The organism is Iodidimonas muriae (genome assembly GCF_014647255.1).
Classification (GTDB): domain Bacteria; phylum Pseudomonadota; class Alphaproteobacteria; order Sphingomonadales; family Rhodothalassiaceae; genus Iodidimonas; species Iodidimonas muriae.
The window spans coordinates 1-115,343 of record NZ_BMOV01000007.1 but is presented as its reverse complement, the minus strand read 5'-3'; the positions used below and the strand labels follow the sequence as shown (position 1 = coordinate 115,343).

Annotated in this window: 100 protein-coding genes, 2 tRNA genes and 1 riboswitch (1 of these 103 running past the window's edge); of the genes, 63 read left to right on the top strand and 39 right to left on the bottom strand. The window is 55.3% G+C overall.

Going from position 1 to position 115,343, the window contains the following annotated elements:
- The 7 genes from IEX96_RS10540 to IEX96_RS10510 all read left to right on the top strand — a co-directional run.
- Window positions 1-1,935: the 3' portion of a chemotaxis protein CheW gene (locus IEX96_RS10540; protein WP_229773675.1), read on the top strand. The gene continues 1,146 nt to the left of window position 1, outside the view; 1,935 of the gene's 3,081 nt are visible here — the last part of the coding sequence; its start codon lies off the left edge, out of view; its stop codon occupies window positions 1,933-1,935.
- 29 nt (window positions 1,936-1,964) lie between these two features.
- Window positions 1,965-2,417 (top strand): chemotaxis protein CheW, encoded by a 453-nt coding sequence (locus IEX96_RS10535; RefSeq protein ID WP_150000304.1) that lies wholly within the window; start codon window positions 1,965-1,967, stop codon window positions 2,415-2,417.
- Window positions 2,418-2,451: 34 nt separating this feature from the next.
- On the top strand, window positions 2,452-2,817 hold the full coding sequence (locus tag IEX96_RS10530) for a response regulator (RefSeq protein WP_150000303.1): 366 nt from the start codon (window positions 2,452-2,454) through the stop codon (window positions 2,815-2,817).
- Between the two features lie 88 nt (window positions 2,818-2,905).
- Window positions 2,906-4,087: a protein-glutamate methylesterase/protein-glutamine glutaminase gene (locus tag IEX96_RS10525; RefSeq protein ID WP_150005546.1), complete on the top strand. Its 1,182-nt coding sequence runs from the start codon at window positions 2,906-2,908 to the stop codon at window positions 4,085-4,087.
- Window positions 4,084-4,926: a CheR family methyltransferase gene (locus IEX96_RS10520; RefSeq protein ID WP_150005462.1), complete on the top strand. Its 843-nt coding sequence runs from the start codon at window positions 4,084-4,086 to the stop codon at window positions 4,924-4,926. Before IEX96_RS10525 ends, IEX96_RS10520 begins: the two co-directional genes overlap by 4 nt.
- A gap of 150 nt (window positions 4,927-5,076) precedes the next feature.
- The gene (locus tag IEX96_RS10515; RefSeq protein ID WP_150005463.1) at window positions 5,077-5,904 is read left to right on the top strand and encodes a pirin family protein; all 828 of its coding nucleotides are present in this window, start codon (window positions 5,077-5,079) and stop codon (window positions 5,902-5,904) included.
- Window positions 5,905-6,027: 123 nt separating this feature from the next.
- The gene (locus IEX96_RS10510) at window positions 6,028-7,386 is read left to right on the top strand and encodes an MBL fold metallo-hydrolase RNA specificity domain-containing protein (RefSeq protein WP_188873894.1); all 1,359 of its coding nucleotides are present in this window, start codon (window positions 6,028-6,030) and stop codon (window positions 7,384-7,386) included.
- 33 nt (window positions 7,387-7,419) lie between these two features.
- Here the strand turns inward: IEX96_RS10510 and IEX96_RS10505 are convergent, their stop codons facing one another.
- The 4 genes from IEX96_RS10505 to IEX96_RS10490 all read right to left on the bottom strand — a co-directional run bounded on the left by IEX96_RS10505 (window position 7,420) and on the right by IEX96_RS10490 (window position 12,496).
- Entirely contained in the window at window positions 7,420-8,715 is a 1,296-nt protein-coding gene (locus IEX96_RS10505) for a DEAD/DEAH box helicase (RefSeq protein ID WP_150005464.1), read from the bottom strand.
- A gap of 243 nt (window positions 8,716-8,958) precedes the next feature.
- Complete coding sequence (locus tag IEX96_RS10500; protein WP_150005465.1) at window positions 8,959-10,719, bottom strand: methyl-accepting chemotaxis protein; 1,761 nt, start codon at window positions 10,717-10,719, stop codon at window positions 8,959-8,961.
- Between the two features lie 19 nt (window positions 10,720-10,738).
- Window positions 10,739-11,212 (bottom strand): hypothetical protein, encoded by a 474-nt coding sequence (locus IEX96_RS10495; RefSeq protein ID WP_150005466.1) that lies wholly within the window; start codon window positions 11,210-11,212, stop codon window positions 10,739-10,741.
- A 12-nt stretch (window positions 11,213-11,224) separates the two neighbouring features.
- Window positions 11,225-12,496, bottom strand: a complete 1,272-nt coding sequence (locus IEX96_RS10490) for a hypothetical protein (RefSeq protein WP_150000295.1) — start codon at window positions 12,494-12,496, stop codon at window positions 11,225-11,227.
- 476 nt (window positions 12,497-12,972) lie between these two features.
- On the opposite strand from IEX96_RS10490, the gene IEX96_RS10485 reads away from it, so the two are divergent.
- The 19 genes from IEX96_RS10485 (at window position 12,973) to IEX96_RS10395 (ending at window position 32,078) form a co-directional block, all read left to right on the top strand.
- Window positions 12,973-13,971 (top strand): lipid A deacylase LpxR family protein, encoded by a 999-nt coding sequence (locus IEX96_RS10485; protein WP_188873893.1) that lies wholly within the window; start codon window positions 12,973-12,975, stop codon window positions 13,969-13,971.
- A 107-nt stretch (window positions 13,972-14,078) separates the two neighbouring features.
- The gene (locus IEX96_RS10480; RefSeq protein WP_150005468.1) at window positions 14,079-16,709 is read left to right on the top strand and encodes an intermembrane phospholipid transport protein YdbH family protein; all 2,631 of its coding nucleotides are present in this window, start codon (window positions 14,079-14,081) and stop codon (window positions 16,707-16,709) included.
- Window positions 16,710-16,743: 34 nt separating this feature from the next.
- Window positions 16,744-17,010 (top strand): YnbE family lipoprotein, encoded by a 267-nt coding sequence (locus tag IEX96_RS10475; protein ID WP_150005469.1) that lies wholly within the window; start codon window positions 16,744-16,746, stop codon window positions 17,008-17,010.
- Complete coding sequence (locus IEX96_RS10470) at window positions 17,010-17,342, top strand: YdbL family probable chaperone protein (protein ID WP_150005470.1); 333 nt, start codon at window positions 17,010-17,012, stop codon at window positions 17,340-17,342. The genes IEX96_RS10475 and IEX96_RS10470 overlap by 1 nt, the downstream gene beginning before the upstream one ends.
- Before the next feature lie 128 nt (window positions 17,343-17,470).
- The gene (locus IEX96_RS10465) at window positions 17,471-17,827 is read left to right on the top strand and encodes a hypothetical protein (protein ID WP_150005471.1); all 357 of its coding nucleotides are present in this window, start codon (window positions 17,471-17,473) and stop codon (window positions 17,825-17,827) included.
- Window positions 17,828-17,956: 129 nt separating this feature from the next.
- Window positions 17,957-19,597 (top strand): cytochrome-c oxidase, cbb3-type subunit I, encoded by a 1,641-nt coding sequence (gene ccoN, locus IEX96_RS10460; protein WP_188873892.1) that lies wholly within the window; start codon window positions 17,957-17,959, stop codon window positions 19,595-19,597.
- Between the two features lie 14 nt (window positions 19,598-19,611).
- On the top strand, window positions 19,612-20,349 hold the full coding sequence (ccoO, locus tag IEX96_RS10455) for a cytochrome-c oxidase, cbb3-type subunit II (RefSeq protein ID WP_150005472.1): 738 nt from the start codon (window positions 19,612-19,614) through the stop codon (window positions 20,347-20,349).
- Window positions 20,350-20,354: 5 nt separating this feature from the next.
- Window positions 20,355-20,564, top strand: a complete 210-nt coding sequence (locus IEX96_RS10450) for a cbb3-type cytochrome c oxidase subunit 3 (RefSeq protein WP_150000287.1) — start codon at window positions 20,355-20,357, stop codon at window positions 20,562-20,564.
- Window positions 20,561-21,454, top strand: a complete 894-nt coding sequence (gene ccoP / locus IEX96_RS10445) for a cytochrome-c oxidase, cbb3-type subunit III (protein ID WP_150005473.1) — start codon at window positions 20,561-20,563, stop codon at window positions 21,452-21,454. Before IEX96_RS10450 ends, ccoP begins: the two co-directional genes overlap by 4 nt.
- A gap of 41 nt (window positions 21,455-21,495) precedes the next feature.
- Window positions 21,496-22,998: a cytochrome c oxidase accessory protein CcoG gene (ccoG, locus tag IEX96_RS10440; protein ID WP_150005474.1), complete on the top strand. Its 1,503-nt coding sequence runs from the start codon at window positions 21,496-21,498 to the stop codon at window positions 22,996-22,998.
- A gap of 19 nt (window positions 22,999-23,017) precedes the next feature.
- Window positions 23,018-23,506: a FixH family protein gene (locus IEX96_RS10435; RefSeq protein WP_150005475.1), complete on the top strand. Its 489-nt coding sequence runs from the start codon at window positions 23,018-23,020 to the stop codon at window positions 23,504-23,506.
- Window positions 23,507-23,511: 5 nt separating this feature from the next.
- Window positions 23,512-25,725 carry a heavy metal translocating P-type ATPase gene (locus IEX96_RS10430; RefSeq protein ID WP_188873891.1) on the top strand — a complete coding sequence of 738 codons (2,214 nt, stop codon included), beginning with the start codon at window positions 23,512-23,514 and terminating at the stop codon, window positions 25,723-25,725.
- Window positions 25,722-25,910, top strand: a complete 189-nt coding sequence (ccoS, locus tag IEX96_RS10425; RefSeq protein WP_150005477.1) for a cbb3-type cytochrome oxidase assembly protein CcoS — start codon at window positions 25,722-25,724, stop codon at window positions 25,908-25,910. The genes IEX96_RS10430 and ccoS overlap by 4 nt, the downstream gene beginning before the upstream one ends.
- 36 nt (window positions 25,911-25,946) lie before the next feature.
- Window positions 25,947-26,142: riboswitch (cobalamin riboswitch) on the top strand.
- 128 nt (window positions 26,143-26,270) lie between these two features.
- The gene (locus IEX96_RS10420) at window positions 26,271-28,184 is read left to right on the top strand and encodes a TonB-dependent receptor plug domain-containing protein (protein WP_188873890.1); all 1,914 of its coding nucleotides are present in this window, start codon (window positions 26,271-26,273) and stop codon (window positions 28,182-28,184) included.
- Window positions 28,184-29,089: an ABC transporter substrate-binding protein gene (locus IEX96_RS10415; protein ID WP_150005479.1), complete on the top strand. Its 906-nt coding sequence runs from the start codon at window positions 28,184-28,186 to the stop codon at window positions 29,087-29,089. The genes IEX96_RS10420 and IEX96_RS10415 overlap by 1 nt, the downstream gene beginning before the upstream one ends.
- The gene (locus IEX96_RS10410) at window positions 29,086-30,075 is read left to right on the top strand and encodes a FecCD family ABC transporter permease (protein ID WP_150005480.1); all 990 of its coding nucleotides are present in this window, start codon (window positions 29,086-29,088) and stop codon (window positions 30,073-30,075) included. The genes IEX96_RS10415 and IEX96_RS10410 overlap by 4 nt, the downstream gene beginning before the upstream one ends.
- On the top strand, window positions 30,072-30,824 hold the full coding sequence (locus IEX96_RS10405; protein WP_150005481.1) for an ABC transporter ATP-binding protein: 753 nt from the start codon (window positions 30,072-30,074) through the stop codon (window positions 30,822-30,824). Before IEX96_RS10410 ends, IEX96_RS10405 begins: the two co-directional genes overlap by 4 nt.
- A gap of 32 nt (window positions 30,825-30,856) precedes the next feature.
- On the top strand, window positions 30,857-31,300 hold the full coding sequence (locus IEX96_RS10400) for a VOC family protein (protein ID WP_150005482.1): 444 nt from the start codon (window positions 30,857-30,859) through the stop codon (window positions 31,298-31,300).
- On the top strand, window positions 31,287-32,078 hold the full coding sequence (locus IEX96_RS10395; RefSeq protein WP_150005483.1) for an SDR family NAD(P)-dependent oxidoreductase: 792 nt from the start codon (window positions 31,287-31,289) through the stop codon (window positions 32,076-32,078). The genes IEX96_RS10400 and IEX96_RS10395 overlap by 14 nt, the downstream gene beginning before the upstream one ends.
- On the opposite strand, the gene serB is transcribed toward IEX96_RS10395, so the two are convergent.
- The gene (serB, locus tag IEX96_RS10390) at window positions 32,072-33,022 is read right to left on the bottom strand and encodes a phosphoserine phosphatase SerB (protein ID WP_229773673.1); all 951 of its coding nucleotides are present in this window, start codon (window positions 33,020-33,022) and stop codon (window positions 32,072-32,074) included. The genes IEX96_RS10395 and serB overlap by 7 nt on opposite strands.
- 18 nt (window positions 33,023-33,040) lie before the next feature.
- On the opposite strand from serB, the gene miaA reads away from it, so the two are divergent.
- From miaA to IEX96_RS10350, 8 genes are all read left to right on the top strand, one after another.
- Window positions 33,041-34,012, top strand: a complete 972-nt coding sequence (gene miaA, locus IEX96_RS10385; protein ID WP_188873889.1) for a tRNA (adenosine(37)-N6)-dimethylallyltransferase MiaA — start codon at window positions 33,041-33,043, stop codon at window positions 34,010-34,012.
- Window positions 33,993-34,991, top strand: coding sequence for a ketol-acid reductoisomerase (gene ilvC, locus IEX96_RS10380; protein WP_188873914.1), 999 nt, complete (start codon window positions 33,993-33,995; stop codon window positions 34,989-34,991). Before miaA ends, ilvC begins: the two co-directional genes overlap by 20 nt.
- A gap of 216 nt (window positions 34,992-35,207) precedes the next feature.
- Complete coding sequence (locus tag IEX96_RS10375; protein WP_150000273.1) at window positions 35,208-36,242, top strand: rod shape-determining protein; 1,035 nt, start codon at window positions 35,208-35,210, stop codon at window positions 36,240-36,242.
- A gap of 43 nt (window positions 36,243-36,285) precedes the next feature.
- The gene (gene mreC / locus IEX96_RS10370) at window positions 36,286-37,242 is read left to right on the top strand and encodes a rod shape-determining protein MreC (RefSeq protein ID WP_188873888.1); all 957 of its coding nucleotides are present in this window, start codon (window positions 36,286-36,288) and stop codon (window positions 37,240-37,242) included.
- On the top strand, window positions 37,239-37,748 hold the full coding sequence (mreD, locus tag IEX96_RS10365; protein WP_150005487.1) for a rod shape-determining protein MreD: 510 nt from the start codon (window positions 37,239-37,241) through the stop codon (window positions 37,746-37,748). The genes mreC and mreD overlap by 4 nt, the downstream gene beginning before the upstream one ends.
- Window positions 37,749-37,772: 24 nt before the next feature.
- Complete coding sequence (mrdA, locus tag IEX96_RS10360; protein WP_229773671.1) at window positions 37,773-39,656, top strand: penicillin-binding protein 2; 1,884 nt, start codon at window positions 37,773-37,775, stop codon at window positions 39,654-39,656.
- A complete protein-coding gene (rodA, locus tag IEX96_RS10355; RefSeq protein WP_150005489.1) occupies window positions 39,653-40,795 on the top strand; it encodes a rod shape-determining protein RodA in 1,143 nt (380 codons plus the stop codon). Before mrdA ends, rodA begins: the two co-directional genes overlap by 4 nt.
- A 176-nt stretch (window positions 40,796-40,971) precedes the next feature.
- On the top strand, window positions 40,972-41,484 hold the full coding sequence (locus tag IEX96_RS10350; protein WP_188873887.1) for a DUF2147 domain-containing protein: 513 nt from the start codon (window positions 40,972-40,974) through the stop codon (window positions 41,482-41,484).
- 47 nt (window positions 41,485-41,531) lie between these two features.
- Here IEX96_RS10350 and putA read toward each other — a convergent pair whose 3' ends face one another.
- Window positions 41,532-44,693: a bifunctional proline dehydrogenase/L-glutamate gamma-semialdehyde dehydrogenase PutA gene (gene putA, locus IEX96_RS10345; RefSeq protein WP_188873886.1), complete on the bottom strand. Its 3,162-nt coding sequence runs from the start codon at window positions 44,691-44,693 to the stop codon at window positions 41,532-41,534.
- A 240-nt stretch (window positions 44,694-44,933) separates the two neighbouring features.
- Here putA and IEX96_RS10340 point away from each other — a divergent pair, with 240 nt between their 5' ends.
- A complete protein-coding gene (locus IEX96_RS10340) occupies window positions 44,934-47,471 on the top strand; it encodes a TonB-dependent receptor plug domain-containing protein (RefSeq protein ID WP_150005491.1) in 2,538 nt (845 codons plus the stop codon).
- Between the two features lie 105 nt (window positions 47,472-47,576).
- Here the strand turns inward: IEX96_RS10340 and IEX96_RS10335 are convergent, their stop codons facing one another.
- A complete protein-coding gene (locus IEX96_RS10335) occupies window positions 47,577-48,641 on the bottom strand; it encodes a GGDEF domain-containing protein (protein WP_188873885.1) in 1,065 nt (354 codons plus the stop codon).
- Between the two features lie 224 nt (window positions 48,642-48,865).
- Between IEX96_RS10335 and IEX96_RS10330 the strand changes: the two genes are divergently transcribed.
- Complete coding sequence (locus tag IEX96_RS10330) at window positions 48,866-49,825, top strand: homoserine kinase (RefSeq protein WP_188873884.1); 960 nt, start codon at window positions 48,866-48,868, stop codon at window positions 49,823-49,825.
- Entirely contained in the window at window positions 49,825-51,192 is a 1,368-nt protein-coding gene (thrC, locus tag IEX96_RS10325; RefSeq protein WP_188873883.1) for a threonine synthase, read from the top strand. The genes IEX96_RS10330 and thrC overlap by 1 nt, the downstream gene beginning before the upstream one ends.
- 78 nt (window positions 51,193-51,270) lie before the next feature.
- Here thrC and IEX96_RS10320 read toward each other — a convergent pair whose 3' ends face one another.
- On the bottom strand, window positions 51,271-53,352 hold the full coding sequence (locus tag IEX96_RS10320) for a M13 family metallopeptidase (RefSeq protein ID WP_150005497.1): 2,082 nt from the start codon (window positions 53,350-53,352) through the stop codon (window positions 51,271-51,273).
- A 236-nt stretch (window positions 53,353-53,588) separates the two neighbouring features.
- Here IEX96_RS10320 and IEX96_RS10315 point away from each other — a divergent pair, with 236 nt between their 5' ends.
- The 3 genes from IEX96_RS10315 (at window position 53,589) to queE (ending at window position 57,138) form a co-directional block, all read left to right on the top strand.
- Window positions 53,589-55,712 (top strand): TonB-dependent receptor, encoded by a 2,124-nt coding sequence (locus IEX96_RS10315; RefSeq protein ID WP_188873882.1) that lies wholly within the window; start codon window positions 53,589-53,591, stop codon window positions 55,710-55,712.
- A gap of 80 nt (window positions 55,713-55,792) precedes the next feature.
- Window positions 55,793-56,500: a 7-cyano-7-deazaguanine synthase QueC gene (gene queC, locus IEX96_RS10310; RefSeq protein WP_150005498.1), complete on the top strand. Its 708-nt coding sequence runs from the start codon at window positions 55,793-55,795 to the stop codon at window positions 56,498-56,500.
- A complete protein-coding gene (queE, locus tag IEX96_RS10305) occupies window positions 56,497-57,138 on the top strand; it encodes a 7-carboxy-7-deazaguanine synthase (RefSeq protein WP_150005499.1) in 642 nt (213 codons plus the stop codon). Before queC ends, queE begins: the two co-directional genes overlap by 4 nt.
- A gap of 48 nt (window positions 57,139-57,186) precedes the next feature.
- Here the strand turns inward: queE and ureG are convergent, their stop codons facing one another.
- The 11 genes from ureG to IEX96_RS10250 form a co-directional block, all read right to left on the bottom strand.
- Window positions 57,187-57,816 carry an urease accessory protein UreG gene (gene ureG / locus IEX96_RS10300; RefSeq protein ID WP_150005500.1) on the bottom strand — a complete coding sequence of 210 codons (630 nt, stop codon included), beginning with the start codon at window positions 57,814-57,816 and terminating at the stop codon, window positions 57,187-57,189.
- Window positions 57,813-58,499 carry an urease accessory protein UreF gene (locus tag IEX96_RS10295; RefSeq protein WP_229773670.1) on the bottom strand — a complete coding sequence of 229 codons (687 nt, stop codon included), beginning with the start codon at window positions 58,497-58,499 and terminating at the stop codon, window positions 57,813-57,815. The genes ureG and IEX96_RS10295 overlap by 4 nt, the downstream gene beginning before the upstream one ends.
- Window positions 58,444-58,917, bottom strand: a complete 474-nt coding sequence (locus IEX96_RS10290) for an urease accessory protein UreE (RefSeq protein ID WP_150005501.1) — start codon at window positions 58,915-58,917, stop codon at window positions 58,444-58,446. The genes IEX96_RS10295 and IEX96_RS10290 overlap by 56 nt, the downstream gene beginning before the upstream one ends.
- Window positions 58,918-58,924: 7 nt before the next feature.
- Window positions 58,925-60,634 (bottom strand): urease subunit alpha, encoded by a 1,710-nt coding sequence (gene ureC / locus IEX96_RS10285; protein ID WP_150005502.1) that lies wholly within the window; start codon window positions 60,632-60,634, stop codon window positions 58,925-58,927.
- The gene (locus IEX96_RS10280; protein WP_150005503.1) at window positions 60,634-60,939 is read right to left on the bottom strand and encodes an urease subunit beta; all 306 of its coding nucleotides are present in this window, start codon (window positions 60,937-60,939) and stop codon (window positions 60,634-60,636) included. The genes ureC and IEX96_RS10280 overlap by 1 nt, the downstream gene beginning before the upstream one ends.
- Window positions 60,936-61,115, bottom strand: a complete 180-nt coding sequence (locus IEX96_RS10275) for a hypothetical protein (RefSeq protein ID WP_229773669.1) — start codon at window positions 61,113-61,115, stop codon at window positions 60,936-60,938. Before IEX96_RS10275 ends, IEX96_RS10280 begins: the two co-directional genes overlap by 4 nt.
- Before the next feature lie 21 nt (window positions 61,116-61,136).
- Window positions 61,137-61,439: an urease subunit gamma gene (locus IEX96_RS10270; RefSeq protein WP_150000253.1), complete on the bottom strand. Its 303-nt coding sequence runs from the start codon at window positions 61,437-61,439 to the stop codon at window positions 61,137-61,139.
- 3 nt (window positions 61,440-61,442) lie between these two features.
- Window positions 61,443-62,294 carry an urease accessory protein UreD gene (locus IEX96_RS10265; protein ID WP_229773668.1) on the bottom strand — a complete coding sequence of 284 codons (852 nt, stop codon included), beginning with the start codon at window positions 62,292-62,294 and terminating at the stop codon, window positions 61,443-61,445.
- A gap of 71 nt (window positions 62,295-62,365) precedes the next feature.
- Entirely contained in the window at window positions 62,366-64,501 is a 2,136-nt protein-coding gene (locus tag IEX96_RS10260; RefSeq protein WP_188873881.1) for an ATP-binding protein, read from the bottom strand.
- A gap of 247 nt (window positions 64,502-64,748) precedes the next feature.
- Window positions 64,749-65,222, bottom strand: a complete 474-nt coding sequence (gene ruvX, locus IEX96_RS10255) for a Holliday junction resolvase RuvX (RefSeq protein ID WP_188873880.1) — start codon at window positions 65,220-65,222, stop codon at window positions 64,749-64,751.
- Window positions 65,219-66,376 (bottom strand): DUF3089 domain-containing protein, encoded by a 1,158-nt coding sequence (locus IEX96_RS10250; RefSeq protein WP_188873879.1) that lies wholly within the window; start codon window positions 66,374-66,376, stop codon window positions 65,219-65,221. Before IEX96_RS10250 ends, ruvX begins: the two co-directional genes overlap by 4 nt.
- Before the next feature lie 244 nt (window positions 66,377-66,620).
- Between IEX96_RS10250 and gatC the strand changes: the two genes are divergently transcribed.
- The 6 genes from gatC to IEX96_RS10220 all read left to right on the top strand — a co-directional run bounded on the left by gatC (window position 66,621) and on the right by IEX96_RS10220 (window position 71,854).
- The gene (gene gatC, locus IEX96_RS10245; RefSeq protein WP_150000249.1) at window positions 66,621-66,908 is read left to right on the top strand and encodes an Asp-tRNA(Asn)/Glu-tRNA(Gln) amidotransferase subunit GatC; all 288 of its coding nucleotides are present in this window, start codon (window positions 66,621-66,623) and stop codon (window positions 66,906-66,908) included.
- A 1-nt stretch (window position 66,909) separates the two neighbouring features.
- Window positions 66,910-68,385 (top strand): Asp-tRNA(Asn)/Glu-tRNA(Gln) amidotransferase subunit GatA, encoded by a 1,476-nt coding sequence (gatA, locus tag IEX96_RS10240; protein ID WP_150005507.1) that lies wholly within the window; start codon window positions 66,910-66,912, stop codon window positions 68,383-68,385.
- 5 nt (window positions 68,386-68,390) lie between these two features.
- Complete coding sequence (gatB, locus tag IEX96_RS10235) at window positions 68,391-69,890, top strand: Asp-tRNA(Asn)/Glu-tRNA(Gln) amidotransferase subunit GatB (protein WP_150005508.1); 1,500 nt, start codon at window positions 68,391-68,393, stop codon at window positions 69,888-69,890.
- Window positions 69,891-70,018: 128 nt separating this feature from the next.
- A complete protein-coding gene (locus IEX96_RS10230; RefSeq protein WP_188873878.1) occupies window positions 70,019-71,200 on the top strand; it encodes a sensor histidine kinase in 1,182 nt (393 codons plus the stop codon).
- 193 nt (window positions 71,201-71,393) lie between these two features.
- Entirely contained in the window at window positions 71,394-71,672 is a 279-nt protein-coding gene (locus IEX96_RS10225; protein ID WP_150005510.1) for an SEL1-like repeat protein, read from the top strand.
- A gap of 91 nt (window positions 71,673-71,763) precedes the next feature.
- Window positions 71,764-71,854 (top strand) — tRNA-Ser (locus IEX96_RS10220).
- Window positions 71,855-72,051: 197 nt separating this feature from the next.
- On the opposite strand, the gene IEX96_RS10215 is transcribed toward IEX96_RS10220, so the two are convergent.
- Complete coding sequence (locus tag IEX96_RS10215; RefSeq protein WP_188873877.1) at window positions 72,052-73,434, bottom strand: DcaP family trimeric outer membrane transporter; 1,383 nt, start codon at window positions 73,432-73,434, stop codon at window positions 72,052-72,054.
- 154 nt (window positions 73,435-73,588) lie between these two features.
- Here IEX96_RS10215 and acs point away from each other — a divergent pair, with 154 nt between their 5' ends.
- Both acs and IEX96_RS10205 read left to right on the top strand, forming a co-directional pair.
- A complete protein-coding gene (acs, locus tag IEX96_RS10210; RefSeq protein WP_188873876.1) occupies window positions 73,589-75,559 on the top strand; it encodes an acetate--CoA ligase in 1,971 nt (656 codons plus the stop codon).
- A gap of 2 nt (window positions 75,560-75,561) precedes the next feature.
- Window positions 75,562-76,200 (top strand): LuxR C-terminal-related transcriptional regulator, encoded by a 639-nt coding sequence (locus tag IEX96_RS10205; protein ID WP_150005512.1) that lies wholly within the window; start codon window positions 75,562-75,564, stop codon window positions 76,198-76,200.
- A gap of 2 nt (window positions 76,201-76,202) precedes the next feature.
- On the opposite strand, the gene IEX96_RS10200 is transcribed toward IEX96_RS10205, so the two are convergent.
- The 5 genes from IEX96_RS10200 to IEX96_RS10180 all read right to left on the bottom strand — a co-directional run bounded on the left by IEX96_RS10200 (window position 76,203) and on the right by IEX96_RS10180 (window position 84,419).
- On the bottom strand, window positions 76,203-79,562 hold the full coding sequence (locus IEX96_RS10200) for a PAS domain-containing hybrid sensor histidine kinase/response regulator (RefSeq protein ID WP_150005513.1): 3,360 nt from the start codon (window positions 79,560-79,562) through the stop codon (window positions 76,203-76,205).
- A 77-nt stretch (window positions 79,563-79,639) separates the two neighbouring features.
- The gene (locus tag IEX96_RS10195; protein ID WP_150005514.1) at window positions 79,640-81,415 is read right to left on the bottom strand and encodes a sodium:solute symporter family protein; all 1,776 of its coding nucleotides are present in this window, start codon (window positions 81,413-81,415) and stop codon (window positions 79,640-79,642) included.
- Window positions 81,416-81,426: 11 nt separating this feature from the next.
- Window positions 81,427-81,738 (bottom strand): DUF4212 domain-containing protein, encoded by a 312-nt coding sequence (locus IEX96_RS10190; RefSeq protein ID WP_229773667.1) that lies wholly within the window; start codon window positions 81,736-81,738, stop codon window positions 81,427-81,429.
- A 120-nt stretch (window positions 81,739-81,858) separates the two neighbouring features.
- On the bottom strand, window positions 81,859-82,551 hold the full coding sequence (locus tag IEX96_RS10185) for an exonuclease domain-containing protein (protein ID WP_150005515.1): 693 nt from the start codon (window positions 82,549-82,551) through the stop codon (window positions 81,859-81,861).
- A complete protein-coding gene (locus IEX96_RS10180) occupies window positions 82,548-84,419 on the bottom strand; it encodes a DUF294 nucleotidyltransferase-like domain-containing protein (protein ID WP_150005516.1) in 1,872 nt (623 codons plus the stop codon). Before IEX96_RS10180 ends, IEX96_RS10185 begins: the two co-directional genes overlap by 4 nt.
- Window positions 84,420-84,689: 270 nt before the next feature.
- On the opposite strand from IEX96_RS10180, the gene IEX96_RS10175 reads away from it, so the two are divergent.
- From IEX96_RS10175 to IEX96_RS10155, 5 genes are all read left to right on the top strand, one after another.
- A complete protein-coding gene (locus IEX96_RS10175; protein WP_229773666.1) occupies window positions 84,690-85,691 on the top strand; it encodes a YeiH family protein in 1,002 nt (333 codons plus the stop codon).
- Window positions 85,692-85,740: 49 nt separating this feature from the next.
- Complete coding sequence (glpD, locus tag IEX96_RS10170) at window positions 85,741-87,225, top strand: glycerol-3-phosphate dehydrogenase (protein WP_229773665.1); 1,485 nt, start codon at window positions 85,741-85,743, stop codon at window positions 87,223-87,225.
- 198 nt (window positions 87,226-87,423) lie between these two features.
- Window positions 87,424-88,902, top strand: coding sequence for a SulP family inorganic anion transporter (locus tag IEX96_RS10165; RefSeq protein WP_188873910.1), 1,479 nt, complete (start codon window positions 87,424-87,426; stop codon window positions 88,900-88,902).
- A gap of 27 nt (window positions 88,903-88,929) precedes the next feature.
- Window positions 88,930-89,796, top strand: coding sequence for a universal stress protein (locus IEX96_RS10160; protein ID WP_150005518.1), 867 nt, complete (start codon window positions 88,930-88,932; stop codon window positions 89,794-89,796).
- A 150-nt stretch (window positions 89,797-89,946) separates the two neighbouring features.
- Window positions 89,947-90,159, top strand: coding sequence for a CsbD family protein (locus IEX96_RS10155; RefSeq protein WP_150005519.1), 213 nt, complete (start codon window positions 89,947-89,949; stop codon window positions 90,157-90,159).
- A 203-nt stretch (window positions 90,160-90,362) separates the two neighbouring features.
- Here IEX96_RS10155 and IEX96_RS10150 read toward each other — a convergent pair.
- Together IEX96_RS10150 and IEX96_RS10145 are read right to left on the bottom strand one after the other, a co-directional pair.
- Window positions 90,363-90,439: transfer RNA gene (locus IEX96_RS10150), tRNA-Pro, on the bottom strand.
- 94 nt (window positions 90,440-90,533) lie between these two features.
- Window positions 90,534-91,568, bottom strand: a complete 1,035-nt coding sequence (locus IEX96_RS10145; protein WP_229773664.1) for a polyprenyl synthetase family protein — start codon at window positions 91,566-91,568, stop codon at window positions 90,534-90,536.
- A gap of 265 nt (window positions 91,569-91,833) precedes the next feature.
- Between IEX96_RS10145 and IEX96_RS10140 the strand changes: the two genes are divergently transcribed.
- The 5 genes from IEX96_RS10140 (at window position 91,834) to glyS (ending at window position 96,863) form a co-directional block, all read left to right on the top strand.
- A complete protein-coding gene (locus IEX96_RS10140) occupies window positions 91,834-92,064 on the top strand; it encodes a putative signal transducing protein (protein WP_150005521.1) in 231 nt (76 codons plus the stop codon).
- Window positions 92,065-92,132: 68 nt separating this feature from the next.
- Window positions 92,133-92,930: a tRNA1(Val) (adenine(37)-N6)-methyltransferase gene (locus tag IEX96_RS10135; protein ID WP_150005522.1), complete on the top strand. Its 798-nt coding sequence runs from the start codon at window positions 92,133-92,135 to the stop codon at window positions 92,928-92,930.
- A gap of 104 nt (window positions 92,931-93,034) precedes the next feature.
- The gene (locus IEX96_RS10130) at window positions 93,035-93,880 is read left to right on the top strand and encodes a S49 family peptidase (protein ID WP_229773663.1); all 846 of its coding nucleotides are present in this window, start codon (window positions 93,035-93,037) and stop codon (window positions 93,878-93,880) included.
- An 84-nt stretch (window positions 93,881-93,964) separates the two neighbouring features.
- Window positions 93,965-94,849 (top strand): glycine--tRNA ligase subunit alpha, encoded by an 885-nt coding sequence (locus IEX96_RS10125; protein ID WP_188873875.1) that lies wholly within the window; start codon window positions 93,965-93,967, stop codon window positions 94,847-94,849.
- On the top strand, window positions 94,842-96,863 hold the full coding sequence (gene glyS / locus IEX96_RS10120; RefSeq protein WP_150005524.1) for a glycine--tRNA ligase subunit beta: 2,022 nt from the start codon (window positions 94,842-94,844) through the stop codon (window positions 96,861-96,863). Before IEX96_RS10125 ends, glyS begins: the two co-directional genes overlap by 8 nt.
- 77 nt (window positions 96,864-96,940) lie before the next feature.
- Here glyS and IEX96_RS10115 read toward each other — a convergent pair whose 3' ends face one another.
- The 8 genes from IEX96_RS10115 to IEX96_RS10080 form a co-directional block, all read right to left on the bottom strand.
- Window positions 96,941-100,114, bottom strand: coding sequence for an amidohydrolase family protein (locus tag IEX96_RS10115; RefSeq protein WP_150005525.1), 3,174 nt, complete (start codon window positions 100,112-100,114; stop codon window positions 96,941-96,943).
- A gap of 49 nt (window positions 100,115-100,163) precedes the next feature.
- Window positions 100,164-100,967 carry a DUF2189 domain-containing protein gene (locus IEX96_RS10110; RefSeq protein ID WP_150005526.1) on the bottom strand — a complete coding sequence of 268 codons (804 nt, stop codon included), beginning with the start codon at window positions 100,965-100,967 and terminating at the stop codon, window positions 100,164-100,166.
- A gap of 130 nt (window positions 100,968-101,097) precedes the next feature.
- Window positions 101,098-102,072, bottom strand: coding sequence for an alpha-ketoacid dehydrogenase subunit beta (locus tag IEX96_RS10105; protein ID WP_150005527.1), 975 nt, complete (start codon window positions 102,070-102,072; stop codon window positions 101,098-101,100).
- A gap of 1 nt (window position 102,073) precedes the next feature.
- A complete protein-coding gene (locus IEX96_RS10100; protein WP_229773662.1) occupies window positions 102,074-103,045 on the bottom strand; it encodes a thiamine pyrophosphate-dependent dehydrogenase E1 component subunit alpha in 972 nt (323 codons plus the stop codon).
- Between the two features lies 1 nt (window position 103,046).
- Window positions 103,047-103,811: an SDR family NAD(P)-dependent oxidoreductase gene (locus tag IEX96_RS10095; RefSeq protein ID WP_188873874.1), complete on the bottom strand. Its 765-nt coding sequence runs from the start codon at window positions 103,809-103,811 to the stop codon at window positions 103,047-103,049.
- A gap of 78 nt (window positions 103,812-103,889) precedes the next feature.
- On the bottom strand, window positions 103,890-105,023 hold the full coding sequence (locus IEX96_RS10090; RefSeq protein ID WP_150005528.1) for a site-2 protease family protein: 1,134 nt from the start codon (window positions 105,021-105,023) through the stop codon (window positions 103,890-103,892).
- Window positions 105,024-105,092: 69 nt separating this feature from the next.
- Window positions 105,093-105,782, bottom strand: coding sequence for a hypothetical protein (locus IEX96_RS10085; protein ID WP_150005529.1), 690 nt, complete (start codon window positions 105,780-105,782; stop codon window positions 105,093-105,095).
- A gap of 5 nt (window positions 105,783-105,787) precedes the next feature.
- A complete protein-coding gene (locus tag IEX96_RS10080) occupies window positions 105,788-106,597 on the bottom strand; it encodes a prephenate dehydratase domain-containing protein (protein WP_188873873.1) in 810 nt (269 codons plus the stop codon).
- Between the two features lie 254 nt (window positions 106,598-106,851).
- Between IEX96_RS10080 and IEX96_RS10075 the strand changes: the two genes are divergently transcribed.
- The 5 genes from IEX96_RS10075 (at window position 106,852) to IEX96_RS10055 (ending at window position 113,365) form a co-directional block, all read left to right on the top strand.
- Window positions 106,852-108,054, top strand: a complete 1,203-nt coding sequence (locus IEX96_RS10075) for a pyridoxal phosphate-dependent aminotransferase (protein WP_150005532.1) — start codon at window positions 106,852-106,854, stop codon at window positions 108,052-108,054.
- Window positions 108,055-108,128: 74 nt separating this feature from the next.
- Window positions 108,129-109,022, top strand: a complete 894-nt coding sequence (locus tag IEX96_RS10070; RefSeq protein ID WP_150005533.1) for a LysR family transcriptional regulator — start codon at window positions 108,129-108,131, stop codon at window positions 109,020-109,022.
- Window positions 109,023-109,336: 314 nt separating this feature from the next.
- Window positions 109,337-110,158 (top strand): pyrroline-5-carboxylate reductase, encoded by an 822-nt coding sequence (proC, locus tag IEX96_RS10065; protein WP_150005534.1) that lies wholly within the window; start codon window positions 109,337-109,339, stop codon window positions 110,156-110,158.
- Window positions 110,159-110,258: 100 nt separating this feature from the next.
- Window positions 110,259-110,954: a TetR/AcrR family transcriptional regulator gene (locus IEX96_RS10060; protein ID WP_188873872.1), complete on the top strand. Its 696-nt coding sequence runs from the start codon at window positions 110,259-110,261 to the stop codon at window positions 110,952-110,954.
- A 158-nt stretch (window positions 110,955-111,112) separates the two neighbouring features.
- Window positions 111,113-113,365, top strand: coding sequence for an EAL domain-containing protein (locus IEX96_RS10055; protein WP_188873871.1), 2,253 nt, complete (start codon window positions 111,113-111,115; stop codon window positions 113,363-113,365).
- On the opposite strand, the gene IEX96_RS10050 is transcribed toward IEX96_RS10055, so the two are convergent.
- Genes IEX96_RS10050 through pgsA form a run of 4 tightly spaced genes read right to left on the bottom strand, consistent with a single transcriptional unit; the run spans window position 113,353 to window position 115,171 of the window.
- Entirely contained in the window at window positions 113,353-113,847 is a 495-nt protein-coding gene (locus IEX96_RS10050) for a MarR family winged helix-turn-helix transcriptional regulator (protein WP_150005537.1), read from the bottom strand. The two genes, IEX96_RS10055 and IEX96_RS10050, sit on opposite strands and share 13 nt — an antisense overlap.
- Window positions 113,848-113,850: 3 nt before the next feature.
- On the bottom strand, window positions 113,851-114,330 hold the full coding sequence (locus IEX96_RS10045) for a molybdenum cofactor biosynthesis protein MoaE (RefSeq protein WP_150005538.1): 480 nt from the start codon (window positions 114,328-114,330) through the stop codon (window positions 113,851-113,853).
- Between the two features lies 1 nt (window position 114,331).
- Window positions 114,332-114,586 carry a molybdopterin converting factor subunit 1 gene (gene moaD, locus IEX96_RS10040; protein WP_188873870.1) on the bottom strand — a complete coding sequence of 85 codons (255 nt, stop codon included), beginning with the start codon at window positions 114,584-114,586 and terminating at the stop codon, window positions 114,332-114,334.
- A 3-nt stretch (window positions 114,587-114,589) separates the two neighbouring features.
- Window positions 114,590-115,171, bottom strand: coding sequence for a CDP-diacylglycerol--glycerol-3-phosphate 3-phosphatidyltransferase (gene pgsA, locus IEX96_RS10035; protein WP_150005539.1), 582 nt, complete (start codon window positions 115,169-115,171; stop codon window positions 114,590-114,592).
- Window positions 115,172-115,343 lie beyond the last annotated feature (172 nt).

Here is a 115,343-nt window from a genome sequence, read left to right as displayed (position 1 = left end):
CCCATCCAGCGCCTGTCGCAAACCACCACCGAATTGCAAGAAGGGGTGATGAAAACCCGCATGCAGCCCATTGGCAATGCCTGGGCGAAGCTGCCGCGTATCGTGCGCGATTTGGCCGTCGATCTGGATAAAAAGATCGAGCTGGATATGCGTGGCGCGGAAACCGAGCTTGACCGGCAAGTGCTGGAACTGATCAAGGATCCGCTCACTCATATGGTGCGCAATTCCGCAGATCATGGCATCGAAACCCCTGCCGAGCGCGTGGCGATGGGCAAGCCGGATCATGGCACCATCGTTTTGAATGCGTTCCATGAAGGCGGGCATATCATCATCGAAATTCGTGATGATGGCCGTGGCATTGCCGCCAACAAAATTCGCAAGAAAGCGTTGGAAAAAGGGCTGGCAACGGACGCCGAGCTGGACGATATGTCCGAAGCGCAGATCCAGAAATTCGTGTTCCATGCGGGCTTTTCCACCGCTGCGGCTGTTACCAGTGTGTCGGGGCGTGGCGTTGGCATGGATGTGGTGCGAACCAATATCGAAAAGATTGGCGGCACCATTGATATGACCTCGGTAGAGGGCAAAGGGACCACGTTCCAGATCAAGATCCCGTTGACCTTGGCCATTGTGTCGGCCCTGATTGTCGAAGCCTCCAGCGAGCGTTTTGCCATTCCGCAAATCAGCGTTCTGGAGCTTGTGCGGGCCGCGGATGGCAGCGACCACAAGATCGAGCGGATCAAGGATACGCCGGTTCTGCGCTTGCGTAACCGGCTGTTGCCGCTGGTCTATCTCAACAAAATCCTCGGCTTCGATTCATCGGAAGGGAAAGGCGAAGACGCCGCGTCCGATGATTTCATCATTGTCTCTCAGGTTGGCGCCTTCACCTTCGGGATCGTTGTCGATCAGGTGTTTGATACCGAAGAAATCGTGGTGAAGCCTGTTGCGCCGATCTTGAAGGATCTGTCGATCTATTCAGGGAATACCATTCTGGGCGATGGCTCTGTGATCATGATCCTTGACCCCAATGGTATTGCCGAAAATGCCAGCTCCAGTGTGGCTGGCGAAAACAATGCGGTCGAAGAAAAAACGATGGTGGAAAATCTGACCATCAATGATGAATCGGAATCCTTGCTGTTGTTCCGGGCTGGCGAAAATAGCCGCAAGGCTGTTCCTTTGCCGCTGGTGGCGCGTTTGGAAGACATCGAGGTGGACAAGATCGAAATGTCCGATGGCCGCCATGTGGTGCAATATCGCGGGGCCTTGATGCCGATCGTTTTGGCCGATGGTTTGACCGGGCTTCGCACGGAAGGCCGTCAGGCGGTTCTGGTCTTTACCGATGGCGATTATACCATGGGTCTGGCGGTGGACGAGATCCTCGACATCGTGGAAGACCACGCGGAAATCAAAATCGTTTCGGGCAAGCCGGGCATGATCGGATCGGCGATCATTGGCGAAAAGGCCACAGAAGTGATCGATGTGGCCTATTATCTGGCGCAAGCTTTTGATGATTGGCTGAAATCGCGGGATCAGAACACCGATGTTGCCCCCACGCGCGGCACCCGTGTCTTGCTGATCGACGACAGTGCCTTCTTTAGAAATATGTTGAAGCCCTTGCTGAAGGTGGCGGGCTATAGCCTTGTTTGTGTGGATCATGCGCAAGCGGCTTTGGATTTGCGGGAAGAGGGCGAAACATTCGATCTGATCATTTCCGATATCGATATGCCGGGCATGGACGGGTTTGAACTGGCGCATATTCTGAAAAAGGATGGCCGTTGGGCCGATACCCCGTTGGTTGCCTTGTCCAGTTTCTCAAGCCCCAAACATCTTGAGCGCGGACGGGCTGCAGGCTTCAACGATTATATTGCGAAATTCGATCGGAAGGCGCTTTTGGAAAGCCTGTCTCAGCAGATCAAGCTGCATGACGATGCGGCCTGAATTGAATTACATTACAAGGAGGACTGAGAATGGCTTCTTCCCTTGGGCATGAATTTGTCACGATGCGCCTTGAGGGGCAGCTTTTGGGGATTCCCGTATTGGCTGTTCAGGATGTGTTGAGCGCGCAAAAGATTACGAGCATTCCTTTGGCTCCGGGCTGGGTGGCTGGTGTTTTGAACCTGCGCGGGCGTATCGTCACGGCCATCAATATGCGGGAACGCATGGGCTTTGGGCCGCGTGCCAATGGTGGTAAGGATATGAGCATTGTTGTGGAATTCCACGGCGAGCCATATAGCTTACAGATCGACAGAGTTGGCGATGTGCTGAATCTGGAAAATGAGACGATGGAAAAAAATCCGGTAACCATGGACCAGCGGTGGAGAGAGGTCAGCCGGGGAATTTATCGTCTTGATGGGGAATTGCTCGCAATCCTTGACGTTGAAAGGGTTTTGGGCAGCGCAGAAGGCGCGGTGGCGGCATGATTATGTCGGCATTTTATGGAAACGGAGCTGGTCTATGAAATCCTGCCTCGTGGTTGATGACTCGAAAGTCATTCGTCGAGTCGCACGGCGTATTCTTGAAGAACTGGATTTTTCCATCGAAGAGGCCGTGGATGGCAAGGATGCTTTGGGGGCCTGCGAACGGATGTCGCCCGATGTGGTTTTGCTGGATTGGAATATGCCGGTCATGGATGGCTTGGAATTTCTGAAGCAAATTCGGGGGCGGTCGGATCTTCGTCAGCCTGTGATTGTATTTTGCACCACTGAAAACGATATGAACCATATTCGCCTAGCGATGGAAGCCGGGGCTGATGAATACATCATGAAGCCTTTCGATCGTGAAATTATCGAAGCCAAATTTGCTCAAGTCGGATTGATGTGAGCCAGCCGGATGTCTGCCTGTGTCAGTATCGTTGAATAGTTCTGTTCGTTCTTCGAAAGCCGGTGAAACGGCTGCGCCCTTTCGTGTTATGGTGGTGGACGACAGTGCCGTTATCCGCGGTTTTTTAACGCGGTATCTGGAAGAAGACGGCACGATTAAAGTGGTTGCAACCGCATCAAACGGTTTGATGGCGCTGCGATCTTTGGAAACGGCGAAACCGGAAGTGGTCGTCCTCGATATTGAAATGCCGGTGATGGACGGCATGACGGCCTTACCCAAAATTTTGGAAGCCGACCCACAGGTGAAAGTGGTGATGGCGTCCACGCTGACCCGCAAGAATGCGGAAGTGTCCCTGCGTGCCTTGCAGATGGGGGCCGCCGATTATGTGCCCAAGCCGGAAACCACGCGGGCGGTGAATGCCAATATCGATTTCCGCCAGGAGCTGGTGGAAAAGGTAAAGGTTTATGCGGCGGCACGGCGGCGGACGCGGCGAGAGGATATGCCCGGCGGCAAAGTTCCCGGCGGTGTTCCGTCTTTGCGGGAAGGGGCGGCGAAAGCACCGGCACCGCGGGCGCGGGCCAATTATACGGTGGTTGCACGGCGCAGCGAGGATGCGGCCCCAAAGCCCGTGCGGATGGCTGCCCCGAATGGGGAGCGGCAAATTGTTTTGCGGCCACCTTCCAAAAGCAAACCCGATATTCTGGTGATCGGGTCTTCCACCGGCGGTCCGCAGGCTTTGATCAAGCTGATCGGTGGCATCAAGGATGCGGTCCGGTACACCCCGATTTTGGTGGTGCAGCATATGCCGGCCACCTTCACATCCATTCTGGCGGATCATTTAGGACGGGCATCGGGCCTTCCATCCTCGGAGGCGCAAGATGGCGACCCTTTGCTGCCGGGGCGTGTTTATGTGGCGCCGGGCGATTATCATATGACAGTGCGGCGTGATGGAGCCCGGACGGTTTTGGGGCTTGATCAAAACCCGCAAGAGAATTTCTGTCGGCCGGCTGTGGACCCCATGTTCCGCAGCGTGGCTGGTATATTTGGGGCACGGGCATTGGCGGTGGTTTTGACAGGTATGGGACATGATGGTTTACGCGGAGCGCGTGATCTCGTCGGGTCTGGTGCCACGCTGATTGCACAAGATGAAGCATCGAGCGTTGTATGGGGAATGCCGGGAGCCGTGGCAACGGCAGGATTGTGCAGCGCAGTGGTGCCGCTATCGGACATGGCGGGGGTCATCGTCAAAAGCCTCGGAGGCGGCCTATGAAACCGCAAGATTTCGATTTCCTGAGTAGTTTATTGCGGCGCCGGTCTGGCCTGACTTTAAACCCGGACAAGGTGTATTTGCTGGAATCCCGCTTGACGCCTTTGGCGCGTCGTTCGGGCATGGAAAGCCTCGATGGTCTGATCGCAGAGTTGCGGAAATCCGCATCTGAACAGCTTATGCGTGATGTGACCGAAGCGATGACCACCAATGAGTCCTTCTTCTTTCGGGACCGCACGCCGTTTGATTTGTTTCGGGATCAGGTGCTTCCCATGTTGCGTCAGCGCCGTGCGGCGACCAAAAAGGTGCGGATCTGGTGTGCTGCCTGTTCAACGGGCCAGGAACCTTATTCCCTTGCCTTTGTGTTGAAGCAGCAAGAGGCGCAATGGCGCGATTGGAAATTCGAGATTATCGGTACCGATATCGCGCGTCCGGTTCTGCAAAAAGCCAAAGAGGGCATCTATTCCCAATTCGAGGTGCAAAGAGGGCTGCCGATCCAGCTTTTGATGAAGCATTTCAAGCAGGAAGGGGATGTGTGGCGCTTGTCGGAAGATATTCGCAAAATGGTCACCTTCCGCGAATTCAATCTTCTGGATAATTTCGCTGCCCTTGGGAAGTTTGACGTGATCTATTGCCGGAATGTGCTGATTTATTTCGATCAGTCCACCAAATCCAATGTGCTGGAACGGATGCGGAAAATCTTGCCCGATGATGGGGCCTTGTTCCTTGGCGCTGCGGAAACGGTTTTGGGGATTACCGATAAATTCCGTCCGGTACGGGGGCAGCGCGGCATGTATCTGCCATCTGATGCCGACCAGAATCTGATGGCACCGGCCAGCTAAGGCCGTTGCTTCAAGCGGAACAGGCTGCACTTCGCGGCTTATTGTTTCCCTGTGGGAAATTGTTTGTGCGGATATTGGCTCTCCTAAGCACTGATTGAACCGATTATATTATCTCTTGCTGTAAATGAAGCCCCGGCCGGAGATTGAAACATGGCTTACCGCACCGTTTTCAAACATATTCGCCCAAGACCTGTGAGCGATGGCGCAGGGGTGCGCATCAAGCGCCTGATCGGTACGCCGGATCTGGATCATGTGGATCCGTTTTTGCTGGTGGATGAATTCGGGTCGGAAGACGGGGCCGATTATATCAAGGGCTTCCCCCCACACCCCCATCGCGGCATTGAAACCGTTACCTATATGCTGGCGGGCCATATGCAGCATCAAGACAATCAGGGCCGCTCTGGCGATTTGGGGCCGGGCGATGTGCAATGGATGACAGCCGGACGGGGCATTATCCATTCGGAAATGTCGCAACAGGAAAATGGCCTGATGCGTGGCTTTCAGATTTGGGTCAATCTACCCGCCAAGGATAAACTGTGCGCGCCGCGTTATCAGGATATCAAAAGCGACGACATTCCGGTGACAGAGCCGGTGCCGGGCATAAAGGCGCGGGTGATTGCCGGGCAATTCAATGGCCTTGTCGGTGCGGTTACGGGCATTGTCGCGAAACCTTTGTATCTGGATTTATCCTGGGAGGCAAAAGGCGCATTGGAGATAGCTTTGCCCCATGATCACAGCGCCTTGTGCATTGTTTGTGAAGGCAGCCTGTTGGTGGCGGGCGATAGGGTGCCGAAGGGTGATCTTGCGGTTCTAAGCGCAGGCGACGGGGTGCATCTTGAGGCAGAGGCCGGAACGCAAGCCTTGCTTTTGGCCGCGCAGCCTTGGCATGAACCCATCGCACGGCATGGCCCCTTTGTGATGAACAGCCGCGCTGAATTGGTACAGGCTGTGCAGGATTATCAGGCAGGCCGGTTCTAGGGCGCAAACCCGTAATGGCGGCCATTATGGGTTTGCAGCCTCGCGCTTTGGAAAAACAATCGTACAACCACTCTCTTTATCTGTAGATTCGGGGTTGGCGATGATCTGAAGCAAGGGGGGCATATGGACCTGACATTTCTTGGGGCGGTTGGTACGGTTACCGGGTCCAAATATCTTTTGGAGGCCGGTGGCAAGCGCATCCTGATCGATTGCGGGTTGTTCCAAGGCTATAAACAATTGCGCTTGCGTAACTGGGCCCGTTTGCCGGTATCTCCCAAAAGCATTGATCTGGTGATTCTCACTCATGCCCATATCGATCATTCCGGCTATTTGCCCTTGCTGGTCAAAAATGGTTTCAAGGGGCGGGTTTATGCAACGCCGGGAACATGCGATCTGTGCAAGATATTGCTTCCGGATAGCGGTTTCTTGCAGGAAAAAGATGCGGAATTTGCTGCCCGTCATGGCTATTCAAAACACAAATCCGTCAAGCCTTTATATACCCGGATGGATGCGAGAAAGGCGCTCGATCATTTGCATCCGGTCGCTTTTCATAGGCCGCAATTGGTGGAAGACGATATCTCCGTGGTGTTTTACCCTGCGGGGCATATTTTGGGCGCCGCCATTGTCGAGCTGACCATAGCCGGTCGTGTTTTGGTATTTTCCGGAGATTTGGGACGTCAGGAAAGCCCGACCATGCTTCCTCCCACGCCTATAAGCCATGCGGATTATCTGTTGGTGGAATCCACCTATGGCAATCGCTTGCATGATGGTGGCGATGCGGAACAGACCCTGGCCGATGTGATCGCACGCACTGCGGCGCGTGGCGGAACGGTTGTGGTTCCGTCATTCGCTGTGGGGCGTGCGCAGACATTGCTTTTTTATCTGGCGCGGCTCAAGGAACAAAAGCGTATCCCCGATTTGCCAATTTATCTTGATAGCCCCATGGCCATCAATGCCACAGAGCTGTTCTGTCGCCATATCGGGGAGCACACATTGTCGGCACAGGATTGCCAACGCATTTTTTCCACAGCCCATTATGTGCGGGAAGCGGAGGAGTCGAAATCTTTAAACAAGGATAGCATGCCCAAGGTCATTTTGTCTGCCAGTGGCATGGCAACGGGTGGGCGGGTCTTGCACCATTTGAAGCATTATCTGCCCGATCCACGGAACAGCGTTTTGTTCACGGGCTTTCAGGCCGGGGGAACCCGGGGGGATTCATTGGTTTCCGGCGCGCGGAGCATCAAAATCCACGGATCTTATATTCCGGTCGAAGCTGAAGTGAATGTTTTGTCCATGCTATCGGCCCATGCGGATGCCGATGAACTGATGGTGTGGCTTGGGCATTTCAAAGCGCCACCGAAATGTACGTTCATCACCCATGGAGAGCCGGCGGCGGCAGATGCCTTGCGTCACCGGATCGAAGAGACGTTGGGTTGGAAAACCCATGTTCCCGATTATCGTGAAACGGTGGCCCTGCGCTAAAAGGGCAAGGCCACCGGATGTTTTAAAAAGCGATCAGTGGGCCGAGGCGGCTCTGCGCGGTGCACTGCGCCGATTGGCTGGGCCACGGGGTTTCGCACGGCTTTGCGAAGGGCCGGTATTGGGGCGCCAACCGGTTTTCTTGCGGCCACCGCCACCACGGCCTGATTTGGCTTTGCGCGGGATATCCGCCAAAGCGGGAGGCGTGCCACCGGCCAGTGTCAGCGGACGCTTGGTCAGATGCTCGATATCCTTGAGCAAGGGATATTCCGACGCATCGCAAAAGCTGATGGCAATGCCTTGGGTTCCGGCGCGGGCCGTGCGTCCAATACGATGCACATAGCTTTCCGGTTCATGGGGCAGATCGAAATTCACCACATGGGTGATATTGTCCACATCAATGCCGCGGGCGGCAATATCGGTGGCCACCAGAATACGGGCACGGCCATTACGGAAGCTGGATAAAGCCCGCTGGCGTGCGCCTTGGGATTTGTTGCCATGAATGGATTCAGCGGAAATGCCAGCGCGTTCAAGCTGTGTGGCGATTCTGTCGGCACCATGTTTGGTGCGGCTGAAGACAATCACCCGCTGCATGTCCGGATCTGCCAGCATCTTGGTGAGATAGGCGCGCTTTTCGTTCTGCGCCACATGATGGACCCGCTGGTCGATGCGGTCCACCGTTATCGTTTCCGGGGTCACTTCCACACGCACCGGATCTTTCAGGATCTCGTCGGCAAAGCGCTGGATGGTGGTGGGCATGGTGGCGGAAAACAGCAAGGATTGCCGTTGCTTGGGCAAAAGGGCGACAATTTTGCGAATGTCGTTGATGAAGCCCATATCCAGCATGCGGTCCGCTTCATCCAGAACAAGGAAGTTACACGCATCAAGGCGCACATGCTTTTGGTTGATCAGATCAAGCAAGCGGCCCGGCGTTGCAATCAGGATATCCAGCCCGCGCGATACATCGCGCACCTGACGGCCAATGGGCACACCGCCCACCACAACGGCTTGGGAAATCCGGCGGCCCTTGGAAAATTGCCGAATGGCTTCGGAAATCTGCTGGGCCAGTTCGCGGGTCGGGGCCAAAACAAGCGCCCGTGTGCGACCCGGTTTCAAGGCGGCGGGCTCTTCGGTCAGTAAATGCACAAGAGGCAGGGAGAAGGCGGCGGTTTTGCCGGTGCCCGTCTGGGCAATCCCCAGAACATCGCGCCGCTCCAGAAGCGAAGGAATGGCCTGAGCCTGAATAGGAGTGGGGGAGGTGATGTTAAGTTTTTCAAGATTGGTCGCGATACCTTTGGCAATGCCAAGGTCAAAAAAAGTCGTGTTCGTCACGTAGATATACTTTCTACACCAAACGCCCCGCCATCAATGGCGGACGTACGGCGCTCTGCCGTAGCCCACACGCATCCGGGCTATGGAAATTATTATGAAAAAATCTCGGGATGAATGGTCGCAAAACAAAGGCGACGGTTCGCGTGATCGCGAGAAATACGCCCCCTATATGCAGGGCGGAGCCCCGACTGTCAATGCTCATGACAGTCGAGGCTCCGATTGGTCTTTTAAGAAGATGGTCGCCTAGGCCGCGTTTTTGTTGTTATTCAGCGTATTGAGATAGCTTTCCACCTCGCCGCGCAAGCCCGAAGCAATGGAAATAAGCGCTTGCGACAGTTCCGATACATGCGAGGCGCTGCTGCCCGATTGCTGGATTTCGCGCACCACACTGACGATCATTTCGGAAATGCCCGATGTACTGTCGGCGGCTTCCGCAATGGAGCGGCTGATTTCATCGGTAGAGGCTTGTTGCTCTTCGATAGCGGCGGCCACGGCCGTAGACACTTCGTCGATCCGCCCGATGGAGGACCCGATTTCATCCACCGCAGAGGCGGTTTCCCGGCTGGCGGAATGGATCTCGTCAATCTGGCGGGAGATGCTTTCCGTGGCTTTTTGCGTTTCGCCGGCCAAAGTACGCACTTCCGCCGCCACAACGGAGAAGCCGCGCCCTGCTTCGCCGGCGCGGGCCGCTTCGATGGTGGCATTGAGCGCCAAAAGATTAGTCATATCGGCAATTTCGTCGATCAGTCCCACAACGCGGGTCACTTCGGCAACCAGATCCACCATCCGCATGGCGGTTTGTTTGACGCGGCCTTGTTGGGCCACGGCTTCACTGGTGACACGGGTTGCCGCAGCGATCTGGGAAGCAATTTCTTGAACCGAGGCCGCCATTTGCGCTGCAGCCGATGCAACGCTTTGGGCATGGGACGACGCGGTTTCCGAGGAATTGGATACATCGGAAGCCGTGTTTTGCGATGTGGTGACCGCATTATTCATAGTGGTGGAGGCATCTTCCAATTCATGGGCAGAGGCCACAACCTGATCCAAAGAGGAAAACACCCGGCCTTGCAACAGATCGATCACCGCTTCGGCCATTTGGCGTTGCTGTTCTGCCTGTTGGGCCAGCTCGGCTTGTTGGCGTTCTTCTGCGGCCCGGCGCTCCGCTTCTGCCCGCCGACGTTCGGCTTCGCGGGCTTCGCGCTGGGCTTCGCGTTCGGTGTTCATCTGTTCGATCTTGATGGCATTCTCTTTGAAAATCATCACGGTGCGGGCCATATCGCCCAGTTCACCGGGATTGTTTCGATAAGGAATGTCGTCGTCGTTATTGCCCTGAGCCAAGGCCATCATCGCAGTGGTGATGTTCCGGATGGGCGTAACGATCGCTTTTAAGGTTGTGACCAGAATCAGCCCTGCGCAGGACAAAACCACCGCCAAGGTGACCAGGCTCAGAACAGATGCCAGACGGCTATCCGCATCAACCTTCAAAGCGGCTTCGGCAGCAAAGGCCCGGCTGCTTTCCAGCACATCGCGGATGATTTGGTCATTTTCCGAAATCAGCGTGCGGGCCTGTGCCATCAAGGCATCACCAGCTGCACGTTCCTCCGTCATATATTCCATCAAAGCATCAAGAGAGAGCTTTTCGATCTGCATGGCATTGGCGATCAGGGTGTCTCTGTCGTCGCCTTTCAACGCATCGAGCGTTTGCACGCCCTCGCGGAAGGTTGCCAGGCTGGTGCTGGCATTTTCTTCCGCTTCACTGGACAAGCTATTGGCCAAATCTGCGAACCAGTATTTCATGTCGCTGAAGGCCTGATGCACGCGGTTTGTGCGATCCAGAATATCCAGATAGGACATTTGTTCGGTAATGGCTGTGCGGCTTGATGCAATTTGGAATTGCACCACCAACAAGCCGCCTGTGGAAAACGCTGCCAAGACACCGACAAGGAGAAGGGTCTTTCCTTTGATGGAAAGGGAGGAGAGGGCGCGTGAGAGCCGGGTTAACATCTCAAATCTCCATGTCGAATTAATCGCTGAAGGTCAGCAAAACTTTTACAGTATCGGGTGCCGAGGCCGCTTCTTCTGCGCTAACGATGGCAAAGCCCCCCTCGAATTTGCCAATCAGACGAAACAGGATGCGTTCCGAGCCCACTTCCCGGGGCGGTGTTTCCCCTTTGGTTTGCTTCACGCGGGTCCAATGGTCGGTTACCGCCGTCGGGCTCATTTTCAGAATGTTATTTATAAAGGCCGTTTGCGCAGGCGATCCCCCTTCACGGGCGAAGGGGTCCGCATGCAGCCCGTTGGGCCAGTTTGACAGCTCTTTTAGATAAAGCTGGCGAATGGTGTCCACCGCTGCATCACCGCTCAATTCCGTGGGGTTGGCCTTATTGACCAACACCACATAATCGGCCGCCCATCCCTTTGTTGCCATGGTGCCACCAAGGCCCAATGCGGCAACAAGGCTCAAAGAGCGCAGGATTTGAGAAGAAAGTCGTTTCATATCCTTGCCCCCTTAAAATGAGAATGTTGCGGAAAGCTGATAGTTCTCAGCATTGGCCTGTTCAAACCCTCCGCCGGCGTCGAAGCGGTTGAGACGGGCGATGGCGCGCAGATGCACTTGCGGAACGGGCTTGAAGGTAAGTCCCACGGCATGTTCTTTGCGGTCTCCTTCATCGGTGCCATCATCCAGGAAATCAAAGCGATAAAACGCTGTCCAGCCTTCGGCGAAACGCCATGCAGGCTGGGAATAGAAAGCCAGTCGATCGCCACCCAAGTCTTCATCGGTGATGAAGAGCTCGTTTTTCCACTGGAAGGCTCCCTTATCATAAAGCAGGTCGGCGCCATAGAGCACATAATCACTATCGGCCCCGTCCCGGCGGCCGCCGCCCAGATTGGCCCCTATGGTGACACCTGTATCGCCAAAGCTCCAGAATGCGCGACCACCATAATTCACGCTGTCGCTGTTTTCTGTGTAGGTGCCGGCATATACGGAATATCCCAATGTGCCGTTAATGCCGTTGGGCTTATACACTTGCCCGCTGACTTTTGCGCCATTGATGAAATTGGAAAAGATCGTCTGGCCGCTGAAGGGGCGCAGGAATTGTGGCTGTTCAGGGTCCAGCAAAATGGCCGGGAAATGCTCGATATTGATAATGCCATGAGGTGTCAGGAAACGTCCCACATCAACGGTCAGGGCATCGCTATGTTCATAGGTGGCATAGGCCAGCATCAAAGGTGTTTTGTTGACGATGCTGAAATTCGGGTCCAGCCGGTTGCCGGGATCACCATAATTGACATCAGAGTCGCGCATGAAGGCCTGGCCTACGAACAAAGACCATTTGTCACTAAGCTGGGCGCTGGCCAGCAAACCGAAAAACAGCCGGTTCACTGCGAATTCGTCATTTTCCTGGCCGTCTACAAAGGTGGCCGCCGTATGGATGAAGCCACCCAGATCGAAGCTTTTGGCATCGAAGGCGCGCACAAGGGCGCGGCTGCCGACACGCTCGTCAATATCGAAGGCAATATCTTCCACATCATCGATGCGGGTATTGGCTTCTTCGACGGATGCCGCCACGGCATCAAGGCGTTCTGACAAGTCGATGGGTGTTAATCCATCCGCCGTGGCAGGGCTGGGCGCCGGGGCCACAGCCTGAGTGCTGTTCTTCAATGATTTGATCTCGGCGCTCAGATCTTGTACCACGCCGAGAACGCGTTCGAGCTGTTGCTCCAAGGCATCAATCCGCGCTTGTGCATCATCGGGGCTCTCTTGTGCCCATGCTGGCATAGCCGTGAGCACAATGGATAATAAAGCGCTGGTTGTCAGTAGATGTCGTTTGAAATAATCATTCTCTCCTTTAAGCAAAGAGAATATTCTTGTTTTCGTCGTCACGTGGAGCCCCTCCAGTTGTCGTATTTATGTGCCTATAAAGGCCTGCAAATGTTTAAAAAAATTTAATAAAAAAACGGGTCACCAAATAGTGAGGGAGCTTCACAAAGAGGATGGTTGCAATAAATGTCCAATTTGGAAGTGTTTTTTCAAATTCTTCAAATTTGAAATAAAAATATTATCTATATGTAATATATGATATTTTTTGAAAAAATATGCCCAAGAAAAGCATGAAACGAAGCGAGATGCGCAATTCTAGATGAGGAGCAGATGTGTCGGGGAATTCGCCTGTAAATATAGATGCTGACAGATTGTGTTGTCTGGGTATGACATGCTCGGAAATCTCGTCGCTTTTTAAAATCGCGCTGAGGGCGGTGCTCCTTACATTTTTTATTGCGATGTCCTGTGCTTCGGGGCGAGCGGATGCCCAAGAGTCCCCGATCAAGCGCGAACAAGCGCGTTCGGTAATTTCCTTCCAAAGTGAAAACGACCTTTATGGTGACGGTGAAGACCGTTGGTATACCAACGGTTTCAGGCTGGCGGTGGCGCTGGCCCCGCAAGACCGCCCCAAATCCTTTTCTTTTGTATCCGGTCTTTTGCCTTCCGGGGCGAAAAACGAGGATACGGACCTGTTCATGGCTGTGGGGCAAAGCATGTTCGCGCCTGCAGATATCACCATTAAAGAAAGGATTTTGGATGATCGGCCTTATGCGGGCTGGCTGTATTTTGAAGTCGGGGCGTCAGGGCAGGTGGGGAATATGCAAGAAACCCTCACATTGTCCGTTGGGGTGACGGGGCCGCCTGCCTTGGCGGAGCGCAGCCAGAAATTCGTGCATACGCTTACGGGCTCGCCTGAACCTCAAGGCTGGGAGTTTCAGATTGATGCGGAACCGACCTTGCAAATTTTCTATGAGCGGGCGTGGTTTTATGAAGTGGCGGATCTGTTCGGCCCGGTTTCTATGGATGTTTCGCCGCGTTTTGGCGCCAATCTGGGATCGGTGTTTATTGATGCCAATGCGGGCGTTATCGGCAGAATCGGGAATTTTCTTCCCCATGCTTTTCCGCCGCGCATCAATCCCAGCGCCACCGGTACCGGTAAAATTTTAAGGGCCAAGAAAACAGGCGTTGGCTGGTATATTTTCGGTGGTTTTGAAACACGGGCGGTGGCCCGCAATATGTTTCTGGATGGGGGTATTTTCGATAATGGCCACACGGTTGCCAAAAGACAGTTCGTGAACGAGATCAGTGCCGGAATTGCGCTGAGTTATGACCGCTTTGCCCTGTCATATAGCTATGTGCATCGGTCCCGTGAATTCGAGCTTCAAAGCGAGGCCCAGGCCTTTGGATCGATCAATCTCTCTATTGCCTTTTAGGTGCTGTGGAATAGGCTGGCGATCAGGCGAGGTTTTTGCGGCAATGCCTTGCCATAAGCCTAAAAGAAATATCTGACGAAAGATCTGAAGAAAGCCCAGAAAAAGCAATGGCACAATCGGCACGAAAACGCGTCTATCGGGCGGCCTTATGGGCGGGCGGCTGCCTGATCCTGTTTTTGGTGGCGGGTTTTCTGGCCAGTTCTTTTTTGCTGCGCATGGGGCTGACACAGGCATTGCTGCGTGCAGGGTTTGAACAGGTTGATATCCAGCGGGTGCAGATCCAGTGGGGCGAAGGCGTGCGGATTGGCCGGATTGCTTTGGGCCGTGCGGATGAAGCGCTGCTTTTCGATAGTACGGCGCGATTTGATCTATCCGATATAGTGGAGGGGCGCGTGCAATCCCTTGATATCCGGCGGATTCAGGCGGATGTGGCGGCCGATGCGGAAGGATCGCTCAATGTGGCGGGCTATCACCTTGCTATGCAAGGCCAATCGGACCAACCGTTTCTCTTGCCGCTGGATCGTCTGACCATCGGGACGGCGCATATTGCGTTGTCTCTCACCGGAACGGGGCCGGTGGAGGTGACGGTGGATGATGCGGCGCTGGAACAAACGGCCAAAGGCGCGCATCTGACCGCTGCGATCCATGCCCAGCATGATTTGGCCGTGATAGAGGGCGGCCTTTTGGCGGATTTGTCGCCAACAGGGGCGCTTCAAACCCTGCGTTTTGATCTGGCGCAAGGGGCAATGCAGGCGCAAGACGGCGTGGAAGGGCGTGTCAAGGGCTGGGCCATGCTGGATGTGCCGCACTCACGAATCGAGGCGGACCTTCGATTTGATGCGCCATCGGCCCATGCCACGTTGCGGATGTCCAATAAGGTGGGGGAACAGCAAGCCACCGGCCGATTAGAAGCCTCAAGCACGGATCTGGCCCTTTTGTCACCGATGCTGGCGGGGGGCGGCGAGATGGCGGGAGAGTTCGTGCTGGATTGGGCGGAGGAGTCCCCGATAGTCCGTATGGACGCGCTCTCCGCCCGATTGCGCGATCTCGGCTTTGAAGGCATGCATATCCCGACTTTATCCTATAAAGGCCGTATGGTGGGCAGCCAACAGGGTCTGCGCCTTGACGGGGCGCTTATGCTGGACGCGAAGGCTGTATTGCCGGATCTGCGTCTTGATGGCCTGCATCTGGATGCTCCGGCCATTGCCATAGAGGCAAACCGCGCTTCCCTACGTCTGTGGCATGAAGGATGTATGCTGGGCCGCATCACATATATGGACATCAGCGGTTATGGGGCCGGTCCATTGCAGGATATGTGTTTCAAAACACAGGGAAGCGACCCCTTATTGGTTTGGAATATGGACGATCAGAGCGGCAGGCTGGACATGATTGTGCCGGGCCATGCGTTTGCACTGGACATCAAGAACAAAGCGGGGGAAAGCCAAGCTCTGGAAGGCGCGCTGCCGCAGATCATTGTCGCCGCCAATGGGGGCGTGGAAAACGGGCTGACGGCCTCTATCGATCTTTTTGACGGGCAGGTGATTTCCGACGATTTGGCGCTGGTGGCCAGCGGGCTGTCGGGGCAGATTGTGGTGACAGACAAGGGTCTGCACCGTGCGGCTTTGGCGCTGGAAAAGCTGGCCAGCCTTGACCCCATGCCGGTCTGGGCACCGGTATCGCTGGATTTGAAGGCAACGCCCGGGAAGCAGGACGGGGTTTTTGCCTTTGAAGGCTGGGCATCGGACCTGCTTGGCATTTTTGTGCTGGAAGCTTCGGGCGAAGCCGGGCTTGTGGGGGGCGCGGCCCATTTGACGTTATATCCTGTGCAGTTTTTGCCCGATGTGGCGCAAATCGGCGATATCGCCCCTGCCTATGGGGATGTTTTCACCAATGTATCCGGCCTTTTGGGCTTTACGGGCGATTTGTCTTGGGGGGAGGATGGTGACATACGCTCGTCGGGGCATGTCTCCTTGACGGATGTGGCCTTTGAAACATCGGGGATGGCGGTGTCAGGCCTGAATAGCGAGATCGCGCTCCGGTCTTTATGGCCGCTGGATACGGCACCGGATCAACGATTGACCATCGACCAATTGATGGCGGGCGTGCCGTTGCAAAAAGGGGGAGCGGCCTTCCAGTTAACGGATAATACGCAGCTTTCCATCTCTGATCTGCATTTTTCATTGGCCGGTGGGCGGCTCTATACGGACTCGTTCATCATGGATTTATCCCGGCCGGGTGATCTTGTGGTGGTCTTGAACGCCGAAGGTGTACGGGTGACAGAGGTGATGATGATGGGTGGTGTGGATGGGTTGACAGGGGATGGATTGCTCAATGGGCGCGTGCCGGTTACCCTTGCTGCTGGCGGGCTGAAGGTAGAAGATGCGCGGCTTGAAGCCACAGACAATGGCGTTTTGCGGTATAATCCCGGTGACGTTCCCGGCTTTTTACAAGGGGAGGATATGCGCTCTCAAATGTTGCGCCAAGCCTTGCAGAACTTTCACTATAATGTGCTGAGCTTAAGTTTTGCAGGGGATTTTGCAGGCAGCCAAAGCATGCAACTGGCGGCGCGCGGAGCCAATCCGGATTTTCTCAATGGCCATCCCATCGAATTGAACTTTAATTTACAAGGGGCGTTGGTGGGAGCTGTGGAAAGCGCCATGGGGGCGGGCCGTTCGCAAAGCCTTGAAAGCCTTTTCAAGCGTACGCAAAAAGACAAACCTGCCGATAGTCCCCAATGAAGGGCCCTGAACATGAAGCCGTGGAGATAATGCCATGAGATCCAGATCGCGCAAATTTACTGCGTTGCCGCTTATTTGTGGGGCGGTGGCTTTGGCCGGGGCCTGTTCACCCACGGTGAAGCTGGAAGCCCCGGATGAACCGATCCGCTTTGATGTGAATATCAATATCACGGAACAAAAGCGGCTCGAAATTGACCGGGAATTGCTGGATCTGATCCGGCGTAATCCTGAATTATTTGGGGTGAAAGCGGAAGATCTGCCTGCCATACAGCCCCAAGAGCCACAAGGGAGTGACATGTAATGACTCTATGGAAAAAAGCCATTTTGGTTCTGGCCCTTGTGCTGATGGCCCCTCTGGCCCAAGCGCAACAGGGGTTGAGCCAGGCCAAGGCCAATGGATTGCTTGGCGAACGGCCTGACGGGTTGGTGGAAGCAGTGGCGACCCCCGATGCGGCTTTGTCTGCCTTGGTGCGAACTGTGAATGAGCAGCGCATGGCAGAATACCGCAAGATCGCTGCCGATACATCGGCGCCCCTTGCTGCGGTGCAGGCCCGCGCCGGCCGGCAGATTATCCAGTCTTTGCCCAAAGGCCAGTATTTCAAGGATGCGGCAGGGCGCTGGCGAAAGAAATAATCAGACGCCTGTTTTTATAAGCCTTCTTGAAAGCGTCCGGTTTGCTCCGGGCGCTTTTTTGATGTGCATCAAAGATTGACCCCCCCTTGTCTTTATGTATGACTTTTAAATCAATGGGGGATGGAAACGTGCAGCCAAATGGTGTGCTCATCACGGCCCGACAACGCGGCGAAACTTTGGCGCTGCTTGTGGGTGGCTTGTTTTTGCTGGCAAGCCTTGCCGAAATTCTTGCACCCATTTCCGATTATACGGCCGATCTGATTTGTCGCGGTATGACCGATGATGCACCGGTCAGCGGCTTTGCCCCATGCCATGCGGGGATCACCCGCGAGCAGGCATTTTCTTTGGCGGCCCCCGATCTGCGCGACGGATTCGCGCCCGGATCTGCATTCGAATTTGCATGTGTGTCTGCGACCGGTGGGGTGGTGGGCCTTTTATGGCGCAAGGCTGCCATCGGCTTCGTCAAGGCTTGGGTTCCACCATGAAAAAAGCAGAAACGGATCATGCGACAATCAGCACATCCAGCAATTTGATCTGGATCAAATTCGTGGGGCCCAAGGGGTGCCAGAAGAGCCTGAAGCGCCTGAAGCGCAAGGACCAAGGGAGAGACGACCATGGCCGGACATCAAACAGAGGCACAAACAAAGATGCCATTGAGCGCTTGGGGCATGATCGTAGCCCTTGGCGCAGGCAGCCTTTATTGGATTATCATCGCCATTTATGCGCTGGATACACCCATGCGCTTTCACGCCTTGTTATTCGCCGCAGCCTTTATTGCGGGGATCGCTGTTTTAGGGGACACCGCATCCAACGGCAAAGCGGATAAACGCGGTTATAATAACCAAATCGTGAAATATGGCGTCGTGGCCTCGGTATTCTGGGGCGTTGTCGGATTTCTTGTCGGCGTGGTGATTGCCTTCCAGCTTGCCTTCCCGCAACTGAATTTCGATACCAGCTTTCTCAATTTTGGCCGAATGCGGCCCTTGCACACCTCGGCGGTGATTTTTGCCTTTGGTGGCAATGTGTTGATCGCCACCAGCTTTTGGGTGGTTCAACGCACCAGCCGGGCGCGTCTTGCGGGCGATATTGCCCCATGGTTCGTGTTCTGGGGCTATCAGCTGTTCATTGTCATTGCCGCCACCGGTTATCTGATGGGGGTGACGCAATCACGCGAATATGCCGAACCGGAATGGTATGCGGATATTTGGCTGACCATTGTGTGGGTGACCTATCTTCTGGTGTTTCTTGGCACGCTGGCCAAGCGCCGCGAGCCGCATATCTATGTGGCCAACTGGTTCTATCTGGCCTTTATCGTGACCATCGCCATGCTGCATCTGGGCAATAATATGTCGGTGCCGGTGTCGATATTCTCGTCGAAATCCGTGGCGCTGTTTTCCGGTACGCAAGATGCCCTGATCCAATGGTGGTACGGCCATAATGCGGTAGGCTTTTTCCTGACCGCCGGCTTCCTTGGGATCATGTATTATTTCGTTCCCAAACGCGCCGAGCGGCCGGTTTATTCCTATCGCTTGTCGATCATCCATTTCTGGGCGCTGATCTTCCTTTATATCTGGGCCGGACCGCATCATCTCCATTATACGGCGCTGCCCTTATGGGCGCAGACTTTGGGGGCCACCTTCTCCCTGATGCTGTGGATGCCAAGCTGGGGCGGCATGTTGAACGGCTTGCTGACCCTGAAAGGCGCATGGGACAAATTGCGCACCGATCCGGTGATCCGCATGCTGGTGGTGTCGGTAGCGTTTTACGGCATGAGCACCTTTGAAGGTCCGGTGATGTCGATGCACTGGGTGAATGGCTTGTCCCATTATACCGACTGGACCATCGGCCATGTGCATTCCGGGGCGCTGGGCTGGGTAGGCTTTGTGTCTTTTGGCGCGATCTATTGCATGGCACCGGCAGTCTTCAATGTAAAACGGCTGTATTCACTGGTTCTGGTGGAGTGGCATTTCTGGGTCGCCACCTTCGGCATCCTTTTATACATCACCGCCATGTGGGTTTCGGGGATCATGCAAGGGCTGATGTGGCGGGCTTATGATGCTCTGGGCTTTTTGGAGTTTTCCTTCGCGGAAACGGTGGAAGCCATGCACCCTTATTATGTGATCCGGGGCTTGGGCGGGGTGCTGTTCCTCGCGGGGGCTCTGATCATGGCCTATAATGTTTATATGACCGCCAAGGGTCGGGTGCGTGGGTCGGAGGATGTTCCTCTCGATACTCTTGCCCAGCCGGCTGAGTGAGGGGGAGCGATCTGATGGCGAAATTTTCCCATAAAACCATCGAGAAAAACTCGATCCTTTTGTTGGTGTTGACCTTGATTGTGGTCTCTATCGGCGGATTGGTAGAAATCGTGCCGCTGTTCTGGATCAAGAGCACCATCGAAGAGGTGGACGGCGTGCGTCCTTACACGCCTTTGGAACTGGCGGGCCGCAATATTTATGTGCGGGAAGGCTGTTATAATTGCCACAGCCAGATGGTTCGGTCCTTGCGGTCCGAAGTGGACCGCTATGGCCATTATTCACTGGCTGCGGAAAGCATGTACGACCATCCGTTCCAGTGGGGCTCCAAACGCACCGGCCCGGACCTTGCCCGGCTTGGCAATAAATATTCCGATGAATGGCACCGGCTGCATATGGCAGCCCCCCGGTCCGTGGTGCCGGAATCGGTTATGCCCGGCTATCCGTTCCTAGCGAAAACACCCTTGGACATGCGCACCGTCAAAGAGGTGATCGCCGCCAATGCAAAGGTGGGTGTGCCCTATGACGAGGCAATGATCGAAAATGCTGCGGCCGATCTTTTGGCGCAGCTTGACCCTTATGGCGATATCGACGGCTTGATGGAACGCTATGGCGACAATGTTGCCATCCGCGATTTCGATGGCAATCCGCGCATGGTATCGGAGCTGGATGCCCTGATTGCTTATTTGCAGGTGCTCGGAACGTTCGTTGATTTCAATGCCTATAACGAACAGGCCGCGGGCAATGAAAGATAAGCGCCATGTATGAAGCCATTTCAAAAATCGCCGGAACTTGGGGGCTTTTGTTCCTCTTGGTGCTGTTTGTGGCGGCTGTGGCCTATGCCTTGTGGCCGTCCAATAAAAAGACATTCGATCATGCGCGTAATTTACCGCTTGAGGATGACGGCCCGCTTGAGGACAGCCTTCACGAAAACAGCCCAGAGGATGAAAAAGGGGAGGGGCGGCCATGAGTGACGCACCAAAACGCGACGAATTGACCGGGGTGGAAACCACGGGCCATGATTGGGACGGCATCACCGAGCTTGATAATCCCCTGCCCAAATGGTGGCTCTATATCTTTTATGCCTGCATCGGTTTGTCGGTTCTCGGCTGGATCTGGTATCCAAGCTGGCCGGTATGGATGGGGGAATGGACCTATTTGAAGGGGGTGGCCGGATTCTCCAAACGCGCCGAAGTGAGCCGGGAACTGGCAGAGATCGAAGCCGGGCGCGAGGTCTATTTCAAGCAGATCCGTGCGCAAAGTCTGGAAGATATCCGCACCGATCCCGAACTTTTGCAGGTCAGCCTTGCGGGCGGTGCTGCAGCCTTTGGCGATAATTGTGCCCCGTGCCACGGCTCTGGCGCACAGGGCTTTGCGGGCTTTCCCAATCTGAATGACGATGCCTGGCTTTGGGGCGGTACATTGGATGATATCCACACCACTTTGCGCCACGGTATTCGCTGGGAAGCGGATATGGATACCCGCCTGTCCATGATGCAGGGCTATTTGAAGGACGGCATTTTGTCACGCAGCGAAGTGAGCGATGTGGTGCAATATGTGCTGGGTTTCTCAGGACGTGAAGATGATAACGAGGCCGCCCGGCGTGGGGCCACCACCTTTGCGGAGATTTGCTCTGCCTGCCATATGGAAGATGGCACGGGCATGCATGAATTGGGTGCCCCCGATCTGACCGATGCCATTTGGCTTTATGGCGGCGACAAAGACACGATCTATGAAACTGTCGCCAATGGTCGGGGCGGCGTGATGCCCGCATGGGCGGGTCGGTTGGATGATGCCACCATCAAGCAGCTTGCCCTTTATGTGCACAGCCTTGGTGGCGGGGAAGAACCGCAGCCTTAAACGGGCATATGCCCGAATGATGTGCGAGAAAAGCAGGACCTATGACAGCGTCAATCACAAGCGGACATAATAAGGCCAAAGCCCCCGAGCCACCGCAACCCGGTGGCGAGGAGGGGCCGCTTTATCAATCGCGCGTGAAAATCTATCCCAAGCGCGTTTCAGGCACCTTTCGTAATCTGAAATGGCTGGTGATGATCGTGACACTGGGGGTGTATTATGTGACCCCGTGGCTGCGTTGGGATCGGGGAGCAACCGCTCCGGACCAAGCAGTGTTGCTGGATCTGCCCCATCGGCGGTTTTATTTCTTCTTTATCGAGATCTGGCCGCAAGAGGTTTATTATCTCACGGGCCTGTTGATCCTTGCCGCTTTGCTGTTGTTTTTGTTCACATCCCTTTTCGGGCGCGTTTGGTGCGGCTATGCCTGTCCGCAAACGGTATGGACAGATCTGTTTATCTGGGTTGAGCGCCTTGTGCAGGGAGACCGCAACAAGCGCATGAAGCTGGATAAATCCCCGTGGACGGCGACGAAAATTGCCAAGAAGTCGCTGACCCATTTTATCTGGCTGGTGCTTTCTGTGGCCACTGGCGGCGCATGGGTGTTTTATTTTGCCGATGCGCCAAGCCTGATGACCGGGCTTTTGACCGGCGAGGCTCCCTTGGCGGCTTATCTGGCAATCGCCGGATTGACCTTTACCACCTATAGCCTTGGCGGGCTGATGCGTGAACAGGTGTGCACCTATATGTGCCCATGGCCACGTATTCAGGGGGCCATGTTCGATGCGGATACGTTTCTAGTGTCTTATAAGCCTGATCGGGGCGAACCGCGCGGGCCGCATAAAAAAGGGGAAAGCTGGGACGGGCGGGGCGATTGCATCGATTGTCAGGCCTGTGTTGCGGTTTGTCCTGTGGGGATCGATATCCGCAATGGCCCGCAGCTTGAATGTATTCAGTGCGCTTTGTGCATCGATGCCTGCAACGAGATCATGGACAAGATCGACCGCCCGCGTGGATTGATCGATTATGAAACGCTGGCCATGCCGGATGCGCGGGCAAAGGGTGAAAAGCCCAAAATAAGATTGGTGCGTGGGCGCACCATTATCTACAGCCTGTCGATCTTGTTGACGGCAGCGGTGATGGGCTATGGCTTGTTGACGCGCGGCGATCTGGAGATGAGCGTTTTGCGGGATCGCAACCCGCTGTTCGTGCCTTTGTCCGATGGCTCGGTACGCAATGGTTATACGATAAAGATCCTTAATAAAGCCCATGAAACCCGCAATTTTTCCATCGAGCTTTCGGGGATGGAAGGATTGGCATTAAGCCGCCCCAATGCGGTAGATAGCCCGGATCGGGTGACGGTTGCCCCCGATGATGTGCAATCGGTCCGGCTTTATGTGACCGCCCCGGCCGATATCGTGCGGTCGCCGGTTTTGGCCGATGGGGAAAAGGCCATAAATATTGCCATCCGCGATATGGAAAGCGGGGCCGTTGCCTCTCGCAATACGGTGTTTCGCGGGCCCCAGAGCCGTTCGCAGGGCCGCCGCTGATGAATAAGGAAGTGCGGGAATGGCAAAAGAACTGACAGGGCGCAAAGTGGCCGCCATCTTTTTCGGGTTTTTCGGCCTGGTTTTCGGCGCAAATCTGATCATGATGACCTTTGCCGCCAAAACATATGACGGGGTGCAAGAAGAAGACGCCTACCGGAAAGGCCGTGATTATAATGATATTCTGGCGCAGGCCCGGCAGCAGCATGATCTGGGCTGGCAGGTGGCGTTTGACCATGAACAGCTTGGATCGGCCCTTGAGCAGAAAGTCACGGCCCGCTTTATGGATAAACAGGGAAATCCGCTGGATGGCTTGACGGTTTCGGCGCTGTTTTTCTCGCAGGTGGAAGCGGACCATGACGAGCGCATCGGGCTGGCCGGATTGGGCGACGGGCGCTATGAAGGCGTGGCGCGATTGCCCCGTGCCGGGCGGTGGGAATTGCGCTTGTTTGCCGATGGCGCTGGGGCCGAGAATTATTTCCTGCGCAAAAACATCTTCATCAAACCATGACAAGCATGGCGTCTCATAGCCCCGCCATCGATGCGTGGAGCGGTCAGGTCCGCAGCCTTGAGAATGGCTTGTCTGAAATGGACTTTCTGGTGCCGGGTATGCATTGCGCTGGCTGTATGCGCAAGATCGAGGGGGGCTTGTCGGCGCTTGATGCTGTAACCGATGCCCGGGCCAATCTATCCACCCGTCGGGTGCGGGTGCGCTGGCAAACAGGCGCAAAAAATGTGGAAAATATCCGCGCCGCCATTGAATCCCTGGGCTTTGATGCTGCCCCTTTTGATGCCCGTTTGGCCGATCAGGGGGATAATGCCCGCTCCCGCAGCCTGTTGCGCGGCATTGCCATATCGGGCTTTGCGGCTGCCAATGTGATGCTGTTGTCCGTTTCGGTGTGGGCTGGTCTGTTTTCCGATATGGATGGGGTGACACGCCAGTTATTTCATTGGATTTCCGCGCTGATTGCCTTGCCTGCCGTGGCTTATGCAGGCCAGCCGTTTTTTCGTTCCGCTGCCTCTGCCTTGAAGGTTGGGCAGATGAATATGGATGTGCCGATTTCGCTGGGGGTGATTTTGGCTTCGGGGGCAAGCCTTCTGGAAACCATGCGCGGGGCCGAGCATGTCTATTTCGATGCGGCCATCAGCTTGGTGTTTTTTCTTTTGATCGGCCGCTATCTGGAAAGCGCCATGCGCAGCCGTGCCGGAGAAGCGGCGCGGAATTTGCTGGCCATTCGTTCTGTTGCGGCGATCCGCATCGATGAAGACGGGGAACGGCGGTCCGTTCCTGTTGAAGCCCTGATGCCGGGGGATCGGGTGTTTGTGGCTCCGGGGATGAGGGTGCCTGCCGACGGGGCTGTGGCCGAAGGGGCATCGGATGTGGATATGAGCCTGCTCAGCGGCGAAAGCGTGCCGGAGCGGGCTTTGGCGGGCGATAATGTCTATGCCGGAACTCTCAATCTTTCCGGCCCTTTGCTGGTGGATATCAAAGCCGCCAGCGAGGATACCCTATTGGCGCAAATTGCCCGCCTGATGGAAGCCGCCGAGCAAGGCCGCGCCGGATTCGTGCGCCTGGCCGATCGCATTGCGCGGTTTTATGCACCAATGGTGCATCTTTTGGCCGCAGGCACATTTGTGGGCTGGATGTTGATCGGGGCGGGCTGGCATCCGGCTTTGATGACGGCGGTTTCGGTACTGATTATCACCTGCCCCTGTGCCCTTGGCCTTGCGGTGCCGGTGGTGCAAGTGGTGGCATCGGGGGTGTTGTTGCGTCTTGGGGTTCTGGTGAAATCCGCCGATGGGCTGGAACGCTTGGGGCAGATCGACGAGGTGGTGTTCGATAAAACGGGCACGCTTACATCGGGTGTGCCTGATCTTGTGAATGGTGATGCTATCCCGATTGCTGATCTGGCATTGGCGGCGGCGCTTGCCAGTCAATCGCGCCATCCATTGTCGCAGGCGGTTGCGGTAGCGGGGGCGGGGCTGCCCATGCCGAAGCTTGAGCAAATCCATGAGGTGCCGGGTTATGGGGTGGAAGGAATACTGGAAAGCCGTAAAGTGCGCCTTGGCCGTCGGGATTGGGTTGTGCAGGATCAATCGATAGCGGCGCGCGAGGATGACAGCCATTCCGGTCCGGATTTGTGGCTTTCGGGCCTTGATGGCTCGGCCCGCCGCTTTTTGTTCCATGACCGGCTGCGCTCGGATGCGCAAGATGTGGTGGCGGCGCTTTTGGCATCAGGAAAAACCGTGCGGCTTTTGTCCGGAGACCGCGAGGCGGTGGTGGCGCAAACCGCAGCACAGCTTGGCATAACCCATTGGCAAGCCCGATGCAGCCCTGCGGATAAAATTGCGGCACTGAATGCCTTGTCCGAAAGCGGAAAGCGGGTGCTGATGGTGGGCGATGGCTTGAATGATGCCCCGGCCTTGCGCGCAGCCCATGTGTCCATGTCGCCGGCCAGTGCCGCAGATATTTCCCAAACGGCGGCAGATTTCGTGTTTCAAAGCGAAAGCCTGCGTCCGGTTTTGCATAGCATCATCATCGCCCATAAGGCGCGGAACAGGGTTCTGGAAAATTTCGGCCTGGCTTTTAGTTATAATCTTGTGGCGGTGCCTTTGGCGGTCTTGGGGTTTGTGACACCATTGATCGCGGCGGTGGCCATGTCGTCTTCCTCTATCCTTGTGACGTTGAATGCCTTGCGGTTGCGCACAGGGTCCGGAGGGCAGCCATGACGGTGCTGCTGTTTTTGATCCCCATTGCATTGTTTTTAGGCGGGCTTGGCCTTTTGGCGTTTTTATGGGCGCTGAAAAGCGGACAATATGACGATCTGGACGGGGCCGCCGAGCGCATCTTGCTCGATGATGATGACGATGACGAGAACCAGAGTGATGAAGGCAATGCCCCGCCTTCTGCATGATGCGGACGATGATGCTTGCGCCTTTCCTCTCTCCTCTTTATGCTGCGCTGCGGTGGTGCCCGTGAGTGATCGCGGGCCAAAAGGGAACACGGTAAAAGCCGTGGCTGTGCCCGCAACTGTAAGCGGATAGGTTCGCGCAAAATATGCCACTGAAGCAGATTTGTTTCGGGAAGGCTGCGCAAAGAACCGATCACCCGCAAGCCAGGAGACCTGCCACCCCGTCGTCTTCCTCCGGCCGGGATTAGCCATGAGGAGCGGACAACCGCCGCGGCGACATCATGGGTGACTGGCCGTGCGGGGAATGTTCACATAATCCATGCGCCGATCGCCCGTTTTGAATGCCAAACGGGGAGCATGTCCGTGGCTGAAACTATTCTTGGCGTGAAAGCGCTTTTGGGCTGTGTCTGTGGCTCGATCCTTTGTGCGGGGGCGGCAAGCGCCCAAAGTACCCGCGAGGATCTTGAAGAAATGATCATCACCGGGGCGCGCGAACCTTTGTCGGCCACACAATTGGGGGCATCGGTATCGGTGATTGACCAAGCGCGGATCGATGCCCGCCAAAGCCCGATTTTATCCGATTTGCTCCGCGATGTTGCGGGGGTGTCCGTTAGCCCCACGGGGCCTTTGGGCAATCAGGTCCAGATCCGTATCCGCGGTGCCGAAGGCAACCAGACGCTGGTGCTGATTGATGGCATTGAAGCCACCGATCCGGTGGGCAATTTCGAATTGAATTTCGCTGATGTTTTGAGCACCGGGATAGAGCGGGTCGAGGTGATCAAGGGAGCGCAAAGCGCGCTTTATGGATCGGAAGCCATTGGCGGCGTGATCAGTATTTTGACCCGCAATCCGGTAGAGGGTTTTGAATGGGAAGCCTTGGGCGAAGGCGGATCGTTCGGCACAGCCCGTTTTGGCACCACCGTTTCGGGCGGCACAAAGCGCATGGGCGGGACATTTTCTGCGGGTTATCTTGAAAGCGATGGCATTTCCGCAAGCCCGTCCGGTGATGAAAAAGACGGCTATGAAAATCTCACCTTGTCGGGAAAGCTGCGGGCCAATCCGTTCGATGCTTTGCGCTTGGGCGTAACGGCGCGTTATGTATCGGCCACCAGTGAATTCGATGCGCAGGATTTTTTCACCGGACAGGTGGTGGATGCGGATCTGGAGCGCGACTTTGCGGCTTTTTATGGCCGGGCAGATGCGGCTTTAAATTTGTTTGATGATGATTGGCGGCAGCAATTATGGGTAACGCTGACCGATACCGACAGCGATAATTTCGGTGCAGGTGGTAGCTTTACCAATTCTTTTGAAGGTGAGCGGCTGAAATTTGGCTATCAAAGCACCGTTCATTATGCCGCCAGTGATTTTACTTTGGCTGTCGAGCATGAAGAGCTGGATTTCAAAGCCATCAATGCCAATGCACAAGACCCTTCCAATCAAAAGGCCAATGACGATCAAACCTCGTTCATCGGGGAAGTGCGTAGCGATTTTGCGCCGGGCTGGTTTCTGACTTTGGGCGTGCGCCATGATATGAATGACCGCTTCGACGATGCCACCACATGGCGCGCCACAGGGTCTATCATTTTATCGCAGGCGACACGGTTGCATGGCAGCTACGGCACCGGCGTTTCCGACCCCACATTCTTTGACCGGTTCGGGTTTTTCCCCGGCCAATTCATCGGCAATGACAAACTGACCCCGGAAAAAGCGCGGGGCTGGGATTTGGGCGTTGAATATTCCCTTCTGGATGGGGCGCTTGTGCTGGATGCCACATGGTTTTCGTCGCATCTGCGCGATGAAATTGTCGGCACCTTTGATGCCACCACTTTTTTGTCGTCGGTGGAAAATCAATTGGGGAAAAGCGACCGCAAAGGGGTGGAACTGAGCCTTGATTACCGGCTGTCATCGGTGCTGGAATTATTTGCATCCTATACGTGGCTGGATGCGGATGAACCGGATGGCAGCACGGAAATCCGCCGCGCCCGCCATCAGGCCAGTCTGTCTGGCACATGGCACGTGGCGCAAGATCGTGCGGATCTGACCTTTGCCGTGCAGTATAATGGCGATCAGGACGATCAGGATTTTTCCAGCTTCCCCGCCACCCGTGTAACCCTTCAATCCTATGTTCTGGTGTCGCTGGCCGGACGGGTGACTTTGTTTGAAGGGCTGGATGCGGTGGCGCGGGTGGAAAATCTGCTGGATGACACATATCAAGCGGTTTTAGGGTTCAATACGCCGGGTATCGGGGCCTATGCGGGCCTAAGGGCACGGTTTTGATGCGGCCGTGCACGCATATAAGATCATGGGCATTGGGGCTCTGTGCGCTGTTTCTTGGGGGGGGCATATCGGCGGCTGCGGATCCGACCCGCATTGTCAGCCTTGATTATTGTGCCGATGCTTATGTTCTGGCCTTGGCAGAACCGGATCATATCCTTGCCTTATCCGCCGATGCCGCCCGCCCCTATGCGTGGGGGCGGGAGCGGATGGCGGGGATCGCCCAGCATGATGGCAGTGCTGAAGCGATCCTTGATCTGAAACCGGATCTGGTGATCCATTCGGGACTTGGGCATCTTAAATCTGTTCATATGCTGGATCGTTTCGGTATCGAAATTATTGATATCGGCTATTCCCAAAGTCTCGATCATGGCCGGAAAGCGCTTTTGAAAGTGGGTGCGGCCTTGGGGGAAGACAAAAAGGCTCGCCATATGCTGGCGTCCATCGATGGGCGTTTGATGGCGGCCCAAAAACAGGTGGCGGCGCTGGAGAAAACCCATAAGCGGCCCCGTGCGCTTTATCTGACCCCATCGGGCATCACCACCGGCCGCGGCACCTATATTGATGAAGTGATGGCGTTGGCGGGGATCGACAATCAACTGGCAGAGCGCGGGGTTGATGGCTGGTCTTCGGTGGGGCTGGAAGCCTTGGCCGCAAAACCGCCTGCCATGGTGATTACCAGCTTTTTTCAGGGCCGTTCGGGCTGGAACAATGCCTGGCGCTTTTCCCATCATCCGCTGGCGAAACGCATCATGGATCGGGCACGCCGTGTTGAAGTGCCGGCAAACCAATGGGGGTGCGGCGGCTTTTTTCTGGTAGAGGCCGTGGAAACCCTGATTGCTGCCCGCATCCATGATGAAGGACCGCAATTGGCCGAAACCGCTTTTATAAAAGGGGCGGGAAAATGACCGGATATGCCCGTCTGCTTTGGGTGTTGATGGTGCTGGTTCTTGTGCTGTCTGGTGTCTCCTTGTCGCTTGGTCCGGCGAAGATCGGCTTTGCCGAGGCGTTTCATGCCTTGGGGGCCGGAGAGGATAGCATGGAGGCGGCGATCCTGTGGCAGATCCGCCTGCCGCGGCTGTTATTGGGATTGCTTGTGGGGGGATCGCTGGGCTTGTCCGGTGCGGCGCTTCAAGGGCTGTTGCGCAACCCTTTGGCGGAACCGGGGATTATCGGCGTATCGGCAAGTGCCGGATTTGGCGCGGTATTGGCGCTTTATTTTTCCGCTGCGGGCATGACCCTTTCGGTGCCGTTTTCCGCTATGGCCGGGGCGGGCGTGGCAACGGCCTTGCTGATCTTGTTGGCCAGCCGCGATGCCAGCGTGCTGACATTGATTTTAGCAGGGGTGGCCATCAATTCCTTGGCCGGAGCCTTGACGGCTTTGGCGCTTAATCTGTCGCCCAATCCTTTTGCTTTGGCGGATATGGTGCATTGGCTGATGGGCAGCTTTGCCGATCGCAGCCTTGAGGATGTGGCTTTGGCGGCTCCTTTCATTCTTTTGGGTATGGCTTTACTGCTGCTTTCGGGGCCGGGGCTGCGGGCTTTGGTTTTGGGTGAGGAAACCGCCGCCTCTTTGGGCATCGGGCTGTTAAAATTGCGCTTGCTGGTCACAATCGGCGCGGCTTTGTGCGTGGGGGCAGGTGTTGCGGTTTCGGGGGCTATCGGTTTTGTGGGGCTGGTGGTGCCGCATTTATTGCGCCCGCTGGTGGGGCATGATCCGGCGCGCCTGTTGCTGCCCAGCGCTTTGGCAGGGGCCGTTTTGCTTGTTGCCGCCGATAGCCTTGTTCGGATTTTGCCCGGTGGCACCGAACTGAAGCTGGGCGTGGTGACAGCCTTGATCGGTGCACCGGCCTTTTTGCATATGGTATGGACAACACGGAGGCAAATGCGATGACCCTGCGTGCCGACCATGTGGACATTTCTTTGGGCGGGCGAAAAGTGGTGCGTCAGGCATCCTTGCATGTGGCCCCCGGTGAACTGGTGGCGCTCATTGGTCCCAATGGGGCGGGGAAATCCACCCTATTGAAAGCCTTGGCCGGATTATTGCCGGTCGATGAAGGGCACATCTTGCCCGATGTCTCTGTCAAGGAACGGGCGCGTTTACGGGCATGGCTGGGGCAGGATGCGGCCATTCACTGGCCGGTGACGGTGGAGCGGCTGGTGTCTTTGGGGCGTTTGCCGCATCTGGATGCTTTCCACCGTGCCGCCCCCACCGATAGAGAGGCCATCCAAAAAGCCATGGCCGCCACCGATTGTTTGGCCTTTGCCCGGCGCCCTGCAACGCATCTTTCGGCGGGGGAGCGGGCGCGGGTGTTGCTGGCGCGGGCCTTTGCCACCCAGGCGCCGTTTATTCTGGCCGATGAACCGGCGGCAGCCCTTGATCCCTATCATGCCTTCCAGATGATGGAATTGTTGCGCCATGAAGCACAGGCCGGTCGCGGCGTTCTGGTGGTGTTGCATGATCTTAATCTGGCTGCGCGTTTTGCCCATCGGGTGGTGCTGATGGCCGAAGGCGCGATCCTGGCCGATGGGGCCGCGCAAACGGTGTTGAGCGATGACCTGCTGGGACGTGCCTATGGTATTCGGGTGGCCCGCGGCGATGGGTGGCTGGTGCCGACCGGTCGCTTGCAATCGCCGGATTGAAGCCGGATCATTTGCGTGGCACTGTGCCCTTCATGACAACAGACACACCCTTTCATCTGGCTTTTCCGGTGCATGATCTGGAAAAAGCCGAGCAGTTTTATGGCCAGCTTTTGGGCTGTGTCATTGGACGGCGCTCCTTGCTGTGGATCGATTTTGATTTCTTCGGCCACCAGATCACCGCCCATTTGCGCCCTGAAGAGTGCCAACAGCCTGCCAGCAATGCTGTGGATGGTGATGCGGTGCCGGTGCGTCATTTCGGGGCGATCTTGCCTTGGGATCGTTGGCAGGCTCTGGCTGACCGGCTTCAGGCCGAAGAAATAAGCTTTTTGCTGGCCCCCAAGATCCGGTTCAAGGGCAAGCCCGGAGAGCAGGGGACATTTTTTATCCGCGACCCATCGGGCAATGCGCTTGAGTTTAAAACCTTCAAGAATAAGGCGCAGATATTTGCGCGCGGGGGCGATGATGATCACATTTGAAGGCAAAAATTTTCTGGTTACCGGCGCATCAAAAGGCATCGGGGCCGCCACCGCCCATGTGCTTTTAAAGGCCGGTGCCAATGTGGCATTGCATTGGCACAATGATGAGGCGCAGGCCGCAATTCTGGCAGAGACATTCGGGCCGGACCGTACGCATTTATTCCGTGCCGATCTGGGGGATCAACAGGCCGTGCGGGGGCTGTTTGCCGATGCGGTTAAATGGGCGCAATTGCTTCATGGGGCAGGCCGTCTGGATGGGATTGTCAATAATGCCGCCACCATGCCCTATAGCGGGCCGGAAGATGCGCGCGCCGACTGGGATGCGGATTGGGATCAGGTGTGGCGGGTGAATGTGCGCGCCGTGGCCGATCTGTGCCGTGAAGCCGTTTTGCATTTCAAGGAAACCGGCCCGGATGGAAGCCGTCCGGCGGGCGGCATGATCGTTAATATTGCCAGCCGGGCCGCCTTTCGGGGCGATATGCCCGATGCCATGCATTATGCCGCATCAAAAGGCGCGGTGGTGGCGCTTACACGGTCTTTGGCCAAGGGCTATGCGCAAGACGGTATCCGCGCTTATTGCGTGGCACCGGGCTGGGTGCGCACGGATCGGGTGGCCAGCCGTATTGATGAAAGCCCCACGGCCTTGGCGGAAATCCCCATGGGGGCAGCGGCCCCGCCAGAGGAAGTGGGCAATCTGGTGGCATTTTTGCTGTCCGGTCTGGCCCATCACGCCACGGGTGCCACCATCGATATCAATGGGGCCAGCTATTTTCATTGAGCGGTGATAAAGGCGCTTTTCTTATAGCCCTGGGCGAATAAAAGGGCGGTGAGATCGGTGTGGGACACCACCATATCCGCCGCCAAAGCCGCTTTGGGCTTGGCGTGATAGGCAACGCCTAAGCCCGCTGCCTTGAGCATCAATATATCATTGGCGCCATCCCCCACCGCCATGCTGTCGGCGCGTGCAATGTCTTTTTCACGCAACAGGTCTTTTAATGTTTCGCGCTTGGTGGTGGCGTCAACGATGGGGCTTTCCACGTCGCCGGTGAGCACACCATCGATCATGGACAGGCGGTTGGCACGCTGGCCTTGAAAGCCCAGACGCTTGGCCACCCGCTGGGTGAAAAAGGTAAAACCGCCAGAGACAAGCATGGTAAATGCCCCAAAGGCCCCCATGGTGCGGATCAGGGTTTCCGCTCCTGCCATGGGGATGACCCGGTTTTGGTAACAGCGCAACAGCGTTGCCTCATCCAGCCCTTTCAAAAGCAAGACCCGTTCGCGCAAGGCGCGTTCAAAATCCAGTTCTCCGCGCATGGCCGCTTCGGTGATGGCCGCCACTTTGTCTTTCAGCCCCGCATAGTCCGCCAGTTCATCCACACATTCTGCGGTAATCATGGTGGAATCCATATCCGCCACCAGCAGGCGTTTCTGGCGGTTTTTCGTGGGTTGCACCACAAAATCCGCTGCCATATCCGCCAAAGCCGTTTTCAGGGCTTGCCGCGCTTTTGGAAGGAAAGAATTGGGGTCGGGTGCCGAGAAATAAAGGTCCATCGCCTCATTGGTGGCCAGCACCGTTTCCTTGATGATGGGGCAAAGAGGCGCCAATGCCTGTCGTGCCTGGTGCGAAACCCGGCCAAGATCCGTGTCCTGCGGCTTGACGATCAGGGTTGCAACGCTATTGATGGGGGCATCGCACATCGGTGTGGCCGAATGATTGGGCATGGCAAAAGGAATCCATCAGTGAGTACATCTGCGGTCCTTATTGCAGGGCCGACCGCCAGCGGCAAGTCGTCACTGGCGGTGGCCATCGCACAGCGCCATAAGGGCGTGGTGATCAATGCGGATTCCATGCAGGTTTATAAGGACTTGCATTTGCTGAGTGCGCGCCCAAGCGAATCCGATCAAGGTGGCGTTCCCCACAAGCTGTTCGGGGTGCTGGATGGGGCAGAGCTTTGCTCTGCGGCCCGCTGGCATGATTTGGCCATGGCTGAAGTTTCCCGTGCATGGGAACAGGGCTGCTTGCCCATTCTTGTTGGCGGCACCGGGCTTTATATACGCACATTGTTGGAAGGCTTGGCCCCTGTGCCGGATATTCCCGATGCCGTGCGGGATGCCGTGCGGGCAGATATGGCGGCACGCGGACCACAGTCCTTGCACGAAGATCTGGCCGCTCTCGATCCGGCGATGGCGCAAAAGCTGGAACCCGGCGATAGCCAAAGAATCGCCCGCGCTTTGGAGGTGGTCAGGGCTACTGGACAATCCCTTTCGGATTTTCAGAAAACCCGTATTCCCGGCGGATTGAGCGATGCGGATAAAGCCGGCCATGTGCTGAAACTGGCTTTGATGCCGGAACGGGCGACGCTTTATGCCCGCACGGACCAGCGGTTTATCGAGATGATGGCGCAAGGGGCTTTGGATGAAGTGCGCAAGTTGGCGCAACGTGGGCTGGACCCGGCGCTTCCGGTGATGAAGGCGTTAGGGGTTTCGGCTCTGGTGGATTATCTTGCGGGAAGCATCGACAAAGCCACGGCTATTGATCTGGCGCAGCGGCAAACCCGTAATTACGCCAAACGGCAAATGACATGGCTACGCACTCAATGCGTCGGCTGGCAGCGCTTTGACGGGCAAGACCGGGCGCATAGTCTGGCGGATGTGGATCACTGGATCGAACAAAGGGAAAAAGCCCGTGGCTCTGACAGTTTACACCGATAAAGATGTGGATATGGGCGTTTTGAAGGAACGTCGGGTGGCTATTTTGGGCTATGGCAATCAGGGCCATGCCCATGCGCTTAATCTGCGGGACAGCGGTGTCGATGTGATTATTGGCGCACGGGACCAGATGTCTCCCAGCGGGGCGCGGGCCAAACAGGCAGGGTTCGAGGTACTGTCTTATGCCGAGGCGACGATGGCAGCGGATGTGGTGATGATGACCTTGCCCGATGAACATATTCCTTCGGTTTATAAAGATCATGTGGCGCCCCATTTGAAGCGCGGGGCAGCCCTTGGTTTCGCGCATGGTTTGGCGGTGCATTTCGGGCATATCACCCCGTCCGATGATGTGGATCTGTTCCTGATCGGGCCAAAGGGGGCAGGGCGCTGGTTGCGCGCGGAATATGAAGCCGGGCGCGGTCTTGCCTGCCTTGTGGCGGTGGAAAATGATGCCACGGGGCACGCCAAATCCATCGCCCTTGCTTATGCGTCCGGCCTTGGCTGCGGACGTGCGGGAATGGTGGAAACCAGCTTCAGGGAAGAATGTGAAACCGATCTGTTTGGCGAGCAGGCGGTGTTGTGCGGCGGTATTCCCGATTTGATCGAAGCGGGTTATGATACCTTGGTGGAGGCGGGATATAGCCCTGAAGTGGCCTATTTCGAATGTTTGCATGAAGCCAAGCTGATTGTGGACCTGATGTTTGAAGCAGGGCCACAAGCCATGCGGAAAGCCATCTCCAACACAGCGGAATATGGCGGTTATCTGGCCGGCGAAACACTGGTCACAGAAGAGACCCGCGCCCGGATGAAGGACATTCTGTCCGATATTCAATCGGGAGCCTTTGCCCAAAAATTGATGGACGATACCGCCCGCAAAAGCCCGCATCTCGATCAATTGCGTGAACGCTACCACAAGCCGGATCTGGAAGCTGTGGGGGTGCGGGTGCGTGGTTTGATGCCGTGGCTTTCCCCCAAAAGATGAACAAGATGATCTTTTTTGGCGGAAAACCTGGTAAATGCCAGCAAAATATTAAGGATTAACGGCCAGTTTTACTTGAGTTGAACGCGCAGGCCATTGGGGCCTTGCGGCCTTGCGTTAACTGTGCTCAAACGCTTGTGAGCGGTGCGCTTATGGGCAGGGCCGCGCCATTGGAACAGAGCCATCTATGGGCGAATAATCGAAAAGGTTCGGGCAGGAATGTTCTCAAAAATTCTCGGCATGTTTTCTTCGGATATGGCCATCGATCTGGGGACGGCCAACACCCTTGTGTATGTGAAGGGGCGTGGCATCGTTCTTAATGAACCCTCGGTGGTTGCGATGAAATCATCGTCCGGCCGTCGTCAGGTTTTGGCTGTTGGTAATGAAGCCAAGATGATGTTGGGCCGCACGCCGGGGAATATTGAAGCCATCCGCCCGTTGCGTGACGGGGTGATCGCTGATTTTGAAATCGCCCAGCATATGATCCGGCATTTCATCAAAAAGGTGCATAACCGGTCTTTTGCCAGCCCGCAGGTGGTGATCTGCGTGCCTTCCGGCTCTACAGCGGTGGAGCGCCGCGCCATTCGTGAAGCGGCGGAAGAAGCCGGGGCCTCGAAAGTGTATCTGATTGAAGAGCCGATGGCCGCAGCGATCGGCGCGGGCCTTCCCGTTACTGAACCGCAAGGCTCGATGGTGGTGGATATTGGCGGTGGCACAACAGAAGTGGCGGTGCTTTCGCTTGGCGGTATTGTGTTTTCCACCAGCGTGCGTGTGGGCGGCGATAAAATGGACGAGGCCATTATCGGCTATATTCGCCGCAACCATAATCTGTTGATCGGGGAAAGCACCGCAGAGCGCATCAAGAAAGAAATCGGTACGGCCCACGAACCACAAGACGGGGTTGGCCTGTCTTTGGAAATCAAGGGCCGCGATCTGATGAATGGTGTGCCTAAGGAAATCACCATCAACCAGCTTCAGATTGCCGAGGCACTGACAGAACCGGTGGGCGCCATTATCGAAGGGGTGAAGGTGGCCTTGGAACAAACCGCACCGGAACTGGCCGCCGATATTGTGGATCAGGGCATCGTGCTTACCGGCGGCGGTGCTTTGCTGGCGGATCTGGAAAAGGTTTTGCGGGAAGCCACAGGATTGCCTGTATCCGTTGCCGATGAGCCGCTAACCTGTGTTGCCTTGGGAACCGGCCGTTCTTTGGAAGAAGAAGTGCTCAAGCATGTTCTTTTGTCCGATGATTGATCGCGCTGTTTTTTGATTTTGAAGTCCAGAGAGGCCCATCGCTTTGAAAGCTCCGATCGCCAAAACGTCAAAAGGGCTGTTGGCGAGCCGTGCAGGGCGGTGGGTTTTTGCGGGGCTGCTGTTTTTCGCGTTTATTCTCCTGATTTTGGGGCGGGTAAACCATCCTGCCATTGATAAAATGCGGGCGGTTGCCAGCGATTTTTCCAGCCCTATTCTCGGCTTTTTATCCCGGCCTGTGGATCGTATGGATGCGGCCTTTGAATGGGCCGGATCGCTGACGTCTTTAGTGGCGGAAAACACCCGCTTGCGTGCGGAAAACGAACGCCTTTTGCAATGGCAGTCGGCAGCCCTTGCTTTGGAACGGGAAAATCTGCGCCTGCGTGCCTTGCTGAATGCACCGGAACTGGCAAGCAAACGGGTGGCAACGCCGCGGGTGGTGGGGGTTTCGGGCGGGCCTTTCGTGCGCAGCGTGATGATCAATGCAGGACGCGTGAATGGCGTGGCCCGCGATCAGGTGGTTGTGGATGAACTGGGGCTTGTGGGCCGGGTATTCGCGGCGGGGCGGGTGGCAGCCCGTGTGCTGCTTGTTACGGATCTTAATAGCCGTGTGCCGGTGCGGTTGCAAAGAACGGGTGATCCGGCGATTGCCCGCGGGCGCAATGATGCAAGTCTGGAATTGGTGTTCTTACCACCCGGTGCGGAACCACGCTTGAATGATGCGGTGGTGACAACTGGCGAAGGCGGTATTTTTCCTCCCGATATTTTATTGGGCCATGTGGATCGGGTGGACGGACAAGGGGTTGGTGTACGCCCCATTGCCTTGCTGGACCGGCTGGAATTTGTGCAAGTGATCGAGCCGGTATCGTCTTTGTTGAAAATCCGGCCAGAGGAACAAGGCGGCAATGCCCCTGCGGTCAACACGGACCCGCAGGCCAAAGATGCTGAGCCAAAAGGCCCCGAGGCCGTGCCGCAAAGCGGACCCCGGAGTGGTGCGCTATGAGCGAACGCAGCAGTCTGGTGATTACGCTGCTGAAAGGGCTTTTGCCGTTTCTTCTGGCTTTGTTTTTGACGATGATGATGCAATTGCCCATTGGTGATGGCACAGGCAATGTGCCGGTGCCGCATCTGACCTTGATGCTGGTTTATTACTGGTCGATCCACCGGCCGGAATTGCTGTCCGTGCCTGCGGTGGCGGCGATCGGCTTGTTTCAGGATTTGCTGTGGGGCGGCCCGCCGGGGCTGAATATGATCGTGTTGCTGGTGGCGCGTGTTATTTTATCCAATCAGCAAGCCTTGTTTGTGCGCCAGTCCTTTGGCGTGGGCTGGGCGGGTTTTGTTCCGGTGGTGTTTCTGGCCATGGGGCTGACATGGCTGATTGTCTGTCTGTATTATGGGATGCTGGTGTCCATGTTGCCTTTGGTGGGGCATGGGCTTGTTACCTTGGCCGCCTATCCTTTGCTGGGCTGGCTGTTCGGTCGTTTTGACCGGTTTATGAAACCCGATTGATCGGAGCATAATATGGCGTCCGACATGTCGCGCTTTAAGGTTTTTTCCCGCCGTGCCGCGCTTTTGGCCGGTGCGCAGGGATTGCTGTCGATGGCCTTGGCCGGACGGCTTTATTATCTTGGCGTGATTGAAGCGGATCAATATGAAATGTTGGCGGAAGACAATCGCATTGCGATCCGTTTGCTGGCGCCGCAACGGGGCGAGATCGTGGACCGCTTTGGCGAACAGGTGGCCAGCAATCAGCAGGATTATCGGGTGTTCCTGATCCCCGAACAGGCCGAAGATATTCGCGCCACACTGACCCGGTTGGGCCGGATTATTTCATTGAACGAACGGGATCATCAGCGGATCGAACGCCAGATTTCCCGCCAACGCAAATTCTTGCCGGTTACGGTGGCGCAAGGCTTGGCCTGGGAAGATTTTGCAAAGATCAATGTATCGGCAGCGGATTTGGCGGGCATCCAGCCCGATAGCGGCCTGACCCGTTGGTATCCCGATGGCCCTGTGGCAAGCCAGGTGGTGGGCTATGTGGGCACGGCCAATGAAGATGAACTGGATGGCGATCCGCTTTTGTCCTTGCCCGGTTTTAAATTGGGCAAGCGCGGGATCGAGCGCAGTTACGACCGGACATTGCGGGGACGGGCCGGGTCCAGCCGGGTGGAAGTGAATGCCTATGGGCGCACCATCCGTGAACTGGCCCGCACCGAAGGGCAATCGGGGGAGCGCATCGCCCTGACGCTGGATATGGGCTTGCAGCGGGCTATTTATCAAAGATTGGGAGAAGAAGCGGCCGGTGTTGTGGTGATGGATGTGGAAATGGGCGATATTTATGCCTATGTGTCCACGCCGGCCTATGATCCCAACAGCTTTAATCTGGGGATTAGCCGGGAAAACTGGCAGGCATTGCTGCATGATCCCCGCAAGCCGCTGGTGGATAAATGCACATCGGGACAATATCCGCCGGGGTCGGTTTTCAAAATGGTGGTGGCACTGGCGGCGCTTCATCATGGCATCATCACACCGGAGAAAACCATTTATTGTAACGGGCGCCATCGCTTGGGCGACAATGTGTGGCATTGCTGGCGGCGCGGCGGTCATGGGGCCATGAATATGGAAGATGCTCTGGCCCGGTCATGCGATGTGTATTTCTATCAGGTGGCTTATGAACTGGGGATCGAACGCATTGCCCAATGGGCCAAAAGCTTTGGGCTGGGACAAGTCTTCGATCTGGAAATAGGGGGTGAATCCAAAGGATTGGTGCCAACGCCGGGCTGGAAAATGGCCATGACAGGCAAGCCCTGGGTGGGCGGAGAGACCCTGAATGTGGGGATCGGCCAGGGGGCTTTGCTGGCCACGCCTTTGCAATTGGCGGTGATGACATCCCGCCTTGCCAATGGAGGCCATATGGTGCGGCCAAGGCTGGTGCGGACCGTGGGCGAAGGCGTGCGGGCACAGGCCACGGCTCCGGAAAATGGCTGGCCGCGTCTGGATTTCAGTGCCGACCATCTGGCGGTCATTAAGCGCGGCATGGAAAAAGTATTGGAATATCGCGGCACGGCTTATTTATCACGTCTGGATCTTGATGGCGTAAAAATGGCTGGGAAAACAGGCACGGCACAGGTGCGCCGGATCACCCAGGAACAACGCGATAATGAAACCAAGCAGGATGAATTGCCGTGGCAGGCCCGCCATCATGCCTGGTTCGTGGCTTATGCCCCATTGGAAAAGCCCCGCTATGCCGCTTGCGTTTTGATTGAACATGGCGGTGGAGGGTCCAGCGCTGCGGCCCCCGTGGCGCGGGATGTGATGGCACAAACCCTGAAACGGGACCCGGCCAACCGCCCGGCGCTGGATCAGCTTATGGCGGCCAGTGATGGCCCGATTCATAATGGCGGGGGCGGGTCATGAACGACACCAGCCTGTTTGCTCCGCGCCGTGTGAAAAAAACGCTGCCGCAAAAATTGATGGAATTGAACTGGCTGTTCGTTTTGTTGCTTGTGGCCATCGCTTGTGTGGGGTTTGCCATGCTGTATTCGGTGGGCGGTGGCAGCTTTGACCCTTGGGCACGGCAACAGGCCATTCGGTTCGGAGCGATTTTCATCCTGATGCTGGTCATTGCGCTGGTGGATTTGCGCGTCTGGTTCCAGCTTGCCTATCCAGCCTATATCGGCGCGCTGATCTTGCTTTTGGCCGTTGAGTTCATTGGTGTTGTGGGCATGGGGGGGCAGCGCTGGCTTGATATCGGCTTCATGCGCTTGCAGCCTTCGGAGCTGATGAAAATTGCGTTGGTGATGGCCGTTGCCCGCTATTATCACGGGCTGAATGTGACGCAATCAAGCCAGATATTGCGTTTGATCCCCCCCTTCTTGATGGTTGCCATTCCGATGATCCTGATCATGCGGCAACCGGATTTGGGAACCTCTTTGCTTTTGGCGGCGGGCGGTGTGTCGGTGATCTTTCTCGCCGGAGCATCCAAATGGCTGTTTATTGGCGGGGCTGCGGCCACCGCCGGGGCCATCCCGCTGGCTTGGGGATTTTTGCACGATTATCAAAAGCAGCGGGTTCTGACATTTTTCAATCCGGAAAGCGATCCTTTGGGGGCCGGTTACCAGATCATGCAGTCTAAAATTGCGCTGGGATCGGGGGGGATGACGGGCAAAGGCTTTTTGTTGGGAACGCAAAGCCATCTGAATTTTTTGCCAGAGATGAAAACCGATTTTATTTTCACCGTTTTAGCGGAAGAATTTGGCCTTGTGGGGGGGCTGTCTGTGATCGGCCTTTATTTGCTGGTTTTATCTTATGGGATGTATGTTGCAGCCACCTGCCGCAATCAGTTCGGGCGGTTGTTGGCGGCGGGCCTGACCTTTAGCCTGTTTCTTTATGTGTTTATCAATGTGGGCATGGTGATGGGTCTGCTTCCCGTTGTGGGGGTACCTTTGCCGATGGTTTCTTATGGTGGGTCGGCCATGCTGACCATGCTTGTGGCCTTTGGATTGATTTTCTCTATATCTCTCAACCGGAAATTAGCAATTCCCCGCGGGATATAAGTGAATATGGTGCTGAAAAACAACGTTTTTATCAACAATTCGTGAGCTGGCGCATCAAGGCCTTTATTGCCAAATTACGGTCTTAATTCATATCTATCGAGAAATTATGTGTGTCGTGCCGTTGGGTGCGTCGCACCCCTGTGAGATATGTGTGCGTAAAACAAGGCTCTCTTTCGATGAAGATAATGGCGCAAAAAATTGCTGCGATGGTGGGCCTGCTTGGTTTGGTGGCTCCTTTGATCGCTTCTCCGGTATTGGCCGGGCCGGTCTTGGTGGGGCCTTCGTTGGCCGGACCTATCCAGGGGATGGATTTGCAGTCCGATTTAGTGCCTGATCCTACGAAGATCATGGGGGTCTGGAAAACCAAGGGCGGCAAATCCCATGTGCTGATCCACCCTTGTGTGGATGAAACGCGCCTGTGCGGCAGCCTTGTCTGGACCGATAGCGGTAAGCGCTTGGGGGAAACCATTCTCCGCGATTTTGCATTTGATGGCGCGCGCCTTGATGGCGGGCGTATCCGCGATCCGCGCTCCGGTAAGGAATATCGCGCCAAACTGGAATTGATAAGTTCCGACCAATTGCGTGTGAAGGGCTGCTGGCTTATTTTCTGCGGCGATCAAAGCTGGAGCCGCGCCTCGTCACATTTGGTGGATGTGGCACCGAATGTGGAACAAGGCGAAGGCAGCTAAAGGGCCGGGGCATATCCCCGACCCGGCTTGATTGCCCGAGTATCGGCCTAGCTGATCAACCGGAACAGATCTGTATTGCCGCCAATGGCGGCCGTGTTCACGGTGCGCACCCGTTCAATGGCAAAACGTAACAGATAGTGCGGGCCACCAGCCTTGAAGCCGGTGCCGGATAGGCCGCGTCCACCGAAAGGCTGCACACCCACCACGGCGCCCACCATATTGCGGTTCACATACACATTTCCGGCCATGGACTTTTCAAACAAGCTGTTCCAGCGGCCTTCAAGGCGGGAATGAATACCGCAGGTCAGGCCGTATCCGGTGGCGGCCAATTGATCCATCAAGCTGTCCAACGCTTCGGCCTTATAACGCAGGATATGCAGAACCGGCCCGAAGATCTCGCGGTCAAGCTGGCTTATGCTGTTAATTTCATAAATACATGGCGCGAAATAGGTGCCGTTTTGAAGATCGGACGGCAGATCGGCGCGGGCGATGAACCGGGCTTCCTTGTCCATGCGTGCTATATGTTTTTCCAATCCCGCGCGGGCCTGCTCATCAATGATGGGGCCAATATCGGTAACAGGATCGCCGGGATGGCTCACGGCGCGTTGGGACAGTGCCCCCTTCACCATATGGATCACATCATCGGCGACATCATCCTGGATACACAGGATACGTAAGGCCGAACAGCGCTGCCCGGCAGAGCCGAAGGCGCTATCCATCACAGCATCGGTGACCTGTTCGGTAAGGGCGGTGGTATCGACGATCATGGCATTTTGCCCGCCGGTTTCGGCAATCAGCGGCACAATGGCTCCGTCGCGGGCGGCCAGGCTGCGATTGATTATCTTGGCGGTTTCTGTCGAGCCGGTGAACACCACGCCGGCGATGCGTTCATCTTCTACCAATGGGGCAGCCACCTCTGGTCCGGTGCCGACCAGCAAATGCAGCACATCGCCGGGAACACCGGCCTGATGGAACAGCTCGGTGGCATAAGCGGCGATAAGAGAGGTTTGCTCTGCGGGTTTGGCGATCACCGCATTGCCAGCGGCAAGGGCGGCGGCCAATTGTCCGGTAAAGATCGCCAGAGGGAAATTCCATGGCGAGATGGAAAGAAAGACCCCGCGGCCTTCCAGCATCAGCTCATTGCGTTCGCCGGTGGGGCCGGGAAGCTGCGTGGGATCGGCAAATTGTGCTTCTGCCTGCATGGCGTAATAACGGCAGAAATCCACGGCTTCGCGGACTTCGGCGATGCCATCGGACAAGGTTTTTCCCGCTTCTCGCACCATCAGCCCGATCAGCACCTCCATTTCGTTTTCCAGCGCGTCCCCCATTTTGCGCAAGATATCGGCGCGGGCCTTGCCGCCAAGGCGGTTCCAGCTCTGCTGCGCTTTTAAAGCGGCCTTAAGGGCTGCTTCCCGGTCTGTCACAAGGGCCGGGCGGATGGTGCCCACCGTTTCAGTGCGGTCTGCCGGTGATTTTACAGCCATAGGGTCGCCGCCAGTGCGGGCGCCACAGACAAGGCAGGCGAGATCCCATGTTTTGCCTTGTTGTTGCGCAAGGGCTTGGGTCAGTGCGTCCAGTTGTGGCCGGTCATTCAGATTGATCCCCTTGGAATTGGCGCGTGCCGTTCCATAAAGATCATGGGGAAGCGGAATGTCCGGATGCCGCCCATGGGTGTCTTCTTCCATGCCCAGAATGGGGTCGCGGGCCACATCCTCTACCGGTACTTTATTATCCATAAAGCGATTGACGAAGCTGGAATTGGCACCGTTTTCCAGCAAGCGTCGCACCAGATATGGCAGCAGATCCCGATGGGCGCCAACGGGGGCATAGGTGCGGGTTTTGACTGGACGGCCGATTACCTGTCGCACAGCGCGATATAAAAGGTCGCCCATGCCATGCAGGCGCTGGAATTCATAATCTGCATCCTGTCCCATTTCTTCGATGGCGGCGATGGTATGGGCGTTATGGGTGGCGAACATGGGGTAAAAGGCATCGCCCCCCTTGATCAGTTTCCGCGCGCACAGCAGATAAGACATATCGGTGGCCATTTTGCGGGTCCACACGGCGTAATCGGGCATTCCCAGTTCTTGGGCATGCTTGATTTCCGTGTCCCAATAAGCCCCTTTCACCAACCGGACCGGAATCCGGCGGTGGGTTTCGTGGGCCAGAATTTCCAGCCAGTCCACCACATAGCGGGCGCGTTTTTGATAAGCCTGAAGGGCAAGGCCAAGACCCGACCAGCCCAACAGCTCCGGCGAGCGGGCCAGAGCTTCGAACAGATCAAGAGACAGATCGAGCCTGTCGGCTTCCTCTGCATCAATGGTAAGCTGGATGTCGAATTCTTTCGCCAAAAGCGCCAGATCATGGAGGCGCGGCAGAATATCGTCGATCACGGCCTTGGCATTGGTTTGCTCATAGCGCGGATGCAGCGCCGAAATCTTGATGGACACGGATGATCGCGTATTGGGGCCGCCAAGCTTGGTGCTTTCCTGCTTGCCCACAGCGGTGATGGCATCTTTATAAAGCTGGAAATAGCGATCCGCCGTTTCCGATGTGCGAGCGCCTTCGCCCAGCATGTCGAAGCTCATCAACTGCTTTTGTTCTGGCATTTTGGCCATGCGTTTCAGCGCTTCCTTGATGGAGCGCCCGAACACGAATTGCCGTCCCATGATTCGCATGGCCTGATTCACGGCTTGCCGGATAACCGGTTCCCCGGCGCGCTTCACGAGCTTATCGATAAAATCGCCGGGATCTTTGCGGATGGCAGGGTCCACCTTGATCACCCGTCCGGTCAGCATCAAAGCCCAAACACTGGCATTCACAAACGGACTATTGGACTTTCCCAAATGGCTGGACCAATCGCCCGTGCGGATTTTTTCCGCGATCAGGGCATCTTGTGTATCCGGATCGGGGATGCGCAACAACGCTTCCGCCAAACACATCAAGGCCACACCTTCCTGATTGGACAGGCCAAATTCCTGCATGAAGGCATCAAGGGTGCCTTGTTCGGAGCTGAGATCGCGGGAGCGCTCGACCATTGCTTTTGCCCGTTCAAACACCCGTTCCCGTTCGTCATGGGTTAGCGGTGTGGCGGCCAAAAGAGCGCGGTTTTCTTCCACTTCGTTGGCATAGCCAGCCACACGCAGGGCAAGACGCGCATCATGCAATGTGCGGGGTGCAGAATGTGTTGAGTGAACGGCGTCGGTCATGCGGTCATCCTTTAAGCAGGAATGGTCTTGTTCCTACCCGCATGTAGCCTCTTGTGAGGCAGATGAAAAGCAAAGTGCGCATTGCGCAACACTTATGCGATTTTTTCCAAAAATGTGCGTTTATAATCGCGTTATTTCACTGAAAGTATTACGGTTGTTGCGTATTGCCGTGCGGGGAAACATCAAAAAATCTGACGCGGCAGGAAAAGAAAATAATCGGAGGAGCGAAAAGTGAAAAATATGCAACAAAGTAAGTTGCTATCTACGGTGGCTTTGGCCCCGTTTATCGCCCTGATGGCGAGCAATGCGGTGGCCCAAACCGATGATAGTACAGAGGCCGTTTCCGAACATATCGAGGAAATCGTAACACTGGGAACCCGTGTGAAAGGGCGCTCGGCGACCGATACGGCGGTTCCTGTGGATGTGATCAATGTGGAAAGCATCCGACAAAACGGCTTCACCGAATTCGGGCCGATGCTGCAAGCTCTTGCCCCCTCGTTTAATTTCTCGCGGACACAGATTTCCGATGGCAGCGATCTGTTCCGTCCCGCCACCTTGCGCGGGCTTGGCCCCGATCAGGTACTGGTTCTGGTGAATGGCAAGCGGCGTCATCAGCGGTCGCTTCTGGGTCTGTCGGGCACCGTGGGGGAAGGGGCAACCGGCACCGACTTTAATGCCATTCCCACTGCCGGCATCAAGCGTGTCGAAATTCTGCGTGATGGCGCGGCGGCGCAATATGGTTCTGATGCCATTGCCGGTGTGATCAATGTGGAACTGCAAGACAGTGTTGAAGAATTTTACCTGTCGGCGCAGGTGGGCCAAACCTATGCAGGTGACGGGGAAAGCTATCAATTCCAGGGCAATGGCGGCTTTTCTCTGGGCGATAGCGGTTTCATCAACTTCACGGCGGAATACCGCAATGGGGAGCCCACCAACCGTGCCGATATCAGCCCGTTCTTCGGGGATCGCCGTTTCCAGATGGGGGAATCGGATAGCGAAGGCTATATGCTGTGGTATAATATGGCGGCCCCCATCTCGGATAGTGTCGAGATTTATAGCTTTGGCGGCTATTCTTATAATGAAGCCCTGGGCGCAGGCTTCTATCGCTTTACCAACAATCCGGCCCGCGCCATTCCGCAAGCCTTCCCTGAAGGATTTTTGCCGCGTGATTTGAATGAATCCGAAGATCTCTCGGCTGCTGGCGGCTTCAGGGGTGAACTGGCCGGTGGATGGTCGTGGGATGTGTCGGCCGTTTATGGCAAGAACAGCTATGATTTGCGGGTGCGCGATGCCCCCAATGTGTCTATCGCCGCAGACTTTTTTAACAACAATCCCGGCGCTACCGATGCGGAAATCATTGCCAATGTCGGCCCCACTTCGGGCTTTTCCGGCGGGTTGGAGTTTGAGCAAGCCACCTTCAATGCGGATATTGCCGGTGAAATCAACGATTTGCTGCCCGATACGCTTTATGTGGCGGTTGGTGCGGAGTATCGTGATGAAACCTTCCGCATCACAGAAGGGGAGCTGGACAGCTTTTCGTGCGGACTTAGCCCGGAAAACCGCTTCATTCCGTCGATCGTTGATCCCAATACGGCAGCAACCTGCGGCTTCCAGGCCTTTCCCGGTTTCCGGCCCGAAACGGCAGGAACTTCGGGGCGGGACAATTATGCCATCTACGCCGATCTTGAAACGACCTTCGGTGACATCTGGACATTGGGGGCTGCCGCGCGGTTCGAGGATTATGGGGAAGTGGGCGACAAGCTGACATGGAAGGTCAGTTCTCGCGTTGAAATCTCTGAAGATTTCGCCGTGCGCGGCGCCATTGCCACCGGCTTCAGGGCACCCTCCTTGCAACAAATTGGCTTTACGCAGGTGGCCACCAATGCCAGCGCGGCCGGTCTTACGGAAACATTGCTGGCTGCTGTGGGAACGGATTTCCCGGGATTTTTCGGGATTGATAATCTGGAGCTTGAAGAATCAGACAGCTATAGCGCCGGGTTCGTGTGGGAGCCCATGGATGATCTGACAGTGACCGTGGATGCCTTCCTGATCCAGATCGATGACCGGATCGTTTTGGGAAATCCTTTGCGTCCGGCCGATCTGGATGCGGTGCCTGATGCCCAGCAATTCCTGCTTGATCGTGGTATCGGACAGGCCAATTTCTTCTCCAATGCCATCGATACGGAAACCAAGGGCATTGATGTGGTGCTGAACCATACGGCGCAAATTGCCGGTGGATCTCTCGCTTCGACCTTTGCCTTTAACTATAATAAAACGACCGTGGAAAAGGTAACGGCCCCAACCGGTGTGGACCCGGCCTTCTTGTTGCCTGATCCTTCCGAAGTGTTCATCGAACGCGGACAGCCCCGTGTGCGTGCCAACGCCAATTTCAACTATGAAAAGGATCGCTGGGGCGGCGTCTTGCGGTTCAACTATTTCGGCAGCACGGAAACCAGCTTCTTTACGGCAGCAGGCTTGGGCTTCCCGCCTCCAGCCATTGATGCGCTGGGACTTGCCGATGAAGAGCGCTTGCGGCCCGGATCTGCCGTGCTGGTTGATCTGGAACTGCGCTACAAGCTGACAGATTGGGCGCAATTTGCTTTGGGTGCCAATAATCTTTTGGATCAAAAACCCAACAAGCTGGCGGACAATTCTCCCTTGCGGTTTATTGTCGGCGATCCAAGCGGTGAATTTGGCAATATCAAATTCCCGCTGCGTGGGCTTGCTTATGGCCTGAATGGCGGATTTTATTATGCCCGTTTCGAATTCAATTTCTAAAATCGGGTCTTGAACATCATGCAGAGCCGGGTTTGCGCCCGGCTTTGCTTTTTTGGGGCGCGCCGGTTCTAGGCGGAGAGGCCAAACGGCTTTGGACAATCCGTTTCAGGCGCTGATGCTATCGGTGTTGTGGTGCTGCAGATCGGAATCCGTGGCGATTTCGACCCGATTGCGGCCATCCCGCTTGGCGCGGTACAGGGCTTCATCGGCCCGTTGCACAAAATCTTCCAGAGATTCTCCGGGGGAAAAAGCCGCGATACCAAAGGACGCGGTGATTTTTCCGTAATGTTCGCCCGTGACCCGGTTTTTAAGGTTGCTTCCCGACAGGGCTGTGCGGATATGCTCCGCCACGGTTTGCGCATCTTCCAAAGGGGTTTCAGGCAGAACCGCGATGAATTCCTCACCGCCATAGCGCACGGGGAGGTCCTTGCCTTTTAGAACCAGCTTGAGCTTGGACGCGACGATTTTTAGAGCCTCATCACCGATGCGATGGCCATATTGGTCGTTGAAGTGTTTGAAATGGTCGATATCAAACATAATCAGCGACATGGGTGCGCCGGTTTCGCCGGAAATCACCGCCGATGTTTGCAGGAAATTGTTGAATTCACGCCGATTGGCAAGGCCGGTGAGGGGATCGGTGGTGGCCTCTTTCCGCATTCTGGTCAAAGAGCGCCGCAGAGCCGTGATTTCTCCCCCGGTGGTGTTGAGGTTTTTTTCGATCGTGGCGCTCATTTCGGTGATGACACGGGCTTCTTTTATCAGCCCCAATGCCAGACGCTCGATCTCTTCGGTGGTTGATACATTCTTTGCATCCGATGAAATCGTGGCCACCTGCTTGCCAAAATGCGCGCTGCCTTTTTTCGCAGTGCTCACATGCTTGATGATGGTGGTGGCCAGTTCGTGCAAGCGTTCCGTTGCTTCATGGACTTCTTTGCTGCCCCGGCCGATACCAAAGAATTGTTCGGCAATTTCAGCGCAACGGGTTTCGGTAAAGTCCCGCTTGTTGCTGATGAGGATATTGATGGCGGAATTCAATTCCGGGTCGCGACCGGCAGCATAGTTATACCAGATCTGATAATTTTGGGGCGTTGGCGGAATGTGGAAACGCTCCATAAGCTGAAGTGCACTTTGTGCGAATTCATTTGCTTGATCCAGGCCGTCCGCAGTCATAAGGGGTCCCCGAAGCATTTCCTCTACATCTTTGTGACAGAGCAGAGTTAAAAAAAGATTGGCAGTATGACCTTTCTCGTTTCAGTTCATGACAATCTTTATCAGATTGTAGCAAGTTGTCATTTTTCTCCCTCATTTTTCGCAATATTCCATCTGCCCCCTTGCGTCATTGCCTAATTTTATGTCCATTATGCTGCCCATATTCTCATTGTATTCGAGCATTCATGGCTGTCTTCACCAAAGTCTCAGATCAGGACCTCTCGCAGTTTCTCGCAGATTATGATCTGGGCGAGGCTGTGTGCCTGTCGCCCATTGCTGAAGGCGTGGAAAACACCAATTACAAATTGGAAACCACGCAGGGGCTGTTTGTTTTGACATTGTTCGAGCGGCGTACCCCTGCCGATGCCTTGCCTTATGTGGTGGGCCTGATGCGGCAGCTTGATGCGCGGGGTGTTGCCGTGCCCAGCCCTATCGCGGATCGTACAGGCACATATTTGAAACTTTTGTGCGACCGGCCGGCCCTGATTGTAAGCTTTTTGAAAGGGCGTTCTTTGACAGACCCCGGTGTAGAGGCCTGCAAGGAAGCGGGAAAAGGGCTGGCCGAATTGCACAAGGGGGCACAAGGCTATGGTGGCTTTAGACCCAATCCCTATGGCTTGTCCAGTTGGGGCAGCTTGGCGGAAAATTGCGAACAGGCGGCGGATCAGGCCGCCCGCGAGCGCTTGGCGGATATTTTGCGCGCCCTTGATTGGTTGACCGAATTTTGGCCTTATCATCTGCCCAAAGGCTCGTGCCATACTGATCTGTTCCCGGACAATGTGTTCTTTCATGAAGGAAAGCTGAGCGGGCTTATCGATTTCTATTTTTCATGCGATGAACTGCGTGCCTATGATCTGGCGGTGTGCCTGACGTCTTGGTGCTTTGATCGGCAAAACCGCTTCATCCCCAAGCGCGCAGAGGCAATGATTGCCGGATATAGCGCCGTACATCCGCTGTCCGCTGATGAGCGGGCGTCTTTACCGCTTTTGTGTCTAGGCGCGTCTGTGCGCTTTACCCTGACCCGACTTTATGACCGCCTTTATCCGCAGGAGGGGGCCATCGTTCTTGAAAAAGACCCGGAGGAATTCGCCTCCCGCATGGACCTGTTTTTTGAGATGACAACCGCTGGAAAAGGGATTTTCTGATGCGCTATACCAGCACCCGTGCCGATCTGGATTGTGGCTTTTCACAGGTGGTGGCCAGCGGGCTTGCCCCTGATGGCGGGCTTTATCTGCCAACAGAATGGCCGCGGCTTTCTTCTGCTGATTTGGCGGCGCTCGCTTCAGGCAGTTATGGCGACACGCTGCAGCATGTGGGGGCACTTTTCGCCGATGATGAGGTGAGCGCCGACAGTTGGGGCCGCATTGCCGAAAAGGCATTGGCGGGGTTTCGCCATCCGGCCATTGCCCCCCTTAATCAATTGGGGCCAAAGCAGTGGCTTTTAGAGCTGTATCACGGGCCAACGCTTTCTTTTAAAGATTATGGCCTGCAGCCCTTATCGCAGCTTTTGGCAGAGCTATCGGCCCATAGCGGGAAAAAATTGTTCATTCTGGGGGCAACATCGGGCGATACCGGTTCCGCTGCCATTGCCGCTTTTAGTGGCAAGCCCAACACAAGAATTGTGATCTTGCATCCTGATGGTCGGGTGTCTCCTGTGCAACGCAGGCAGATGACCACAATCGACGATGAGGGGGTGCAAAATATCGCCTTGAAAGGCAGTTTTGATGATTGCCAGCGGATCGCCAAGGCGCTTTTGGCAGAGCGATCGGCACACAAGGATCAATCGGTCTTGTCGGTGAACTCCATCAATTGGGGGCGCTTGCTGTTCCAAACCGCCTATTATGTGCATATGGGGGCCAGAATGGGCCGCCCCTTTGCGGTTTCTGTGCCCAGCGGCAATTTCGGGAATGCATTATCAGCGATTATTGCCGCCAAAATGGGGGTGCCGATCAAGCATTTGATTGTCGCCACCAATGCCAATGATGCCCTGAGCCGGATTTTCTCGACGGGTGAAACGGATCGCGGCGATGTGCGCCATACCCTGAGCCCGGCCATGGATATTCAGATTCCCAGCAATCTGGAACGGTTGCTCTATCTGCTAAATGGGTGCGATGCTGCGCGAACAGCGCAACAAATGGAGACAGCGGCCACAAGCGGGCATCTATCCTTGCCTGAAAAATGGCGGGAGGCTTTGCCTTTGACCTTGGAGGCTATGTCGGTGGATGACGAGACGATCCTGTCTACCATTGCCGAAACCTACGTCAAGACCGATCGCATCATTGATCCCCATACGGCGGTGGCGGTTCATGCCGCACACTATGCCAAACACGCAAGGGAACTTGAGATTATATCCATCTCAACGGCGCATCCGGCAAAGTTCCCTGAAGCGGTCGAGCGTGCTCTTGGCTTTGCGCCGCCCGTTCCCGCTCCCTTGCGGGATCTGTTTGAGCGTGAAGAGCGCTTTGATGTGGTCGCCCCCACGCTGGATGCTGTGCGGACCGCCATCGGCTAAAGGCCACAAACGCTTTTCAAGCAGCAAAAAAGGGGCCAAAGCGGCCCCTTTTTCTATGTCTCGTTACGTCGCTGGTGCTTACCAGATGCCGACGCGCTCTTCCGGTGGAAGATACAGATCGTCGTCTTCGGTCACACCAAAGGCGTCGTACCAAACATCCATATTGCGCACCACGCCATTGACGCGGAATTCCGCAGGAGAATGCGGATCGGATTTAATACGGCGCAGCATGGATTCATCACGGTCTTTGGCGCGCCAAACCTGTGCCCAGCCAAGGAAGAAGCGCTGGTCGCCGGTCAAGCCGTCGATCACCGGGATATCCTGGCCTTCGGTGGCGATTTTATACGCTTCATAAGCAACCGAAAGACCGCCCAGATCGCCGATATTCTCGCCCATGGTCAAAGAGCCATTGACGAACTGGCCTTCCAAAGGCTCATAGGAATCATATTGGCTGCCAAGCGATTTGGTGCGGGCATCGAAATTGGCGCGATCTTCATCAGTCCACCAATTGCGTTGAACCCCTTTGGCATCGGATTTCGATCCCTGGTCATCAAAACCATGGCCCATTTCATGGCCGATCACACCGCCAATGCCGCCATAATTCACCGCCAGATCCGCATTGGGATCAAAGAACGGAGGTTGCAAAATGGCTGCCGGGAACACGATCTCGTTCCATGATGAATTATAATAGGCGTTGACCGTTTGCGGGGTCATGAACCAACGATCTTTATCGGTGGGTTCATTGAGATGGGCAATCTGGTCATCGTAGAAAAAGTCAGAGACGGCCTTGGCGTTTTTGAACAGTTCGCCCGGGACAATATTGACATCCGAGAAATCGCGCCATTTGTCGGGATAGCCGATTTTGGGATTGAAAGAGGCCAGCTTGTCAAAAGCTTCTTTCTTGGTGTCTTCGCCCATCCAGTCGATTTGTTCGATACGGCGACGATAGGCTTCGCGCAGATTTTCCACCAATTGGACCATTTTGGTCTTGGAATCTTCGGGGAAATAACGCTCCACATAGACTTGGCCGATGGCTTCGCCCAGACCTTGTCCGCCACCAACGAGATTGACGCCACGGCTCCAGCGCGGACGCTGTTCGGGTTGCCCGGAGAGCACTTTGCCGAAGAAGGCAAAATCCGCGTCGTCGATTTCTTTGGACAACAAATGGGCATGACCGGTAACGGCTTTATAGGTGAGCCATGCTTTCCATGTGTCGATGGGGGTGTTGTCGATCACATCAATCAGCGGCTGGATAGCGCTGGGGGTGGTGACATTCAGTTCTTTGAGACCGGTGATGCCGCCCGCTTCAAAAAAGGCTTTCCAATCCATGCCGGGATAGTCTTCATCCAGCTTGGCCAGCGTATAGACATTGTATGTCTTGTCGCGGTTGCGCAATTCAGTGCGGGGCCAATGATGGGTGGCGATTTCGGTTTCCAGCGCCAGGATGTTTTTGGCTTTTTCCTCTGTATCGTCTGTTCCTGTGAAGGCCAGCATCTCGGCGACATGGCTTTCATAGGCTGCACGAATGGTCTGGAAGCGCTCGTCATCGGCCAGATAATAATCACGATCAGGCAAGGTCAGGCCGCTTTGGCCGATATTGACCATATAGCGATCCGGGTTCACCCGATCGATGCCGATCCCGCCATCAATGGGGGCGGCAAGGCCTTCACGGCCAGCGCGTCCGAACATCTTGATCAGATCGTCTTTGGTTTCGATGGCGGCAATCTCGTCCAGCAATGGCTGCAAGGGCGTGATGCCTTTGGCATTCACCGTATCCTGATCCATGTAGCTGGCATAATAATCGGCAATTTTTTGCTCGATGGTGCCTTGTTCGAAGGTTTCCGATGCCAGCTGCTCGATAATGGTTTTGACACGCTCTTCAGAACGGTCACGCAGAACGGTGAAGGCGCCATAGCTGGTTTTGTCAGCCGGAATTTCGAAATTATCAAGCCAGGTGCCATTGGCATAGTGGAAGAAATCATCACCGGGATCGATCTCGGTGTTGCGGGCTTCCAGATCGACGCCCCATGTGCCTAGCTCTGCCGTTGCGGTCGTGTGTTCAACGGCTGTGGTTTCCCTGTTCTCGCTGGCGGGCTTGTTATCGCAGGCGGTCAAAGTTCCCAGACAGACCCCGGCGAGCAAGAGTGCTCTTATTGTCATTACTTTATCCTCAGATTGCTATTTGCAGCTGCATCGTGGCGCAGGTTTTAAAACACTACTGTCCTCGTGGCAATTTGCAAGCCATCCCTATGTATGGAAACCGGCAAAGCGCTTCGATTGTCCTATAAAAGCGCGATTTTTTATCTGATCCGGCCAAATTTAAGATTGACACTCACTCTTAGAAGACATATCCCTGCCTGCAGTTAATAATTATTCGCAAGTTGGAGTCTTCCTTAATGCCTGTATATCGTCGTCTTGGGGGCGCCAGCCTCGCCGTGCTCATCTGTGCAAGCACAGCTTTGGCTGAAGAGGCCGAAACCAAAATCGAAGAGATTGTCGTCAATGGAAAATATCTCTCTTTGGACAAGCTCGATTCCGTCAAGACGCCGACCCCGATCATCGACATCCCCCAAAGCCTGTCGATCATTTCCGCCGATCAGATAGAGAAGCAGTCTTTCACCAATCTGGGCGATGTGCTGCGCTATACGCCGGGCTTGTCCATCAGCCAAGGCGAAGGGCATCGGGATGCGATCATTATTCGCGGTATTGAAACAACGGCGGACTTTTTCATCGATGGCTTGCGTGATGATGTCCAGTATTTCCGTCCGCTTTATAATCTGGAACGTGTGGAGATTTTGCGTGGCTCCAATGCGCTTCTTTTCGGGCGCGGCGGCGGCGGCGGGGTGGTTAACCGCGTCACCAAGAGCCCCGAATTCGACGATCAGTTCGCCGGGTTTTCCTCCAGCCTCGACACTTTCGGGTCTTATAATATTTCCGGCGATGTTAATATGGCGGTCAGTGAAACCGCAGCCCTGCGCTTGAATGGCTTCTATGAAGAGTTGGACAATCACCGGGATTTCTTTGGCGGTGAGCGCTTTGCCATCAATCCGACGTTCGCCTTCAAGGCATCGTCTGACACCAATGTTTTGCTGTCTTATGAATATGTGGATGATGATCGGGTCGTTGATCGCGGTGTCACATCTCAGGTGGTGGAGAACGGCCCGAATGTGCCATTGAAAGGCTTCAAGAAGACCTTTTTCGGGTCGCCGGACGGGAATCGCACAACGCTTCAGGCCCATATTGCGAAGGCGCGGGTCGATCACACATTCACCGATTCCCTGCGCGGAAATCTGACCGTGCAATATGCCGATTATGACAAGCTCTATCAGAATCTGTTCGCCAATAGCGCCATAGCGGTCGGCTCCGGTTTGCCGCTACAGGTTCAACTGGATGGTTATCAGGATTTCACCGACCGGCAAAATCTCATAATCCAGACGAATTTGGTCAGCGAATTCAAGACCGGACCATTCGGCCATACGGTTCTGTTCGGTGGGGAATTCGGTGATCAGGATACGGACAATTCGCGGAACGACAATGTGTTTGCCGCCAATGGCGATGACCAGATCACCATCGCTTTCACAGACCCGCTTGATATTCCGGAGTTCTCTTTTTCCAATCAGGTGCGGGATCGGAAATCGCAGGTTCAGTTCGCGTCCGTTTATCTGCAAGACCAGATCGACGTGACCGACTGGCTGATATTGGTGGGCGGCGTTCGCTATGACCGTTTCGACATCGATGTGCTTGATATCATCGAGCAGAATGACGGTGATGGGGTAAATGGCGATTTTTCACGGGTGGACGAGAAATTCACGCCGCGCTTGGGGGCGATCTTGAAGCCTGCCGAAAATATCTCGGCCTATGCCAGTTATAGCGAAACCTTTTTGCCGCGGTCGGGGGACCAGTTCCTGACGCTTGATCTGGATACGGAAAGCACGCGCCCGCAATCTTTCAAGAACACGGAACTGGGCTTGAAGTGGGATATCCGGCCCGATCTGAGCATCACGGCGGCGCTGTTCGACCTTGACCGTTCCAGCTTCACCTCGGTCGATCCCGATGATCCAGGGCAGGTTATCGTGGTCGAAGGCTCACAGACACAGGGCTTTGAACTTCAGCTCAATGGCAAACTTACCGACCGGTGGACGATCGCGGCGGGCTATAGCTATCTCGATGGCAAGGTGCAGCAGGCAGATGGCGGGGGCAATAATGGCAACAAAACCCGGCAGACGCCTGAAAACATGATCTCGCTCTGGAACGATGTCTCTATCACGGACAAATTCGGCATTGGTTTTGGTGCGACCTATCAAGACAGCTATTTCGTGCGGGAGGACAATGCGGTGAAAGTGCCGGATTTCATCCGCGTCGATGCCGCGCTCTATTATGAACTGAGTGACAATCTCCGTCTTCAGGTGAATGTAGAGAACCTTCTGGACGAGACTTATTTCCCCGACGCCCATAGCAACACCAATATTTCGACCGGCGAGCCTATCAACGCGCGCTTCACCATCGTTGGCCGTTTTTAACGGCAGGGCATAGGCGCAGGATTCCCATGTCGGTGGCGATGTCTCTTGATCGCGCTGCCGGCATGGGATACTGACCGGCCATGACAAACGATACAGTATCCCCCCCTGCGATCCTGTTGCTTTCGGGCGGCCTGGATTCTGCAACCGTTGGTGCCATGGCGCGCGCCGATGGTTTTGCTCTTCATGCGTTGTCCTTCGATTATGGACAACGCCACAAAGCCGAGTTGCAAGCCGCCGACCGGGTGGCGAAAAGCCTTGATGTGGTGGAACATAAAGTCGCGCATATTGATCTGGCGCTGTTTGGCGGCAGTGCGCTGACAGCGGATATCGATGTTCCCAAAGGGCGCTCCACCAAGGAAATGGATACAGGCATCCCCATTACCTATGTGCCTGCCCGCAATACGATCTTCCTGTCCTATGCCCTCGCTTTTGCCGAGGTGCGCAAGGCCCGGCATATATTCATCGGTGTGAATGCGGTGGATTTTTCCGGCTATCCCGATTGTCGGCCCGATTATATCAAAGCCTTTCAAGAGATGGCCAATCTGGCCACATCGCTTGGACGGTCCGGTGAGGGGCGCATTGAAATCCGGACGCCGCTTCTTCATATGTCGAAAGCCGAGATTGTGTTGGCAGGCACAAGGCTGGATGTGGATTATGCACAAACCACAAGCTGCTATGATCCCGATGATCAAGGGCGGGCCTGTGGCGGTTGCGATGCGTGCCTGTTGCGCCGTGAAGGTTTTGAATCCGCGAGGATCAGCGACCCCACACGCTACAGGGACATATGACCTACAGCGTCAAGGAAATTTTCTATACCCTGCAAGGCGAGGGGGCAAACTCTGGTCGCGCGGCAGTGTTCTGCCGTTTTTCCGGCTGCAATCTGTGGACCGGACGGGAAAAGGACCGCACAAACGCCATCTGTCAGTTTTGCGATACGGATTTTGTGGGAACCGATGGTTCGGGAGGCGGCAAATTTAAAACGGCGCAAGATTTGGCGGACGCGGTTGCCAAAATATGGCCCCATCAAGAACAGCCCAATGTGCGGCCTTTGGTGGTTTGTACCGGTGGCGAGCCTTTGTTGCAGCTTGATGCGCTCCTGATCGACGCGCTGCACCAGGCCGGGTTCGAGATTGCGGTGGAAACCAATGGCACGCAAGCAGCACCCGAGGGGTTGGACTGGATTTGCGTCAGCCCTAAGGTAGGGGCGGAGCTGGTGCTGCAATCGGGGGATGAACTGAAATTGGTGTATCCGCAAAAAGGGGGCGAGCCGGAACGCTATGCCGCGCTGGCGTTTACGCATTTCTTTTTGCAGCCCATGGACAGCCCGCACCGTGAAGCCAATACAAACGCAGCGGTGGATTATTGCATGCGCCATCCCCAATGGCGGCTATGTCTGCAAACCCATAAATATGTGGGCATTGACTGACCAATTCGCATGGTCCGTTTCTGGCGTTTTATCGTGCAAAAGACACCGTCATTCTGCTTGGACCGGAGATAGTCCACCAATCTTGGCGATCTGTTCTAAAATCTCTGCAACGCCGTCGCCGGAGCGCAAGGAACAGAAAACAAAAGGCTTTTCGCCGCGCATTTTCAGGCAATCGCGGCGCATGATTTCAAGCGATGCCCCCACATGCGGCGCAAGATCCGTTTTATTGATGACCAACAGATCGGATTTTGTGATGGCCGGCCCGCCCTTGCGTGGAATATCTTCGCCTGCCGCCACATCGATCACATAGAGGGTCACATCTGCCAATTCCGGGCTGAATGTAGCGGATAGATTGTCGCCACCGCTTTCGATCAGCACCAGCTCCACATCGGGGTGACGGGCACGCATTTCAGCAATGGCGGCAAGATTGATCGAGGCATCCTCGCGGATCGCCGTATGGGGGCAACCGCCGGTTTCCACACCGATAATGCGATTTTGCGGCAAAATCTGTAACCGCATCAGCGCTTCAGCATCTTCCTGTGTGTAGATGTCATTGGTAATGACGCCCAGTGACAGGGCAGGGTGCAGGGCTTTTGCGATGGCGGCGGTCAAGGAGGTTTTCCCTGCGCCAACGGGGCCGCCAATCCCCAAACGCAAAGGGCCATTCAATGTAGTCATGAGCGGAAAATCCTATGGGGCAGCGTTTCATGGGTCATCGCCGCAATGTCGGAAAGAAATGCCATGCTGTGCATGTCGTCTTGTGTTTTGCCTTCGGTTTGTGCGGCAATATCGCGGCATAAAGGGGTCAGGGCGGCCAGAACCGCCTGACCATCGGTTTGGCCCAGGGGCACGAGGCGAATGGCGGCGGAAACCAGATTGCCGATAATGGCTTGCAGATAAAGTGCCGCCGTCAAGGACAGGTCGAGGCCCATGCGCCGCGCCGCATAGCCAATGGCGACGGGATAGCACAGATCGGGTTGTTCGCCCGGCCAGACCGCCCGGACGGTTTTGCTAAAGGCCGTTCCCTGTAAATGCGTTTCGCGCAGACGCTCGGCGCTGGGCGCAAAGGCCCGTGCGGTGGCATCCACATGCTCCAGATCCGCCGGATGGTCGCAGGCATAGGCCATGCGCAAAAGGATGCAGTCATTGCGTCCGCTGCCCTGCAACAAAATATCCACAAGCCAGTCCTCAAGATCTTTGGGCGTGCGGATACGCTTATCCTGTATGGCCGTTTCCAGACCATGGGAATAAGCGAATGCGCCAACAGGAAAGCTGGGTGAAAGCCACTGTGCCAATGTCAGGGCATCACAGATCATGGGCGGTGGCCCCATGGCTGTGGGAATGGGTGCGGCCATGTCCATAGGCGCCGCCTTCGGGGGTGAAGGGGGCGGTGACAGGGGTAATCTCTGCGCCGAGATGCGTTAGCATATGGCCGATAACGGGGTCATTCTGGATCAGCAGGTGGTCGCTATTGATCTGGCAGGGCGTATGGCGGTTGCCGATATGCCATGCAAGGCGCGGCAGATCTGGGCCGCTGACCTGTAACAAGTCCTCCTGTGCGGCAATGATCTCGACAAGACGGCCATCTTCAAGCTCCAGCGCATCGCCCTGATCAAGTGAATTGGTGTGCGCCAGATCAACCAGAAACGACTGGCCATCTGTGGTGACCAGTTGTTTGCGGCGCACAAAACGGGCTGCATAATCCAATTCGCACCGTGCCGCAGCGCCGGACCATTGGCCCGCACGGTGTAAAATCTGGGCGAGTGCTCTCTTTGTCATCGGGTCCTCAAAACAGGAAATAGCGTTGCGCCATGGGCAGGGTGTCAGCGGGTTGGCAGGTCAGCAATTCCCCATCGGCGCGCACCTCATAGGTCTCGGGATGCACCTCTATATGTGGGGTGGCATCATTAAGGCGCATATCCTTTTTACCGATTGTGCGCGTGTTCGTAACAGCGACGGTTTGCTTGGTTAATCCAAGACGCTCACGAACACCGCTTGCCTGCGCCGCTTCCGATACAAAGCTGATGCTGGATTGCTCCAAAGACCGCCCACAAGCCCCGAACATAGGCCGTGAATAAACCGGTTGCGGCGTTGGGATTGAAGCATTGGGATCACCCATTTGCGCCACCGCAATCGTGCCCGCAAGCAAAACCATCTCCGGTTTTACACCGAAAAAGGCCGGGGACCATAAAGCCAGATCGGCGCGTTTGCCCACAGCAATACTGCCAAGCACATGTCCCACACCTTGGGCAATGGCGGGATTGATGGTGTATTTCGCAATATAGCGCCGGACGCGGAGATTGTCATTGTCACCGGTTTCGTCCGGCAAACGCCCACGCTGCTTTTTCATCTTGTCTGCGGTTTGCCATGTGCGGATCAGGACTTCCCCTACACGTCCCATGGCCTGACTGTCGGACGCGATGATCGAAAATGCCCCCATATCATGCAAAATATCTTCGGCGGCGATGGTTTCGCGGCGAATGCGGCTTTCGGCGAAGGCCACATCTTCGGGGATCGATTTATCCAGATGATGGCACACCATTAGCATATCCAGATGTTCTTCCAGCGTGTTTACCGTGAAAGGACGGGTCGGATTGGTCGAGGACGGCAAGACATAGTCTTCACCGCAGATTTTGATGATGTCGGGCGCATGACCGCCACCCGCCCCTTCGGTGTGGAAGGCATGGATCGTCCGCCCTTTCATGGCGGCGACGGTATCTTCAACAAAGCCGCTTTCATTCAGCGTGTCCGTATGGATCATCACCTGCACATCCATATGGTCGGCCACAGACAGGCAACAATCGATGGCTTTGGGGGTGGTGCCCCAGTCTTCGTGCAGCTTCAATGCGCAGGCCCCGCCTTGTACCATTTCCACCAGCGCGGCGGGCTGGCTTGCATTGCCTTTGCCGGCCAGACCGACATTCATTGGAATGCCGTCCAACGCCTGCAACATCCGCCCGATATGCCATGGGCCCGGGGTGCAGGTGGTGGCCAGCGTGCCATGGGCCGGGCCGGTCCCGCCGCCGAAACAGGTGGTTACACCGGAATGCAGCGACTCTTCCATCTGCTGTGGGCAAATGAAATGGATATGGCTATCGATCCCACCGGCGGTCAATATACGGCCTTCTCCGGCAATGATCTCGGTGCCGGGGCCGATGATGATATCCACAGCCGATTGGGTGTCGGGATTGCCCGCCTTGCCGATGGCGTGGATCAGCCCGTCTTTCAGGGCAATATCGGCTTTGTAAATCCCCGAGTGATCGACAATCAGTGCATTGGTGATGACCGTATCCACCGCACCATCGGCCCGGCTGAACTGGGATTGCCCCATACCATCGCGGATCACCTTACCACCGCCGAATTTCACCTCTTCGCCATAAAGGGTCAGATCCCGTTCCACCTCGATGATCAGGTCGGTATCGGCAAGACGGATGCGGTCGCCGGTGGTGGGGCCATAAATGGCCGCATATTGCGCGCGTGGAATGGCCGTCGGCATCACAGATCTCCCATGACTTGACCATTGAAACCAAAAACCCGGCGCCCCCCGCCATAGGGGATCAGTTGCACCTCGCGGCGCTGCCCCGGTTCAAAGCGGATGGCGGTCCCCGCCGCAATATCAAGGCGCATGCCTTTGGCGGCAGACCGGTCGAAATCCAATGCCGGATTTGTTTCGCTAAAATGATAATGGCTGCCCACCTGAATGGGGCGGTCCCCTTTATTGGCGACCATCAAGGTGATGGCCGGGCGATCGGCATTCAGGATAATCTCTCCCGGGGCAGGAAAGATTTCACCGGGGATCATTTGCGCATCCTTTTATAGCCTGCTGCGGCAAGGAATGCACAGATCCCCGCGCCCACCAGAATCCACAGCAGATCGATCCCGTGGGGGTGCATATGCGCACCATCATGGGCAAAGGCCGTGGATCCCCAAGCGATAAAAGGAAGAGCGGCGCTTTTATACATCAATCGGTGCTTCATCGAGAATCTCCTTTTATGGCCTTATCGGATTGGATTGTGCACGGTGACCAGCTTGGTGCCATCGGGAAAAGTGGCCTCCACCTGCACATCCGGGATCATCTCGGCGACGCCCTCCATGCATTGATCGCGGCGGACCACCTGCCCACCCGCTTCCATCATATCGGCAACGGAGCGCCCGTCGCGCGCCCCTTCCACAACGGCATCGGTGATCAGGGCAATGGCTTCGGGATGGTTCAGTTTCACACCGCGAGCCAGACGTTTGCGGGCGACTTCTGCGGCCATGGCAATCAGCAATTTGTCTTTCTCACGGGGGGTCAATTGCATGTCTCATAGTCTCCATGACAAGGGCAGGGTGGATTGGGACAGATAGTCAAGGACAGGTATCAAAGATCTTCGCATTTCATAGCCGTCTGCCGCAAGCAGGCGCATCACCAAAATATCTTCGGCAATCATGCTGGCCCCTGCGGTAATGGGTAGCATTGCGCGTATCTGGCTCAATTTGGCGGAAGCCTCGGGCGCAACAAACAACAGGCTGGCCATCGCCCCGGCCCCATTTGCAATAGCCGGACGCGCAAGTCGGGCAGCGGCGTCACCGGAGAGGTCCATCCCATCGAGATAGATCGGTCGGCGGTCGCGGGTAACGGTAATTCTGTCCCGGAAAATACAATCGGTCAATCGTTCCCCCATGGCCGTCCGTCCGAATATCAATGGTTCAACCATCAGCAACCGCGCCGATTGTGTCATGTTGATCATAAGGCGTCGGTGCAAGGCGCAATGATTGAACAGGATCATTTCTTGAGGCAGCCAGTTCAACCGGGCGTCGTTTTCTATGGTTAATGTTGTGGTGAGTTGGGCGATCTCGCCAATTTGAGCACGATAGGCTTTTTCCGAAGCCTGCGTTGTCAGTGTCAGGCTTGCCCCCGCATCGGCTTGAGCCCTGATGTCGAACCGGTCTCCCCCGGTGATGCCGCCTGCCGTATTGATCAAAACAGCATTCATATGGCGGCGATGGGTGTTGGGAAAAACCATTTTCAATGACCCCGCCTGATGCAAGGTCATCAATCGTGTGCGGCCTTTATCATCTGCCCTTACACGAACAACCCCCGTACCGATTGCGCGGGGCTGTGATGCTTCCGGCGTGGCTTGCCCCCGCGTTGAATGAGGAGTAATGACGCTCATCTGTTCTGTCTTTATTCTGGATGATGGCAAGACGGAGCCAGATTGGTGCGCCAGTGGGTTTAATGCAAGCTTTACAATGCAATCTTGGGGGCGTGTCGGCTTGGAATATGGTCCATATGGATGTCCTGAGACTGGGACTGTTCCATATTTGAAGACGCGGGATTGAGGGTCAGTTGAACCCGCGTTTGCTTTCCTTCCTGGCTGAAGATCACAAGAGTTCCGCCCATATCGCTGGCGAGGCGTTTGCAAATGGCAAGGCCAAGGCCCAGCCCGTTTTCATTGGCATGGTGGCTGTTTTTCTCGAGCCGTTGAAAGGGCCGGCCAAGCAGGGCAATTTTATGCTCTGGAATACCGCAGCCCTGATCTTCCACACTAAGTGTGATGTGGGCGCCTTCGCGTTTGGCGCTCACCAGAATACGCTTGCCTTTGGCCGAAAATTTGATGGCATTGGACAGCAGATTCAGCAAAATCTGGTGAATGGCGCGACGATTACCCTGTATCGGTGCAAGATTCCTGTCGATCTTGACCCGTAAGCGCAGTTTTTTCTGGATGGCCAAGGGGCGCATCTGGATAAGTGCCTTGGCAATGGCGGGGCGCAGATCGACCGGCTCCATGTTAAGGGAGTCTTCTCCATGTTCGAGCCGGGCCAGATCCAGAACATCATTGATCAAGGACAGCAGATGCTGGCCGCTTTTGTGGATGTCGCCCACATAGCTTTTGTATTTTTCATGGCCAACGGGGCCGAAGACCTCTTCTTCGATCATCTGTGAAAAGCCGATAATGGCATTCAAGGGCGTGCGCAGTTCATGGCTCATGGTGGCGAGGAATTGGGATTTCGCTTCATTGGCCTCTTCTGCAGCACGGGTTTGTTTTTGCAGATCCCGCGAGAGCTCCAAAAGGCGGCTGTTCATTTTTTCGATTTCATAAACATCACGGATGATGGCCATAACAACCGGCCCGGTATCCAGAATGACCCGCGACAGGCTGATGCGCACTTTGAAAAGGTGCCCGTCCCGGTGGCGGGCTTCCACCGTGCGGTCCAGAACGAAACGATGAGTGCCGGTGTGGGTGTGCATGAAATTGCGCGCCACATCATCATGGTTGTCTTTGCTGTTGATCGGCAGCAGATCTTTCAAACGCAGGTCCAGAATTTCGCTGGCTTTCCAGCCAAACATCTCTTCGGCCGTCTTGTTGAATTCGATGATTTTCAACTGGCTGTCCACCGTGATGATGGCATCGGGCGCGGTGTTGTAAAGGGCCCGAAGGCGCGCCCCTAAAAGCCTGTTTTCTTCCCGCGCTTTTCTTCTTTGCTGCATTGCAAAGGCGCGAAAACGCATCATGGCAAACAGCAAAAGTGTAACCATCCCGATGACCATATATCCGCTTGGCAATTTGAGAGCCGCAGCCTGTAGATAGGACTGTTCGGATAAATGCAGTTCGATGCTGAGATCTGTATAGAGAATGGGAATGCGCTGGCTGTCGAGATTATGTGGCGGATCGGCCAGACGCGCGATTTGATAGAAAATTCCCTTTTGATGGGGCTGGGCTTTCTTTTGAGTGGCAAAATTGTAAAGGGTACGTCCGTCCCGATATAAAATGCGGGCCTGATACAGTTTCCCTTGGCCAAATTGTCCGTGCCATTGTGAGAAGAAATGATCGTCGATGCTTGCGGCTATGACGGCCACCAAGCGGCCATCGGCAGCGCGTGCCGCACGGGAAATAGTGATTTGTGTGAGGCCATCCAGACGGCTGTGGATGGGGGGAGAGTAGAAATACGGGCCGTCAAATCCGTTGAGATGCGCCTGAACATAATCGCGGTCCAGAACCATCATGCCCTTGGCGGGTTGGCCGGGCCTGAGATCTGTGTCGATCACTCCATCGGGCCGTATGATGGCGATGGTGCGCATTTGCGGCAAACGTGCCACAACGGCTTGAAGATAGGGTTGCCGGTCCTGCGTTCTGCCTGAGGCCGCCACATGCTCGGCCACCGTGCTTATCACAAGCTCGAGGGCGCGCAATCCATGGGTGATAGAGGATGCGGTTGCCGCTATATCATAGCGCATTCGGACATGTGCATCGCGGTAGGTGTTATGCACTGTCCAGACTGTGAAAATAATGGCACCCAGAACCGCAAAGGCAGCAACCAGAGCATAGCGAAGATCTGATATCCGCGCTTTTATCCGGCTAGAATGCGGTGTTTTTCCCATGCGATAGGCCGCCTTCTGTGAGGTGGTTCAACCTGCGGTATCCTCCCGACAAGAGATTAATAAAAAAATAACGCGCGAATATTTCCAAAATAAAACCCCAAAAGATTGTATTATCTGTCATTCTATATCGGAATAATTTGGCTTATTACCAAATGCCTGCCCATAGGCATGTCCCTCATAGGGAGAGCCGTGCTCCCCCTATGAAAGGCTGTGCGGATTTTTGGTTATTGCTGCGAGATTTTGGCGTTTAAAGCCGTGGGCCTTGATTGCGAAGGGCGTCCAGCGCGCCTTGCAGGATATAGGTGGCGGCCAGCTTATCCACCAATTCGGCACGGCGTTTGCGGCTTCTGTCCGCGTCGATCAACATGCGTTCCACAGCCACAGTTGACAGGCGCTCGTCCCAAAAGGCCGCGGGGAGGGGAAGTTTTTCATCGAGATTTTTGGCAAATTGCCGCACCCCTTGGCAGCGTGGGCCTTCCGTTCCGTCCATATTCACCGGTAGGCCGATGATATATCCGGCGATCTTGTGCTCGGCGATGATGGCGCGTAACCGCTCCACATCGGCGCTGAATTTGGTACGCCGAATGGTTTCCAAAGGGCTGGCGATGGTCAGCGACCGGTCGGACAAGGCAAGGCCAATGGTTTTTGTGCCCACATCAAAGCCCAAAACCCGCTGCCCATGAGAAAGTGTCGCGGAAAGTTGGTGCAGTTCCCCAATCATCTAGCGGCATCCAGAGCGGCGCTTGGGTGGCTTTCATACCATGCGGCGATGCGGTCACGCACATTGGCCCGCACATTCATGGAGAACAGGTGAATGTCGTACACATGGTAATTCTGCCCCGGCAGCAAAAACCGCGTGAAAGGCTCGCCCGGTGCGGGGGTGATATAAAGGAATCCATCGTCGCCGCAGCGGCTTTCCAGTCCCGGATTTATCGGCGCGGGCAAGGTGGCGTCGGGTGTTGGGGCAGGGGGAACAGCGCCCATATGCCGAGAAGCCGGGGCCGTCCCATCCCGTTCCCAGCTAACGGGATTTTGGCACAGCATGGGCGTTCCGGCTTTCATCAACCCGCTCAAACCGAATTGTTGGTTATAGGCATCAACCAGATAGGATGGATCACCCTCTTCGCCAAAGGTCTGCCAACTGATCATGCAGCCGGTATCTAAAGCAGTTTCGCAGGCGCCAATATCGGGAAGTGCGCCCAGATCCTGCACGGAAGAAAATGTCCAGCCGGGCAAATAGGCGGCCACCATCCGGTCCGCCAGATCCGTGCCATTGATGCGATTTTTTAGCAAAAAGCTCCCCAAAAGGGCGCCTTGGCTGTGGCCGGCCAGAATGAATGGCCGCCCTTTATTGTCTTCGCGCAGATAGTGGTCGAACGCAGCTTCCACATCGGAATAAGCCAGCATCAAAGTGGCAACCGTATCGCTATTGGCGGCCAGAAAGGCGCCGAAAGAGGCTTGGCGGTAGCGCGGGGCAAAAATACGGGCCGATGCGGCAAAGGGGCTGGCTTGCGCCTTTAAAATCGACGGCAGACTGGCCGTGGCCTGCGGTTCATCGATGGGAGCATTCCAATAGCTGGTGCCCAGATAGCTGGTGGGATGGATGAAAAATACATCCGCTTCCATAGGCGACAGCGGCTCTACGCCTTGTGGTGTGACACGGGCATTGTCATCGGCACCGGGCCGCGCTGCCCAGCTTTCGGACTTCGCATAATCGGGGGCGGGGGCTTTGGGGGCGTCTGCCAGCGATGTTTCCGGCTTCATTTGTGCCAAGGCCACCATTTGTGCCTCGTCCCAAAATACATAAAGCAGCGCTCCGCCTAGAATGGTGAGCCCCATAAGCCCTGAAACGATATATAGAAATAGCCGCGCCATGAGTTCGCCTTTCTGTTTCCCCAGCCTGTTCGGTCGTCTGCCGCCCGCTTGTCCGGTGTTTTTGACCATTGACTTATAGACGCCTGAGCCGTCGATACACGCATCTTCTTCTTTGTTGCGCCATCGCCACAATGACGCAAGCAGCAAAAGCCGTTCAGCTTGCCTTGCGTGGGGGGCTGTCAGCGTGTAGTTTTCGCCGCAATTGCGTGGGGCTGCCACGCGGTCATGAAAAAATGGGAAGACGATGTCGGTTGACAAAGCGACGGTAAAGCGGATCGCCAAACTTGCGCGCATTCGCATCGATGAAGACAGACTGGACCCAATGGCGGGCGAGTTGAACAATATCCTTGATTGGGTTGAACAATTGTCTGCGGTGGATACCGACGGCGTGAAACCCATGACCAGTGTGGTGGATCATTGTCTGCATTGGCGGGCCGATGAGGTAACCGATGGCAATAAGCGCGACGATGTGCTGTCCAATGCGCCCGATGCCGAATTCGGCTTTTTTGCAGTTCCAAAAGTGATTGAATAATATGTCCGATCTCAATGAATTGAGCATCGCAGAGGCCCGCGACCGGCTGGCGGCCCGCGATCTATCCGCCCGTGAGCTTGTGCAGGCTTCCATCGCAGCAATGGAAGCGGCAAAGCCGTTGAATATTTTTGTCACCGAAACTCCCGAGCGGGCGTTGGAAATGGCCGATGCGGCCGATGCACGCCTCAAGGCCGGTGACGCAAAGCCCATGACCGGCATCCCCGTGGCGGTGAAAGACCTGTTTTGCACCAAGGATGTGTGCACCACCGCCGGTAGCCATATGCTCGAGTCGTTCACGCCGCCTTATGAAAGCACCGTGACCGCGAATTTGTGGGACAATGGCGCCGTGATGCTGGGCAAGGTGAATATGGATGAATTCGCCATGGGATCGTCCAATGAAACCAGTGCTTATGGTCCGGTGAAAAATCCGTGGCGGCTTGGAGAAACGGACACGGTTCCCGGTGGATCTTCAGGCGGATCTGTGGCCGCTGTTGCGGGCCGCATCGCCCCATGTGCCACCGGCAGTGATACCGGCGGCTCGATTCGTCAGCCCGCGGCCTTTACCGGCACGGTGGGTTTGAAGCCTACCTATGGGCGTTGTTCGCGCTATGGCATGGTGGCCTTTGCATCGTCTTTGGATCAAGCGGGGCCGATCACCCGGTCGGTGCGCGATGCGGCGATCATGCTGGGAGCCATGGCCGGGCATGATGTGAAAGACAGCACATGCGTGGATGTGCCGGTGCCCGATTATGAAGCGGCCCTTACGGGGGATATTCGCGGCCTGAAAATCGGCATTCCCAAAGAATATCATTCCGCAGATATGCCCCGCGAAATCGAAGATATGTGGCAGCAGGGCATGGCGTGGTTGCGCGATGCGGGGGCGCAGATCGTCGATATTTCCTTGCCGCACACCAAATATGCCTTGCCTACCTATTATATCGTGGCACCGGCGGAAGCGTCGTCCAATCTGGCCCGCTATGATGGTGTGCGCTATGGCCATCGGGCGCAGCTCAAGTCCGGCGATGGCTTGACCGAGATGTATGAAGAAACCCGCGCCGAAGGTTTTGGTGAGGAGGTGAAACGCCGTATCCTGATCGGTACCTATGTGCTGTCGGCGGGATATTATGATGCCTATTATCTGAAGGCGCAGAAAATCCGCACGCTGATCGCCGATGATTTCCGTCGCGCTTATAAAAAAGTGGATGCGATCCTCACCCCCACGGCTCCCAGTGCGGCTTTTGGCTTTGGGGCAAAGCAGGATCCTTTGGCCATGTATATGAACGATGTGTTCACGGTGCCCGCGTCCCTTGCAGGGCTGCCGGGTATTTCGATCCCGGCGGCTTTGTCGGCGGAAGGTCTGCCTTTGGGTCTGCAAATCCTTGGGCGTGCCTTTGATGAAGAAACCGTTCTGAAGGTGGCTGGCGTGATGGAAGATGCCGCTGCCTTTACGGCCAAGCCCAAGACATGGTGGAGCTGACCGCAATGAGCAAAGAAGCAAAAAACTATATCGTGCATGGGGCCACCGGCGATTGGGAAATCGTTGTCGGACTTGAGGTTCATGCACAGGTGACCTCTCAGGCCAAGCTGTTCTCCGGGGCATCGACCCAGTTCGGCTCGGAACCCAATAGCAATGTCAGCCTTGTGGATGCCGCCTTCCCCGGTATGTTGCCGGTGATCAATGGGGAATGTGTGCGTCAGGCCGTGCGCACCGGGTTGGCTCTGGATGCGCAGATCAACAAATTCTCGCGCTTTGATCGTAAAAACTATTTCTATGCCGATTTGCCGCAAGGCTATCAGATCAGCCAGTTCGCGCACCCCATTGTGGGCGAAGGCGAAATGCTGGTGGAGCTTGAGGATGGCGCGACCAAAAGCATCGGTATCGAACGGCTGCATCTGGAACAGGATGCGGGGAAATCCATCCATGATCAGCACCCGCGCTATACGCTGGTCGATCTCAACCGCTCTGGCGTGGCTTTGATGGAGATTGTCTCGAAACCGGATATGCGGTCGCCGGAAGAGGCTGGGGCTTATGTGCGGAAATTGCGCACCATGCTGCGCTATATCGGCTCGTGCGATGGCAATATGGAACAGGGCTCCATGCGTGCCGATGTGAATGTGTCGGTGCGTCGCCCCGGTGAGCCTTTTGGCACGCGTTGCGAGATCAAGAATGTCAATTCCGTGCGCTTTGTGATGCAGGCCATCGAATACGAAGCCCGCCGTCAGGTGGATATTCTGGAAGCTGGCGGCAGCATCGATCAGGAAACCCGTCTGTTCGATCCCAATAAGGGGGAAACGCGGTCCATGCGCTCGAAGGAAGAAGCGCATGATTATCGCTATTTCCCTGATCCTGATTTGTTGCCGCTTGAATTCGACGATGCGTATATCGAAGAAGCCCGTGCGAGCTTGCCAGAACTGCCGGACGCCAAAAAGGCGCGCTTCGTCAAGGATTGGGGGCTTCCCGATTATAATGCCGCCACCCTTGTGGGGGAAAAGGAAAGCGCCGACTGGTTTGAAACCTTGCTGGATGCCCTGAGAAAAGGCGTGGATAGCCCGGTGGAAAAATTGGCGCCCAAGGCTTCCAACTGGATGTTGTCGGATCTTTATGGCCAGTTGAACAAGGCCGGAAAATCCTTGTCCGATTGCCCCATTACCCCCACTCAAGGGGCCGAGCTTTTGAAGCTGGTTTTTGATGGCACCATTTCCGGTTCGGCCTCGAAAGAGGTTTTGGAAGAGATGCTGCAAAGCGGCCGTAATCCGGCGGACATCGTCGAGGAAAAAGGGCTCAAGCAGGTATCGGATACCGGTGCTCTGGAGGCCATGGTGGACAAGATTCTGGCTGCCAATCCGGCTCAGGTCGAGCAATTTAAAGCCGGGAAAACCAAGGTCGTGGGCTTTTTCGTCGGGCAAGTGATGAAGGAAAGCCGCGGACAGGCCAATCCTGCGGTGGTCAATGAAATTTTGATGCGCAAATTGGCTGAGTGATCGGCGTTTGACCGGCGATCATTGTATAGACCGCAGGTGAGATATTGATGTGACCGCGCCGGACTCATAATGTCAGGGTGCGGTCATTTCTTATGAGGTCCTTTTTTCTTGGAAGGAGCAGAGAAAAAATGGACGGGATTGAGGCATTGGCGACATTTGCGCCAACCGTGCAAGCGGGTGTGGTGTGCGCTGACGTTTATGAAATATTTTCGTCCAATCCGGCTTTATTGGCCATTGCCGTGGTGGAAGACCATATCCCCATAGGCTTGGTGAACCGCCATACCCTGATCCTGAAACTGGCAGACCGTTTTGGCCGTCCCTTATTTGAAAACAAGCCTATCTCGCATTTGATGGACCCCGATCCGTTGATCGTCGAGGCGCGGGAAGACATAGAAGACTTTAGCGAGTTTGTCCTTACACATCATCCCTCGGCCATGACAGACGGGTTTATTCTTGTCAAAGAAGGGCGCTATCTGGGCATTGGAACGCCGCTCTCCATGCTGCAAGTAGGCTTGGACCGGGCAAAGAAACGCACGGAAGAACTGGAACGCGCACGGGCCATCGCAGAAAATGCCAATCAGGCAAAATCCATGTTTCTGGCCAATATGAGCCATGAATTGCGCACGCCCTTGAATGCCATCATTGGTTTTACCGATTTCATTCAGTCAGAAACGCTGGGCCGTATCGAGCCAAGACAATATGCCGATTACATCAATGATGTGAACGAGAGCGGCAAGCATTTACTGAATGTGATCAATGCCATTCTTGATATGTCGAAGGTGGAGGCAAAGCAGCTGGACCTCAAGGAAGATACAGTAGACCCTGAAGAGGTGGTGGCTGTGGTGGTGCGGATGATGGAGGACACGGCCAAGCAATATGGCGTGTCTCTTGTGATCGAAGCCAAAGGGCATATCCCCGATATTTATGCCGATGGCCAGCTGTTGCGCCAGATTTTGCTCAATCTGGTGTCCAATGCCCTGAAATTTTCAGGCGGCTCGACCAAAGTCTATGTGCGTCTGGGTGTGGGCAAGGATGGCCGTTTCTTCTTTGCGGTGGAAGATTTTGGCGTCGGGATTGCCCGGGCCGATTTGAGCCGGGTGATGGAACCGTTCGGACAGGTTGAGGGCTATCTCTCGCGGAAGGCTGAGGGCACAGGGCTTGGCCTTCCCCTGTGCAAAGCCCTGACCGAAGCACATGGGGGCGAATTCCGACTCACAAGCACATTGGGGCAGGGCACTTGTGCTGAGGTGTTTTTGCCCGCCGAACGGGTGGTCGCTTTGGATGCCGCGGCGGTAAAGGGCTTTGACTGACCCAAGCCTGCTAAGTGCTTTTTTGTAAAGTGGGGCGCTCTTATTGACGCCAGTGTAAGGGCCGTCCTGTACCGCGAAAATATAGTGTGGTATGGATAACGTTAACCATTTTTCAAATCATTGAGGGGGATCCTTGTTTCACGGACGCGCGGACCATCCGGCACCGCGGACTATCCGATAGGGAGAGGATCAAATGGGTGAGGTTGACAAAGGTCGCTCAAAAGCCCTGAAAAGATATTTGGCACGGGCGAAAACCGGCGATGCGCAGGCGCTTTATGCCCTGGGCCTTTCTTATGCCACCGGGGCCAGCGGGGCACCGGATTATGTGTCGGCGCATAAGTGGTTCAATCTGGCAGCGATGAACGGCGTTGGCCGGGCTGCGGATGACCGCGCTGAACTGGCCCGCGAGATGAGTACGGCTCAAATTGCCGCCGCCCAAAAGGCCGCGCGGGAGTGGTTGGCACACCATTAAGAGCCCGTTTCAATGGGCTGTTTTTGCAAAATTCACAGAAGTTTTGTTTAGGGCGTTGACAGAAATGGTCATGGCGATTAGACCCAGCGGCGGAGAGGTGGCCGAGTGGTCGAAGGCGCTCCCCTGCTAAGGGAGTATGGGTCAAAAGCTCATCGAGGGTTCGAATCCCTTCCTCTCCGCCACTTACCAAATAAAATCAATAAATTATGGGCTGTGCGGCATAGTCCCCGTCGATTTCCCGTATCTATGTGCTTGGCTGTACGCCAGCAGATGTCATATGTCGGCTTTAGAAAACAATTTCCTTATTGCGGCATGAAGATATGCCAAGGGCCTTGGGCAGCCCTTGGGCGGACTCCGCTAATCCAAGGCTGATCAATATTCAGAATTTATATTTGGCGGATACCTGAATCTTTTGCAGATTGTCGGCCGCGCCATTTTCCAGTTCACGATTGGCGTACATATATTCTATTCCCAGATCCAGCGGCGGGACAGGCGAATAGATTATATTTCCAAAGATATTCCAGCTTTCATCTGTCACGCTTCCTGTCGTGAGTGTTACGGGGTTATCGGCTTTGAAATAGCTGCCGGAAAGCGTGGACCGGAGAGTGTCTGTCCACATATGGCGATAGGCAAGGAAGCCGGAGTAGGTGGCGATCGGATCAAGGCTGCCATCGGTGCGCAAAGCGGCATCATTGACGATATTGAGGCCAATATAGCGCCCCAATCCCTGACCGGCTGTTGCCATGAAGCGAACATCATCACGGGCACCCAGATTCAACTTGCCCGACAGGCTAAGGCCATAGCCAATGGCATCATCGGAAATCCGGCCAAAATCATCGGGTTTCACGCGAAGCACCCGACCGATGGCGGCGGCTGTCAGATGACCCATATCGCTTTTAAGATTGTAGCGCAAAACCACATCCGGCAGGCTGTCATCCCCTGTCACAACGCGGCCACCCGTGGGGCTGGTAACGGTTGTTTCGGGCTGTTCAACAGCGATCTGAAGTCCGCCATAGCTGTACCGGACCATTGGTTGGCGGTTGAAAATGGTGCCGGGTGTCGGTCCAATAAAGTCGAGCGCTTCGGGCAATGCCCCTACATCTTGAAAGGTGGACCATGCCTGACCGAATAACCAATTGTCGAAGGTGATATAGGCTTGCCGCAAACGCGGTGTATAGCTATTGGAAACCCGCTCGTCACCGCCGTTGGTGACCATGAAATCCATCTCGATTTTCGAGCCCAGCTTATGTCCGCTACCCACATTGGTTTTGGTTTCAAGAATGATGCGGCTTTGGCGCGCACTGAAATCAGTATCAAATCCGGACGATGTTCCGCCAACGGGGATGGCGCCGGGAATTAAAAAGTCCCGCACGATGCTCCCCGTTTCAACCTGACCGCCGCTGCTTCGTTGCGAGATGGCATCTATTTTTACATAGCCGCCGTAAGTCACACGCGTTTTTCCGACAGCGAAGCTATTATCGTCTGCGGATTGTTCGGCCACTTTGGTTTCTACCGCTGCCGTTCTTTCAGCGAGAGCGCGTGTCTCTGAAATTGCTTGTTGGGCCTGTTGTGCAACGGCGATATCGCTTGCTGCCGGCGCACTCTCTTTTGCATCCATGCGATTGATCAAACTGGTTACCAAAGCTTCCAACCGGTCCAACCGGGCATCGACATCGCTATCTTGGGCCAGTGCTTGGGATGTGCTCAGCATTGTCGCGGATAGTAGAAATCCCTTGATTAGAAGTCTTGCTGCCTTGGCCATGCCTCATCCTCCCCTTCGCTTATATCCAGCAAGGGTGACAGGCGATCTGGCGCGGGGAAATTAGCCAATGGTCTATACGACCAATGTCGCATTCAAAGCGCATGAACCTTTTGGATAGACTGGCTTTGAACTTGTAAGAGATGGGGAGACGAGCATGTTGGATCGCTTAGATATAAAAGCCAGGGCCGGTGATAAAACGATCATTCCCTCACCGCAGGAAGGGGCCCCAACGCATTGCACTGCCGAAGAGTATGATCGTCTCTATGCGGAAAGCATATCCAATCCCGATGCATTCTGGGCGAAGCAGGCGCAACGGCTGGACTGGATTTCCAAGCCGACCAAAATATCCAACTGGTCCTTCGATCCTGTCGATATCAAATGGTATGAAGATGGCTGTCTGAACATCTGTTATAATGCCCTCGATCGCCATGTGGAGGCGGGTAGAGGCGATGTGACGGCGCTGATTTTTGAGCCGGATGATCCGGAGCAGGGCGGCCGCACACTGACCTATGCCGAGCTTCTTGCCGACGTTGTCAAAATGGCGGGCACTCTGAAAAAACTGGGTGTCAAAAAGGGCGACCGGGTTACCATCTATATGCCGATGATTGTCGAGGGCGCGGTTGCCATGCTGGCCTGTTCCAGGATCGGCGCGATCCATTCCGTGGTGTTTGGCGGCTTCTCTCCCGAAGCGCTGGCAGGGCGGATCAAGGATTGCAAAAGCAACTATGTCATTACGGTAGATGCCGGTCTGCGTGGGGGAAAGACTGTTCCCCTTAAAGCCAATGTGGATGCCGCGCTGGACCATGATGGTGTGGATGTGGCGGCGGTGCTGGTTGTGAACCATGCCGGTATTGATGTGGCCATAACCGAAGGCCGCGATCACTGGTATCACGAGATTGGCGCAGATGTGGACGCCGATTGCCCCTGCGAGCCGATGAATGCCGAGGACCCGTTATTCATACTCTATACATCGGGATCAACGGGAACCCCGAAAGGGGTGTTGCACACGACCGGCGGCTATGCCGTCTGGGTGGCAACCACCTTTCATTATGTGTTTGATTATAAGCTGGGCGAAGTATTCTGGTGCAGCGCCGACATTGGTTGGGTCACCGGACATAGTTATATTGTCTATGGCCCGCTTTTGAACGGCGCGACGGAAGTGATGTTCGAAGGTATTCCGAATTATCCTGATTTTGGCCGTTTCTGGGAAATCGTTGCCAAATACAAGGTCAATATTTTCTATACGGCGCCCACCGCGATCCGTGCGCTGATGCGCGAAGGCGAGGCGCCGGTGAAAGCGCATGACCGTTCGTCCATTCGCTTGCTGGGGACTGTCGGGGAACCGATCAATCCCGAAGCGTGGCGCTGGTATTATGATGTGGTTGGCGAAGGAAAATCGCCCATTATCGACACATGGTGGCAGACCGAAACCGGTGGAACGATGATCACCACTTTGCCGGGCGCACATGGGATGAAACCCGGAAGTGCCGGAAAGCCGTTCTTTGGTATTCAACCGCAACTGGTTGATAATGAAGGGACTGTTCTTGAAGGCGCGACCAGTGGAAATCTGTGCATCATTGCCAGCTGGCCGGGGCAGGCACGATCAGTTTATGGCGATCATGAACGCTTCATCCACACGTATTTTTCCACCTATAAGGGGAAATATTTCACGGGTGATGGCTGTAAGCGCGATGAGGACGATTATTACTGGATCACCGGTCGCGTTGATGATGTGATCAATGTCTCCGGCCATCGCATGGGCACGGCAGAGGTGGAATCGGCACTGGTTTCCCATCCCAAAGTCGCCGAGGCGGCGGTTGTTGGCTATCCGCATGACATAAAGGGGCAGGGCATTTATTGCTATGTGACCTTGAATGCCGGCGTGGAAACATCGGAAGAATTGATCACCGAACTGCGCGGCCATGTCCGCATAGAGATCGGCCCCATCGCCACGCCCGATCACCTTCATCTGACGCCGGCGCTTCCCAAAACCCGTTCAGGTAAAATCATGCGGCGGATTTTGCGCAAGATTGCCGAGAATGATTATGGGGCGCTGGGTGATACATCCACACTTGCAGATCCCGGTGTTGTTGATAGTCTGATCGAAGGAAGGTTGAACAGGTAGCTATGGCCCGTATCATCATCGCTGATGACCATCCGCTATTCAGGGGTGCATTATGTCAGGCGGTGCAGAAAGTCTGGCCGCAAGCTGATATTGTGGAGGCCGAGACTGTGGCGGAGGCGACGATCGCCGCCACAGCTGGCCCTGCCGACCTTTTGCTCCTTGATCTGCATATGAAGGACAGCGATGGGCTTACTGCGCTGCTTGATTTGCGTCACGAATTTCCCGCGCTTCCTGTTGTGGTTGTTTCTGCCAGTGAAGAAGGCCGGGTCGTGCGCGCATGTCAAAGCCTTGGCGCATCGGGTTTCATTCCCAAATCGGTTAATCTGGATGTGATGCGCGAAGCCCTCACTCAAATTCGTGATGGCGATATATGGTTCGATACAAATGTTACCGAAAGCGAAGATGATACGGCATTGTTCGATAAGCTGGCCAGTTTGACACCGGCTCAACGACGCATATTGAATCTGATCAGCCAAGGGATGCTCAACAAACAGATTGCCTATCAAATGGAGATTAGCGAGGCGACCGTCAAAGCCCATATCACCGCTATTTTCCGCAAATTGGATGTCATCAGCCGCACACAAGCGGTTTTAGTCGCCAAACAGCTGGATGTAGATATGCCAGAGGTTAAATCGGTCTGAGATCAGGCTTTTCTGAATGTTTGGCTCACCAGTGCACGAAGAGCCGCGGGCGGCACGGGCTTGAGCAAACGCTCCACGGATAACCGGATCGCCGCATCTTTTGTCCGGCCCGTATCCTCTGCGGTTACCAATATACCGGCCGGGCGCTGGCCCCAGTTTTTACAAAGTTTTTCAAAAAGCTGATCGCCGGTCCAGCCATCATCCAATTGATAATCAAAAATAACCAATTCAGGCGGTGTTGGAAAAGCGCTAAGGGCTTGCTCGGGCGATAAGGCTGTCCGGATATCGCAACCCCAGCCTTCCAACAGGGCGGACAGGCTATCCAATGCACTTTGATCATTATCGATATAGAGCACGGTTTTGTTCACCAGATCGGACGTGCGCGATTGGCGTGCTTTGGGGGCTTCCCTGTCATCTATTTTTGGTTGTCCCTGTTTGAGGGAGAGCGAGAAACGGCTTCCCTCCCCAAGAGCCGAGACCACCGTAATCTCGGTTTCGAGCAAGCGGGCAATCCGCTGGGATATGGACAAACCCAATCCCGCGCCTTCCCTTTTGGTTTGGGTGCCGACTTGCTGGAATTCTTCAAAAATACGTTGATGGTGCTTGGGATCGATGCCGGGTCCCGTATCGTCGATCCGAATATGCGCTTTGCCGGACTCGTTTTCCACCCCAAGTGAAACCGATCCCGTTTCGGTATAACGCACAGCATTGGAAACCAGATTCTGGAGAACGCTCAGGAGCAGATTACGGTCCGTTTCAACCCAGATATCCGTCATCTGCACATTCAGGGTGAGCCCCTTTTTCTGGGTGGCCCGGTAAAATTCCGAACGCAGATCATCGAATATGGGGGCCAATGGGAAAATGGTAATTTCAGGTTGCAGACCGCCCCCATCCAGCTTGGATATGTCAAGCAAGGCGCGTAACAGTCGGTCCGCCATTTCAATGGACCGGTCAATATCGTTCGCCAGCTTTTTCGCCTTGGGCAGTTTGTTCCCGATTTCTTCATGGAGAGCCGATGTGAAGAGTCTTGCGGCGTTCAGTGGCTGGACGAGATCATGGCTGGCGGCTGCCAGAAAACGGGTTTTCGAGCGGGTTGCCTTTTCCAGCGCACTATTCACTTCGGTCAGCTGTCGGGTGCGTTCGGCAACCTTTGCCTCCAATGCCCGCCCGGAGCGCCGGTCTGCGGTGATATCGGTATAGCTGGTCACATAACCGCCGGTTGCGGTCGGGTTTCCCAATATACGCAATATCCGGCCATCTGCCTGTTCGCGCTCCTGGCCATGTTTACGGCCAGCCCGCATATGATTGAGCCGTTTCGAGACTTCCGCTTCTATTTGATTTTCATCCAAACCGTTGCGGCGCAAATTGTGGCCGATCAGGTCAGCAATCGAACGCCCGACGACGATCAGATCAGCGCTCAGATCAAACATCTCCACATAGCGGCTGTTCCAGGCCACCAGCCGCATATCATTGTCGACAACGGCAACGCCCTGATCGATATTCTCGATCGCCGTTTGCAATAATTCTCCGCTAAACTGCAAGCGTTGCGACGTTTCATCAAACATTGCAACAACTTGTTCCAATGGTATGGGGTCGCCTTCCATGGTGGACCCGATAATCGCCCTTGCCGATGATGCACCAAGCACGCCGGAAAGCTGCCGTTCGACCATTTCGATCAGGGCATCATCTGCAACATCCAAATCGGTGTAGGTGCGGCCATTAAGCTGCGCACCGAGCTGCTTCATCGCGGCGCGACTGCGCTCGTCCCCTACAAATTGCCGCAATAGCAGACGATAATCCGCCACACGCATTTTTTTCAGCGCACGGTCGCTGCCAATCGTACGATATTCCATGCTGACAAAGGCGGCCGACTGCGCCTTGTCGATGATATTGGCCTGTGTGTTTATGGAGACGATGATATAGGCGGCGATATTAAGGGACAGGCTGATAATCACAGCCGATACCAGCATATCATCGGCAATCTGGAAAACCGGATATGTGTCCAGATAGGTTGGTATGATCAATAGGGCCAGCCAGGCGGCAAATCCCAATGAAAGCCCCGCATTGACCCCTTTTCGATTGCCCGTTTTCCAGAACAGTCCGCCAATAAGCGCCGGAGCGAATTGCGACACGGCTGCAAAAGAGATGATGCCTACGCCTGCCAGTGTCTCGGTGCTGTCGATCGTGCGGGAATAAAGATAGGCGAAGAACAGCACACCGATGATGGTCAGACGCCGGATCCATAGCAGCGATTGGCTTAATCTGGCGTGATTGATCCGGCGGCGGTAGAAGAGCGGAATAATCAGGTCATTGGTGATCATGCCGGAAAGCGCCACGGTGGTCACAATCACCATGCCGGTGGCCGCCGAAAATCCGCCAATGAAGACCAGTATGGCCAGCCAATCGGCCCCTGTGCTTAGCGGAAGGGCAAGCATCAGCATATCGGGGCTTGTCTGGCCCGCCGATAATATCGATGTCCCGCCAATGGTTATCGGGAAAACAACAAGGGCAATGACAACAAGATAGGCTGGAAAGACAAAGCGCATCAGCCGGTCGGGGCGATCTTTTTGTGCCTCGACGATCGTCATATGGAATTGCCGCGGCAAACATAAGGCCGCACAGGCAGATATGAACGTCAATACGACAAAGCGGGCATCAAACTGCTCCACTTTGAAAATCTCGCCAAAGCTGCGTGCAGTATTGATTTGTGCGGTATCTGTTCCCGCTAGTATGAGAATCACGAACATGGTGATAGCGAGCAGGGCGAACATTTTCACAATGGCCTCGACCGCAATGGTAAGCACCAGCCCCCTGTTATGTTGGGTAAGATCAACCTGCCGGGCACCGAACAATATGGCGAACATGGCCATGACAACGGCCACGCCCAACACCACACCTTCGGAATGGATCACCCCACCAATATTGGGTGAGAGCGCCGACAAGGTCTGGCCGACGGATTTTAATTGCAAGGCGACATAGGGCAAAATTCCGATGGTGGCGATGATCGTGATCAGAGCGGCCACCGAACCGCTTTTGCCGTATCGGGTCGATAGAAAGTCGGCGATCGAGGTGGTGTGCTGCGCTTTGCCCAGTTGCAAGATGCGTGAGACCAGACCATAGCCGATGGTGAACAATAAGATCGGCCCCAGATAGATTGGCAGAAAATGCCAGCCATTGGACACGGCGGTTCCCACGGCGCTGTAGAATGTCCAACTGGTGCAATAAACACCGAGAGAAAGCCCGTAAATGCACGATTGTGCACGCGGCCCCAAAGGAAAGCGCCCACTATCTCCCTTTAGCGCAAGCCAGAAGAGGCCAGCGGCATAGAGCACCGAAGTGGTGAGCGCGATCCACAAGATCATTTTGTTCTCCCCACTTCTTTTTAAGCAAAAAAAAGGGCAACGCCAAGCGCTGCCCTTTTTCCCGATATGTTAGAGCTCTAGTGCACAGACGCATCTCCGGCACCGCGTGGGACGCGGATCGAGTCGATCATCTTGAGCACTTCCAGTGGCGGTGAGGCTGTCATTTTCGATACACCAATTGCGACAGCGAAATTGATGATCATCCCTATGACCCCAACACCCTCTGGAGAGATACCAAACAGCCAATTGGCGGCAATATTGGTTTCCGGAGAGATCAGCTTGAAATAGGCGATGTAGGAGAAGGTAAACACCAGCCCGCTGATCATGCCGGCAATCGCGCCTTCCTTGTTCATGGATTTCCAAAAGATCCCCATGAAGATGGCCGGGAAGAGCGATGCTGCCGCCAGACCAAAGGCAAAGGCCACCACCTGAGCCACCCAGCCCGGAGGATAGATGCCGAGATACCCCGCCACGACGATGGCCGCCGTTGCTGCAATACGCGCAGCCATCAGCTCGCCTTTTTCGGTAATTTTCGGACGGAAGGTTTGCTTTAGCAAATCATGGCTGATCGAGGATGAAATCACCAACAACAAACCTGCTGCTGTCGATAGCGCTGCGGCCAGGCCACCGGCTGCCACCAAAGCGATGACCCAACCGGGAAGATTCGCAATTTCCGGATTGGCGAGCACCATGATGTCCTTATCGACATAGACCTCATTCTCGCTTGCTGTATTGATCTCGTTGGCAATCAAGCGTTCTCCGCTTTTGCCGGTTTCGCCGGTAAAGTCGGGGCTGCCGGCAAAGGCATCGCCGGACCGGTATTCCATCTTGCCATCGTCATTTTTATCGACCCAGGCAATCAGGTCATTGGTTTCCCAGTTTTTGAACCATTCCGGCGCTTCTGCATAGGCGGTCTGATCGACCGTTTCGACGAAGTTGATCCGCGCAAATGCGCCAATCGCAGGGGCCGTGGTATAAAGCAGCGCAATGAAGATCAGGGCCCAGCCTGCCGATTTACGGGCATCCGATGCCTTGGGAACGGTGAAAAACCGTACAATCACATGCGGCAACCCAGCGGTGCCGACCATCAAAGCGGCCGTGATGCAGAACACATCGATCATTGATTTGGAGCCATCGGTATAGGCACCAAAGCCCATATCCTGGAGCACCAGATCAAGTTTTTGCAGCACGTATAATCCAGAGCCATCATTGACCGTCGATCCCAGCCCCAATTGGGGGATCGGATTGCCGGTAATCAGAAAGCTGATGAAAAATGCGGGCACCATATAGGCAAAGATAAGCACGCAATATTGTGCGACCTGCGTATAGGTGACGCCCTTCATCCCGCCGAGCACAGCGTAAAAGAATACGATCGCCATTCCGATGATCACGCCAAGGGTAATCGGTACATCGAGAAAGCGGGAAAAGACGATCCCGACACCGCGCATCTGCCCTGCGATATAGGTGAAACTGATAAAGATCAGGCAGATAACCGCAACCACGCGCGCTGTTTTTGAATAATACCGTGTGCCGATAAAATCGGGCACCGTAAATTGCCCGAATTTGCGCAGATAGGGCGCAAGCAAGAGCGCCAGCACCACATAGCCGCCGGTCCAGCCCATCAAATAGACCGAGCCATCATAACCGGCGAAGGCGATGATCCCCGCCATCGAGATAAAGCTGGCCGCCGACATCCAGTCAGCCGCCGTTGCCATACCATTAAAGATCGGGTGTACCCCGCCGCCAGCAATATAAAATTCTTTGGTTGATCCGGCCCGCGTCCATATCGCAATGCCGATATAGAGAGAGAAAGAGAGGCCGACGAAAAGATAGATTAATGTTTGCGTGCTCATGTCAGCGTCCCTCAATCATCGAGATCATATTTGCGTTCGATCCTCTTCATTTTCCAAGTGTAGTAGAAAATGAGAAGGACGAAGACGTAGATGGATCCCTGTTGGGCAAACCAGAAGCCCAGAGGGTAACCGCCAAGCGAGAACTGATCGAGAAAGCCGCGGAACAGGATGCCTGCGCCGAATGAGACGACGAACCAGACCGCCATGAGTGTCCAAAGCAGCCTAATATTTTCTGACCAATAGGCCTTTTCATTTGCATTGGTTTCATTGCCCTGGTCCGGATGACCATTCGGTTCCGGCATGGGTGTGTCATTGTCCGTCATGCGATCCTCCCCTATCTTGCTTCACATCATGGCCGGGTTCTGGCCAGTCTCTTATGAGGCTAAAGAGGATAGAGAAATTTCATAGAGCGACTTTCGTCTAATATGCGCATGAAGAAGGCTTTAGCCCTTCATAAGAACGTCTTTGAGCAACAGATTTTCAACTTTGCGGCGCGCGCATTGGGCAAGAAACAATTCACCACAAGCAATGGCATCGGTCAGGCCATCATGGGCGCGGTATGAAGGGAGACCATATTGCGCGCGCAATTTGCCCAGACGCAGGCCATCGGCTGTTCGCTGTTTCGGGAACCACCGTTTCTCAAGGTGCATGGTGCAAATAAACCGCCCGACAAAGGGAACGCCAAAATTGCGCAAACAGGCGGTATTCAGAAATGCATGCTCGACCGCTGCCCCATGAGCAACGATCGCAGATCCTTTTAGCGTTTCCAGCAGCAAGGCCAGAACATCTGCTTCCTGTTGTCCTTTTGCTGCGGCATCGTCGGTAATGCGGTGAATGATGACAGCGGCTTCCTGTAACCGGCTTCCTGCCTGAATTCGGAGCTGCTGCGCCGTTTTCAGCTTTACCGCCCGATCAATGATGCGTACCCAGCCGGCTTCCAGCAACTGGGCGTCTTTTTTCAGCCCGTCACTTTCAAAATCAAGCGCCACCAGCGGCGTGTCATCAAGCAACATGTCCTCTGGCAATAGGGCATCATAATAATGGTCCATGGGCGTGGATTTTGCCGCCTTTTTTGCGCGCTCCCAATGCTGCGCAAAATGCTTTTTATAAAACCAGTTTTGCCAATCCAGCTTCACTGGATTCCACCCGCATATGTGCGACTGATTCTGTCCATATGATTACGGATTATGCGGAATGCATCTTTCAGATGCTCCCGCTCGAACCGGGACAGTGACGTGGGGGAAAGATTGTTTGTGAGGGGCTCGCCGCGTTTGATCTGATTGGATTGGTGCCGAAAGCGGACGCTGTGGATAAATTCAAAGCAATCAATGAGGTTAGAGGCTTCTTCCGGACCCAGACTTCCCCGCTCGACCGCCATTTTCAGGCGCTCTTTGCTGTTCACATCTGCCAGTCCAAGCGCGAGCGCATAAACGCGGGCAATGTCCACCACCGGTGCGATGGCCTGATGCTTCAGATCAAGCACATGGCCTTCCTTTTCATCATGTTGCAAAAGGAAATTGCGGAAAAACCCCAAGGGGACTTTTGTGTTCGATGCTGCCCGCGCGATGAAAGACAGAAAAATCCTGTTTGCGCTGCTCCATTCAAAAATTTGGGCACGGAGAATATCCACAAGCCCCTCTTCACCGGCCACACACCGCATGTCGAAGAAAATCGTGGTGTTGAGGACATTTTCGGGATCGGGTTTTTCGATCCAGTTGCGGTAACGGTCTTTCCAGACGGCCAGCGGTTGCCGCCATTTCTCGTTGGTCGCCATAATATCGCCGGGGCAATAGATATAGCCTGCACTGTTCAGCCCGTCGCACAAAAGGGTCGCAAGCTGCTCGAAATAGGGCGCGTGCTCGGCAGGATTATAGCGATCATCAAGAACAAAGCCGTTGTCCTGATCTGATCCGCCCGCTTGTTCTTGGCGGGCAAGCGATCCGAAAACAACAAGAGCATAAGGAACCGGAGGCGGCCCCAATTGGTCTTCCGCCAATTTGAGCAACTGACGATGGGTTGTCTCTCCGATATTGGAAACGAAGCGCGCGATATGATCGGCATCAACGCCGGATTCGATCAAATTGGTTAAAACCGCTCCCACGCGCTGGGCCGCTATGGCGACAGTGGCGGCATCGGGGGCTGCTTTAATCTCTGCCACCACCTGAAGGGCATTCATGCCGAAGCGATTGAGCAGATCGCTGGAGCTGATCACACCGACAATCTGGTTTGCACTATCGACAATGGGAAAATGGTGGATATTTTTCTGGGACATAACGAGCATCGCAGACAGCAAGCCATCGTCCAATGTCATCGTGATCGGATCGGGTGTCATCACGCTGGACACCGGCTCGTCCAAAGGAATTTCCTGACCCAGGACACGGCGGCGCAGATCCTTGTCTGTCATTATCCCCACCAGCTTGCCCTGATGGGTTATCGGTAAAGTGGAAACATCCGCTTGCGCCATCCGCTTTGCCGCATCACGGATCGTGTCGTTCGGGCTTGCGGTCACCACGTCCTTGCGGCGTAGCAGGGTTTCAAGCTTCACCGCAATCATTCCCGCATCGCCATAGCCATTTTCCGTCCGGTGCAGACCTTCCACCGCCCGGTGCAGCCGTTCGGCATCGTCTTTGGCGAAAAATATCCTTAGTGATTCATGATGTTTCAGCCATTTCAGGAAATCCTCTTTGGGAAGCTGATAGATCAGGCAATCTTCCAGAGCGATCACCTTATTGCGGGTGAGTTCATGGTGCAGGAGCGATAAATATCCAAAGACACCGCCTTCGCCCAATCGGTGATTGAGGTCCGTTCCGCCCAATCGCAGCTCGACCGCGCCAGATCGCACGATACTCAATGCCCGGTTTTCTTTACCGACATCAATAATCACCGTTCCGCGCGGAAAATAGCGCACCTCGATTTTGCGGGCGAGGGAGGCGATATGATCCGCCGACTGGGCATCAAAGGGCGCATGTCGTTTTAGAAAAGAAATGACTTCATCAATTTCCACGGAAGCCTCCTTGGGCGACAGTGTATCGTAAAGAGAAACCCTTGGCCAAAGCCATGACCAACATCAAAAAATCATAACCATATTCTCGTTTGGGCCCTGAACAGGGATCACGCTATTCTGACGTCCGGCATTGAGGAGGCTCCTTATTTATAATGAGCGTGTGCGGCGCAGCTTTGGCCTTGAGAAAAAACGATTTTATCGTCAGTCTGTGGGACTGTTGGGGGCAAGAGGACATGGCCACCCCAGAAAACAACCGGAAGGGGTGAATGGATGAAACTGGCGGGCGCGATGGGCGGGGGCGTGGATCGCTTCAAACAGCTTTTGCCCGGTTTGGCTCTGTGTTTCACCATTGCGGCGGCGGCGACCTTTTTATCCGAGCATTATGGCGCGCCGGTGATGTTGTTTGCCTTGTTGTTGGGCATGGCCTTCCATTTTCTGGCAGAAGATGGAAAATGCATTGCCGGAATTGATTTTACGGCCAAACGGCTGTTGCGTATCGGTGTGGCGCTTTTGGGCGCACGGGTAACGGCGGGGCAGATCACCAGCCTTGGCATTGCTCCGGTGATCACTGTGCCGGTTCTGGTGCTTGGCACCATTCTTTTTGGCCTGGTGTTTTCGCGGCTGATGGGGCGCAGCCTGCGCTTGGGTATTCTCACCGGTGGGGCGGTGGCGATTTGCGGGGCGTCTGCAGCCTTGGCCATTGCCGCCGTGTTACCTCCAAAAGACAGCGAGCAAGACACGCTGTTTACGGTGATTGCGGTGACGACGCTTTCTACCATGGCCATGATCGTTTATCCGATCCTGTTTGCGGCATTGGGGCTGTCGGATACCGATATGGGGATTTTGCTGGGGGCGACCATCCATGATGTGGCCCAAGTGGTGGGGGCGGGCTATGCGGTTTCCGAAGAAGCCGGCGATGTGGCAACTTATGTGAAGATGTTGCGTGTCAGCCTGTTGCCGATTGTGGTTCTGGCCATTGCCTTTGCCTATCGCAATCAAGGCACCGGCCGCAGGGGGCGCATGGCTGTTCCGGGGTTTGCCATTGCCTTTGGCGTGATTTTAGCCTTGAACAGCCTTGGATTCGTGCCCGTTGTTCTGGCTGAAACCATGACAGAAGCATCGCGCTGGCTGCTTGTGGCGGCTATCGCAGCACTTGGGGTGAAAACCTCGATCAAGGCCATGACAGCATTGGGCGCGCGCCATCTAGCGTTGGTGGTGGGGCAAACGGTGTTCCTTATGGGATGTGCCATCGGGGCTGTAGTCTGGATCTAGAATTATTTCCAAGCGGCTGAATGAAGGGCGGAGAAGGATGAACAAATCCATGGAGACTGTTGACCTTCTTGTGGTGGGGGGCGGTGTCAATGGCGCGGGCATCGCTGCCGATGCTGCCCGGCGGGGTTTGTCGGTGTTGTTGTGCGAGCAAGACGATCTGGCCAGTGCCACATCATCTTCCAGTTCCAAGTTGATTCATGGCGGCATCCGCTATCTGGAGCACTATGATTTCGGGCTTGTGGCCAAATCCCTGCGCGAGCGTGAAGTGCTTTTGAAGGCCGCCCCGCACATCATCTGGCCCATGCGCTTTCGCTTGCCACATCTGCCGTCTTTGCGTCCGGCATGGATGATCCGTATCGGCTTGTTTCTTTATGACCATCTGGCGCGGCGGGCGACACTTCCCGGCTCGAAAGGGCTGCGCTTTGGGCCTGATAGCCCCTTGAAGCCAGAGATCAAAAAGGGCTTTGAATATTCCGATTGCTGGGTGGATGATGCACGGCTTGTGGTGCTGAATGCGATGGCCGCCCGTGAACACGGGGCCACCATCCTGACCCGGACCCGTTGCGTGCAGGCCGTGCGGCAAGGCGATCTGTGGCAAGCGGTGCTGCATGATCAGGCGCACGACACCAAAACCGAGATTCAGGCACGGGCTATGGTCAATGCTGCCGGTCCTTGGGTGCAAAGTTTTATCGAAGATAGTTTGCACCAAACACCGCCCAAACATATCCGTCTGGTAAAGGGCAGCCATATTGTGGTGCCGCGTCTGTTTGAGGGGGCGCAATGCTATATCCTGCAAAATGATGATGGACGGGTGATCTTCGCCATCCCCTATGAAGGGATGTTCACCTTGATTGGAACCACCGATCAGGAAATCTTTTGCTGCCCGGAAGACGCCGCCATCGACGATACGGAACGGAGCTATCTGATCGGGGTGGTCAACCGCTATTTTAAAAAGCAAATGGCGGTTTCCGATATCGTGTGGAGCTATAGCGGCGTGCGGCCCTTGCTGGATGATGAGAGCGACAATCCATCGGCGGTGACGCGGGAATATTATCTGGCTTTTGAACATGACGATGGGGCGCCGGCATTATTGTCGGTGTTTGGCGGCAAGATCACCACCTATCGCGAATTATCCAGCACGGCAGTGGACATGCTGGAGGCTCTATTTCCCAATTTGCCAGAGTCTTCCACCGCCACCGCTTTGCTTCCCGGTGGGGATTTTGAAACACAGGCCATATTGCGTGCCGAAATCGAAGAGCGCTGCCCGTGGCTGCCTGCGGATGTCGCGCAGCGCTATGTGCGCAGTTATGGCACGCTTGTTTGGCGGTTTCTGGGCGATAAATCCGCCTTGTCTGATATGGGCCGCGATTTCGGTGCCGGGCTTTATGAGGCGGAAGTCGTTTATCTGCGGTCAGAGGAATGGGCCGTTACGGCAGAAGACATCTTATGGCGCAGAACCAAGCGGGGCCTGTTTATGAGTGATGCGGAAAAAGCAGAGCTTGCGCTATGGCTGGCCAGCCAAGCGGCCATGTGACGCAATCTTGAAGGGTGGTCCTTGGGGATAAGAAATTCGTCCTTGCGTTTTTGGCCGCAAGCGCCTAGGGAAGCGGGCTGCACGGGTTATGTTGCAGTGCAATATCTTTAGCATGCCGCCCATATGACGCACCCCTTTCGGGGTGCTTTTTTCATAAAGCGCGCATGAACAGATCATCATATGGAACAAGAGACGCTTATGCTGGATCGCCTGAAGGCAGATTGGTTCGATAATATTCGCGCAGATAGTCTTGCCGGGCTGGTGGTGGCTTTGGCCCTGATTCCTGAAGCCATTGCCTTTTCCATCATTGCCGGTGTGGACCCGAAGGTGGGGCTTTATGCCTCTTTCTGTATCGCCGTTGTGATCGCTTTTGCCGGCGGGCGTCCGGGGATGATCTCTGCCGCCACCGGGGCTATGGCTTTGGTGATGGTGGATCTGGTGGCGGATCACGGACTGCAATATCTGCTGGCGGCCACGATTCTGACGGGCGTTATCCAGATTGTTTTCGGTGCCTTGAAGCTGGGCGGTTATATGAAATTCGTCTCCCGTTCGGTGATGACGGGCTTTGTGAATGCGCTGGCCATTCTGATTTTCATGGCGCAATTGCCCGAACTGATTGATGTGCCGCCCATGACCTATATTTTATTGGCTGCCGGATTGGGCATTATCTATCTGTTTCCTTATCTGACGCGGGCTGTGCCATCGCCTTTGGTGTGTATCATCGTCATCACCGGTTTTGTAGCGGTGATGGGCCTTGATGTGCGCACAGTGGGCGATATGGGGGAATTGCCCGATAGCTTGCCGGTCTTTTTGCTGCCCGATATTCCGCTTGATTGGGAAACCGTGCAGATCATTCTTCCCGTATCGCTGACATTGGCAGTGGTGGGCTTGCTGGAATCCTTGATGACCGCCAGCATTGTGGATGAATTTACCGACACCGGCAGCGATAAAAACCGTGAAGCGGCGGGGCAGGGCATTGCCAATATCGTTTCCGGACTTTTTGGCGGCATGGCCGGCTGTGCGATGATCGGCCAATCGGTGATCAATGTAAAATCCGGTGGGCGCGGGCGTCTTTCTACGCTTGTGGCCGGCGTGTTCTTGCTGATTCTGATCCTGCTTTTGGGGGATTGGGTGCGCCGTATTCCCATGGCGGCCTTGGTTGCGGTGATGATCATGGTTTCTATCGGCACCTTTTCCTGGTCGTCATTCCGGAATTTGCGGGTGCATCCCAAAAGCTCCAGCCTTGTGATGCTGACAACGGTGGCGGTTGTGGTGGCGACCCATGATCTGGCAAAGGGTGTTATGGCCGGTGTGTTGATGTCGGCGCTGTTTTTTGCCCGCAAGGTATCGCGCTTGTTTCATGTGACTTCGCTGCTTGATGCCGATGGTCGCCATCGCCGCTATAAGGTGACAGGACAGGTGTTTTTCGCCTCTGCTGACAGTTTTCAAAAAGCCTTTGATTTTACCGAAGTGCTGGAACGGGTGACCATTGATCTGACTGGCGCCCATATGTGGGATTTGAGCGGGGTCGCCGCGCTTGATAAGGTGGTCTTGAAATTCCGCCGTGAAGGCACCGATGTGTCGGTTGTCGGGCTGAATGAGGCCAGCACAACGCTGGTGGATAGTTTGGCGGTGCATGATAAGCCCGGTGTCGCCGACGACCTTTCTGCCCATTGAAGCTCATAAGCCGGTGAGATCCATCCTATGACAAACCAGACCCCCCATATCATCGCCTGCACCGACGGATCAGGCTATGCCACCAGCGTTTACGACCATGCCGCATGGGCATCAAGGCGGATCGAGGCGGGGGTCGAGGCGCTCCATGTTCTGGATCAAAAGCGTCCGGCATCAGGCAGCGTGGATTTCAGTGGTGCCATGCGGGTGGACGAGCGTGAAGACTTGCTTACCCATCTGGCGGATCTGGACGCGGCACAGGCAAAAGTGGCGCAAATACAGGGCCGGGCCATTCTCGATCATGCGGTTCAGTATTTGCGTGACAAGGGTGTGGCGGATGTTCAAAGCACTCTGCGCCACGGCACCTTGGTGGAAGCCCTGCACGATCTGGAGGCGCATACGCGGTTGATTGTGATCGGCAAGCGCGGCCATTCTGCCGATTTCGATCATCTTCATCTGGGGGGAAAGCTGGAACGGGTTATTCGCGCCAGCGCCCGTCCGGTTCTGGTGGCCTCGCGCGCTTTCAAGCCCATCAAACGGGTGCTGATTGCCTATGATGGCAGCCCCAGCGCGGAAAAGGCCATCAGCCATGCCATTGAAAAGCCCTTGCTGAAGGGCTTGTCTGTGCATCTTTTGATGGTGGGCGCCAATACGGACGCGCACCTGTCCTCTTTGCACGCCGCACAGGAAAAGCTGAAGGCTGCCGGAGTGAATGTGGCGGCCAGTCTTGAAGCGGGTGATGCGGAAACGGTCATTTCCAAAACCGTAGCCAAGGATGGCATCGACCTTCTGGTGGTGGGGGCTTATGGCCATTCCCGCGTGCGCCAATTGATCGTCGGCTCGACCACCACAGCGTTGATCCGCACTTGTCTCGTACCGCTTTTGATGTTCCGCTAGGCGAACGCGCTCTTCGATTATTCCCTTAAAAACAAGATGGCCTTCACATATTTCCAGAAATAAGTCGTAATTATTTTTGGCAGTCACCGGAACTTATCATTCACCTAAGCGTTAGATGAAGTATCCGCGTTCTCAGTGATGGAGGCTGTTATGGAAAAGAATATCTTTGAGGGAAAATGGAAACAGATCAAAGGTGATGTACAGGCCAAATGGGGCGAGATCACCAACGATGAATTGGATCAGATTGAAGGCAATCGCCAAAAATTGGCCGGTAAAATTCAGGAAAAATATGGGCGGTCCAAACTACAGGCCGAGCATGAACTCGAAGAGTTCGAACGGAAATATAAAGATCGCCACCGTTAAAAACTGACCACAATCCCCTCACTTTGACCGCCCATCAAAAGGGCGGTTTTTTTTGTTACTGGCTGTATTGCCGGATAAGTGACCTTTGCGCGAGATCCGCATGAAGGGGCTGATATATCCCCGCAATATGCATTCTTTCGCTGGCTTTGGGCAGGATGTAAAAGAAAAGGCTCAGCCATATCTGGCTGAGCCTTTTCTTGATTTGGTCGGGGAGAGAGGATTCGAACCTCCGGCCCCTGCGTCCCGAACACAGTGCTCTACCAGGCTGAGCTACTCCCCGACAGAAACGCAGGATCGGCTATATAGCGGGGCTTTAAGGTCGATGCAAGCCCTCGCGTTTATTTGTTTTCAGCATAGGGTCCGGATGCTGGAGTTTAATAGGCACGCTCCACACAGAAGCGCACAATATCATTCAGCAATTGCCGGGTTTTGCTATCCTGGAAAATGGCCAGTGCATCGCGGGCAATGGCCCCATAATGCCGGGCACGCTCGATGGTGTCGGTGATGGCCCCGTGCTTGTCCATCAGGGCCAAGGCATGGCCCAGATCACCGTCTTTTTGATCCATATCCTCGATGGTGCGTTTCCAAAAGACCCGTTCTTCTTCCGAGCCCCGACGATACGCTAAGATCACCGGCAGGGTAATTTTGCCTTCGCGGAAATCATCGCCCACAGATTTGCCAAGGGTTGCCTGATGGGCGGAATAATCAAGGGCATCATCCACAAGCTGAAAGGCGATGCCGAAATTGCGGCCAAAGCTTGCCAGCGCCATTTCTTCATTTTCCGGGCGTTCCCCCACCACGGCGGCGATTTGGGTTGCTGCTTCGAACAGGGCTGCGGTTTTGGCTTCGATCACTTGAAGATAGGATTCTTCCGGTGTCTCCAGATCATTCGAGATGGACAATTGCAGCACTTCGCCTTCGGCAATCACCGAAGAGGCATGGCTAAGCAGGCGCAAGACCTTCAAAGAGCCATCTTCCACCATCAGTTCAAACGCGCGGGAGAACAAAAAGTCCCCCACCAAAACGCTGGGCTTGTTGCCCCACAGCACATTGGCCGAATCCTTGCCGCGCCGCAGATCGCTGTCATCCACCACATCATCATGCAGCAAGGTGGCGGTATGGATGAACTCCACACAGGCGGCGAGTTTGGTGTGGCGGGTGCCTTCATAGCCAATAAGCCGTGCGCCCGCGAGCGTGAGCATGGGGCGCAGGCGTTTGCCACCCGAAGCGATCAGATGACCGGCCAGTTGCGGAATAAGGGCAACGGGGCTGTGCATCCGTGCGAGGATGGTTTCATTGACCCGCGCCATATCTTCGGTGACCAGCGCTTGCAAGCTGTCGAGCGCCTCATCGACAGATGTGGCACCATGACCTTTTCTGTGCTTATCGATTGACGCAATATGAGCCACGGTGTCTCCTTGGGCTGATCCGCTGATATATCGGTGATGCTGGATGCATCTTATGACAGTATGTGCAGGAAAGTCATAGCACGTGCAGGCAAAATAGGAGGGGGTGGCCGTGCAAAACAAGTGCTTTCCATTTCAATTTAGATCACAGCTTTGCCGGGGGCGGCGAATCTGGCTATAATGGTGACTGTTCAAGCCCTTGTTTTTTGAACGAAACCGGCGGGCTATTCGTTCCTTCATGCCTGTCTTTTGCCCATCAGGAGGTTCTGTGCGCACCTTGTTGACGACGACAAACCCCGTTCTTCTCTCTTATGCTCAATCTTTGTTGAAGGATGCCAAAATCGATTGTGATCTGTTTGATCGCAATGTCAGCATCATTGAAGGCAGTATCGGGGCGATTCCGCGTCGGTTGATGGTGATGGACGGGGATTACAAAAAAGCGCGGGACTTGCTGGTGGAGGCCGGTCTGGAAAAGGACCTGGGGAAGGAAGAGGCATAAGATGTCTGGCATCCTGGCACCATGGATGATGTGGCGAATCCGGATCAAAGGGGGCAAACGGACCATATATGGCGCTCCATAAGGTCAATGCCGAAGGGCTGACGGAAGATCTTTTGCTTGGTGGGCGCGTGCGTCTGTTGCAGCCTCATCGCGGCGTTCGGGTTAGTATCGATACGGTTTTGCTGGCGTCCGTGATGGCTCCTCGGCCCGGGGAGCGGGTGATCGAAGCCGGGGCGGGAAGCGGCGGCGCGGCCCTTTGCGTGGCGGCACGCTGCCCCGATGTGGCACTTACCGGCATAGATATCGATCCTGATATGGTGGATTTGGCAAAGCGCAATGCGGCGTTGAATGGCTTTGAAGATCGGGTGGCCTTTCTAAACGCCAATGTGACCGACCGGCCGGCCATTCTTGGACGGGGGCAATTTCACCATGCCATGGCCAATCCCCCGTATTTTGAAGAGCGTACGTGTTTTGCGCCGCCCACAAAAACCCGCGCCCGCGCTTTTATCGATCAGGATGCAGTCTTGGGCGATTGGGTGCACTTTTGCCTTGATATGGTGTGCGATAAAGGCACCGTCAGCTTTATTCATCGGGCGGACCGGCTGGATGAACTGATTGCGCTGCTTTATGGGCGGGCGGGGGAAATGGCTGTTTTCCCCTTATGGCCGAAAGCCGGATTGCCCGCCAAACGGGTGATCGTACAAGCCAGAAAAGCCATGAAAGGCACGGCGATGCACATGCCGGGTCTGGTGTTGCACGATCCCGGCGGGGCGTTTTCAGAGCAGACAGAAGCGGTGTTGCGCGATGCCCGGAATATTGATTTGAGCCGGGCCGGTTGGTCGCGGTTGATGCACCCCCAGCGTTAGGGCGTTCAATCCCTGCCGGATATGCGATGCCCCTTTATTTGCATGTCCCGAACGGGCTATGACTGCCTTTGGGCACTGTTATGGCCAATAGGGAGTGTATAAAGGTGAGCTTTTTCGGCAGATTGATCGGACGCGGGCGGCCCGTTGTCAGCGTTTTGCGCTTCACGGGGCCGATCGGCATGAACAGCCGCTTCAAGCCCGGCGTTACATTTTCTTCTGCCGCCCCGCAGATTGACGAGGCCTTTTCCCAAAGCGGATTGAAAGCGGTGGCATTGGTGATCAATTCGCCGGGCGGATCGCCGGTGCAATCAGCCCAGATTCTGCAACGGATCCGTGATCTGGCGCGGGAAAAAGATGTGCCCGTATTGGCCTTTACCGAAGATGTAGCGGCATCGGGCGGCTATATGCTGGCCCTCGCCGGAGACGAGATTTTCGTAAATGAAGCATCCATCATCGGCTCGATTGGCGTGGTGGCTGCCGGGTTCGGCTTTACCGGCTTGATGGAAAAAGTGGGTATTGACCGGCGGCTTTATACTGCAGGGGAAAACAAGGCGCGGCTTGATTCTTTTTCTCCACAAAAGCCCGAAGATGTGACGTGGATCGAAAATCTGCAGGCGCAAATCCATGATTATTTCAAAGAGATCGTCATTGACAGGAGAGGGCGTCGCTTGAAAGCGGATGCGCCGGGGCTGTTTAGCGGCGATGTCTGGCTGGGCCGTCAGGCGGTGGCATTGGGGCTTGTGGATGCGGTGGCAGATATGCGCACATTATTGCGCCAGCGCTTTGGAAAGAAAGTGAAATTTCGCACCATCACGGCGCGTAAAGGCTTGTTGTCCGGGGTCTTTGGCGGTGGCGGAAGCCAGGCATCGGATGCGGATGCCGGGGGCTATGCCAATGATCTTTTAGCCGCCATCGAAGCGCGTTTGATGTGGAACCGCTTCGGCCTATAAACTGGCATGTTCGCGTTGACTTGACCCAAAGCGCAGCGCTCCCTACTGTCCGCGCGCCTTTAGACTATATCCGAGAACCGTTCCATGACCTTAGATCCCACCGATCCGAAACGCAGCTTTCAGGGACTGATCCTGACCTTGCACCGCTATTGGGCAGAACATGGCTGTGTGATTTTGCAGCCTTATGATCTGGAAGTGGGGGCAGGCACCTTTCATCCGGCAACCACCTTGCGCAGCCTTGGCCCCAAGCCTTGGCGCGCCGCTTATGTGCAGCCGTGCCGCCGACCGACCGACGGGCGCTATGGGGAAAACCCCAACCGGCTGCAGCATTATTATCAGTATCAGGTGATCTTGAAGCCCAATCCCGCGGATATGCAGGATCTTTATCTGGGGTCTTTGGCCGCCATCGGCATTGATATGGACCGCCATGATATCCGCTTTGTGGAAGATGATTGGGAAAGCCCGACATTGGGGGCATGGGGCCTGGGCTGGGAAGTGTGGTGCGATGGCATGGAAGTGACACAATACACCTATTTCCAGCAGGTAGGCGGGATCGATTGTCGCCCGGTTTCTGGCGAACTGACCTACGGGCTGGAGCGCCTGGCCATGTATGTGCAAGGCGTGGACAATGTCTATGACCTTGATTTCAATGGGCATGGCGTCAGCTATGGCGAGGTGTTCTTGGAAAACGAAAAGCAGTTTTCCGCTTATAATTTCGAGCATGCGTCCACCGATATTTTGTTGCAGCATTTCCGCGATGCGGAAGCGGAATGTGCGGCACTGGTTGCGCAGAATTTGGTGTTGCCTGCTTATGACCAGTGTATCAAGGCCAGCCACAGCTTCAATCTTCTCGATGCACGCGGGGTCATTTCGGTAACGGAACGACAGGCCTATATCGGGCGTGTGCGCGCATTGGCAAAAATGTGCGCCGAAGGCTGGGCCGCGCATGAGGAGGCCGCCCATGTCTGAGTTTTTGCTGGAACTGTTCTCGGAAGAAATTCCTGCGCGCATGCAGGCGCGGGCTGCCGGTGATCTTGAGCGCTTGATGGCCGATGCCTTGAAGGCGGCGAATTTGCAGATTGTGGCGATGCACAGCCATGTGACGCCGCGCCGGTTGGTGCTGGTGGTGGAAGGATTGCCCGAAACGCAGCCCGATATGGTTGAAGAGCGCCGCGGCCCTCGGGCCGATGCACCGGAACGGGCCATTGCCGGCTTCAAGGGCTCTTTGCCCGAAGGGGCGGTGATCGAAGACCGTGTCGAGAAAAAAGGCACATTCTTGTTCGCCAAAATCGAACAGAAAGGCCGGAAGACGGCGGATGTATTGGCCGATATCGTGCCCGATATCATCCGCAATTTCCCGTGGCCCAAATCCATGCGTGCCGGAACATCCGAACTACGTTGGGTGCGTCCGCTTTTGTCCATATTGGCATTGCTGGACGGGCAGGTGGTGCCTGTGACCATGGAAAATATCAAAAGCGGCAAAGAAACCCGTGGCCATCGTTTCTTGTCCCAAGGCACCATTTCCGTTGAAAATTTTGCAGATTACCAAAGCAAATTGAACGCAGCCCATGTGCTTTTGGATGCTCAGGATCGCAGGAAGGTCATTCAGGACAGGGCGCAGGCGCTGGCTTCACAATACGGGCTGGAACTGGTGGAAGATGCGGCGCTTCTGGATGAAAATGCAGGCTTGACCGAATGGCCGGTCCCTTATTTGGGGCGCTTTGATGCGGCCTTTTTATCTGTACCTGCCGAGGTGCTGATTACCTCTATGAAGGTGCATCAGAAGTTCTTTTCCTTGCGTGATCCGAAAAGCGGCAAACTGGCCCCCAACTTCATTTGTGTGGCCAATACCGAAGCCAGCGATGATGGCGCGATGATTGTGGCGGGCAATGAACGGGTTTTATCGGCCCGTTTATCGGATGCGCGGTTTTTCTGGGAACAGGATCTGAAACGGCCACTTGAAGACCGTGTTGATGCCTTGTCCGACATTATTTTCCATGAAAAGCTGGGCACGCTGGCCGAACGGGTTGGGCGTATCGAGGCTTTGGCTGTACGCTTGGCACAGATGGCGGTGAAAGCCCCGGACGATCAGGTGCGCCGCGCGGCTGTTCTTGCGAAAGCCGATCTCACCACGGGCATGGTGGGGGAATTCCCTGAATTGCAGGGCCTTGTGGGCCGCAGAATTGCCGAAGCGCAGGGGGAACATGCCGATGTCGCCCGCGCCATTGAAGAGCATTATGCCCCTAGAGGGCCAGAGGATCGCTGCCCGCAGGATCCGGTTTCCATCTGCGTGGCATTGGCGGAAAAGCTCGATACCCTGACCGGGTTCTTCGCCATTGATGAAAAACCCACGGGGTCCAAAGACCCGTTTGCATTAAGACGGGCGGCCCTTGGCGTGATCCGCCTGATCGTGGAAAACGGGCTACGGTTGAAGCTGGGTGATTATCTGGATGCCTCGAACGGCTTGCTTGAATTTTTCGCGGATCGTTTGAAAGTGCAGCAGCGCGAAAAGGGCATGCGGCACGATCTGATCGATGCGGTGTTCTCATTGGGCGGCGAAGATGATCTGGTGCGGCTTTTGGCACGGGTTTCGGCGCTGGATGCGTTCTTGAAATCCGATGACGGAGCCAATTTGCTGGCCGGATATAAACGCGCCGCCAATATCCTTAAAATCGAGGGCAAGAAAGACAAAACCGCCGATTGGGGTACGGTAGACCCGGCATTGTTTGACGGCTTGGATGAAAAGACATTGTTCGAAAAACTGGGTGCTGCCGGTAAGGAAGCCGCCAAAGCGCTGGAATTGGAAGATTTCGCCGCAGCCATGCGGGCTTTGGCGTCTTTGCGTGCCCCCATTGATGCGTTCTTCGATGATGTAACGGTGAATGCCGACGATCCCGAACTGCGCCGAAATCGCCTGGCTTTGCTGGCGCAAATCCGCACGGCGGTGGATCAGGTGGCGGACTTTTCGAAGATCGAGGGCTAAGGGGCGCGGCCTGGGTGCCGATCCCGCTTTTTATGCGCCATCCCCCGGATAAGATCCGGGGGATGGCCGCTTCTTTTTTAGTTCTGCCAATAAAACGGCTTTGTATCATGGTCTCCGGTGATGGTTTCATCCAGCGTTTCAGCATCATAAAGCCTGCCATTGAGCATGATCATATTCAGATCGTCGGTGGCTTCGATGTCCTCTAAGGGGTTGTTATCCAGAATAATCAGGTCCGCCAGCTTGTTGCTTTCCAGCGAACCGATATCCCCATCCATGCCCATATAACGCGCCGGGTTGATGGTTGCGGCCTTCAGCGCGTCCATATTGGTCATGCCGCCCTTCGCGAAGGTCCAGATTTCCCAATGGGTGCCCATGCCTTCACGTTGGCCATGGGCGCCGGAATGGATGGAGACACCGCGATCCATCAGGCGTTTGGCATTGGCGACACTATCAAACAGCGTTTGATAATCGCGCATGGGCGCTTTGGTGCGACGAATGCTGCGCGGCTCCAAAACATGGGGCGGCACATATTTGCTCAATAACGGGTGCGTCCATACATCGTCGCGCTGGTAGAACAAGGTTTCCGCCGATAAGCCGCCATAGGTGACCACCAATGTGGGCGTGTTGCCCACTTCTGTCTGGCTCCAGAATTGCAAGACATCCTCATAAAAGCGCTCGCCGGGCACATTATGCTCGATGCCTGTATTGCCATCGGCAACCATGGACAGATCCATATGGTAAAGTGAGCCGCCTTCAGCGACCACCATCAGCCCTTCTTGACGGGCGGCATCCACCACCATCTGGCGTTGTTCACGGCGCGGCTGGTTATAGTTTTTAACGGAAATCGCCCCTTGTGCTTTCAGGCGCTTCACCGCATTGCGGGCATCTTCGGCGCTTTTGATGTCCACATGATATTCGCTTTTGGCGCCATAAAGGATTTCCCCCGTTGAAAAGGTGCGGGGGCTAAGGATCAGGCCAGCCTTTTGATATTCGCTGGCTGCAAATACATGTTGGGCTGAGTTGGAGGGATCGTGCACCGTGGTCACACCCAAGCCCAGATGGGCAAGCTGATCCCAATTCTGTTGCGGGATGATGCCATCCACGCCTTGGGAGCCATGGGCATGGATGTCCACAAAACCGGGCAGAATGGTTTTGCCTGAAACATCGACGCGTTTGGCATCTGCGGGAATGTTTATATCGTCGTTCGGGCCAATGGCTTTGATACGGTTTTCTTCAATCAGGATCGTGCCATTTTCGATCACCGCATCGTCTTTGTTCATGGTGATGATGCGCGCGCCGGTTAAGGCCACCATGCCTTGCGGCTTATCGGCGGGCTTTGTGATGCCGAGTGCCACCCCGTCGTCCGATGGTGCAAAATCATCGGCAAACACATCGGTCATGTCAACAGATTGGAACTTTGGCCCGATGCTCCAGCCCAATTGATTGCCGGCCGACCATGTCATGAACGCCCCACCGGATTTGGTGACGCGGGTCATGGGGACTGCTTTTGCTTTCGGCGAAAGCGTCAATTTCCCCGAAGGCGGGAAGGGCATGGCGTAAATCTGGTATCCTTCGCTATAGGCCAGCCATTGGCCATCGGGCGATACGGCAAAGCCGGTGCCATATTTGGCGCTGGCATGGACGCGTTTGTCACGGCCATCCAATGTGGTGCTGACCAGTTCATGGTTTTTGCCGTCTGTGGTGAAGAACAAACGGTCGCCCCTTTTCCCGAAATGGGCGTTGCGGCCTTTATCGGTGATTTTCACCATTTCGCCGCCCTTGATGGACAGGCGGTAAAGCCCCGGTTCCATCGACCATGTATCGGCGGTGAGATAGCCGCCTTTGCCGCGTTCCACCACCAGCATGGACCCATCGGGTGAAAATACCGGACGGCGATAATGGCCTGGCTGGTCATTCAGGATTTTCGATTTTCCGCCCGATGCCTTCACCATGCGCACCCGGCCCAGTTCCGTATCATCCCATGTGACGAAGGCGATGTTTTTGCCATCGCGGGAAAAGGCAGGGAACAGCTCGAACTGCGCACCTTCATCGCGGGTCAGTCTTTGGGGTGGATTATCGCCGTTCTTGATCCACAGCTTGCCAAAGGCTTCATATACCACCTGCTTGCCATCGGGGGATTGGGCAGCAAAGCGGACCATTTTTGCGACTACTTGATCGGGGGCTACCTCGACCTTGAAGCGCGGCGGGGCAACCACCGACCGGCTGTCCGCCACATGGAAGGGAATCTGCGAAACAGTGCGGCTTTCCATATCGATGCGGTTGATCTTGCCACCGGCCCAAAACAGCAAGGACCGGCTGTCCGGCATCCAGTCCATATTGGGATAAACGCCTTGGGTCGCCCAGGTTTCCTGCATATCCTGATCCAGATCATCATGGATCGGATATTCCGCCCCGGATTGCAGATCCTTTAAAAACAAGGCCGAGCGGGTCTGGATACGGCGCACAAAGGCCAGATAGTTCCCATCCGGTGAAGGCGTGGGCCGCACAGCCCCGCCGGGGCCGGAAACGATGGTGTCCACCTCGCCGGTTTCCATATCATAGCGGCGGATTTCGAAAATAGCGGTGTTGCTGTCCTGGGCATAGATGAAGCGGTTGCCCGACGACGCATTGCGGGTGAAATAAATATACCGGCCATCGGGGGAGAAAATCGGCTCGCCCTGTTCCTTTTGGAACTGATCATTGGGGCGCTTCACCAGCTTGAGGCCCGTGCCGCCTTTTACATGATAAAGCCACACCTCGCCGGTGCCCAAGGACCGGCGTGTGGTGAAGTGCTTGCGGGCGGTGATATATTGGCCGTCCGGGCTCCAGGATGGATTGTTTAAAAGGTGGAAGCTTTCTTTGGTGAGTTGCCGGGGATTTTCGCCATCAACATCCATGATCCACACATTTTCACCGCCAGCGCGATCAGAAATAAAGGCGATCTTGCTGCCATCGGGAGAGAAGCGCGGCTGTATTTCCCACGCCAGACCCGAAGCAATGGCGGTGGCTTCGCCGCCGGTACTGGGCATGGTGTAGATATCGCCTAAAAGATCGAAAGCGATGGTTTTTCCATCGGGGCTGACATCCAGACTCATCCATGTGCCTTCCTGCACATCGATCTGCACGTCCTTATGGGTGCCGGGCGGGTTCTGCACATCCCATTTTTCGGATGTTTTATCTGTGTCTTTTTCCTGAGCAACGGCGCTTATAGGGAGTGCCAAAAGGGCAATCAGGCTAACCAGTCTGCGCATGGTACGGTCCTTTATTCTTATTACGGTCTTTTTTGATTATGGCGGCGGGTTATTGCGGGCTATCCGGTTCTTTTATCAGGTCTTTATAAGCGTGCCATGTGGCAAGGCCCACCAGTGGAAAGGTGAGAATCAGGCCAATGAAGCCGGTGGCCACACCAAAGGCGATCAGCAACAAAATGAGCCATGCCCATAGCAGCATTGCCGCGAAATTTTCACGCACGGCTTCGATGCTGGCCAGAACGGCGGTGATGGCATCCAGATCGCGCTCCAGCAAAAGGGGGATGGAAATGGCGCTCATGGCAAAGATGATAAAGGCGATGATCCCGCCTGCGATGGTGCCGCTGGCCAAAAGCCCGATGCCATCAAAGGTGAAAAACAGATTGGAAATGAACAGGTCAAGGGGCGGGAATTCGCCGCCAATGCCAGAGAAAAAGGCAAAGAGCAGCATGGCGATACGGATCCACGCAAAATAGGCCAGAAGCAATAAAACGCCGATGAAGGCAAGTTGCGATGGGGCGGCGGTTTTTACAAACAAAGCTTGCTTGAATGTAATGGGTTTGCCCGCCGATAATCGCCGCGCAGTTTCATAAAGGCCCACAGCCAGCATCGGTCCCAGCAATAGAAACCCACCCACCAAAGGCAGGATCAAAACCCCCAGATCCGCCAGCACAAGCAAGGCAGCCAAGCCCATGGAAATAAGGGCAAAGCCCAATCCATAAGCAAGTGTGATGCCGGGGGCCTGCTGTATCTGTGTCCATGCCTTGGTCAGCCATGTCCACGGGGCTTCAGAGCCGATTTTAACAATCACGGGCCGTGGCGGGCCGGATGAGGACTGTGCGCCAATCGCATTCATGACAAACCTCCCAAAAGATTCACGTCAAAAAGGGGGGCTTTGTTTTCATTTTATTTTATCCCGTCCCCCTGCTGTAAACAGTGTCCCTTAAAATGAGGCGCTTGCCAAGGTTTGTGCCACAAGCAGATCATCAGACCTTCTGGAGAAGGGTATAGGCTGCTTTTTCGATGTCGCCAGAAGAGGGCAGCCACGCATCTTCCAGTTCCGGTGCAAAAGGGATAGGGGTCTGTGGCGGTGTCAGCATCTGCACCGGAGCCTTGAGACTGTGAAAGCCTTTGCTGGCAGCAAGGCTTGCGATATCGGCAGCCATGCCGCAGCGGGCCGAGCCTTCATCCACCACAAGCAAATGCCCGGTTTTGTGCAAAGAGCCAAGGATGGCCGCTTCATCCAAAGGCTGGGTTGTGCGGGGATCGATCAGATCGGCTGATATGCCTTTTTGCGCAAGTTCGTCGCAGGCTGTGCGTGCAAAGCCGACCATGCGTGAGAGCGCCACAATGGTCAGATCATCGCCTTCGCGCAAAAGATGGGCCTTACCGAAAGGAAGCGCGATGGCCGGATCAGAGACAGACATTTGGCTGTCATAGAGCATTTTGTTTTCAAAAAAGATCACGGGATCGGGGTCGCGGATGGCGGTGAGCAACAGTCCGGCGGCATCTTCCGCTGTGGCGGGCACCACGATTTTCAAGCCGGGAATCGCGGTGAACAAATGATGCAGGGATTGGCTATGTTGGGCGGCGGCGCGCTCGCCTGCGCCCATGGTGGTGCGGATTACCAAAGGCAAACTAATCTGCCCGCCGGTCATATAGCGCAATTTTGCCGCCTGATTGAGAATTTGGTCGAAGCAAACGCCAGCGAAATCGCAAAACATCAATTCCACCACCGGGCGCAAGCCGGTCATGGCGGCCCCGATTGCGGCCCCGATGAAGGCGGTTTCGGAAATCGGCGTATCGATCACACGGGTCGGGCCATATGTATCATAAAGCCCTTGTGTCACACCCATCACGCCGGGGCGCACATCTTCGCCCATAATGATCACGCGAGGATCGCGCGCCATTTCCTGATCCAAAGCATCGCGCAGAGCTTCGCTATAAGACTTGATCCGCATGTCACAAAGCTTTCGCATAAATATCGGTAAGCAAGGCGGCCGGCGCGGGCGGGGCATCTGCACGGGCTTGTCGGGCGGCTTGTTCCATATCCGAATGGGCCGCATGAACGATCGCATCCAGATCACGCGCTTCCAACAGGCCCGCTTCCAGAATGCGGTTGCGATAAAGGGCCAGACAATCTTGTTGGTCGCGGGCTTTCTGCATGTCGGACGCCGAGCGATATGCCTGATTGTCGCCTTCATAATGGCCGCCAAATCGCGGGGCCGTTGCCACCAATGTGGTGGGGCCAAGGCCGGTGCGGGCGTGATGGATGGCGCTTTGTGTAGCATCATAAACGGCAAATATATCGGTGCCATCGATCTGTTGGGCGGGCATCCCGAAGCTGGCAGCGCGTGCGGCCAGATCGGCCGTGCCGGTGACCGCATCGGTGCGGGTATATTCGCCATATCCATTTTGTTCGATCACGAACAGGACAGGCAGCGCCATGGCGGCGGCCATATTCATGGATTCAAACACCGCGCCTTGATTGGATGCGCCATCACCGATGAACGCCACGGATACCCCGTGTGTCCCAAGGGTTTTGGCGCTTAAGGCCGCCCCCAAGGCGAGGGGCGCATTGGCCCCCACAATGCCATTGGCTCCCAAATGACCGCGTTTTGGATCGGCGATATGCATGGAGCCGCCTTTGCCTGCACAACTGCCTGTGGCGCGGCCAAAGATTTCCGCCATCATGCCGGTGGCATCGCATCCTTTGGCCAAGGCATGGCCGTGGCCGCGATGGGTGGAGGTGATGGCATCCTCATCGGCCAAATGCGCACAGACGCCGGTGGCGATGGCCTCTTGGCCGATATAGAGATGCAAATGCCCGGCAATGCCTCCTTTACGGTTTTCAAGGATCAAACGCTCTTCAAAGGCGCGGATACGCACCATGGTGCGCCATAAGCGAAGCAGGGTATCGCGGGGCAGTTGCATCTTAGAATTGAACCCTTTTGGTAAAGCCACCATCCACGATCAGATTGGTGCCGGTGATCATGGCAGCCATGGGGCTTGCAAGAAAGGCCACGGCGCGGGCAACATCAACGGGCGATGCCATGCGGCCAAGCACACAATTGGCTTCCATTTGTTTGAAAAAATCAGGCATCTCGGTTTTAACGCGGTCCCAATCGCCGCCTTCAAAATAAACCGGGCCGGGCGAGACGGTGTTGATGCGCACGCCATGCGGGGCGACCGCTTGCCCAAGCTGCTTGGCATAGGTCATCAGCGCCGCCTTGATGGCCCCATATGAGCTAGGTGCGACAAAGGTTTCTACGGCGGCAATGGTGCCCATCATCACGATGGCAGGGCTTTCGGATTTCGCCAGATGCGGCATCAAAGCCTCACAGCCGCGCACCGTATGCATCAGATCCGCTTCGAAATTGGCGATCCAAGGCTCATCTCCGGTACCGCCAGCACCGCCAGCGGACACATTGGGGACGAAAATATCCAGCCCGCCCAAATCATTGACCGCTTCAGCCAGCCAGGCGCGATAGTACGCGACATTGGAAATATCGACAGCCGTGCCATAAGCCCGCACGCCGTGGCTTTGAAGGGCCGAAACGGCTTCAGTCACCGCCTCTTTGCTGCGGGCGCAAAAGGCGATATGGCAGCCTTCCTGCGCCAAAAGCTCTGCCGTTGCCCGGCCAATGCCGCGCGTGGCTCCGGTGATCAGCGCGCGCTTGCCTTTCAAATGAAGATCCATGGATGCTGCCTTTTCTTTTCTGCGCCAGCCCCTTAATTGGGCATAAGTGCCCCTAGATAAACCGGAGGCGCGTGTTTGTCAGCCTTGCCCTTCGATTTGACGCCGCAGTTCAAGGGCCCCTAGCAGATCGCGCAGGGTGATGATTCCGGCCAAACGATCCCCGTCGAGGACGATCATTTGACCGCTATTGTGGCGTTGCATGGCTTGCAACACCTGTTCCGCATCACTTTCAAGCGGGGTGCTGTTCTTTTCCGTCAAGGGAAGCATGATATCGGATAGCGGGGATGTGGCCCATTCGTCGCGGTGGATGGTTTGCACGTCTCTGGTGCGAACGCAGCCCACGAGTTTGCGGTTTTTCATCACCGGATAAAGGCTGAAATGGTGATGATAGGCATAGTCTTTGACGAAATGGTCAATGGACATATCTGCCTCGACACAGACCGGAGCTTTGACGACAAATCCCTCCAACGGGACATGGTGAAACAAAGAACGGGCCAATAATTGGTCATAAGATGCCTTGGCGGCGCTCATGATGAAAAAGCCGATCAAAATCCACCACATGCCGCCCAGCGCCCCCACGCTTAAAAAGCTCCAGATGCCCAGAATGATCAAAAACAAACCAAAGCCCTTGCCAAAGCGGGAGGCGGTGCGGGTGGCGGAAAGCTGGTCACCGCGCCGGTGCCACAGCCAGGCCCGCAACAGCCTGCCGCCATCCAGAGGATAGCCCGGCACCAGATTAAACACCGCTAGAACCATATTGATGGTTCCAAGATATCCCAAAAGCCCGGCCCAATAATCGGGGGCGCCCAGACCTGCCGCCATCAAAGACAAAAGACCGAAGATAAGGGCCAGAAACACGCTGGCGATCGGACCTGCCGCCGCCACTTCAAATTCGATGCGCGGCGTGGGGGGCTCGTCGGTCAGTTCGGCTACACCGCCGAATAAGAACAAGGTGATGCCGCCGATTTTCATGCCCCGTCTGCGGGCCACAAGGGAATGGGAAAATTCATGGAACAGCAACGAAAAGAACAATCCGATCATTCCGACAATACCCAATGACCAATGCAAAGATGCGGGAAGATCCGGAAATTCTTGGGGAAACAATCCTTCCGCCAAAGACCAGGTGATAAGGGCTGCCAATAAAAGCCAGCTGGGATTGGCGCGCACGCGAAAGCCGAACAAAGTGAATAATGTGAGATTATGATCGGTCATGCTGTGGTGTCTTTCCATTGATGGTCATGCACAGCTTTTTATATCATGTGCCGGTAAGTATGCTTTGTCTCAACTTACTGTAACCCCGAATGTATTTTTGGCAAAGCTGGAGAAACGTTCCGGACGTGTGGCGCGCATTTGTCCAACAGACAGGATTTGCGCGCCATCGATGTCGGAACTCCATGTGCCGGTCATGGAGCCATCGCGGCGGACATTCAAAAACAGCCGCCCATATCGGTCGCGCTTTGCGGCTTCGATGAAGCGCGCATGATATAAAAGATGGATGCGCTGCCCGTTGGTGTTGAGCTCTGCGGCCAAACTGATGGCATCGCCGGTGGCATCTTCGCCGCCTTTATCGCGGTACACATAATCGCACAGGGATTGAAAGCTGTTGAACAGATCGACGCAATAGCGGATCTGGCCCGTTTCATCGGTGCTAAAGCGCATATAGCCAAAACCGAGGCTGTCCGGATCGATATTGGCTTTGGCCGGATCGCAATCTTCGCCTTGATCGGTGCGGTGGGGATAGGTGACATACATCCAGTCCCCCAAAATATGTTTCAAGGCCAGCTTCAATAACAGCCGCCGCATCAGTGCAAACACTGCATAAAACGAAATCAGCGACACAAGGCTTGCAAGAATTTTTCCTGTAATGCCAAGCGTTTCAAGGAGCGGGGCCACAAACATCAGCGTGACAGTGGCCACAAGTGACATGGCAAAGGCAGCGAATGTATCCACATGCTTCACTGCGATGGCCATGATCCTTATCCCCGGATATTCCCCAAGACACCAATGAACCAGCCATCGGTGCCATAATCAAGGGCGCTGGCATGATCCGGGCTTATGGGCGTACCAAGATCCCATTCGCAGAAATAGGCATATCCTCCCAAACTATTTTCGGTTTTGGTGGGGCTGCATTGAAAATTGCGCAGTGTCAGCCCGGCACGCATCAGCATTTGGGATTGGGAAACGGGATCAAGGCACAGGGTGCATAAGCGCGTGCCGGAGAGGGGCGCGGGGGCAGCGGCCAAAGCCAGAAACCGTGTGCGGTTGGCGGTTTTTCCCTCCAGATGGGTTTCAACTTCTTCCAGAGAAAACATCTCGCCCACATCTGGCGGGCCAAGCGCATAAAGTCCCGGCTCTCCTTTTGCTGCAATTTCAAGGCCCCGTGCGCTGGAACTGGCCTCCCGCGTGGGGACGGCCTTCGCCTCGATCCAGTGCGCTATCTGCCGCAGGGCCATGGGATGGCCAGCGAGGCGGGTCATCTGGGTGAGATCCCCGATTTTGCGATAAAGCGAAAAGGTGACCGGGATCGACACATGATCCACCGCAAATATTTTCCCGCGCAAGCGCCATAATTGTGCAACCGAAGGCGGCACATAGCCTTCGGCACTGTTTTCGATGGGGGCAACAGCGCGGTCCACATGGCCGTCCAGAACCGCATCATAAACCTTGTCGATGGGATCGAAGGGCAGCAAGTCGTCATCGGGATTGGCGCATAGAAGGGCGGCGCGGTGGGTAAAGGTGCCTGCAGGGCCAAAAAAACCGAGACGATTTGGGGCGACGCTGTTCATAAAATCCTCAAGGCTGGGGCAGGATGCGCTTCGTGGGGCCGCTTGAGCAAAGATCGCTTTGCAATGATTGTTTATTGGGGTGCCAATTGGGGGTGAAAAAGTCAATCCATCAAGGTCAGGTGATAAATAATTACCTTATGTTGATGCACAGCGCTATTGTGATCTTGTCAGCATATGACACACAGATTAGGTTGCCTGCGTTATTTATCGTGCCGGGTCGACCCGGCTTAACCCCTCGAAATTACGAGCCAGTCATGGACTTACTTTCACGCGCCCTTCGCTCCGTCAAGCCGTCTCCCACTCTTGCGATTATTGCCAAAGCCGCCGAGTTGCGGGCCGAAGGCCGTGATGTCATCGGTCTGGGGGCGGGCGAGCCGGATTTCGATACGCCCGATCATATCAAGGAAGCGGCAATCGCCGCCATAAGGCGCGGTGATACCAAATATACAAAGGCCGATGGCACGCCGGAACTGAAAGCGGCGGTGATCGAGAAGTTCAAACGTGAAAACGGGTTGGACTATACCCCGGATCAGGTGATCATTTCCAATGGCGGCAAGCATGTGATCATCAATGCCCTCATGTCCACCATCAATCCCGGCGACGAGGTATTGATCCCGCGGCCTTATTGGGTGTCTTATCCCGATATGGTGATCATTGCTGGCGGTGTGCCGCGCTTTATCGACAGCACGCTGGAAAGCGGCCTGAAGGTAACGCCGCAGGCATTGGAAGCGGCGATCACGCCAAAAACCAAATGGCTGATCTTCAACAGCCCCTCCAATCCTTCGGGGGCTGCCTATAGCCGGGATGAAATCCGCGCTCTGGCCGATGTTCTGGTGCGCCATCCCCATGTTTATGTGATGTCTGATGATATGTACGAGCATATCACCTATGGCGGCTTTGAATTCACCACTTTGGCGCAGGTGGCACCCGAACTTTATGATCGGGTGCTGACCATGAACGGTGTGTCGAAAGCCTATGCCATGACCGGATGGCGCATCGGATATGCTGGTGGTCCCAAAACCATTGTGCGCACCATGGCCAAGCTGCAAAGCCAGACCACCTCCAACCCATGTTCCATTAGTCAGGCGGCGGCTTTGGAAGCCCTGTCCGGCCCGCAGGATTTTATCGCCGAACGCGCCCGCGCCTTTGAAGAGCGCCGTGATCTGGTTGTGGGGATGCTCAATGAGGCGGATGGCATTACCTGTCCAATGCCTGACGGGGCGTTCTATGTTTATCCGTCCATTGCCGGCGTGATCGGAAAACGCACCCCCGAAGGGAAAGTGATCGAAAGCGATCTGGACTTTTCCACCTTCCTTCTGGAGCATCAATCGGTGGCCGCTGTGCACGGAGAAGCCTTTGGGCTCTCGCCGCATTTTCGGGTGTCCTATGCCACCAGTGTGGCGATTTTGACCGAGGCTTGCACGCGGATCCAGAAGGCCTGCGCTGCCCTTTCATAAGGGGGCCGGGCTTTGGTCGGGCATAAAAAGGGTGATAGCCTCCGCAGGGTGGCGCGATCAGATGGGGCAAGGCGATGGATTGGGACAGATTGCGAATCTTTCATATCGTTGCCGAAGCGGGCAGCTTTACCACGGCAGCCAAAAAGCTCCATGTGAGCCAGTCTGCCGCCAGCCGGCAGGTGAGAGCGCTGGAAGAATCGCTGAATGTTGTTCTGTTCAATCGCCATGCGCGGGGCCTTGTGCTTACACAGGAAGGCGAGCAGCTTTTCCGCACCGCGCGGGAAGTGATGCAAAAGCTGGAAACAGCAGAGCAAAGTTTGCTGGAAGCCAAAGGCGCGCCGCGCGGCACATTGGTGGTCACCACAATGATCAGCTTTGGGGCCGTGTGGCTAACCCCGCATTTGACGGAATTCGTGCGGCGCTATCCTGAAATTGATCTGCAGCTTAATCTTGCCGATGAAGATCTGGATCTGGCCAAGCGCGATGCCGATGTGGCGATCCGCTTTCACGCCCCGCATCAGGCGGACCTGATCCAGCGTCCTTTTGCGAAGATCAATCATCATATTTATGCGTCTACCGACTATCTGAAGCGCAAAGGCGTGCCCAAAACGCCGGAAGATCTGGATCACCATGATATCATCACTTATGGTCCGACGCCGCCCGAAGCCATCAAGGATATCAACTGGACCTTGACCCTGGGCGCCCATGGGAGGCAACGCCGGCCGGTTTTGCAGGTGAACAACACCTATGCGGTGTTGCAAGCCATTGAGGCGGGCATTGGCATGGCGGCTATTCCCGATTATCTGGTCAGTCACAGAAAGGGTCTGGTGCGGCTGCTCCCCGATATTGATGGCCCAGCCTTTGAAACCTATTTCGTTTATCCCCAGGAACTAAGGGGATCGAAACGGGTGGGGCTGTTTCGGGATTTTATTTTCGAGCAGGTGCGCAAGGCCGGTAATATCATGTGAACCGAGCGCATGGAGATAGCTATGCGTTTTGCGCATAACTCCCTTGCTGACTCTCTGTCTCGACGCGGTGCCGGATATTTCTTAGTTTCCTCTCGAACGCTGCAGTGCAGCGCTTGACTGGCAACGGCGCTTTTTAGGGCCGTTGGTTCGGAATGTGTGTCCTCCCCTAGTCACCATTCTAAAATCTGTGCCTTTATTGTTGGCATTTGATACCTCCCTATAGTGACTTTAGCGGGCCCTTTCGGGTCCGCTTTTTTTGTCTCTGTCCATCACAAGTCCTTTGGAACATGATATGCGAAAGGCGGAGGTATTTTATGGATTTATCGAAAGCATTCGACCCTCAACATCCCCTTGTCCTTGTAGGCTGTGGCCGCATGGGTGGGGCAATGGCGCGGGGCTGGCTGGAACGCGGGCTTGCCCCTGAGGCATTTGTGGTCATTGATCCGGCGGGCGCTCCGGATTTTGCGCCGGATGTGCGCCAGTTTCCGTCCATCGATAAGATGCCGCGTGATCTTGCCCCGGCGGCGGTCATCTTGGCGGTTAAACCTTATATGGTGGAGCAGGCGGTTGGGCAGCTTGCCCAGCTGGCGGAAAAAGATCCGCTGGTCATTTCTGTGGCGGCGGGTATTCAACTGGCGTCTTTGGAGGCGGTCTTTGAAAGCAGCGTACGGGTGATGCCCAATACCCCTGCGGCCATTGGCAAGGGCATGATGGTGGCGGTGGCGGCCAATGCTGTGAGCCAAGCCAAAAAGGCTTTGGCGTCGGATTTGATGGCGGCGGCAGGCGATGTCTTGTGGGTGGATGATGAAAGCATGATGGATGCGGTGACCGGCGTTTCCGGCAGCGGTCCGGCTTATATCTTTGCCCTGACCGAAGCCATGGCCGCCGCAGGGGTGACCCATGGTCTGCCCCATGATGTGGCATCGCGATTGGCGCGGCAAACAGTGATCGGGGCCGCCTGTCTGATGGAACAATCTCCCCATATGACCGCATCGGAATTGCGCGAGCAGGTCACAAGCCCCGGCGGCACCACCGCTGCGGCTTTGGATATTTTGCGCGGAGAAGAAGGGTTTGGACCTTTGCTTGAAAAGGCGATCGGGGCTGCAACGCGCAGATCGCAGGATTTGGCAAAATAAAGCCGTATAATGGTGGTAGGATAAAACGAAGAGGGCCGGACTTCTTCAAATCGTGAAAAGGATGGCCCGTTTTCAGTGTTGTAAAATATGGGGTGAGGATATGGCAAAGCGCAGTTCATCCGGGAAGAAGAGCACGATTCGTGATCGTGTGATCGAAACCACCTTGTCCCTGATTGCCGAAAAAGGCTTTCGCGCCACCTTAGTAGAAGACGTGATCAAAGCCTGCGGCGTGACAGAGGCCGAGTTTTATCATGAATTCGATGGGTTGCTGTCTGTTCTGGTGGCGGCATCGCGGCATTTGAATGCCGCCATGATGGATGCCATTGCCGATTTTGAAGAGGATGATAGCACGCGCGAAAGGCTGTTTGCCTTGGTGATGGCCCGCTTTGATGCCGCCACACCATGGCGCGCTGCCATTCGTGAACTGGCGCGCTCGGCCCCCACCAATCCTGTTTTGGCGGCAACGGCAGGGCAGGCTTTGATGACCATGTCGGCGCGGGCTTTGCGCCTTGCGGGGGTGCGTGTCTCAGGGCCTTTCGGCTTTGCGCGGGTTAATGGCTTCATGCTGGCCGTGCTATTGCCCACCGCACGTATTTGGCTTCAAGATGAAAGTGCCGATCTTTCCAAGACCATGGCGGCACTTAATGAGGCGCTTGATCGTGCGGAACGGTTGATGGACTATTCAAGGCCATTTTGCACACCTTTCGGGGGATCAGCATCATCTGCAGAGCCCGCGCCTGTTTCGTCGCCAAAGCCAGTAAATAAGACTGAAAATGCGGCGGCCTCCGGCCAATAGGTAATAAAATAATCATGCAGCCCTAAGGCGGGAAGCATTTTTTCCCTTTATGGCGCATGCACGCATTGTTTGTATTTTCAATTCTCGGATATTAAGTGCTATTTAATAATATGAGATTATCCTACTGAAGGTTGTGAAATGGCTGGATGGGGAAACAGGTGCGACCAAGCACGCTCTTTTTGTTTTGTGTCGGTGCATTTTTCGCACTGACCCTTTTCCCTATTTTCGGGAAAGCTGAAGAGCCGTCGGCACCCGTTGTGATTGGCTTTGACCGCAACTATGCACCTTTTGAATGGCAGGATGAAACCGGGCAGCCGCGGGGGTTCTTTGTCGATTTAGGCCGCGCTGTGGTGGAAAATGGAGGGCGGGAAGCACAGTATGTCACCGATACATGGCCTGGATTGGTGGGCAGGCTCGAACAGGGCGATATTGATATTCTTCCCATGCTGGTATCGAAATCCCGCGCTGAACGATTTCAATTTTCGCGCCCTTTCTACTATCTGACACATAGTCTTTTTGCCGCACCGGGCCTGCAGGGCTTAACGGATATCCGGGATATTGCGGGCCATGTGGTCGCCGTAGAAAAGCGCTCTTATGCCCATGATTTGCTGCTTGAATCCGATTTTTCCGTCACGATTTTTGAAACGGAAGGGACGTTGGAAGCGCTGGAAGCGGTGCCGGACGGGCATGCCGATGTGGCCATGGTGACATCGGCCGTGGGCATGTTTTTACTGGCTAAATATGAGCTTGATTTGAAAAGCTATGGGACACCCTTTTGGCCTGTGGATTATGCCTTTGCCATGCGAAAGGATCGGCATGATCTGGCCCAATGGTTCAACTTGGCCTTTTCCGAAACCTTATCCGAAGGACATTATAACAAGATTTACCTGAATTGGGGCAGCTATCTCGATCCTTCCACAGCCTGGAGCAATGGCAGCCGTATCAGCGATCAAATGGCTTTCACCGCGTTCTTAATCGGCGCAGCTTTGGCCTTTGTTATCGGGGCTTTTTTCTGGCGACATCAGCATAATTCCTTCCGGCAGGCCGCGGATTTTGTTGTGCCGCAAAGGGGAGGGGAAATTGATGGAGCCGACAAAATTACCGACACCGGGGAGGCGACCGTTAAGCCACGACTTAGGGAGCTTGATGGGGCAAAATTTACTTCCAACTTCCCGTTACGACCTGAATTTTTGATCGAAGCTGAACGTGCTTTGGCCAATCGTGACCATTCTGAAGACTGTTGGGAACTCGCCCTTTTGAAGCTGGTTGACTACGAAGATGTGTCCCGGCTTCATGGTGGCAAGGTGGCAGAGCATCTGGTCTATAAATTGGCCAATCGGCTGCTTGCCGGATCATTTAAGGCCTATGGCTATTATGGCAGAGGCATTTTTTCCGTGCTGTCCGACCGGCCGATCCTCCGCCTTGGACGTCAGGCCCTTTTGGACCCTGTAGACCTTGATGAACATGATGTCGGGTCTTCAATTCAGTGCGGCCTTAACATTGTACCCGCGGCCTCTTTCAATCTGGACGAGATTGTGCAACAGGCGGAAACGGCCCTGGCCCAAAGTCTGGTTCGCCGCAGAACATGGCTGATGTACCATGCCGATATGGCCCCCGACCCCATGGATGCGAAAATCGTGCGGGCCTTTCGTCGCGATGAGATCGAAGGTCTAAGGGCCGTTTATCAGCCGCAGATAGATTTGAAGTCCGGGTGCATTATAGGGCTGGAAGCCTTGGCCCGATGGGATCATCCCGAATTTGGGTCGGTGCCGCCCGCAAAATTCATCCCCCTATTGGAACAAGCGGGGCTCAGCTACCGGGTGGCCGATAAAATGCTTTCCGAAATATGCGCGATGATTGCATCCATGCCGCCGCGTTGGGCGCATTTAACCATTAGCATCAATTTTTCTGTGCAGGATTTGTCCGACCCTGATACGCCGTCAAAGTTCAGCCGATATTTTGCCCGTTATGGCATAAAGCCGGAAAAGATTGTGGCCGAACTAACGGAAACGGCATTTGCTACCGATCCGGAGATATTGAAAACGGCGCTTACGCTTTTGCAGAAAAAAGGTATGCGGATTTCCATTGATGATTTTGGTACCGGCTTTTCATCTCTGTCTTATCTCAGCAGCTTTCCTGCCGATGAAGTGAAGATCGACCGGCATTTCGTTTCACGTATGCTGGATAGCCAGAAAGATCGGGCAATCATCCATTCCACGGTAAAGCTGGCCCATGATCTGGGGCTTCTCGTGGTGGCGGAAGGGGCGGAAGATGAAGCCACATTGGCGGCCTTGATTGAAGAAGGCTGTGATCGGGTGCAGGGCTATGTGATTGCAAAACCGATGAGCCGGCAGGGTCTGGATGTGTTTTTAGAGACTTACCAGCCGGCGGCTGTTCATCACCCTTCATGATCGATGGGGTCTTCGCCGGCCAAAGCAGTTAAAACATCCCAAAATCCACCAACGGCTTTCGGCCCCGCATGGCGATAGGCATTGGCCATGCGGTCGCGGATCGTTGCAAAGACCAGTTGTTCCAGATCGCGGCCCTTTTCGGTCAGGGTGGCAAGACGCATGCGCCGGTCACGGCTGGCCGGGCGCAGATCCAGCAATCCTTTTGCCACAAGATGGTCCGTTATCGGGGCAAGGCTTTGTTTCCGTACCCTTAGCAAATGCTGTAAATCGGTTAGTGACAGGCCGGGATTGCGGGCAATCATGATCAAGGCGCGGTGATGGGCCTTTCCCAATTCGTGCTTTGCCAAAAGATCGTTGGCGGCATCGCCCAATGCCGCTTGGGCACGCAAGATCAGTTCCACGCCGCGTTTTAGGGCATCTTCGCGCAGAAACAGGCTGGGGCTGGGCACGCCGGATGGTGAATGGGGCGGAGGCATAGGCATGGCCTACTGACCGTTCGGTTTTACGGTTGGGGCTGTCCATTTTTGGGCAGCAAGATCGTCGCTTTCCTGCGCGGCAACCCATTGCGATCCATTGCTGCTTTCTTCTTTTTTCCAGAAAGGGGCTTTGGTTTTCAGCCAGTCCATCAAAAATTCCGCGCCTTCAAAGGCCGCTTTGCGGTGGCGGGCGGCGGTGATAACCAAAACGATTGGATCGCCGGGATGAAGGGGGCCAAAACGGTGTATCACCCGGCAGTGCACCAAAGAAAAGCGTGCCTCTGCCTCTGCCGCGATGGCGTGAAGCTGGCGCTTGGTCATGGCGGGATAATGCTCAAGGGTCAGCTTGGTGATGCGCCGGTCATCGTCAAATTCCCGCACCAATCCGGTGAAGCTGACAAGAGCGCCCATATCTGCGCCCTTTTTTTGAAGGGCAGCCAGTTCCTGTGCCACATCGAACGGGTCTTTTTGTACGCGGATATGGGCCATTTCATCCACCGGTTACGGGTGGGAAAATCGCCACTTCATCGCCCTTTTTTATGGGGCTATCCATTGTGGCATAGTCTTGATTGATGGCAAAACGCAGGATTGTCGGGTCTGACAAGGCATGGGCATGGGCGGCGCTTTTCCGGCTCAACCAATCCAGAAACTGATGCAAATTTCCAACCTCTGAAGGGGGGCTGAGCGATTCTTCATCGCAGCCGATACGCTCACGCACCCAGGCGAAATAAAGGCATGTGATCATTGCTCATGCTCCATCCGCGCCCGCATTGTCTTTGCGGATATGGGCAAGGCCGGCACGCAGATAATCATAACCTGTAATCATGGTCAGAATGGCGGCGATCCACAGGCCTACCAAGCCCACTTCTTGTGCGGGCAGGCCAATTTCCGCGCCACCGGTTGTCCAGGTCAAGGCCCCCAATGCCACCATTTGGACGGTGGTTTTCCATTTTGCCAATTTGGTAACCGGCATGGAGACGCTGAGTTCGGCCAGATATTCACGCAGGCCGGAGACAAGAATTTCCCGCAGCAAAATAATTACGGCGGCAATCACATGTATGCCGTCCACCCATTGGATGGCCACCAGCATTACGATTGCGGCGCCGATCATCAGCTTATCGGCGATGGGGTCAAGGAAACGGCCAATGGGGCTGACCACATTCAGTTTGCGCGCCAGCATGCCATCGAAATAATCGGTGATGCCCGCAAGTGTGAAGACGATAAAGGCAACCCAACTTCCCAATGGCTGGTCCAGATAAAAAGCGGCCACGAGTACAGGGATGGCAACGATGCGCGACAGGGTTAATAGATTGGGGATTTGAGACATCATGGCTTGGACTTGCGGCCTTTTTGGGAGGAGGACTAAGAGTCAAAGTGCAGATTTTAACAAGGGCGGTCAAGAAGAGCGGTTCTTGCCGTTCAGCGTTTTTGGCTTAGGTTCAGGACTCATTAAAGCCACCAAATTACGATAGCAGCAATACAGATTGCAGAAAAAAATGTAT

Excerpts from the sequence above, each read along its gene's own strand:
- IEX96_RS10535 (WP_150000304.1), top strand. The coding sequence starts at position 1,965 with ATGGCTTCTTCCCTTGGGCATGAATTTGTCACGATGCGCCTTGAGGGG.
- IEX96_RS10530 (WP_150000303.1), top strand. The coding sequence starts at position 2,452 with ATGAAATCCTGCCTCGTGGTTGATGACTCGAAAGTCATTCGTCGAGTC.
- IEX96_RS10525 (WP_150005546.1), top strand. The coding sequence starts at position 2,906 with ATGGTGGTGGACGACAGTGCCGTTATCCGCGGTTTTTTAACGCGGTAT.
- IEX96_RS10520 (WP_150005462.1), top strand. The coding sequence starts at position 4,084 with ATGAAACCGCAAGATTTCGATTTCCTGAGTAGTTTATTGCGGCGCCGG.
- IEX96_RS10515 (WP_150005463.1), top strand. The coding sequence starts at position 5,077 with ATGGCTTACCGCACCGTTTTCAAACATATTCGCCCAAGACCTGTGAGC.
- IEX96_RS10510 (WP_188873894.1), top strand. The coding sequence starts at position 6,028 with ATGGACCTGACATTTCTTGGGGCGGTTGGTACGGTTACCGGGTCCAAA.
- IEX96_RS10500 (WP_150005465.1), bottom strand. The coding sequence starts at position 10,719 with ATGTTAACCCGGCTCTCACGCGCCCTCTCCTCCCTTTCCATCAAAGGA.
- IEX96_RS10495 (WP_150005466.1), bottom strand. The coding sequence starts at position 11,212 with ATGAAACGACTTTCTTCTCAAATCCTGCGCTCTTTGAGCCTTGTTGCC.
- IEX96_RS10490 (WP_150000295.1), bottom strand. The coding sequence starts at position 12,496 with ATGCCAGCATGGGCACAAGAGAGCCCCGATGATGCACAAGCGCGGATT.
- IEX96_RS10480 (WP_150005468.1), top strand. The coding sequence starts at position 14,079 with ATGGCACAATCGGCACGAAAACGCGTCTATCGGGCGGCCTTATGGGCG.
- IEX96_RS10475 (WP_150005469.1), top strand. The coding sequence starts at position 16,744 with ATGAGATCCAGATCGCGCAAATTTACTGCGTTGCCGCTTATTTGTGGG.
- IEX96_RS10470 (WP_150005470.1), top strand. The coding sequence starts at position 17,010 with ATGACTCTATGGAAAAAAGCCATTTTGGTTCTGGCCCTTGTGCTGATG.
- ccoN (WP_188873892.1), top strand. The coding sequence starts at position 17,957 with ATGGCCGGACATCAAACAGAGGCACAAACAAAGATGCCATTGAGCGCT.
- ccoO (WP_150005472.1), top strand. The coding sequence starts at position 19,612 with ATGGCGAAATTTTCCCATAAAACCATCGAGAAAAACTCGATCCTTTTG.
- IEX96_RS10450 (WP_150000287.1), top strand. The coding sequence starts at position 20,355 with ATGTATGAAGCCATTTCAAAAATCGCCGGAACTTGGGGGCTTTTGTTC.
- ccoP (WP_150005473.1), top strand. The coding sequence starts at position 20,561 with ATGAGTGACGCACCAAAACGCGACGAATTGACCGGGGTGGAAACCACG.
- ccoG (WP_150005474.1), top strand. The coding sequence starts at position 21,496 with ATGACAGCGTCAATCACAAGCGGACATAATAAGGCCAAAGCCCCCGAG.
- IEX96_RS10435 (WP_150005475.1), top strand. The coding sequence starts at position 23,018 with ATGGCAAAAGAACTGACAGGGCGCAAAGTGGCCGCCATCTTTTTCGGG.
- IEX96_RS10430 (WP_188873891.1), top strand. The coding sequence starts at position 23,512 with ATGGCGTCTCATAGCCCCGCCATCGATGCGTGGAGCGGTCAGGTCCGC.
- ccoS (WP_150005477.1), top strand. The coding sequence starts at position 25,722 with ATGACGGTGCTGCTGTTTTTGATCCCCATTGCATTGTTTTTAGGCGGG.
- IEX96_RS10415 (WP_150005479.1), top strand. The coding sequence starts at position 28,184 with ATGCGGCCGTGCACGCATATAAGATCATGGGCATTGGGGCTCTGTGCG.
- IEX96_RS10410 (WP_150005480.1), top strand. The coding sequence starts at position 29,086 with ATGACCGGATATGCCCGTCTGCTTTGGGTGTTGATGGTGCTGGTTCTT.
- IEX96_RS10405 (WP_150005481.1), top strand. The coding sequence starts at position 30,072 with ATGACCCTGCGTGCCGACCATGTGGACATTTCTTTGGGCGGGCGAAAA.
- IEX96_RS10400 (WP_150005482.1), top strand. The coding sequence starts at position 30,857 with ATGACAACAGACACACCCTTTCATCTGGCTTTTCCGGTGCATGATCTG.
- IEX96_RS10395 (WP_150005483.1), top strand. The coding sequence starts at position 31,287 with ATGATCACATTTGAAGGCAAAAATTTTCTGGTTACCGGCGCATCAAAA.
- serB (WP_229773673.1), bottom strand. The coding sequence starts at position 33,022 with ATGCCCAATCATTCGGCCACACCGATGTGCGATGCCCCCATCAATAGC.
- IEX96_RS10375 (WP_150000273.1), top strand. The coding sequence starts at position 35,208 with ATGTTCTCAAAAATTCTCGGCATGTTTTCTTCGGATATGGCCATCGAT.
- mreD (WP_150005487.1), top strand. The coding sequence starts at position 37,239 with ATGAGCGAACGCAGCAGTCTGGTGATTACGCTGCTGAAAGGGCTTTTG.
- mrdA (WP_229773671.1), top strand. The coding sequence starts at position 37,773 with ATGTCGCGCTTTAAGGTTTTTTCCCGCCGTGCCGCGCTTTTGGCCGGT.
- rodA (WP_150005489.1), top strand. The coding sequence starts at position 39,653 with ATGAACGACACCAGCCTGTTTGCTCCGCGCCGTGTGAAAAAAACGCTG.
- IEX96_RS10350 (WP_188873887.1), top strand. The coding sequence starts at position 40,972 with ATGAAGATAATGGCGCAAAAAATTGCTGCGATGGTGGGCCTGCTTGGT.
- putA (WP_188873886.1), bottom strand. The coding sequence starts at position 44,693 with ATGACCGACGCCGTTCACTCAACACATTCTGCACCCCGCACATTGCAT.
- IEX96_RS10340 (WP_150005491.1), top strand. The coding sequence starts at position 44,934 with ATGCAACAAAGTAAGTTGCTATCTACGGTGGCTTTGGCCCCGTTTATC.
- IEX96_RS10335 (WP_188873885.1), bottom strand. The coding sequence starts at position 48,641 with ATGACTGCGGACGGCCTGGATCAAGCAAATGAATTCGCACAAAGTGCA.
- IEX96_RS10330 (WP_188873884.1), top strand. The coding sequence starts at position 48,866 with ATGGCTGTCTTCACCAAAGTCTCAGATCAGGACCTCTCGCAGTTTCTC.
- thrC (WP_188873883.1), top strand. The coding sequence starts at position 49,825 with ATGCGCTATACCAGCACCCGTGCCGATCTGGATTGTGGCTTTTCACAG.
- IEX96_RS10320 (WP_150005497.1), bottom strand. The coding sequence starts at position 53,352 with ATGACAATAAGAGCACTCTTGCTCGCCGGGGTCTGTCTGGGAACTTTG.
- IEX96_RS10315 (WP_188873882.1), top strand. The coding sequence starts at position 53,589 with ATGCCTGTATATCGTCGTCTTGGGGGCGCCAGCCTCGCCGTGCTCATC.
- queC (WP_150005498.1), top strand. The coding sequence starts at position 55,793 with ATGACAAACGATACAGTATCCCCCCCTGCGATCCTGTTGCTTTCGGGC.
- queE (WP_150005499.1), top strand. The coding sequence starts at position 56,497 with ATGACCTACAGCGTCAAGGAAATTTTCTATACCCTGCAAGGCGAGGGG.
- ureG (WP_150005500.1), bottom strand. The coding sequence starts at position 57,816 with ATGACTACATTGAATGGCCCTTTGCGTTTGGGGATTGGCGGCCCCGTT.
- IEX96_RS10295 (WP_229773670.1), bottom strand. The coding sequence starts at position 58,499 with ATGGACATGGCCGCACCCATTCCCACAGCCATGGGGCCACCGCCCATG.
- IEX96_RS10290 (WP_150005501.1), bottom strand. The coding sequence starts at position 58,917 with ATGACAAAGAGAGCACTCGCCCAGATTTTACACCGTGCGGGCCAATGG.
- ureC (WP_150005502.1), bottom strand. The coding sequence starts at position 60,634 with ATGCCGACGGCCATTCCACGCGCGCAATATGCGGCCATTTATGGCCCC.
- IEX96_RS10280 (WP_150005503.1), bottom strand. The coding sequence starts at position 60,939 with ATGATCCCCGGTGAAATCTTTCCTGCCCCGGGAGAGATTATCCTGAAT.
- IEX96_RS10275 (WP_229773669.1), bottom strand. The coding sequence starts at position 61,115 with ATGAAGCACCGATTGATGTATAAAAGCGCCGCTCTTCCTTTTATCGCT.
- IEX96_RS10270 (WP_150000253.1), bottom strand. The coding sequence starts at position 61,439 with ATGCAATTGACCCCCCGTGAGAAAGACAAATTGCTGATTGCCATGGCC.
- IEX96_RS10265 (WP_229773668.1), bottom strand. The coding sequence starts at position 62,294 with ATGAGCGTCATTACTCCTCATTCAACGCGGGGGCAAGCCACGCCGGAA.
- IEX96_RS10260 (WP_188873881.1), bottom strand. The coding sequence starts at position 64,501 with ATGGGAAAAACACCGCATTCTAGCCGGATAAAAGCGCGGATATCAGAT.
- ruvX (WP_188873880.1), bottom strand. The coding sequence starts at position 65,222 with ATGATTGGGGAACTGCACCAACTTTCCGCGACACTTTCTCATGGGCAG.
- IEX96_RS10250 (WP_188873879.1), bottom strand. The coding sequence starts at position 66,376 with ATGGCGCGGCTATTTCTATATATCGTTTCAGGGCTTATGGGGCTCACC.
- gatC (WP_150000249.1), top strand. The coding sequence starts at position 66,621 with ATGTCGGTTGACAAAGCGACGGTAAAGCGGATCGCCAAACTTGCGCGC.
- gatA (WP_150005507.1), top strand. The coding sequence starts at position 66,910 with ATGTCCGATCTCAATGAATTGAGCATCGCAGAGGCCCGCGACCGGCTG.
- gatB (WP_150005508.1), top strand. The coding sequence starts at position 68,391 with ATGAGCAAAGAAGCAAAAAACTATATCGTGCATGGGGCCACCGGCGAT.
- IEX96_RS10230 (WP_188873878.1), top strand. The coding sequence starts at position 70,019 with ATGGACGGGATTGAGGCATTGGCGACATTTGCGCCAACCGTGCAAGCG.
- IEX96_RS10225 (WP_150005510.1), top strand. The coding sequence starts at position 71,394 with ATGGGTGAGGTTGACAAAGGTCGCTCAAAAGCCCTGAAAAGATATTTG.
- IEX96_RS10215 (WP_188873877.1), bottom strand. The coding sequence starts at position 73,434 with ATGGCCAAGGCAGCAAGACTTCTAATCAAGGGATTTCTACTATCCGCG.
- acs (WP_188873876.1), top strand. The coding sequence starts at position 73,589 with ATGTTGGATCGCTTAGATATAAAAGCCAGGGCCGGTGATAAAACGATC.
- IEX96_RS10205 (WP_150005512.1), top strand. The coding sequence starts at position 75,562 with ATGGCCCGTATCATCATCGCTGATGACCATCCGCTATTCAGGGGTGCA.
- IEX96_RS10200 (WP_150005513.1), bottom strand. The coding sequence starts at position 79,562 with ATGATCTTGTGGATCGCGCTCACCACTTCGGTGCTCTATGCCGCTGGC.
- IEX96_RS10195 (WP_150005514.1), bottom strand. The coding sequence starts at position 81,415 with ATGAGCACGCAAACATTAATCTATCTTTTCGTCGGCCTCTCTTTCTCT.
- IEX96_RS10190 (WP_229773667.1), bottom strand. The coding sequence starts at position 81,738 with ATGACGGACAATGACACACCCATGCCGGAACCGAATGGTCATCCGGAC.
- IEX96_RS10175 (WP_229773666.1), top strand. The coding sequence starts at position 84,690 with ATGAAACTGGCGGGCGCGATGGGCGGGGGCGTGGATCGCTTCAAACAG.
- glpD (WP_229773665.1), top strand. The coding sequence starts at position 85,741 with ATGGAGACTGTTGACCTTCTTGTGGTGGGGGGCGGTGTCAATGGCGCG.
- IEX96_RS10165 (WP_188873910.1), top strand. The coding sequence starts at position 87,424 with ATGCTGGATCGCCTGAAGGCAGATTGGTTCGATAATATTCGCGCAGAT.
- IEX96_RS10160 (WP_150005518.1), top strand. The coding sequence starts at position 88,930 with ATGACAAACCAGACCCCCCATATCATCGCCTGCACCGACGGATCAGGC.
- IEX96_RS10155 (WP_150005519.1), top strand. The coding sequence starts at position 89,947 with ATGGAAAAGAATATCTTTGAGGGAAAATGGAAACAGATCAAAGGTGAT.
- IEX96_RS10135 (WP_150005522.1), top strand. The coding sequence starts at position 92,133 with ATGGCGCTCCATAAGGTCAATGCCGAAGGGCTGACGGAAGATCTTTTG.
- IEX96_RS10125 (WP_188873875.1), top strand. The coding sequence starts at position 93,965 with ATGACCTTAGATCCCACCGATCCGAAACGCAGCTTTCAGGGACTGATC.
- glyS (WP_150005524.1), top strand. The coding sequence starts at position 94,842 with ATGTCTGAGTTTTTGCTGGAACTGTTCTCGGAAGAAATTCCTGCGCGC.
- IEX96_RS10115 (WP_150005525.1), bottom strand. The coding sequence starts at position 100,114 with ATGCGCAGACTGGTTAGCCTGATTGCCCTTTTGGCACTCCCTATAAGC.
- IEX96_RS10110 (WP_150005526.1), bottom strand. The coding sequence starts at position 100,967 with ATGAATGCGATTGGCGCACAGTCCTCATCCGGCCCGCCACGGCCCGTG.
- IEX96_RS10105 (WP_150005527.1), bottom strand. The coding sequence starts at position 102,072 with ATGCGGATCAAGTCTTATAGCGAAGCTCTGCGCGATGCTTTGGATCAG.
- IEX96_RS10100 (WP_229773662.1), bottom strand. The coding sequence starts at position 103,045 with ATGCAACTGCCCCGCGATACCCTGCTTCGCTTATGGCGCACCATGGTG.
- IEX96_RS10095 (WP_188873874.1), bottom strand. The coding sequence starts at position 103,811 with ATGGATCTTCATTTGAAAGGCAAGCGCGCGCTGATCACCGGAGCCACG.
- IEX96_RS10090 (WP_150005528.1), bottom strand. The coding sequence starts at position 105,023 with ATGACCGATCATAATCTCACATTATTCACTTTGTTCGGCTTTCGCGTG.
- IEX96_RS10085 (WP_150005529.1), bottom strand. The coding sequence starts at position 105,782 with ATGGCCATCGCAGTGAAGCATGTGGATACATTCGCTGCCTTTGCCATG.
- IEX96_RS10080 (WP_188873873.1), bottom strand. The coding sequence starts at position 106,597 with ATGAACAGCGTCGCCCCAAATCGTCTCGGTTTTTTTGGCCCTGCAGGC.
- IEX96_RS10075 (WP_150005532.1), top strand. The coding sequence starts at position 106,852 with ATGGACTTACTTTCACGCGCCCTTCGCTCCGTCAAGCCGTCTCCCACT.
- IEX96_RS10070 (WP_150005533.1), top strand. The coding sequence starts at position 108,129 with ATGGATTGGGACAGATTGCGAATCTTTCATATCGTTGCCGAAGCGGGC.
- proC (WP_150005534.1), top strand. The coding sequence starts at position 109,337 with ATGGATTTATCGAAAGCATTCGACCCTCAACATCCCCTTGTCCTTGTA.
- IEX96_RS10060 (WP_188873872.1), top strand. The coding sequence starts at position 110,259 with ATGGCAAAGCGCAGTTCATCCGGGAAGAAGAGCACGATTCGTGATCGT.
- IEX96_RS10050 (WP_150005537.1), bottom strand. The coding sequence starts at position 113,847 with ATGCCTATGCCTCCGCCCCATTCACCATCCGGCGTGCCCAGCCCCAGC.
- IEX96_RS10045 (WP_150005538.1), bottom strand. The coding sequence starts at position 114,330 with ATGGCCCATATCCGCGTACAAAAAGACCCGTTCGATGTGGCACAGGAA.
- moaD (WP_188873870.1), bottom strand. The coding sequence starts at position 114,586 with ATGATCACATGCCTTTATTTCGCCTGGGTGCGTGAGCGTATCGGCTGC.
- pgsA (WP_150005539.1), bottom strand. The coding sequence starts at position 115,171 with ATGATGTCTCAAATCCCCAATCTATTAACCCTGTCGCGCATCGTTGCC.